The organism is Acinetobacter sp. CIP 101966, from assembly GCF_000369725.1.
In the GTDB taxonomy this organism is placed as follows: domain Bacteria; phylum Pseudomonadota; class Gammaproteobacteria; order Pseudomonadales; family Moraxellaceae; genus Acinetobacter; species Acinetobacter lwoffii_Q.
Map to the genome: position 1 here is coordinate 307,678 of NZ_KB850158.1, position 106,988 is coordinate 414,665.

Below are 106,988 nucleotides of genomic sequence, written 5' to 3' on the forward strand. Positions count from 1 at the left end.
TGGTGGGTCGTCCGCGATTCGAACGCGGGACCAACGGATTAAAAGTCCGCTGCTCTACCAGCTGAGCTAACGACCCTGAACCATCATTCAAACCTGGTTTGAATGTGCAGTGCAAGTCAAGCTAAATAGCTTAAAGCACCACTTTGTTTGATGGAGCGTATTGTAGCAAGATCTCATTTCAGCGCAAGCAAAAAATAACAAAGTTGCCCATGTTTGATTATAAATACAACAATTATGCTTTATCTAAACAAAAAATAGGCAACTTCAGTACTTAGAAGCGATATTGATAGGCCTGGATATTGGCAAAAATCTCTGCGGTGAGCTCCGAATATGCCGTTGCACCTGGCAATAACACCAGCAGGCGTTCATCGGTTTTACTCGGATCAAATGCTTGCTCTTTCAATTTATTTTTCTGGTATTTAAAGGTGCCTGTAGTTTCAATCTGCTGTTGTATACGTAAAAATACCGGTACCGCATAAGCCGGCAAGCATTTTTTAAAGCAAGCGGCCATGGCTGCTAAATCTGCATCATCCAATTTTACATCGGGTTGCAGGGTAATCGCGGCCATACCGGCACGACCATTGGTATTGGGAATTTCTACGCCATACACCACCGCTTCAACGATTTTGTCATACTCGGTCAGCATGTTTTCCACTTCAGTTGTAGAAACATTTTCCCCTTTCCAGCGGAAAGTCTCGCCTAAACGATCAACAAACTGCGCATGACGGAAGCCGATATTGCGCACCAGATCTCCGGTATTGAAGTAAGCATCACCTTTGGTAAATACATCCTGCATGATGACTGACTTGTTTTTTTCCGGATCGGTATAGCCATCAAAGGGTGAACGGCGGGTAATTTTACCAATTAATAAACCAGTTTCGCCTTTTTTCACCCGTTTGCAATGGCCTTTAGCGTCCCGTACCGGCTCATTTTTATCTTTATCAAAGGCAATAATCGCATACGGTGTGGGTGAGAAACCGACGGTATTGTCAAAATTGAAAATATTGCTAAAACCGACATTGCCTTCACTAGAGGCATACAGTTCCAGCACTTCCTGAATGCCAAAACGGGATTTAAATTTATCCCAGATATTTGGGCGCATGCCATTCCCAATCATCTTAGTCACGCGGTGACCTTTTTCCAGTTCAGATGGGGGAGCATCCATCAGATAGCGGCACAACTCACCGACATAACCAATCGCAGAGGCATCAAATTTTTGCACATCCTTCCAGAAAGAAGAGGTCGAAAATTTACGGCGAATAGCCAGGGTGCTGCTCCCTGCAATGACACCGCACCAGCACACCACCATGCCTGTGGCATGATAAAGCGGCAGGGTACAGTACATCACATCATCTTTATTGAGATTCAGCACATGCCCATAGGTGCCATAAGCCAGCGTCCAGCGGCCATTGGTAAAGATCACCGCTTTAGGTAGGCCCGTGGTACCCGAGGTGTAAATATAGAACAGCCCGTCTTTGCCCTGCACTGAATGGGTGGTCGATGGATTGAACTTAGGGGAGAGATCGGTTTTTTCAGCCAGGTTGATAAAGCCTTCAGGTGCCTGACCCGGATCGGCTTGAGTATTTTGATCTGCAAACCAGTGCAAGCGGTCACTGCTAATATTCAGGTCATTACGAATTTCGTTGACTGCATGACGACATTCTTCACCGACAATCAGGGCAATCGGTTTGACCAGATTGATACTGTGCGTCAGCACTTTGCCGACTTGAGAGGTATTGACCAGAGCGGTGGTCACACCCAGTTTAGCCAGACCAATCACGCTGGCAATCAGCTCAGGGCGGTTCTCGACCATGACAGCAACAACATCACCTTTCTTGGCGCCCAAGGATAGATAGAAATGGGCAATCTGGTTGGCCCAGGCATTGAGAGCAGCATAGCTATAGCTTTGCTCTTCAAAACGCAAGGCAATGCCTTCCGGGTTACGCTTGGTGGCTTTTTCAAAAGCCAGACCCAGGCCGGCCGGTGTGTTCGGAGTACGTAAATATGCCTGTCTTAGACCAGTGAGCAAATTGGGCACTTTGGTCAAGAAAGCCGGGATTTTGGCAGCGACATCTGCAATCCCAATCAGATCGTGTGGTTTCATTTGGGTCATGAGAATCCTATTTATTTTTCGTATCCGATACGTTCAATTTATATACAGTAGACGAGCTATCCATCTTTTAGCGTTAAAACACTAGTGCAATCAACCTATTCTGACTAAATCTAGCAAAAAAAACCTAGTCACCGAAATGACTAGGTTTTTTTAGATGACTGCAATTGAGCAAATTATGATTCAGTTGCAGTATTGGCTTTTTTCGGTGGACGACCACGTGGACGACGTGGACGAGCAGCCTGTTTCTCCGCTTTTTCAGCTTCGCTGGCTTCAGTGTCTTCTGTTGTTACTTCGGCCTGATCCTGGGCTTCTGTAACAGGAGCTTCTGATTCAGCATTTGCTTCAACTGGTGCAGCATCTCTAGGTTGAGCTTCAGTCACTGGAGCCGCTTCTGTAGGAGCTGTATCTACTGGTGCCGTAGTTTCAGTTGCTTGTTCAGCTGGCTGAGCATTTACGGTTTCTTCAATAGCTACTTCAGTGGTTACTGGAGTTTCAGTTGCCGCTGCTTCAGCAGACTCTGCTTGCGCTTCTGCTACAGGTGCTTCTGGCGCAGTTTCAACTGCCGGAGCTGTTTCTACTTTGGCCTGTTGCTTGGCTTGTTGCAGGGCCTGTTCTGCAGCCTGTTTAGCCAGACGGCGACGCTCACGTGGATCGTTTGCGACACGTTTGTCCGACACCGGTTTTGGTGGAGTCAGGTCCAGAACTGGAGCCGGCTCTGCTTCAACCTTGGCTACGGTCACTTGAACATCACGGGTGACCGGTTTTTTCTCTGTGGCAGGCGTTGCTGCAGCCACCAGACTCGCGTTGTACTCTTTTGTGAACTTCTCTAGAGCACGGTTGAAGGTTGGCAATAAACCAAACTGTTCAATCAGTACGGAGCAGTCTTCACCATAAACATGGCGAATCAGGCTACCAATGGTGAACTGACCCAACGTTGGTACTTGTGAAGGAGTCAACTTCTGAACTGTAGCCTGTTGAGGCTGTCCTTCACGCTGCTGACGACGACGCTGACGCGGATCGTTGCTGGCACGTGGTTTTTCAGCGCTTGATTCTTCCGCTGTCACAACTTCTTCAGCAGGGGCTGTCAGTGCAGCTTCCACTACATTTTCAGCCGCGGCTTCTTCAACTGGCGCATCTGCCGGTGCAGTCACTTCAACCGCTGGCGTTGCAATTGCAGCATTGTCATTCAATGCCACGATTTCGCTTTTCGCCTGGTCAATATTCACCACCATAGCAGTCGGCATCACGTCTTGACGTGGCGCATCGACCAATTCAACACGAAGCTGCTTGTCATTGACTGCTGGAACTTCAACGACTGCAGGTGCTGCTTGTTGAGCCTGCTCATTCAGCACGCTTGGATCGCGGTGGCGATTTGGACGTTCCTGACGTGGCTGGTTGCGGCGGTCACGACGTGGCATTACCTGTTGAGGCTGTTGTTCATTGTTTTGAACATCATTTTGCTGAGATGGCTCATTGTGATGCTGACGGCGAGAATTACGCTTGTTTTCACGTGCTTCATGACGTTGCTCTTGACGAGATACCTGAACCACTTCTTCATGCACCTGATGTTGCTGAGGAGCGGAAGCTTCAGACTGAACCTGCTCACGCGGTTCTTTGTGCTTCGGATTACGTGGTTTTTTGTTGTTATGACGTGGTGCTCTTTCATCACGCTCTGCCGGCTTTTCAGCATCACGTTCCTGTTTTTGCGCTACAGTCGATGGTGCCAGGTAAGCATTGCTGCTTGCCGGAGCAGCAGGTTGAGACACTTGCTGTGGCGCAGGTTGTGCCACCGGTGCAGACAATTGACCGAACTGACCACGGCTCACCGCACCGCCATTGATCATTTGCTCAATTGCTGCAGCTGCATTGTTGGCAGTACGCGATTGATCAACAGTCGCTGCCTGTTTTTGAACAAACAGGTTTTCTAACCAGGCACATGGGCTAGATGCAGGAGCAGCAACTTGTGCTTGGGCAGGAGCTTGTTGCGCAACAGGTGCTTGCTGTGCATTTTGGTTTTGCTGGTTACGGCGTTTATTGTTTCTACCGTTGTTTTGCTGTTGAGCAGGCGCTGGTGCAGCAGCATGCGTATGTTGTTCTTCTTCTAAATGCCATTCAGATGACTCATAGCCCAACTCTTTTTCACTTGAACGTGTTGCTTCAGTACGTTCATAGCTGGTTGGTGCAAAGCCTTCGGCATTATAAGTGATTTCATAATGCGGTGTTTCTAGATGCGGGTGCGGCAACACAGTCACACGTACATTTGAAGTCTGTTCCAAATACACCAAGGTGTGACGTTTTTCATTCAATAAGAAGGCCGCAATTTCCACTGGAACTTCGACTTGAACTTCACCATGACGTTCGCGTAATGCAATCTCTTCCACTTTACGCATAATCGAAAGTGATAAAGAACGAAGATCACGAACCATGCCGGTACCATGGCAGCGTGGGCAAACGTAGCCAGTCGCTTCTTCAAGAGAAGGACGTAGACGTTGACGGCTCATTTCCATCAAACCAAAACGTGACAATTGACCGAACTGAATACGGGCACGGTCACTTTGCGTTGCTTCACGTAGCTTCGCTTCCACCATACGCTGGTTGCGGTCTTTGGTCATGTCGATGAAGTCGATCACCACCAGGCCACCGATATCGCGTAAACGTAATTGACGCGCGATTTCTTCTGCCGCTTCAATGTTGGTGTTTAACGCGGTGTCTTCAACGTCGCTACCGCGAGTCGATTTTGCTGAGTTAATGTCAATTGACACTAAAGCTTCAGTTTGGTCGATCACGATCGAACCGCCCGAAGGAAGTTTTACTTCACGTTCATAAGCGGTTTGAATTTGGCTTTCAATCGCGAAATGCGCGAATAAAGGTTCATTTAAGGTATAGGTTTTCAGCTTTTCTAACTGACGTGGCATTACCGCTTTTACGAAGTTGTAGGCTTCGTTATAGGCTTGTTCTGAGTCAATCAGGATTTCAGCAACATCATCACGCAGGTAGTCACGAATGGCACGTGTCACCACGCCCGCTTCCTGATGTACCAACATTGGCGATGGACCTGAACTTGCAGTGCTCTGGATTTGTGCCCAAAGGTCTAACAAGTGCTGTAAGTCGAGTTGCAATTCTTCTTGTGAACGGCCAATCCCGGCAGTACGCACAATCACACTCATACCACGTGGCACGTTCAGTGTTGCCAGCATTTCTTTCAGTTCTTCACGCACTGAACCGGAAATCTGACGGCTGATACCACCACCTTTCGGGTTGTTTGGCATTAATACCAAATAACGGCCAGCAAGTGAGATAAAAGTAGACAGAGCAGCGCCTTTATTGCCACGCTCTTCTTTTTCCACCTGAACCAGAAGTTCGGTACCTTCAGTGATCAGTTCACGGATATTTGAAGTTTGGCGAGGGTCGGCTTTGTAATATGAATTTGCGATTTCACGCATTGACAGGAAGCCTTGGCGACCTGCACCATATTCAACGAATACAGCTTCTAAAGAAGGTTCAACGCGAGTCACGTGACCTTTGTAGATATTGGATTTTTTTTGTTCACGGGTACGATTTTCTAAATCAAAATCGTAAAGACGCTGACCAGTGACAAGTGCAACGCGAATTTCTTCGGCATGTGTTGCATTAATCAACATACGTTTCATGGGTGTAACACCTTATAGTGATACACAGCAAAAAATCGCTATACACGTAGCGAACATCACACATCACGGATCAATGGCTCAAATCTGCAATGAATTTCATTGTGGTTTGAGTCTTTTATGACCGAGCTCTATTTAATATAGATGGGCTTCGGTTTTTGATTCACGTATTGATGATGGCAATACGGCTTCAATCTTTAAACGGATTAAAGTCACCTGAACGCTTCACTGGCGGACGAGCGGTGCATTGGATGTGTGTAACTTTCACTGTCACATTGCTCGAAGATCATCCCTTCTTTATAGAAAGTGTCTTGATACGGAATTGTCGTCGTATCTTTACAAACTGTGCAGATCCAATGCATCAACGCTGTAGCCTGAAGTCGTCTTCAGGTTGCGACTAATCTGATGTGTATCAGTTTACGTTTAAAAACCAACAAAGTTGGCGACATATTTTTTAAGACAAACTGATTTATGTACCTGAGGTACAATTAAACGCAACAGTTTGCTTTGTTTGCCGATATAATAAGCCTTCGGCGTGGCATAATTCTTTGGGGACCTTCCCGTATCATGTGAGTCTTTAATTGAACAATCAAGTTCAGAAAAATCTGAAATGATTCAACTTTTACTCACAAACGATGGTTTCCGTGCGCTGACTATATCAAACCTTGCATCATCTGCCTATGGGCTAAGCTTATGTTTCTTGTGTAAAGCATAACCTAAGTGATCAGTTTTTAATCAATTTTAGTATTTTTTGGGTCATAGTAACTGTATGAATTCTACGCAACAATGGCAAAACGTCACTTGGTTTGAAGTGGATGAACATCAAGATGGACAACGCATCGATAATTTCCTGTTTAGTCGTCTGAAAGGTGTGCCAAAAAGCCGTATCTATCGTCTGATTCGTGAAGGCCAGGTTCGCGTTAATAAAAAACGCATTAAAGCAGAAACCAAACTCGCAATCGGTGACCAGATTCGCGTTGCGCCGATTCGCTATGAACAAAAAGATGAATCTGCTGCACCTGTTTCTGACAAAGTGGCACAAGGCTTATTGGCCCGTGTGATTTATGAAGATGAAGGTTTGATGGTCGTGAATAAACCTTCCGGGATTGCTGTGCATGGTGGTAGCGGTGTGGCCTATGGCCTGATTGAGGGCTTGCGTGCCGCAACCGGTAAAAAGTATCTGGAACTGATTCACCGGATTGACCGTGATACTTCCGGTCTGGTGATGATTTCCAAAAAGCGTAGCGTGTTGAAAACATTACAAGATATGTTGCGTGAACATAAAATCAAAAAAACCTATGCGGCGATTGTGAAAGGCAATGTTGTGATCGATCGTCAACTGATTGATGCACCTTTACACCGTTATGAGCTGGCCAATGGTGAGCGTCGTGTATGCGTGTCACCGAAAGAAGGTAAAGAGTCTAAGACGCAGTGGAATGTGGCTGAGCGCTTTATGCATGCAACGCTTGTCTATGCATCGCCGCTTTCAGGCCGTACCCATCAGATTCGTGTACATGGTTTAAGTATTGGTCATCCTTTAATTGGCGATGAAAAATATGGTCATGAAACTGCATACAAAGGTCCGAAAGCCCGTCGTTTATGTTTGCATGCACTGCGTCTGGAAATTCCGGGTTATGAAACCATTGAAGCACCATTGCCTGAAGACATGCAAAGTCTGGTGGCACAGCTCCGTGCACAGAAGAAAGATAAAGAACCGGCTTTAACGGATCGGGACGAAGACTAAATGCTCTTCTCTTAAGTAGCGGGATTATTTGATGAATAGTCCCGTTATTCAAGAATGTAGATGAATAACTTTGACCTCTCCCTTGCGCTGCTCATCTCCTAAGGAGAGGGAATGTCACGATAGCAAATGAGAGGAATGAATTAAATTTTGTTAAACTTATCTCACCATATTTAGTTCGTTCCTTGAGCTTGAAAAATAATAGAAACTCCCTCGTCTTAGGAGATGAGAATCCTCAGAATATATTCTGAGTTCGCAAGGGAGAGGTCAATTTCAAGTGATTATTCACTCTGAATCAAATATTGGATTAATTCATGAACAAAACTTTAGAACTTGTTATTTTTGATTGGGATGGGACTTTATTTGATTCAGTTGGGCAGATTGTTCAAAGCCTACAATTTGCTGCCAAAGAATATCAACAACCCTTAACGGATGACGCTGCAAAAAGCATTATCGGTTTGGGGTTGCCTGAAGTTGCACAAGTCTTGTTTCCAGATGTACCTGAATTGCATGCTGATATTTTGCAATGCTATGCAACCCACTATGTTGAAAATTCGAAAGGTGATGCATGGTTTGAAGGGGTAGCTGAGATGCTGCAAACATTAAAAGCTGAAGGCATCAAACTTGCGGTGGCAACCGGAAAAAGCCGTAAAGGTTTGGACCGGGTATTAAGTCAAACCCAGAGTCATGAGCTTTTTGTTGTGACCCGTGCGGCAAGTGAAACCAAATCTAAACCTGATCCACTGATGCTCGCAGAAATTTTGTACATTACCGGTGTCAGTGCTGAAAATGCGATTATGGTCGGTGATACGTCCTATGACCTGGAAATGGCGCAGAATATTGCCATGCCACGTATTGGGGTAAGTTATGGGGTGCATACACCTGAAACGCTGGCTCAATACAAGCCAATTGCTATTGCTGAGGATGTTGCAAGTCTGCACCAGTTATTATTAAATCAGGTGAATTTGAAACAGGCAGTTTAATAGATCTCGGATGTTAAAAGGGTGATTTAAAATCGCCCTTTTTTTATACGTATTAAGTTCTAAATTGACTTACTGGATTCTAAATTTTTGCAGATCAGGTTTGTGGTTACCCCAACCGGTCCAGTAATTGACCACAGTGACGGTTTTATTTTCAATGCTCATGATTTTATAAAGATTATTACGCGGCGGTGAAATTTCATTGGGACGAATGACTTCAGTCATCATAAAAATCTCTGGTGTAATCCAGGTAATGCGCCATGCATCGGTATTGGAGTCGCCACGGCTACAGTCCATTTCATTTTGCCAGGCAGCAGCGGTCGCTTGAGGATTAAATTTAAGTCCGGCACAACTTGCGCCATTTAAAATGAGATACTTGTTTTTAAGTTGATTTTGATAACTTTGTGCAAAGCTTGTACTACATAAGGTGCTCAGTAAAGCCATCAATACCAGTGTTTTAATTTTCATTGCTAATATCTTAAGTCATTGTTTTTAATTATTTAAAAATATCATGTTGATTGAGCAATGCATATATCGTTTTTGCTCAAAATGTAAGGATCGTCTCATCTTTTAGTCGTAGGCATGATTGATTGTTAAAATGAATCACCTGCATTGCAGAGTTGATTACTCGGATATCATGAAATATCTATGCTAAGTGCTTTGTTTCACTTAAAAAATAGAATGCCATTTATAGCTAATAGCTATTGTAAAAAATAAAATAAGTATTGGCATAAAAACCGCATTTTTTAGATTCTAAATCAGTTTATACATATACACGTTTCTCAAGATGGACAGCACCCATTTGCTGATGGGTTTGATCATTTGCATAGATTTTTTCTGATTGTTCATTCCATTTCCATCGATCACGGTATAAGTCCAATTTTTTTTGCAGTTTAAGGAAACATTGATGTCGAATTCTGCTGTTGTTGAATCAGTCGCATTGGCACTTAGAGAAGCTGAGTTGTCACAAACTGCGATTGCACCGGTTCGCCCACAGTTGGGTGGTGAAAGTGCTGATGTAGATATTGCTTACGCAGTTCAAGAATTAAATACCCAACGTGCCTTAAGCGAAGGACGTCGTTTAGTTGGCCGCAAAATCGGTTTGACTTCAAAAGTTGTACAAGCTCAACTTGGTGTAGATCAGCCTGACTTCGGTATGCTGTTTGCAGACATGTCGTATGGTGATGGCGAAGCTATCCCGGCAGGTCTATTGATTCAGCCTAAAGTTGAAGCAGAAATCGCATTAATCATCAACAAAGATCTGACCAAAGAACATCATACCTATGCAGACATTATCAGTGCGACTGAATATGCCTTGCCAGCGGTAGAAGTGGTGGATAGCCGTATCGAAAACTGGAAAATTTCCTTGATTGATACCGTTGCCGATAACGCATCTTCTGCAGCTTTCGTTTTGGGTTCAAAACCTGTGAAACTTGAAAACTTGGATTTGGTGAACTGCAAAATGACCATGACCCGTGGTGATGAAGTGGTATCGACTGGTGTAGGTAAAGCCTGCCTTGCAAACCCGCTCAATGCTGCAGTTTGGTTGGCGGATGAGATGGTTCGTCGTGGTCGTCCGCTTCTTGCCGGTGACATCGTATTGACCGGTGCATTAGGTCCAATGGTGGTTGCACACCCGGGTGATGAATTCAAAGTTGAAATTGAAGGCTTTGGTTCAGTGACAGCAGCGTTTGCAGCTGAATAAGCATTGAGCTAAACACGGAATTTTTGAGAGTACAGATTCATGAAAAAGATTAAATGTGCATTGATCGGTCCTGGGAACATTGGGACTGACTTGCTTTACAAACTTCAACGTAGCGAATGGTTAGAGCCAGTTTGGATGGTTGGGATTGACCCAACCTCTGAAGGTTTGGCGCGTGCAGCGAAAATGGGTTTAAAAACCACTGCTGAGGGCGTAGACGGTTTATTGCCTCATGTTTTAGCAGACAATATTCAAATTGCTTTTGATGCAACGTCTGCATATGTACATGCTGAAAACAGCCGCAAGTTGAATGAACTTGGCGTACAGATGATTGACTTGACGCCTGCAGCGATTGGTCCATTCTGCGTACCACCGGTAAATCTTGAAGCTTTGCTTGAACAAGGTGACTTGCCGAACGTAAACATGGTGACATGTGGCGGTCAGGCAACCATTCCTATGGTGGCAGCGATTTCACGTGTTCAAGCTGTGAACTACGGTGAAATCATCGCAACGGTATCGACTAAATCGGTTGGTCCTGGTACACGTAAAAATATTGATGAATTTACACGTACCACTGCCGGTGCAATTGAGCAGGTGGGCGGCGCGAAACAAGGTAAAGCGATCATCATTATCAACCCTGCTGAGCCACCACTGATGATGCGTGACACTGTGCACTGCTTAGTTGAAGGTACGCCGGATCAGGCTGCCATCACAGCATCTGTGCATGCCATGATCAAGGAAGTTCAAAAATATGTACCAGGTTACAAACTTGTAAATGGTCCAGTATTTGACGGCAACCGTGTTTCAATGTTCTTGGAAGTGGAAGGTTTGGGTGATTACTTGCCTAAATATGCCGGTAACCTGGACATTATGACTGCAGCTGCTGCACGTACTGCAGAAATGTTTGCAGAACGTCTCATTGCTAACCAAGCAGCGCAAGCTGAAGCAGAAGCTTAAGGAGCAGACCATGTCAAAAATTATTATTAATGATATGACGTTACGTGATGGTATGCACCCAATGCGCCATCAAACTACACCAGAGCAAATGGTTGCGATTGCCACTGCACTTGATGATGCCGGTGTACCTTTAATAGAAGTAACACATGGTGACGGCCTAGGCGGTAACTCTGTGAACTACGGTTTTGCAGCTGCAACAGACGAAGAATATTTAACCGCGGTGATTCCAAAGCTTAAACAAGCCAAAGTATCTGCACTTTTAATTCCGGGTATTGGTACGGTTGACCATTTAAAAATGGCACATGATCTAGGTGTAGCAACGATTCGTGTTGCAACACACTCTACAGAAGCTGACGTTTCTGAACAGCATATTACTGCTGCGCGCAAACTGGGTATGGACACTGTGGGCTTCTTGATGATGGCACACATGGCAGCTCCAGAAAAACTTCTTGAAGAAGCACAAAAAATGGTGTCATACGGTGCAAACTGTATCTATGTGACTGACTCTGCGGGTTATATGTTGCCGAATGACGTGACTGACCGCGTGGGTATTTTACGTGCCAACTTGGGTTCAGACATCGAAATTGGTTTCCACGGTCACCATAACTTGGGTATGGGCGTTGCCAACTCTGTTTCAGCGGTTCAAGCCGGTGCAGTACGTGTTGACTTGGCATCTGCAGGTTTGGGTGCTGGCGCAGGTAATACGCCACTTGAACTGTTTATCGCTGTGGCAAACCGTATGGGTATGGACACTGGCGTTGACTTGTTCAAAGTACAAGATGTTGCTGAAGATCTAGTGATTCCAATGATGCACAACCCAATTCGTGCAGACCGTGATGCGGCTACTTTAGGTTATGCGGGTGTTTACTCTTCATTCCTGTTGTTTGCTAAACGCGCTGAAGCGAAATATGGCGTATCTGCACGTGAAATCCTGATGGAACTTGGTCGCCGTGGTACGGTAGGTGGTCAGGAAGACATGATTGAAGACCTGGCATTAACCATGTCTAAAGCGCGCGAGTTACAAGCTTAATTTTTAATGCATTCGTATTAAAATAAGGCTAATAAAAAAGCATCCGATTTGGATGCTTTTTTATTATTAAGTAGATTTAATAATATATTAAAACTCTGATCTCAGATATTTTAGTTATAGTGCTATGTGAAGATTATTTCAGTTTAATTTTTTCCTTAAACATAAAAACGATAAATAAAAAATATTATCTTAAAGTTTTTAAAAAAATTGCGCTTATTAATAAAGGAAACAGAAATTTGAATTAAATATCTGGTCAAATTTTTATTTTCATTAATCGGTTTAAAATCTAAGAGATTGAGTGCTTAAATCTGGGCCCGGAATATGCAGAGCTAAAAGAGCAAAAGTTTAATACTGTGGTCGGATTTTTTATTTAAACCGACTTGCGCATGATGGCTGCATGGATTTTATCAGCTGAATGGGGAACTCATCATGCGTCGTCACAATTTATGGATTGCAATGCTTGCTGCGACAGCAACTTTAGGGACAACTGCAACGAATGCAGACTTTATTGACGACAGCAATGTTCAACTCAAATTTAAAAACTTTTATCTAGACCGTCAGTATCAAGATGACTATTCATCACGTAACTGGGGTTCTTGGTCACAAGGGGTGACTCTGGATGCCAAGTCCGGTTATCACGATATCGGTGGTGGTGTGCAGGTTGGTGCTGATGTACTGGTGCAACATGCAGTCAAACTCAACGGCCATGATAAAAATCCGGACTGGGTTTTACCGCACGATGGCAAAGAATCAAAAGATCATTTCGGTAAAGTCGGCGCGACCTTAAAAGCCAAAGTTTCACAAACTGAGCTGAAAGTCGGCCAGTTATTGCCGGTATCTCCAGTCTTGGTATTCGATCCATCCCGTCAGTTATTAACGACTTATAGTGGCGCTTGGTTAGAGTCTAAAGACCTTAAGGATACCAAGTTAACTCTGGCGTATATTGATGGTATTAACAACCGTTATGACAACCAGTTCCGTGACTTAACTAAATTTGCTCCACCAAGTTTCTATGATACGGGTGCTGAAGCTGATGGCATGTGGATTGCGGGTGTAGACCACCAGCTTACTAAAGAAGTAGGGGCGAGCTACTGGTATGCCGATGTTCAAGACATTTACCAACAGCATTATCTGGGTGTGAATTACAAAACTGCGCTCGGTGAAAAAACCAAATTAGATAGCCACATTCGTTACTTCGATAACTCGGAGTCAGGTGACAAGCTGTATGGTGAGATCGATAACCAGGCATTATCTGTCGCTGCAAAAGTGAATCATGGTGCACATAGCGTAGGTGTGGGTTACCAGCAAATGTTTGGTGATAGTGCATTCCCGACATTGGGTGGCTGGGTGCCACAGCCTTATCTGGCGAACTGGGGGGTAGCGACCTTTACCGCACCAGAAGAAAAGTCATGGAGTGTTTCTTATGGCTATGACTTCTCTGAAATGGGTGCAAAAGGCCTAAACGCAACAGCAGTATATTTCAAAGGTTATGATCAGAAAGGTACTGGGGCGTATCAAGGTCAGAACTTCAATACGGATGAAGTGAATGCCATCGTGAACTACACTGTGCCAGAAGGTAAATTAAAAGGTTTGGGTGTACAGGCGATGTATATTGATGTGAATTTTGCCAATCCAGCAAAACCAGACCTGCAAGAATACCGTGTCGCCACCACTTATACCCATAAATTCTAATACCCCTATATTTTAAAAGCAGTCAGTCTTCTGGCTGCTTTTTGGTTTAAGAATGCAGTTAAAACCTTAGTTTATGTAGGGTTTAATTTATAAAAAAATATATAAAGCAAACACTTAAATTATATCTATTTTGTAGGGTGCAATCGTAATTTTGTATCAGTTTGCTGCGGTTGAGCGGTTAATATAAGGGTGTACACAAGTCATTTTAATGAGTCAACTTGACGTCGAATTCTTGAAAATAGAGGGACACGCAAGCGAAAGACTGTAAGAGGAAGCAATATGAGCACTGTTCAAATCCCTGACTATCAAACAGATCCATTCTTTGGCTTAGAAGACAAATGGATTGAAACCGCTGAAGGCGAGTTGACCCATTACCACGAAATTGGTGAAGGTACGCCTATTCTATTTTTACACGGTTCAGGTACAGGTGTATCGGCCGCGGCAAACTGGTGGTTAAACCTGCCACAAATTGGTGAGCAAGCGCGTTGTATCGCGATTGATACCATTGGTTATGGCCAAACTGTGGTTGCACCGGGTACTGAATATGGTATCCGTGCCTGGGTAGATCATGCGATCCGTACGCTAGATGCTTTGGGTATCGAAAAAACCTGGTTGGTCGGTAACTCTCTGGGTGGCTGGTTAGCATTCCAGATGGCATTGGATTATCCAGATCGTATTTTGGGTATCGTGTCTATGGGTACGGGCGGTGCGAAACAGACAGCTGTACTTAAAGCTCACGCAAACCCAGTTCTTACAGAAGAAGGAATCAAGAAAACCCTTTCTATGTTTGTCGTAAACAAAGACCTGATTACTGATGAACTGGTAAAAGTACGTTTTGCTTCTGCTGCAAATGACTATGCATCAAATCGTTTAATGGATGTGGTTGGCGCACGTGACCGTGACCGTTTCGAATTCCCAGTAGACTTCGAAAAAATGAAAGACATTACTGTGCCTGTATTGTTGATTCATGGTACGCAAGACGTGGTGATTCCGGTTTCTCGTACTTGGGACATTCTGAACATCGTGCCAAATGCTGATGCACATATCTTCAGCCAATGCGGTCACTGGTCTCAAGTGGAAAAAGCAGATGAGTTCAACACTGTGATCAAAAACTATCTGGCTGTACACGGCGTAAAATAAGCTCGATATAGTTTTAAAAAAGGATGGCTTCGGTCATCCTTTTTTATATCGGAAATATTTAAGGTAGCGCACCTAAGTGAGTTTGATTCTCATTTATTTGAATAAATATAAAAATCTAATAATTTTTATAGGTTTGAGCTATTTAAACTGAGAAAAATCCGAATGAAACTTTATTAGACTTAAGTGGTAAATGCAGTACATTTAGAGCTAAAAATACACAATTTGGGTCAAGGGCAAGTGACAAATTTAAGCGCCAGAAATAGATTCTTTATTATAAAATAGAATTAAAAATGGATTCTTAAGCATAAAATAATAAAACAAAAAAAGCACATGCCTATCATAAGTTGAATGGCATATGCCTAATGCAGGGAAGAAATAGGATTAATTTTGTTCGCTACGGTTAATATCCAGATAGAACACACGGGTCAAAAGCTCAAGAAATTTGCTCACGACATAGGATTTGTTGTTTTTATGGTAGCTGACATACAGGTCTAAATAGGGCAACTCCACGTCCAGCGGACGAATCACGGTATTATCCATGGTTAGTGGTGCAATATAGCCAGGCAAAATGGTACAGCCTAGGCCCATTCCGATCGAGTTGATATTAAATAAAATATTATCGGCCTTTTGCACGATATTGAGTTCAATGCCGTTGGCTTTGGCAAAGTCCAGAATAGCCTGGTTCAGGGTCAAGGACTGCTCTGCTGATGGAATAATAAAATCAATACCATTCAATGCTTTAACAGGAATTCTTTCGTATTTTGCTAAGGGGTGATCTTTAGGCAGGAGAAAAATCAGCGGTTCACGAATCACGAACTGGCTTTCAATTTCATCATTATTGAAATTATAACGGGTAAATGTCAGATCTAGATCACCTTTTTTTAACAAACGCATCTGCTCATTGTTGTTCAGGCTGAGCAGTTCAATTTTTAAATCTGGGTTCTGTACACGTAGATTTGGCAAGATATAGGGGAAGATTTTCATCTCGGCTACCGGTACAAAACCGATACGGAGCATTTGCTGTTTGGCCTGTGACACCTGACGTGCCATGGCAACGGCTTTGTCCGCCTGTGCAAGGGTGAGACGGGCCTGTTCCAGGAATACGGCGCCTTCTTCGGTCAGCTCTACTTTACGTTTGGTCCGGTTGAGTAGCTTTACCCCGACATCTTCTTCCAGGTCTTTGATTTGCTGGCTAAGTGAGGGTTGAGCCGTATAAAGTTTAAGTGCTGCCTTACTAAAATTGAGCTCTTCAGCAACGGTGATAAAGTAGCGAAGGTGTCGTAATTCCATGTCATCAACCCAAAGAGTAATCCAAAAAATGTCTTACTATAATTTCCTCAAAGTATAATCTATAAACAACTATGTCGTGAAGATTATTTTCCCATTCATAAACTAAATGCTCTGGCGGGATTAATAGATGTTTTAATATAAAAATTCACGTGCTTAATAATTGTTTTAAGCTCTTAATTGAAACAAAAAAAATATTTCCCGAAAAACGCTGTCAAATCCATCATCGTTGAAAAGTTGAGTCTATTACTTTGTGCCAAAGATAGGTCACAGGAGAGCTTTTCATGAGTGGAAAAATTGATGTGCGCGAAATCGATGCTTTAGTCGATGCACAAAATGGACGTATTACGCCATCTATTTATACAGATCCTGACATTTACGAATTAGAACTCGAACGTGTTTTCGGTCGTACTTGGTTATTCCTTTGCCATGAAAGCCAAATTCCTAAGGCTGGTGATTTCTTCAATACCTACATGGGTGAAGATCCAATCATTGTGGCACGTCAAAAAGACGGCTCAATCAAAGCATTTTTAAACCAGTGCCGTCACCGTTCTATGCGTGTGAGCTTCGCTGACTGTGGTAATACCCGTGCATTTACTTGCCCATACCACGGCTGGTCATATGGCATTGACGGTTCTTTAAAAGATATCCCGCTTGAAGATCGTGCTTACCCGCATGGTGCATGTAAAGAGCAATGGGGTCTGGTTGAAGTGAATCGTGTGAAGTCTTACAAAGGCTTGGTATTCGCTTGTTGGGATGAAACCACACCTGATCTAGAAGAATACATGGGCGATATCGCTTGGTATTTAGATGGCGTTGTTGACCGTCGTCCAGGTGGTACTGAAATCATCGGTGGTGTACACAAGTGGGAAATCGAGTGTAACTGGAAATTTGCGGCTGAACAGTTCGCCTCTGACCAATACCACGCATTGTTCTCTCACGCTTCTGCGATCCAAGTATTGGGCGCAAAACCAGACGATCAATCATCTAAAAAATTAGGTGCTGCGCAAACTGCTCGTCCAGTTTGGGAAACGGCTAAAGACGCGATCCAGTACGGTTCACGTGGTCACGGTTCAGGCTTCTTCTTTACTGAAAAACCAGATGCAAACGTATGGGTTGACGGTGAAGTTGCCAATTACTTCCGTGAAACTTACGACGAAGTTAAAGAGCGCCTAGGCGAGACTCGTGCACTGCGTCTTGCAGGTCACAACACCATGTTCCCAACTTTGTCTTGGTTGAACGGTACTGCAACACTTCGCGTATGGCATCCACGTGGTCCAAACAAAACTGAAGTGTGGGCATTCTGTATCGCGGATGCTGAAGCATCTCAATAAGTGAAAGAAGCATTCGAACGTTCTGCAACGCGTGCCTTTGGTCCAGCCGGTTTCCTGGAGCAAGATGACTCTGAGAACTGGATCGAGATTCAAAAAGTTTTACGTGGTTACAAAGCGCGTCAAAACAAACTCATTATGGAAATGGGTAAAGGCAACGAAAAAGTACGTGAAGATGGTATCCCGGGTATCACCAACTACATTTTCTCTGAAACTGCAGCACGTGGTATGTACCGCCGCTGGGCAGATTTATTGATCTATGAAAAATGGGAAGACGTAGAAAAAGCAGCTGACGAATATGAGAAGGAGCTTATGAAATGAGTCAAATCAGCTTAGAACTTCATCACCAAATTAGTCAGTTCCTGTATCGCGAAGCAAAATTGCTAGACGATTGGAAATTCCGCGAATGGTTAGATACCTTAGCTGAAGATATTTCTTACACGCTACGTACCACACCAAACGCACAAACCCGTGACCGTCGTCGTTCAGTTGAACCACCTACCACTTGGGTGTTCAACGATACGAAAGATCTTCTGGAACGTCGTGTTGCACGTCTAGAAACTGGTATGGCTTGGGCTGAAGAGCCTCCATCACGTACCACTCACATGGTGAGCAACGTGATTGTTGAGCCAACTGAAGTTGAAGGCGAATACGATGTGTACGTGACATACCTACTGTACCGTACCCAGAAAGAGAAAGACGTTACGATTTACTGTGGTAAACGTCATGACAAGATCCGCAAAGTTGAAGGCGGCCTGGGCTTCCAGATCTTCAACCGTAAGATCACGCTTGACCAAGTTACCTATAACTCACATAACCTGAGTGTGTTCTTCTAATGAATAAGATTTTTGTTTGCCAAGTTGACGAATTAGACGAAGGCGAAGCGTTAAAAGTGGATTGCGGCGTAAACGGTATCGAAGCGCTTGCAGTATTCAACAACGGTGGCGAATTCTTCGCAATGAACGACCGCTGTTCACACGGTAATGCTTCTATGTCTGAAGGCTACCTTGAAGACGACGGTACAGTGGAATGTCCACTTCACGCAGCTCGCTTCTGTTTGAAAACAGGTCAGGCACTTTGCTTACCAGCAACTGACCCAATTCAAACATTCCCAGTTGTACTTGAAGATGGTCAATTGTTTGTAGAGATGGCAGGAGAGTAAGCATGGGTTGGCTACAAGGCGAAGTTGCACTTATTACTGGTGGTGGTTCAGGCTTAGGCTGGGCTTTGGTCGAGCGTTTTATTGAGGAAGGTGCACAAGTTGCGGTTCTTCAACGTTCAAAAGCTAAAGTAGATGCATTAAATGAACACTTCGGTGGAAAAGTTCTTGCGATCGAAGGTGATGTAGCCAGCTATGCAGATAACGTTCGTGCAGTTCAAGCCACTGTGGAACGTTTCGGTAAACTCGATTGTTTCGTTGGTAATGCCGGTATTTGGGATCACTATGCCGATATCGTCAATACCTCTGGTGAGCAACTAGAAAAAGCCTTTGACGAGATTATGGGCATCAATACCAAATCTCTGATCCTCGGTGCGAAGGCTGCACTGGATGCATTGATCGCTTCTGAAGGTTCTATCATATTTACTTTGTCTAATTCGGCACTGTACTCCGCTGGCGGAGGCCCTGTATATACTGCATCTAAGCATGCGGGTGTCGGGATTATGAAAGAACTGGCTTACGAGCTTGCGCCTAAAGTACGAGTGAACGCTGTTGCACCGTCAGGTATGAATGTGAATATCAAAGGTGCTGCATCTTTAGGTCAGGAAAATCTTGGCCTGCTCGATGCACGTGATCCTGAGAAAATCGCCCGTGGCATGCCACTGAATTTCTTACCTGAGCCGGAAGATATGACTGGTTCATATGTGCTCTTGGCATCTCGTCAAAATAACCGTCCTTTGACTGGTGTTCTGATCAATGCAGAATGCGGTCTGGGTATTCGCGGCTTACGTCAGCCACGTGCCGGTTTCTTTGACGAATAAAAATCTAGTCTGAAATGGACTTTTCGGCAGCCTGTTTTTGGCTGCCTTCCTTTTAAAGAGTCTCTCATGGCCGTTAAACTTATTTGTGCATCGCACAGTCCTTTAATGGAATTTGCTTCACCGCAGGAAAAACGTAAAGAACAGGCTGTTCGTGAAGCGTTTGAAAAACTGTCTGCTGAAGTAAAAGCTTACGACCCAACCCTGATCATTACCTTTGGTCCTGACCATTTTAATGGTTTCTTCTATGACCTGATGCCAAGTTTCTGCGTGGGTATTCGTGCCAAAGCCGCAGGTGACTGGGATTATGGCAAGGACAATGACCATATTGATGTACCTGAAGACAAGGCATTAGATCTGGTTCGACGTGTACTGGATGAAGGCGTGGATGTTGCCTACTCATACCGTATGCAGGCCGACCATGGCGTGACTCAGCCCTTACATTTCCTGTGTGAAGGCAAACTTGATCGTTATCCAACGATTCCAATTTTTATTAATGGCGCTGCAGCACCGATGCCAACCACCAAACGTACTATTGCTTTGGGCCGTGCTGTGGGTCAATACATCAAGTCTTTAAACCTTGAAAACGAGCGTGTGCTTGTTTTAGGTACCGGTGGTCTGTCACATGATCCACCTACACCACAAATGGGTGCAGTACTACCAGAAGTGGAAGAGTTCCTGATTGCAGGTCGTTATCCAACGCCTGAAGCACGTCATGCACGTCAATCCAAGATTATTGCAGTGGGTCAAAAGCTGGCAGCAGGAGATACGTCAGTTGCCGTGCCTTTGAATGCTGAATGGGATATTGCCCTGCTAGAAACCTTCAAGCATGCTGATTTTGCAACATTAGAAGCGATGACTGAAGCTGAAATCCGCCATGATGGTGGTCGTGGTGGTCAGGAAGTCCGTTCTTGGATGGCTGCCTTCGCTGCCTTAAGCGAAATGGGTGAGTATGAAATGACCACGCATTGCTATGAAGACATCAGCGAATGGATTGCCGGCTTCGGTATCGTATCTGCAGAGTTAAAAGGTTAAGAAAATGAGCAACGTAAACAACATCGTGATCGTGGGTGCTGGCCAGGCAGGTGCGAGCGCAATTTTAGAACTTCGTGGCAATAAGTATGAAGGCAAAATTACCCTAATTGGTGATGAAAGCCATCTTCCTTATGAGCGTCCACCGTTGTCTAAAGATGTGATTCTAAAACCTGAAGAAACCAAGATCGAAATCCTGTCGGAACAGAAACTGGCAGATTTAGGCGTAGAAACGATTCGCGGCAATGGCGTAGCGAAAATTAATGCCGAAGCGAAAACGGTTGAACTCCTGAACGGTGATGTTGTTGCTTACGACAAGCTCTTGCTTGCAACAGGTGGTGCCGCGCGCCGTTTGCCTAATTTCGATGCTTTGGGCAAACACGTCTATACCCTGCGTAACTTGGAAGATTCACAGGCACTGGTGCCTGTACTTCAAGCCGGTCGCCGTATCATCCTGATCGGTGGTGGCGTGATTGGTCTTGAGTTGGCATCATCTGCACGTTACAAAGACTGTCAGGTGACTGTGATCGAAATGGGTCCGATGGTTATGGGTCGTTGTTCACCACAAATCCTGAGCGAATTCCTGCTGGAACAGCATCGTCAAAACCAGGTTGATGTGCGTCTTGAAACCAAGATTGCAGATTGCCGTTTAGACGGAGAAGAAGTCGTGGTAACGCTGGAAGGCGGTAAAGAGCTTCGTGCTGATGCTGTAGTTTACGGAATCGGGATCGTGCCAAATGCACAGCTTGCAGTAGATGCAGGTCTGGACGTTGATGTTGCGATTAAAGTCAATGAACATTGCCAAACCTCGAATGCTGACATTTATGCAGCAGGCGATGTTGCGACTCAGTTGCGTGACTGTGGCAATCACCGCCGCGTGGAAACCTGGGAAAATGCCAACCTTCAGGCAGGTATCTTTGCGCGTCACGTGATGGGGGTGGAACATCCGAAAGCCAATCCGGCCTGGTTCTGGACGGATCAGCTGAATATCAATTTCCAGTTTGTCGGCGATATGGCCGCAGCTGAATGGCATATCCGTGGTGAAATGGATGCAGCCAAAGGTGCAGACAATTCATTCGTGATGTATGGTGTGACTGATGGTCAGATCGTTGGCGGGATTACCGTGAATGCAGCCAAAGAAATGCGTCATTTGAAAAAAATGATCAGCAAAAGTACGGCGTTTGATGTTGAAAAACATTTGGATATCGCGCAAGACTTACGCAAAATTGCTTAAGTTGTATTGAGATATTTTTGGACAGACCTATGTTTTGCATAGGTCTGTTTTTTATGCACGAAACTTGATGAATTTATCAAAAATTAAAACTTCATCTCAGCATGAATTCGCTATACGCTATTTTTGAAGTTGCTGATCCAGAACTTCTTGGCCTCGTTTAGGAGACTTATGAGTTCTTCATCTTCATTGCCGGTCACGGCAAGTATTTACGCTTTATTGGTGCTGATCTGGGCGGCAACGCCACTGGCGATTGTCTGGAGCGTGGCCGAGATTCACCCGATGTGGGTGCTGATCATTCGCTATTTTGGTGCCTCGGTTATTGCACTGTTCCTGCTGAAGATCATGCGCGATCCGCTGCCTTTTGACCGCACTTCAATGAAAAGTTATCTGGCAGGCAGTTTGAATTTAATTGGCGCGCAGCTGTTTATTTATCTGGCGGCCAATTATCTGACCTCAGGATTGATGGCACTGATTTTTGGTTTTTCACCGCTGATCGCCGGTTTAATCGGGCATATGATTTTAAAAACCCATAAACTGATCTGGCTGCAATGGCTCGGCATGGCAGTGGCCGTCGCCGGTTTTTGTTTTGTTTTTGCCGACTCGGCAGACAGCAAGATCAATCCTTGGGGTGTAGTGCTGATGCTGATCAGTATGGTGTCTTATATCAGCTCGATCTTCTGGGTTAAACAGATCAGTGCCCCCTTGAGTCCGATGTCGCAAGCGACGGGGTCATTGCTGATCTCCGCAGCTGGTTCACTCATTTTAGTACCCTTTATCTGGCAACATATGCCGACTCAGTTGCCTAGCACACAGGCAATGATCGGTTTCGTATTTACCATGATCATGTCCTCGATTGTGGCAATGCTGTGTTATTTCTGGCTGATTCGCCGTCTAAATGCTTCGACCGTTTCATTGAGTAATGTGATGACGCCGGTGATCGCTCTGGTATTGGGAGCAACCTTAAATCATGAAATTATCAGCAGTCATGCTTTTGCGGGAATTGCTGTGGTGATGTTCGGGATCATCATGTATTTCTGGAAAGAGTGGCGCGAGCAGTATTTTTCCAAGCATTAAAACTGTAAAAACCAAAAGGGCGAAAGCCCTTTTATTATTTTAGTGGAGAGTAAAGTGATTCAACAACGTGAGAGATCACGACTAAGCAACAATTTGTAAAACAACTTTCAAAAATAAATGATTAAGATTTTGATACATAAATCATTCAAGCTTGCACAAGCTTATTTAGGACAGTGTCAGGATGTCTGAATCCAATAAAATCGTAGTCTATGCAGCCCTGTTTGGTAATCTGGCGATTGCGCTGGTGAAATTTGTTGCGTCCTATATAACCAATAGTTCTGCCATGTTCAGTGAGGCAATTCATTCCGTAGTAGATACCTTGAATGAAATTTTACTGTTATATGGCATGAAAAAATCAGAAAAACCGGCAAATGCCAAACATCCTTTTGGTTATGGGCGTGAACTGTATTTTTGGGCTTTTATTGTGGCACTGATGGTTTTTGCCCTGGGTGCGATTGTGTCCATCTATCAAGGGATACAGCATATTCTTCAGCCTGAAGTCATGCAGGATCCATTGATCAATTATATTGTGCTGGGTCTGGCGATTCTTTTTGAAGGATTTTCATGGTCAGTGGCTTTAAAAACCTTTCGTAAACAAAAGGGAAATCTGGGATATTTTGAAGCCTTTCGACACAGTAAAGATCCAACGACCTTTACCGTGTTATTTGAAGATACTGCCGCCCTGGTCGGCTTGGTGATTGCTCTGGTCGGTATCTTTCTGGCGCATCAACTGAATATTCCTGAATTGGACGGTGCCGCATCGATTTTAATTGGTATTGTTCTGGCGGTTTCTGCCTGGTTTCTGGCACGTGAAACCAAAGGTTTGTTACTGGGTGAAACGGCAGATCCAAAACTGCGTGAAGATGTATTGAACATTGCTCAACAGGATGCGGCAGTTTTTAGTGCTAATGGGGTATTGACTGAGCAGATGGGTGCTCAGCAAGTCATTGCATCATTGAGTCTGGAATTTAAAGATGATTTAACTTCTGATGAAATTGAAGCCTGTGTCAACCGGATCGAAGCGCAGATTAAACAGCTGCACCCGGAAATTATTGCTTTATTTGTGAAACCCCAAACCAAGGCCGTATGGCTGGAACGAACTCAAGGTCGTGTATAAAGATCTAAAAAACGCTTGAGGTTGGTATTTTGATCTCAACTTGCCTTTCTCGCACAATTGATGTGATGATACTGAGGTATGGCGAATTTCATCATAAAATCATCAATGGGCAGACATGCTTTTGTCAGCATGGGCTTATAAATATTGAGTATCATTTTGTATTTTTAGACAGAAGGGCGCGAGCGATATTTTTCTAGATAATCCAAGGCTTCAGCCAGCCATAAGGTCGATGAAATGCCATTTTTTTGCTAAAAATAACAAAAACATACATGATTTTCTGTGACGGATTTCATACTATGTTGTAGTGTGCCTGTTTTTAGTTTGTATGCTCATTAAAAGATGCACCGCTTGACCATTTCAAGAGGTTGTTGTCTTGCATATAGCGAATAATAAATAGTGGATGTTTATGCAAGATCTTCTCAAAACTAAAAAATTCCAGTTAATCACGGAATCCAGTTGGAAACATCTCTGGTCTAAGCCAGTGTTTGAGTATCTGCATTCAGATCATTTCGACGGAAAACAGTTTCGTAATCTTGAGCATGCTTCTCTATCGCGCGGTCGCTTTGATTTATATAAATGGCTCATTACCCGAAAATCCAAGACCTGGAATGTTAATCTTGACGAGGAACGTGCCGAGTTTTTTTCTCGTCCGCGCGCATTGCCACAGCAACGTCCAGATGCAGCTCTGGATGACTGGCAAGTCTGGTTTATTGGTCACGCCACCACATTAATTCAGATCGGCCCCTATAATTTCCTGACCGACCCGGTCTGGGCTGAATATGCCAGTCCATCGGCTTCCACAGGGCCGCAGCGGGTCATTCCGGCTGGCATTGCTCTGGATGAGTTACCCCAGATTGATGCGGTACTGCTCAGCCATAACCATTATGATCATATGGATCTGGCCAGTCTGGAATGGCTGCACAACACTTTTGAGATGCCGATTTATACTGGTCTGGGTAATGCCTGGTATTTGCCAGAACATTATACCGTGCATGAAATGGACTGGTGGGAAAATGCCTTTTTTGAAGAGATCCGGATTGTCTATACGCCGGCCCAACATGCCTCAGGGCGCGGCATGCGCGATCAGAACTGCGCACTTTGGGGAGGCTTTTCTTTATTACATGGCAAGGAGCATTGTTTCTTTGCCGGAGATAGTGGTTACGCTTCGCACTTTAAAGAAATCCGTAAACGTCTGGGTGCACCGCGGATTGCCTTACTCCCGATTGGAGCGTATGAGCCGCGTGAACTGATGCGCGCGATCCATATGAATCCGGAAGATGCCTTTCATGCCCATCATGACTTACAGGCCAAATGTTCACTGGCGATTCATTACCGTACTTTTCAGCTCACGGATGAAGACCGGGATGCACCGGAACATGAGTTACATGAGATCATCAAGCATTCTTCCAAGTTGATTAATCCATTTTACTGCATACGGGAAGGCAAGCGGATCATTGTTTAAGCACTTCCTGCTGTTCCTGTGGGATGCGTTGAATGGCCAACACGGACAGCTTCTTCCAGAAAATGGTGTTTATTTTCGCTAGATGGAATCAGGCAATAATCAGTTTTACCAAATAGTTGGTAGCGCTTTAAAGCAACGCCACGATACAGAAAGTCGCGGATAAAACGCGGCACTAAATAGCCTGTACTCATTAAATTCAACGGAAAACCGAGATGCTGCATGACTTTTAACAGGGCAGTGGATTCGGTATAAAGTGTGCCAGCTTGGATGACGAGCATCGTGCTGTAATGTGCAGTGGACATCTGGTAATGTTCGAGCAGTGCTGTACCTAAAGGCGATTGGGCAGAGACCAGTTTAAACTGAATCTTTTTATCGTATTTAATCAGAAACCGTGTCCAGCCATTGCAGATTACGCAAACAGCATCAAATAAAACAATGTCGTGTTGTTGAATGATGTCTTCAATATTTGGATGCATTGTTGTATTTCTTTTTGTGCCAGCTTGTTTCTATAGTGCTTGATGCTGCAATAAAAAACCACCCGAAGGTGGTTTCTATACATGTCTAAACTGGCTTAGAGAAAGCTAGGCAAACCTTTGGCTGGATCGCTTTCACGTGCTGCTTGGGCATCTGCTACAGTCATACCTAAGGCCTTAGCAACGCCTTGCCCATAAGCTGGATCGCAAGCGTAACAGTTGCGGATGTGACGGTATTTAATGAAATCTAGCGCATCACCCATCGCTCCGGCCGTGTTATTAAACAGAGCCTGTTTCTGCTGGTCATTCATCAGGTTAAACAGGGCGCGTGGCTGGCTGAAGTAATCATTGTCATCTTCACGGAAATCCCAGAAATCGGCATCACCGGTGATTTTCAGTGGCGGTTCTCTGAATTCCGGTTGTTCCTGCCACTGGCTAAAACTGTTCGGCTCGTAATGTGGCAATGAACCATAGTTGCCATCCATGCGGCCTTGACCATCACGGCGGTTCGAATGTACAGGACAACGTGCAGCATTGACTGGAACCTGTGAATGATTCACGCCAACACGGTAACGCGCTGCGTCGGCATAGTTCACTAAACGTGCCTGTAACATACGGTCCGGTGAGTAGCTGATACCCGGTACAAGATTGCTTGGTGCAAAGGCTGCTTGTTCTACATCCTGGAAATAGTTTTCCGGATTGCGGTTCAGTTCGAATTCACCGACTTCAATCAGTGGATAATCGCCCTTTGGCCAGACTTTGGTCAGGTCAAATGGATGATAAGGCACTGTTTCGGCTTCCAGTTCCGGCATGATCTGAACGTACATTTTCCATTTTGGATAGTCACCACGTTCGATGGCATCAAACAGGTCGGTCTGGCTGCTTTCACGGTCTTTGGCGATCAAGTCTGCAGCTTCAGCATCGGTCAGGTTCTGGATGCCTTGCTGGGTACGCATATGGAATTTTACCCAGAAGCGTTCATTTTTGGCATTGATAAAACTGAAGGTGTGACTGCCAAAACCATGCATATGACGGTAACCGGTCGGAATCCCGCGGTCGGACATGACAATGGTCACTTGATGCAAAGCTTCAGGCAACAGTGTCCAGAAATCCCAGTTATTGGTGGCGCTGCGCTTGTTGGTTTTCGGGTCGCGTTTGACTGCTTTATTCAGGTCAGGGAACTTGCGCGCATCCCGCAGGAAAAACACCGGGGTGTTATTGCCGACCAGATCCCAGTTGCCTTCTTCAGTATAGAATTTTAAGGCAAAACCGCGAATATCGCGTTCCGCATCGGCCGCACCACGTTCACCCGCCACTGTTGAGAAACGGGCAAACATTTCGGTTTTTTTGCCGACTTCAGAGAAAATTTTAGCGCGGCTATATTGGGTAATATCATTGGTCACGGTAAAGATACCAAAAGCACCTGAACCTTTGGCATGCATACGACGCTCTGGAATCACTTCGCGGACAAAGTTGGCCAGTTTTTCATTCAGCCATAAATCCTGGGCAAGTAAAGGTCCACGCGCACCTGCCGTCATACTGTTCTGGTTGTCGACCACAGGGGCACCAGCTTCAGTGGTCAGGTGGGTGACAGGGCATTTTTTAAAATCTTGGCTCATCTTTCCTCTCCAAGTTTTGAATATCTTATGTCGTTTACCTAGTATTCATAAAATATTGAGATATATGCTAATCAGATCAGGTTTCGCTATATTTACAATATCTTTAAATAAAGGGTGTTACAGCACAAAACGGAATTCAGGGTATAATTGAGTGAGCTCACTCAAAAAATATTTTTAAATTTAATAAAGTTTAAAATGTTGAAAATTAAATGGTTACTCTTAAAAAGTAACGGGTTCTCCACTCTGTGACAATATCAAATTCTATATATTTTGAATAACTCGAATAATGAATGGGATTAAACGAAAATAACAATATCTAAGTCCATAATATGTTTTTATCAAAGGATAAAAATAATAAGTGAAAAGTATCATTTAAAATACAATTTTATAACTGATTTATTTTAAATGGTTTTTTAATTAAGTTTTGTTGGTCTGAAGAAACCCATAAAAATAATGAATGGAATAAGGGTGTTTTCTGGCTATAGCTCGCATTTTTGCATACAGAAAATCCTATCCAGATGGTCTTTATTTTTAAAAAAGCATTGGCAAATATGCTTGAAAATTAATCAGTCGGCCCTATAATTATCTCACTCCTTCCTCAAAATCACATAGAGAGTAAAATGGCCAAGAAAAAAACAGCCGAGCAGGTGGTGATCCACAATTTTGTGGCAAAACACATGCATGAAGTCAACAAAAGCCAGGTCTTTGTAGACCGAAAGAAAAATGCAAAACGTGGCTACAACAAGCACAGACAAGGGCGATATTCCATGGAAGATCGCCCTTTTTTAATGGCCGCTTAAGGTCTGTAAGGTGGCTGGGGACGACGTGGGGGCTGCTTAGGATTAGTTTTAACTGGAGAGAGCGGGGCGACAGGTCGGTTGTTACGAGTTTGCGAATATTGATTTGGATACCGGGATGATGTTGTCGATTCATCCGCGATTAAGTCATTAAAGAATTTATTGAGTTTGCTTTGCACTGGTGCTTTGTGGTGAGGGGAATGAGGCTGTGGTCTGGCCTGCTGAAAACTGGCAAATTGATCTTTTTGTTGGTGATAGAGTCTGGCAGCAATGACGGAGGGGTCATCTCTGCCTAAACGCCGCCGTTGCGATGCCGAAATTTCAATGCCCAATAATGGAGTCATTTTAGGCCGATCGGCATAGCTCATTGCTCGATTGCTGGCGGGGCGTATATAAGATGAACCGGAATTATGAGCTTCTTTGCGGGCAGCCAAGGCCGGTGCAAGAATGACCACATAGAACACCGCAACAATCATGAACAGGATGACCAGAAATTCCATAACCACCTCTACCACTGTCGAGGGACTGGAAAAAGTCCCGTATTAGGCACTCACCATACGTGATGCAGATTTCACCATATCCCCTAAACCATGGGTTCTGAAATAATATTCTAACCAGCTTTTTACCATGAGCGGATTGTCCATTTTTAACACATGTTGCAGCAATTCTTGTGCATCACTCATCGGAACATGACAAATGGTTTTACGTACCCGCAAAATATTACTGGAACTCATCGACAGGGTATTAAAGCCCATGGCCATGAGCAAAACTGCAGACAGCGGATCGCCCGCCATTTCACCGCAGATACTGACCGGTTTTTCATTACGATGACAGTCCTGCACCAGACGGGTCAGGGCACGCAGTACTGCAGGGTGTAAATGTGAATAGACATTGGCTACCCGTGGATTATTGCGATCCACAGCCAACAGATATTGGGTCAGATCGTTGGAGCCGACCGAGAAGAAATCCACCAGTTCGGAAAATTCATCAATCTGATGAAGCACACTCGGCACTTCCACCATGATGCCGAGTTTTGGTTTATTTACCTTGACCTGTTCTTCTTCTTGAATCGCCGCATGGTCACGTTCCAGCAGATAGAGCGCTTCCTCGACCTCGCTGACACTGGTCACCATCGGCAGCAGAATATGCAGGTTATTCAGTCCGATACTGGCTTTGAGCATGGCGCGAATCTGTGAAGAAAAAATTTCCGGATGATCCAGGGTAAAACGAATGCCACGCCAGCCGAGTGCCGAGTTTTCTTCTTCAATCGAGAAATACGGCAGGTCTTTGTCTGCACCAATGTCCAACGTTCGCATCACCACCGGTTTATTGGCAAAGTGACTGAGCTGCTGACGATAAATCGCACGTTGTTCTTCCTCGCCCGGGAAGCGGTCACGCAACATAAACGGAATTTCAGAACGGTATAAACCGACACCTTTGGCACCACGCTGCACGCCACGCACCACATCAATCATCAGGCCGGTGTTGACGTAGAGTTTGACCGCCACGCCATCCGGGGTAATCGCATCTTTGGTTTCGTACTGGCGCAGATCTTTAGCAAGCTGTTCTTCTTCTTTTTGAATTTCTTTATAGCGACTGCGCAGGCGACGTGGGGGATTAATAAAGACCCGGCCCTGATGTGCATCGACAATCATCTCTACATCATCGAGGGTGTTGATCGGCAGTTCGGTCACGCCGACCACGGTCGGAATACCAAGAGCACGCGCCACAATCACCATATGTGAGTTCATGGCGCCTTCGGTAGTGACAATCGCGGCAATTTTATCTACAGGTAGTTCAACCAGTGCAGCCGTCGAAATTTCCTCACCAATCAGAATACTTTCATCGGTCAATTCACGGTGACTGGCATCGGCTTCCTGTAAGCGCGCCAGAATACGGCGGCCCAGATCTTTTAAGTCCGCTACCCGCTCACGTAAATAATCATCTTCCATTTGGGAAAATTGTGCCACATGATTGTCAATAACAATTCGCACGGCGCCTTGTGCCCAGTGACCTTCACGAATAAAAGCCTTGATTTCTGCAGGCAGGGCATTTTCATCCAGCATACGCAAGAACACGCTAAACAGTGCGCGTTCCTCGGCCATTAACGCATCCTGCATTTTGTCATCCAGTGACTGGATTTCTTCACGGACTGAATTTAGCGCGTTATCTAAGAGCTGCAGTTCTTCGCTGATGTCATCTGCTTCACGGTCAGGGACTGCGGCAAGATCTGCTGGCGGATAGAGAATCACTGCACGACCTAAGGCAATGCCACCGGAGCCAGAAACTCCCTGAAAGGTTTTATAGGCGGGCAGGTTGCTCGGCTTACGGAATACATCGATATTGCCAACGGCATGGGCATGGGCGATGACGCCAGAAAGCTGCGCGCAGAGTGTGACCAGAAAGGATTCAGCAGCTTCAGAAAAGTCCTGTGATTCTTTATTCTGAACCACCAGTACACCCATGACCTTACGGCGGTACATCACCGGCACACCGAGGAAGGAGTTATAAATTTCCTCACCGGTTTCAGGTAAAAACAGGAAGCGCTCATGTTTAGGGGCATTGTCCAGATTGACAATTTCTTCACGTTGTCCAACCAGGCCCACCAGACCCTCACCGGTCTGCAAAGACACATGGCCGACAGATTCTGCATTCAGGCCTTTAGACGCCATGAGCAGATAACGCTGATTGCGTTCATCGAGGAGATAGATCGAGCAGACATCAACCTGCATGGCCTCGGCCACATGCTTGACCATAATGTCGAGTGATTCATGCAAACTGGTGGACGCATTGATCTCCTGAACAATACGTCTCAAGGTGTCCAGTTGCATATTCGACATAAGGTCTGCTCCGTCTATTCAGAATTTCAGTGATTAAGTTTATTTATAACAATAGCCGCGTAAAAAATCTGCATTATTTATGCGATTTTTTAAGGTTTTTGCTGGGGTAGTTGCTGACACAACTCCACCAGGGCTTTGCGGTAAACATCACGTTTGAAATTCACGACTTGACCGAGTGGGTACCAGTAACTGACCCATTGCCATTGATCAAATTCGGGCGGATCAGACAGATTCAACTGAATATGCTGAACGGGGGCCGTGAGTTTGAGTAAAAACCACTTTTGTTTTTGACCGATACAGACCGGATCAGAGTCCGTACGAATGTATCGATGCGGCAAACGATAGCGCAACCAGCCTTTGGTTTGCGCGACTATCTGGACGTGTTCGGGCAATAAGCCAACTTCTTCTCTCAGCTCACGATAGAGTGCCTGCTCAGGGGTTTCTCCATATTGGATTCCGCCTTGTGGAAATTGCCATGCATTATGACCAATGCGTTTTGCCCATAAAACCTGTCCAGCATCGTTTGCCAAAATGATCCCGACATTCGGTCGGAAACCTTCAGAGTCGATCATTTGGCTACCTAAAAATTGTTTAATTTATGCCTTTGCCATCGGGGAGCATTATTTCGTTATCCAACTCGAAAAAAGCAAAGTTTAAAAATGTTAAAATTGCTATGATCTTAACGAATTTCTATCGACTAGCGGAGATAGATTTACAATTTTTTTCTTAAATTTCAGTTTTAACGAGTATTTTCATGAAATTGGCGCTATTTGATCTCGATCACACCTTGTTAAACACGGATTCGGATCATTCTTGGGGAGAGTTTTTGGTCAGTGAGGGCCTGGTCGATCCAGTTCAGCATCGCGCCATGAATGACAAGTTCTATGACGATTATAAAAAAGGTCAGCTGGATCCTTATGCCTATAATGAATTTGTGTTCCAGTTTCTGACCAAACATGACAATCATTATTTGACTGAATTACATCAACTGTTCATGCAAAAAGTCATTCGTCCACAAATGCGTCCTGAAGGTTTTAAAGCCATTGAGCGCCACCGTGAAGCAGGGCATGCCTTAGTGGGGATTACCGCAACTTCAGACTTTATTACCGCACCCATTTTTCGTGAATTCGGAATTACTGAAATTATTGCCACCAATGCTGAAGTCATTGATGGGAAATATACTGGTAAAGTCATCAATACCGCATGCTATCAGCAAGGCAAGCTGGTGCGTCTGGAACAATGGCTGGAAGGCCGCGACGTAACCGAGTCTTGGGCTTATTCAGATTCTATTAATGACCGTTTCTTGCTGGAATATGCGGATCATGCGATTGCAGTCAATCCGGATGATCGCTTGGAAACTTTAGCCCAAGAACAGGGTTGGAAAATACAGGACTGGTCGATCTAATCACTCCGAACTCATTGATGTGATTATTAAGTACAACTTCGGTTGTGCTTTTTATTTGCCTCATTTGAATATTAATGTTTTTTCACAGTCCAGCTGAATCAGACATGCTATGCTCGAAAAACAGGACATGATAACAATAGTAGATTCTGAGGTATGAGATATGACTCACGTTCGACCACGTATGACACATCTGTTCCAACAGCTTGGCTTGGATGCCAGTGCAGAAGGTATTGAAACATTTATTCACGAGCATCAATTGCATAAAGATCTGACTTTACTGGATGCGCCGTATTGGTCAGAGGCACAACGTCAATTTTTAAGCGAGAAAATAGCCTCTGATGGCGAATGGGCGATTGTGGTAGATCAACTCAATGAATCCTTGCATGAAAATTCAACCAGTGAAGGATAAGATATAAAGCCAATCGTATGATTGGCTTTTTAGACTATGACCTTACCTTTAGCGAATCCGTTTCCAGATCGTGACTTGTGACAGGGTATGTTGATACTTTCTGGCCGTTTCTCGAATCACAAAAGGCACATCTTGGGGTTCGGCCACCAATTCAAAGTGCTGGGTTAAAATGTTGGAAATACCAGCCAAAGTCGTGATCTTTTCCCCATCCTGCTGAAAACCGCCCAGCCATTCGCTACGCGCCGTATGTTCTTCCAGCCAGGTATAGGGCGAACTCAGCATTAAAATTCCACCTATATTGATACGTTTATGAATCTGCAATAAAAAGTCTTTCGGATGATGCAGCCGGTCAATCAGGTTCGCTGCCAGAATAAAATCATAGTCGCTAAAATGTGCTTTCAGGTTGCAGGCATCGGCCTGAAAAAATTCCGTTTTTGACGCAAACTGTTCCAAAGCGACATCTTCAAGTGAACAGCTTTTTTCTTCGCTTAATTCACCTTCTAGCGGCAGCTGATAACGTACCCTATTGCCTTGAGCCAAATAGACTGCCTGCTGGATAAAACGTGCTGAGAAGTCCAGACCGGTCACCTGATCAAAATAGTGTGCCAGTTCAAAGCTGGCGCGGCCGGTAGCACAGCCAATATCTAAGGCACGATGACATGGCACTTGCTGAAAATAGGGTTGTGCCAGATCGACCAGTGTTTTGGCAAAATTAGCGATACCAAAATATTCGGGGCCGTACTGGAATTCCAGATATTGGGAGACCAGCTGGTCGCTTTCATAGTTCGAAGGGAAATGTTGCAGTGCCTGATCAGAGGCGACGTAGCGAAAACCAGCGTGCTGAAAGAAATGCCGTCTGAAGGCGTAGCGGGAACTATATAAAGCTTCATTGCCCGCCGAAATCCAGGAGCCACCTTTCATCAGGTTATGGCGACCGTCAAAGGTTGGTGTACTGAAATCATCATAAAGCGGATGCACCTGAAAACCCTGAAATGGATAGATCGGAGTTTCAGTCCACTGCCAGACATTGCCCTGAATATCATAAAAATCGCCCTGCTTGAAATGATCGACCGGACAGGAGCTGGTGCCGTATTTCAACTCGATATTGGCCTGTTCAGGGCTCGGTAAATCTGAATCCAGATCGGAAACTGCATACAGGCGATACCATTCATCTTCAGTCGGCAAGCGAATGGTTTTTCCCAGCAGTTGGGATTTCCACTGACAAAAGGCCTTGGCTTCATGATAATTCACTTCTACCGGCCAGTCCCAAGGCATCGGCACTTCTTCTAGCATCAATCGCAGTGACCAGCCTAATTCAGTTTTGCGCCAGAAACAGGGATGAGCAGCTTGTGAAAATTGCAGCCAGCCTAGACCTTCTTCACTCCAGTAGTGTTCGGTCTGATAGCCATCAGCTTCGACAAAGGCCAGAAATTCCTGATTCGATACCAGATATTTGGAGGCTGCAAAAGCTGCAACCTCGGCTTCATGCCGGCCGTATTCATTGTCCCAGCCATAAAATGGATGGTTAAAATCTTTCTGTAAATGCACTTTGCCTTCCGGCACATCCAGCAAAATATTATCCGGGGCCATGCCGGTAATAATATTGGCACGCCATTGCGGATGCTGGCGTACATGTTCCAAAGCATGCTGGCGGATCAGCACAGAAGAAGTTTCCAGATGGATCCGTTCATGTTCGATGTCCATGATGATGGTCCACCAAGGGTTTTGCCAGTTTAAGGGTAGAGTTAGCGGAGCATGTTCAAGGATGTTCAGGATCAGGGCGCGTACCTGATGCCGATAATCACGGACTTCCTGCACACTGGGCCAGTCATAGTGCACTTCATCCAGGTCATCCCAGCTCATCTCGTCTACACCGATCGCGAAGATACTTTCAAAATGCGGATTTACGCGTTCGCTAATTAGCTTGCTGAGCAGCAGTTTATTGACAAAAAAAGTGGCGGTATGGGCAAAATAAAAAATTAGCGGATGACGTAAAGTAATCGGCTTGATGAAAAATGCATCTTCATGTTTGAGGCATTCAAACAGTTGTTCATAGGTGTCAAAGGTGTTCAGGAAATATTCGCGCAGGCAGTGCCGGGCAGTCTGTTCATCGGCAAAATCAAGTGCCGGCGTGGGCAGCAGCATCGGTTTGGCCGAAAGCCACAGGCTGCTTGTATTGGTTTTATCTTGAGAGTGGGATTTTAAGGGAGAATCGAGCTGCATCCGTCAGGCTCCATCGAATAGTTTTAAGCATTCCTCTGCACTGCAAAAGAATGGAATTGTCTTAAAAATACTCGAAAGATATCGCCAGATGGGGTGTATTTAGGTAACAAAATGCTGCACCGTTTTGGATGCAGCATGTTCAGGAACGGCTTAAATAGACAGCGAGGCACCCTGCATGAGCTGAACCAGAGCCTGAGCTGCTTTGGACTGAGTACGACCGGGATGCCAGACCATGCCCAAACGACGGTTCATTTCCAGATTAATATCCAGCTGGTGCAGGTCATGATTGACCAAAGTTTTTGGCAGTACCGACCAGCCTAAGCCAATCGATACCAGCATCCGGATCGATTCCAGCGGATTGTTACTCATACTGACTTTCGGTTTGATGCCCTGTTTCTCAAATTCGGCCAAAGTAATTTGCGAGGTATAGGTCTGTGATGAGGGCAACAGGCTTGGATAGTCGAGCAAATCTTCCAGACACAGATTTTTTTGCTGCGCCAGCGGATGAAACGGTGCCACCACAAAGACTAGAGGATCATTCCAAATAGTCACATAATTCAGACGCGCATCACCCCGTGGCGGCAAGGTTAAAAATGCCAGTTCCAGATCGCCGGCAATCACTTGTTCATGCGCCTGCTCGGAATCGACAAAATGCACATCCAGAGTCACGTCAGGATATTCCTGAACATAACGGCGCAAATGACTCGGCAGATGATGCAGGCCAATATGATGACTGGTACCAATTTTTAGTTTGCCCTGTACCTGACCCTGTTCATGGCTCAAGGTATAATGAATATCACCGAGTTCATTCAGCCAGTTTTTCACTTTAGGCAACAGAGAGTGCGCCGCGTGGGTGGCCTGTACACCACGTCCGGCAGATTCAAACAGCTTGACCCCAAAGTATTCTTCCAGACTGTGAATACGTTTGGTGACAGCAGGCTGGGTAATGAAGAGCTGATCTGCGGCCAGAGAAATCGAACCGGTTTCCATGACTTTTACGAAGGCTTCAAAGGCTGCGAGATTCATCTTAACCACCTATAAAGAATTTTTATGTGTAAATATATTATTGTTATATTTTAAGAATAAATCAAAGCAAAATTAGCTCATCTATGTTGCAGTGCTGAATTACTATACATTTTCAAAGCCTTGGCATTTTTAAAACTAAAAAAGACCACCTATAAAGGTAGTCTTTTATCAGGAACCTCGACCGAAGAGTTTAGACGGTAATGTCCTCATTCTGCTGTTGGTTATTACGCTCCCAGATTTTTTCATGGAAGAAGAAAGCCACTGCCTGTACCGTTGGTTCTAATAAACTCAAGGCAATCGCCATCGTCAGACTGCCAGTCACCAAATAACCCACAATCATCGCTACGGTAATATGCATAATGTAGTAGCTGAAAGTCTTTTTAAACATGCGCTGGTTATTGTCTACAAAGCGTTGAATATGTGCCATGTCGAAGTTCCTCAAAATCATCATCTCTGTCGATGAAGAAATAATAATAATTCTCATTTAATTTGTAAAAACGAATATTTTTAATAAATTAATCGGAAAATTAGATTGATGAAAATAAAGTGAAAGTCTGATTTGATTCAGCTTTTAAAAGATTCCAAAAAGTTTTTTAACTGATAAAAATGATAAATTAGATTTATGTGATTGCAGCGATATAATCAAAATCAGAGAAAGAATTTACCCAGTCCAGTGGAGTACATCGACATGGCAGGCGCAACCCAAACAGCAAAAACATTATATGACAAATTGTGGGACGACCATTTAGTAACGCAACGTGATGATGGTTCTGCCTTACTGTACATCGACCGTCACTTATTACATGAAGTGACTTCTCCACAGGCCTTTGAAGGTTTGCAACTGGCCGGGCGCCAGCCATGGCGTTTAAGCGCGAATATTGCCACACCGGATCATAACGTACCGACCTCGAAAAAAGAGCGTGAGCAGGGTGTTGCCGGAATTGAAGATGAAACCTCGCGCATCCAGGTGCAAACTTTGGATGACAACTGCAAGACCTTTAATATTGTTGAATTTGATATTAATGATATCCGTCAGGGCATCGCGCATGTGGTCGGGCCGGAGCAAGGCTTGACCTTACCGGGCATGACGGTGGTGTGTGGTGACTCGCATACTGCAACACACGGTGCTTTTGGCTGTTTGGCGCATGGGATCGGGACATCAGAAGTTGAACATGTATTGGCGACCCAATGCCTGGTTCAAAAGAAGATGAAAAACATGTTGGTGCGCGTTGACGGAAAATTAGGTCAGGGCGTGACACCGAAAGATGTGGTCTTGGCGATTATCGGCAAGATTGGTACGGCAGGTGGTACAGGTCACGCGATTGAATTCGGTGGTCAGGTGTTCCGTGATATGTCGATCGAAGGCCGTATGACGGTATGTAATATGGCGATCGAAGGCGGTGCCCGTGTAGGGATGGTTGCTGTCGATGACAAGACTATTGAATACGTGAAAAACCGTCCATATGCACCGAAAGGCGAGCAGTGGGATCAAGCTATTGCTTACTGGAATACCTTGCATTCTGATGAAGGCGCGCACTTCGATACCGTTGTGGTCTTGCAAGGTGAAGAGATTGAGCCACAAGTATCTTGGGGTACTTCTCCTGAAATGGTGATTCCAGTCTCTCAAGCAGTTCCAACGTTGGAACAGGCGAAAGATGACGTACAGCGCAATGACTGGACACGTGCTTATCAATATATGGGCTTAACTGCCGGTCAGGCCTTGGCTGAGATTCAGCTGGATCGTGTCTTTATCGGTTCGTGCACCAACTCACGTATTGAAGATATCCGTGCAGCGGCTGAAGTGGCGAAAGGCAAGAAGGTGGCATCCACCATTAAACAGGCGATGGTCGTTCCAGGTTCTGGTTTGGTGAAAGCACAAGCTGAAGCGGAAGGTTTAGATAAAATCCTGATCGAAGCGGGCTTTGAATGGCGTGAACCAGGCTGCTCTATGTGTTTGGCAATGAATGCTGACAAATTGCAACCAGGCGAGCACTGTGCTTCAACATCGAACCGTAACTTTGAAGGTCGTCAGGGCAATGGCGGTCGTACCCACTTGGTGAGCCCCGCAATGGCAGCGGCAGCGGCAATTGCTGGTCACTTTGTTGATGTTCGTTCATTCTAGTTTAAGCCCTCATCCCGACCTTCTCCCAGAGGGAGAAGGAGTTCCCTCTCTTTGTAGGAGAGGGGTAGGGAGAGGTTACGAATTCGTTGGGAAATAAATATGAAAGCTTATACCGTTGAACAAGGTATCGTTGCACCTTTAGACCGTGCCAATGTCGATACCGATTTAATTATTCCAAAACAGTTTTTGAAATCGATCAAACGTACCGGTTTTGGTGAAAATTTATTTGATGAATTGCGTTACTTGGATGAAGGTTATCCAGGTCAGGACAATTCAGTTCGTCCGATCAATCCGGACTTTGTCTTGAACCAGCCACGTTATCAGGGCGCATCTATTTTAATTTCACGTGCCAACTTTGGTTGTGGTTCTAGCCGTGAACATGCGCCGTGGGCCTTGAGCGAATATGGTTTGCGTACCGTGATTGCGCCAAGCTTTGCTGATATTTTCTTTAATAACTGTTTTAAAAACGGTATGTTGCCTGTGATTTTGGCTGAAGATATTGTTGAGCAGTTATTTAAGGAATGTGCGGAAGATGAAGGTTATCAACTGACCATTGACTTGCAAGCACAAGAAGTTCGTACCCCTACGGGTGAAAGCTTTAAGTTTGAAGTCGATCCATTTCGCAAGCATTGCCTGTTAAATGGTCTGGATGATATTGGCTTAACTTTGCAGGTGGCGGATGATATTCGTGCCTATGAAGAAAAAACCAAACAATCGCGTCCTTGGGTATTTGCCGAAATTCATGGATAAATCAGTAAAAATTGTCATGGCATGACTGCGATGCCCTTGCTAATATCGGAAGATTATTGAGTTTTTTGATTAGGTAAGACAGACATTATGGCGAATTATTGGAAACAGTGGCTTGCTTTAAGTTCAGTATCGGTGCTGTTGACTGCATGTCAAAGCATCGACACGATGAAACTCAAACATGCCAAAGAAAATACTGAGAGCAAAAGCAATGCCCTGATCTACTGTACAGGGACGCCAGATTGCCAGTTCGAACGCTTCAATCAGACCATTATTGTCAACGCCGACAATGGCCGCATCAGTGATGAGGCGCTGAAGCAGAAACTGGTGCGCTTGCAGGCCAAAAATTTAAATCAGGCCAATCCGATTTATTTATCTGTGCCGGCAGGACAGCATGAACTGGTCGTGCGTTTTTATCCGATCAGTAAGGATAAAGCGGAAACTTTACATGTATTCCATCGTTTTCAGGCCAATAACCGCTATAGCTTAAAAATGTTTCGTGACCGTAGTGCGCGTAGCAGCAGTTTATTAAATTCTTCGGCGCCGGATCCGCTTTGCGTAGATCTGGTACAAGAGCAAAAAACCATTCGTCGTTTTTGCAAACCCTATAATGCAGTCACCGGGATTGCAGAGTTTGTAGAAAAGAAAATTTAACCTCTGTCAGGTCTGAATCTGACGTTTTAAACGGAAAATCTCATGTCTAAACAAATTTTGATTTTAGCTGGTGACGGCATCGGCCCTGAAATTGTAAAAGCCGCAGAGCAAGTACTCACACGCGTAAATGAAAAATTTAATCTCGATTTGACATGGGAACAGGGCTTACTCGGTGGTGCAGCCATTGATGCACATGGTTCACCGTATCCTGAAGTGACCTCTGAACAGGCTAAAAAAGCTGATGCGATTTTACTCGGTGCCGTGGGCGGTCCAAAATGGGATACGATTGAGCGCTCAATTCGTCCGGAACGTGGTTTATTGAAATTGCGTAGTGAACTGAACCTGTTTGCTAACTTGCGTCCAGCCATTCTTTATCCGCAATTGGCTGATGCTTCAAGTTTAAAGCCTGAAATCGTAGCAGGTCTGGATATTCTGATTGTGCGTGAATTGACCGGTGGTATTTACTTCGGTCAGCCACGCGGTATCCGTGAACTGGAAAATGGCGAGAAACAAGGCTATAACACTGACGTTTATTCAGAATCTGAAATCAAGCGTATCGCCAAAGTCGCTTTTGAAATGGCCAACTTGCGCGGTGGTAAAGTATGTTCAGTGGATAAAGCCAACGTGCTTGAAGTAACTGAACTGTGGAAACAGACAGTGACTGCGCTGAAAGATGCCGAATACCCTGAAATTAATTTATCGCATATGTATGTCGACAATGCCGCAATGCAACTGGTGCGTGCGCCAAAGCAGTTTGACGTGATTGTCACCTCGAATCTGTTCGGTGATATCCTGTCTGATGAAGCTGCGATGTTGACCGGTTCAATCGGCATGTTGCCATCGGCATCTCTGGATGAAAATGGCAAGGGCATGTATGAGCCTTGTCATGGTTCTGCACCAGATATCGCCGGTCAAAACCTGGCAAATCCATTAGCGACGATTCTTTCGGTGGCGATGATGTTGCGTTATACCTTCCGTGAAGAAGCGGCTGCTAAAGCGATTGAAGATGCAGTAGGTCAGGTCTTGGATCAAGGCTTGCGTACGGCAGATATCATGTCTGAAGGCATGCAAAAAGTCGGTACGGTTGAAATGGGTCAAGCAGTCGTTGCTGCATTGAACTAAGCCTGTTTTGATTCAAAAAAACGCAGCCTTGAGCTGCGTTTTTTTATAATAGAAATTCCAAAGCTTAAACCCCTTAACAGGTTCGGCCTGTGGTGCGTACCGCGGTCGCAATATTATCTTTGAGTAAGAAGGTGATTTTACATTGCAATTTGACGTCGTAGCCGCCGGCAGGACTTACTGAGACAGGAATCGGTACAGTGCCTGTCCCTGTGGCAGGAAACTGCGCTACAGGCAAAGGAATGGTAATGGGGCGTTGTACCACATAGCTTAATTGCTTGGCGCTGCGTTCAGGCCCACTGATCTGCTGGTAACCTAAACGTTTTAGATCCAAAGTTTGATCGATCAGTTGGCTGCTTTGCCCAATGAACTGTTGTAAATAGGCATCACGCTGTGCAGTCGTTGAGGAGGTGGTGGTGCATGCACTAAGCAAACCCAAGGCTGTGCAGCATGCTAAAATCAGTGTGAACTTCATGAGTTGTCCTCACACCAAATAAAATGAGTGTAAGCGCATTCCATGCAAAAATACTGTTGTGATTTGATACACGGTAGAAGTTTAGCGTGGTGAGGTTGATCCCTGATTTAATTAGATACAGGCTTTGAACTCGATGAGTACAGCTTAGCAAGCTCTACCGGTATAGCGGATGGCTTGAACAATTTCATTTTTTAGGTCAAACCAGATTTGGCATTTCATCTCAATGTTATAACCACCATTTGAGGGCATCGGCATTGGTGCACCGATCGAGATACTCTGACTAATATTCGGCGTGGCCATCGGAATATTCATATCCCGAAAAATAGTGTAGCTGAGAGATTCTGCGGTTTGAATCGGTTGCTGGGAGGTCTTGAATCCCGTTGCGCGAAGATCAAGCTGGCTACGAACCTGTGCTGCAGTTTGACCCACATAAGGTTGTAGAGACTGATGCAGATGCTGATTGCCGCCGGTAGCGCACGCAACGAGAAACAAGCTGGAAAGTAGGGGTAAGCATTTCATATTCATTGTTTTTATACGTGTTGTTTTAATTCAATGAATAGTTGTGAATTTATAGGCCTGTGTCAAATTATTTTATTGATTGATAAATAATTCAAGTAATAAAAAAGCCACTAAAAGTGGCTTTTGCTTGCGCTAAAACTTAGCGTGCACGATATGTGATACGACCTTTAGTCAAATCATAAGGTGTCATTTCAACCTTCACACTGTCGCCAGTCAAAATACGGATATAGTGTTTACGCATTTTACCAGAGATGTGGGCAATCACTTCGTGACCGTTCTCTAAACGTACACGGAACATAGTATTAGGAAGCGTCTCGGTGACAACGCCTTCGAACTCGATGAGTTCCTCTTTATTGGCCATAGCCTACCTGAATGAATAAATTGGAAAGGCGCAAATTATAGTCAATTTTTTTGCAAAATACAAGACGAAACGGGCGTTAGACTGATCATCTGCCAGTAAAATAGGCGAACTGTCACGATAATTTTTTTAACTAAAAAGACACCTGTTTCTGTTGTCAGTTTGGTCAATCACAGTTAATCTAAAATTAATCTTTTTAAGTATAAATGAAGTACATACAAGGAAGGCTTTTGAGTGAGTCAGCTAACGGATGCATCAGTCGTATTGCGTTTAGGCTATCAGGCGATTCGTCGTGCGGGGTTGCCAACAGAAGAACTTTTGACCAAAGCAGGAGTGGCTTTAAATCAGGTGGAAGCCAATGACCGTACCCCGCTGAGTGCCCAATATGCCTTTTGGGTGGCGGCAGAGGAAGTCAGCAAGGACCCGGACATTGGATTGCATCTGGGTGAGCACCTGCCACTTTATCGTGGTCAGGTCATTGAACACCTGTTTGTTTCATCTGAAAATTTTGGTGAGGGACTGAAACGTGCTTTGGCTTATCAGCGACTGATCAGCGATGCCTTTGCTGCCAAATTAGTGATTGAAGATGATCGCTGCTATTTAACCAATGGTGAACAGCCTTTTGCTGAGAGTCTGGTCAATCGTCATTTTACTGAATGTGCTATGTCAGGTGTACTGCGTTTCTTTAAATTTATTACCGAAGGGCGTTTTGAGCCGATTTATATCGATTTTAATTTTTATAAAGGGGCACCTGATGATGAATACTTCCGGGTTTATGAGTGTCCGGTCAGTCTAGGTCAGAAAGAAACTCGTTTGTATTTCGATCCGACTATCCTGGAATATCCGCTGTGGCAGGCTGAACCTGAGCTGTTGCAGCTGCATGAGCAACTGGCCATTGAAAAGCTACAGGAACTGGCAAGATATGATCTGGTCGGTGAAGTCCGTCGTGCGATCGGCTCTACTTTGGAGAGTGGTGAAACCACACTGGAAACTGTAGCAGCACAACTGAATATCACGCCACGCCGTTTGAGAACGCAACTGAGTGAGGCACATACCAGTTTTCAGCAGATTCTCTCGGATTATCGTTGTCGTCTGGCCAAGCGTTTGCTGGCGAGTACCAATGAGAGCGTCGAGCGGATTGTCTATCTGACCGGTTTTTCCGAGCCAAGTACCTTCTATCGTGCCTTTAAACGCTGGACCAATGAAACGCCAGTGGAATATCGGAAGCGGAAGCAGCGTTAAAAATCCCTCCTAACCTCTCTTTAAAAAAGGGAGGAATTCCCCCATTGCTGTCCCACAATTTTTCACAAGAGGAAGCTCATTTGAGCTTCCTCTTGTTTTATGGGTATTTTATCGGGTGAAAATAAAGCTTTTAAAGTTCTTCTTTCAAACAAATTCACTTGAATTATTCTGAGTAAACGTTGAACTGTCCAACCTGTTTTCCCTAAATGTTGAGCGAAACTCACCAATAAATAGGCGATCATCGCAATCCAGATTTGTGTCTGAATTGCGTTCCTGCTGCGGCCTAGAAACGCTTTTAATTTGAGATTCTGCTTAATCGCCTTAAAGAACAGCTCAACTTTCCAACGATCTTTATAAATCGCCGCAATGGTGGAGGCGGCTAAATGAAAGTTATTGCTGAGAAAGCTAAAGTGCTTGCCACTTTGCTGATCTCTATATTCAATTCTTCTTAACACTGGGGCTTTTCTTTTTAGGGCATGTGCGCTATTCAGCTGAATGGTTTCATCTTTTAGAATACCTTTGGATTCAAGCACTGGATGTTGCTGGATCACCTGATACACAGATTTAGGCCTAAAACGTGTGACAAATCCAATGTTTTGAGCAGTCAGATTTGCATACCATTGGTAATCGACATAGCCTTTATCAAAAACTACAATGCTGCCAGCAGGAAACTGGAATTTGCGGCCTTGTACCATGTCATTTTCTTTGCCATTTTCAACTGCAACAAACTCAGGAATATCATTGCTGTGATTCAATCCTATGCTGAGTTTCATGCTGGCTTTTGAGTCGTGAACTTTGGCCCATTCACATAAGGAAAGCGACAGGTCAATATGACTGGCATCCAAGGAATACAAGGGATTCTTAAAGCGAAATTTATGAGCTACTTTTGAGTGTTCATAGTATTTAAGCAACTTGTAAAATAGCTGTTGATACAAGGCAGCAGGCTGCTGCTCATTGATTCGTGCCAGCGTGCTTCGGGGAATAGACTTTGCTCCGAGATGACTTAGCTTTTCCTGTTGGCACTCCAAATTGGATTGAATATCTCTCAGACTTTGCCTACAAGAGAATTGAGACATCAATATGGCAATAAACTGATCCCACCGGGAAGCCGCTCTAAATTTCTGTCCAACATGGTGTACTTTAGCAAGTTGTTCAAAATCCTGTCGCACAACAGGTTTAATTAGCTCATGAAATACGGTATTCTGATGTAACAAAACCTGAATCCTGGTCGTTAAAGTGTTTGTTTGCACTCATATTTTAACTGTTAGGACTCAGGTTTTTTTATTTAAAGCAAACTATGGGACAGCAGTGGGAATTCCCCTCCTTTTAGGAGGGGTTAGGGGAGGTAAATATTCTAAAAAATTTAAAAACTATTCCGGCATATTCAGCCAATGTGGACCTAAGGGTAACTCCGGTAATTCAAACTGCGCCGGATAGTCAGCATGAATAAAATACAAACCATCTGCTGGTGCAGTCACGCCTGCGGCTTTACGATCTTCGGCAGCGAAAATAGTATCAATATGATCGGCAGCGTACATACCCTGACCAATTTCCAGTAAACAGCCCATGATATTGCGCACCATATGGTGCAGAAAGCCATCGGCTTGAATATCCAATACCAGATATTGACCATGCTGAATCAGGTGGCAATGGCTGACATGACGAACGGGCTGATTGGACTGACAGGCTGCGGCGCGGAAGCTTTCAAAGTTATGCGTGCCTTCAAACTTTTTCGCGGCGTATATCATCTGTTCAACATCAAGCGGTGCATAGACATGGGTGACCTGTTTATGCAGCAATGCCGGGCGTACAGGGTGGTTGTAGACCACATAGCGATAGCGGCGCGCCTGTGCCTTAAAACGGGCATGGAAGCTGTGATCCATTTCTTTGATCCACTGGATCGAGATGTCTTTAGGGAGTTGGCTATTGCAGCCCATCAGCCAGCCACGTTCAGAACGCACGGCATCAGTATCAAAATGTGCCACCATGTTGGTCGCATGTACCCCGGCATCCGTGCGGCCGGCACCCTGTAGGCTAATCGGTTGATCGGCAACTCGGCTCAGGACCCTTTCAATGGTTTCCTGTACGCTTGCAACTCCCGGCTGTTGAGTCTGCCATCCCCGATAATGCATCCCACAAAACTCAATTCCCACCGCAAAACGCTGCATAATGACCTCAAACCTTATTGATCGTACCAATGACGATGCCATTGCTCTACAGTGTCGTATTGTAAATACATTTTCAGGGCTTTTGCATACAGATCCGCATGTCCATAACTTTCATTCAGCAAAATTTTGCAGTGATTGACCCATTCGGCAATAGCATAGCGCTGATCCGTCGCACCAAAAGGCACTTGGGTGGTCAAGACGGAAATGCAGCCCTGCTCATAGAGTTGATCAATGAGCGCAATCATGGTGTCATTGACCGCCAGGTTGCCAGTGCCAAAACCTTGCAAAAATAGAAAATGCGGTGGTCGAGCCAAGAGGTTGTTCAAGTTATTCAGCTGCTGAGCCAGATCAATCGGCTGCATCATGATGCTCATGCAGTTGAATTCAGCCGCTTTCGCAATATCTTCTACCTTGACCTGATAACACGGTTGATGGGTCTGGATTGCGATATTGGCCTCAAGACCTGCAAAGGCATTTAACTCGGTAGTATGCTGTTTCAGTGCAGTTTGCGCATGTAGCAGCTGATGATGGAATGCCAGATAGACTCCGGCGCTACAGGTGCTGACCGAATCTAATGCAAATTTCAGGTTATCCAGGGCATCGCTAAATTCACGCTGTTCATTGTCTTGAGCATTCAGCAACGGATATTGGCTACCGGTCAACACCACATGCGCCGAGTTTCCAATAAAATGTGCCAGTACTGCACTGGCATAACTCAGTGTATCTGTACCGTGAATAATCACAAAATGCTGGATCTGCCGCGATTGCAATTGCTGAATAAACTGTACCAGTTGCAACCAGTCGGTTGCTGTACAGGCACTACTGTCCTTAATAGCGGGTGCATGATAGCATTCGACGAAATAATGCTCTGCGAGTATCTGTTCGAGCTTTGGAATAAATAAATCAGCAGGCATCGGTGCAAGAGGGTCTCCCACACAGCCGAATGTGCCGCCCATATAAATTAATGCAATATTTTTTATCATAAAAAAAGCAGCCAATTATTGACTGCTTTAGTGTAAATCGAAATGCATCAAGATGCGATTTGATTCAGTAATTGCTCGGCGCGTTGTTGTTGCTCAGGAGTATATTCAGCTTCTCGCTCCGCAATGACTTCACGAGCAGCGGTATAGGCACCGAGTTGAATATATTGCTGGGCAAGATCCAGGTTAAGACTTGCTTCATTAACATCCAGTAATTCCGGGAAAGATTGCACCAGCGGATCATGCTGGTCTATCGTTGCCTGAGCTGGTGTAGCAGGAAGATCGAAATTCATCGCTGTCGCAGCAGGTGCTTCTGGCGTGGTTTCCAAATGATCTAATTTAAAATCCATGCCTGATAGATTGGTTTGTGACGCTGGTTCTGCCACAGGTGCTGCAGCTGTCAAGCTAGACAGGTCAAACTCAGTCGCTGGCACAGCCGTTTTTTCAGCTGCTGGTACAGGTGTGTCAAGTGAGAATGAAAAATCGAGAGGCTTGATTTCCTCAGTCACAGTTGGTGCTGTTTCTACTGGAGCAGATTGTTCCAAATCCAGTTTAAAGTCTAAGACAGGTGCCGTTTCTGTTACTGCTGTAGTTTGAATATCTGTAGATGTACTCTGAAATTCAAAATCTACAGAAGGAGCAGCAGGTACAGGAGCCTCTTCAGCTTTTGGTGTTTCTACTGGGGTAGTCTTTGGTTCAAAATTAAATTCAAGTGGCTGAATATCTGTTACAGGTTCTGCAACAGGGGCCGGCTTGCTTGATTGAAAGTCCTGCTGCAATTGTTCAAATGCCAGTTCATTTGAAGGGGCCGGTGCAACCAGATCGGCAAAAGCATCTGAAGTTGAAGTAGCTTCCTGCGCAGAAGAAGTTTTAGGCTGGGCACTTGGGAAATCAATGGTATCTTGTACAGCAGATGAAGATTTTTCAAATTCACGCTGTTTCGCTTCAGCTTGCGCCAGAATCTCATCTAAATGCAAAGAGCGGATATGGTTGAGCAGCTGTGAAATCGCAAACTCATCTTTTTGTAAGATATGAATATCCAATAACAACAGATAGAGTTCATGCTGGGAATTATCCCGATTCAGTGCCTGATTAATCTGTGCTTCGGCCGCAAAAAAATTACGTTCCTGAATCAGGCCTTCAATTTTCTTGCATGTTTCTGCTGATAATGGCGTTGCTGATTTTTTTGTGACCCCGACTGGCTCCACTACTTTGGTTCTTTGTGGAGCAGCTTTTGAAGCAGAGCCAGGTTTTTTCGCTTTTACCGTTTTAGTTTTTGCTTTATCTGATTCTTGAGCATCTTGTCGTTTTTTAAAGACAATTAATACGATGATCAATATCACTAATGGAATCACATAAATCAGCATGTTTTACCCCTTGGGGATAGAGTAGTTTAAGTTCGCCTATCCCAATAAATCGTCATGTGTAACTTTTTAATTAATTGGCTTCTTATCTGCTTGTTGGGCTTTGAGCTGTTGTTGTAGCTGGGCCAGACGCGCATTTAATAACTGAATTCTGTGATCCTTCTGATTGAGTGCCAATTCTAATTCAGTTACGTTTCTCTGTAATTTAACGGTTTTTTCTCGGGCTGTCATAACTTTTAATGACAATTCCTTTGATGTTTGATTGCGTTCTGTGTTCTGGTTTGCAGAAACTTGCCCGGAATCGCGCTGGTTCTCAGCCACTAGGCTCATTTCTGCCTGATTCAGGCGGTATTTAGTCTTGCCAGTAGGCTTAGACGGTAGCTCGGTTTGCTTTGCCGCAGTGACTTTAATAGGCGCAGGTGTAGGATGAGTCGTATTTAAGTTCAATGCAGCACCTTTACGTAGACGATTGGCATTTCCTCCAATAAAAGCATGCTCATTGTCTTTTTTAATTTGTTGCATGACTTCATTGACCGGGCGCTGCTGCTGTTGAGCAATTCGTGAGGCAATTCCCCACAGTGACTCATTGGATTGAACTACATAAGTAGGTTGAGTCTGATTCGGAGTTGCTTTGACTGGTGAAGCTTTTGTAGTAACTGGAGCTGGAGTTTTCACCGGATTAGCTGATCCAGTTGATTTTCTGGCTTGTTCCTCAGCAAATTTTTTCACCAATGGATCACTGGAAGCAGTTTGATGATCAGAATGGGACTCTACAGCTTTCTGCATATTTGCTTTATTTGGTGCTGATGCACTTTGATTTGCTGGTATCGTACTGGTTGGTTTGTTTGTAGTCGAGGCTGCTGCAGGAGCCGGCGATGCAAGAGTTGCTTGTGAGGTCTTTACTGAATCTGAAAGCGCCGCTGCAGTTTTAACTGGGGCTTGAATATCGGGTGCAGTTACAGCCTCGCTTTTAAGCACAGGCGCAATCGCTTGCGCCTGAATCGCTGGACTTGATGTCATTACAGCTGGTGCAAATGCAGTTTTAGGAATGGAAATATTCGATAATACAGGTGGTGCTGTGCGTTGCAATGCCAATGGCTTTTCTAAAACCGGTGGCTTATTTGAGGCAGCGGAAGCTGCTGTACTGTAATGGCTACTTACGGGTAAGTTGAGTGCAATATCTTTTTCACTGACGACGACAACTGGTGCAAGCGGGCGTTCATTCTGTTTGAGACTAGCTTTTAATAAATCAGTTTTAGCTTGTAAGGGCGTACGGATATGTTGCAGACGTGCAGCATTGCCTTCCTTGATTTTGACAATAATATTCAGCTCGCGCTCTGTCATGGGGCGAGAAGAAGTAATAGTAATAACCCCGGTGCCATTATTGCTGCGCCGAGTAAAAAAGTTCAGATGACCAGGTGGCTGATGCGATGCACCTATCGAGAGTAAATCTTCAGGTGAAGCCAGACTGACTTCAATCGGCAAATTGATATCAGACTGCCGAAAAGTCATTTCTGCGTAGAGTAATTCCCCTGGGGCAGACTGAATCTGAACCGGATCTACATTAATCGCATAAATATTTTGTGAAGCGACAATGGCTAAAATGGCAAGCTTTAATTTGTTATATACAGTCATCTTAATCGTGAGCTCAGTCATTATCGCATAGCGAAAATTATAGATTAACGGGATGTTTGTTTTTTGTAAAATACTTACGCAATAGTTACATAAAAAAGCCGATCAATAAAGATCGGCTTTTGGCTTTATATCCAAAGGATATTAGGCATTTTTATAATCAATCAGAATACGCAGCATACGGCGTAACGGCTCAGCGGCACCCCAAAGCAACTGGTCACCTACAGTGAATGCACCCAGATATTCTTTACCCATGTTCAGCTTGCGCAGACGGCCTACTGGAACGCTTAAAGTACCTGTTACAGCAACAGGCGTCAGATCAGTCATCGATGCTTCACGAGTATTTGGAACCACTTTAGACCAGTCATTGGCACGTGCAATGATGTCTTCGATTTCATCCAAAGGTACATCTTTTTTCAATTTCAGGGTTAATGCCTGAGAGTGACAACGCATGGCACCAATACGCACACAGTGACCATCAATCGGTACGATCTGCTGATTGCCCAGAATCTTGTTGGTTTCAACCTGACCTTTCCATTCTTCTTTCGACTGGCCGCTTTCCAGCTGCTTGTCGATATAAGGAATGAGTGAGCCAGCCAAAGGAACGCCAAAGTTTGCAGACGGGAAGCCTTCACCACGTTGTAATTCAGCAATTCTAGAGTCGATATCCAGAATTGGAGAACGCGGATCATCTAGCAACTCTTTGGTATTGTTATATAAATAACCCATACCATTGATCAGTTCACGCATGTTCTGTGCGCCTGCACCTGAAGCGGCCTGATAGGTCATTGAAGTTGCCCATTCCACCAGATTGTTCTGGAACAGACCGCCCAAGCCCATCAGCATCAAGGAAACTGTGCAATTACCGCCGACAAAAGTCTTGGTGCCTTTGACCAGACCGTCTTTGATCACATGCATGTTCACCGGATCAAGTACGATGATGGCTTCATCATCCATACGTAAGGTCGATGCTGCATCAATCCAGTAACCGTTCCAGCCTTCAGCTTTCAGTTTCGGGAAAACTTCAGAGGTATATTCGCCACCTTGACAGGTAATAATGACATCCATTTGCTTCAGACTGTTAATGTCTGATGCATCCATAAGTGCTGGGGCGGTCTTACCGCCAAATGCCGGCGCTTCACCGCCTGCATTACTGGTAGAGAAATAGAATGGCTCAAAATGAGCAAAATCATTCTCTTCAACCATACGTTGCATAAGGACGGAACCAACCATCCCGCGCCAACCGACCAGACCTACTTTCATGTCACTTTGCCTCGGTGCGTTAAAAAATCAAAAGGGATTCGAGTGTACCAAAAAGGGACTCAACTGCAAGAGCTACACAATCAAAACATCAATATTCTTGAGAGAAATATCTGCTTTATGATACATACAAAATTGATAACGTCATTTTTCTTTTAGAAAAAATAATAACTTAATTAAGAGCGCAGTTTATGATATGGGTTATCCAAATTCTGGCAATCATTGTCATTTGGTTAAGTTTTTGGTCACTGATACCACGCGATGAATGGTGGATTCGGGGTGCGGATTTCCCACGCTTACAAATTCTGGTATTGGGCTTTATCGCCTTTATTCTTTTTCTCCTGGTTGATCATCCCTGGAACTGGTTGAATCAGCTGCTTTTTATCGGTCTGATGGCAGCTTTGGCCTATCAGTTGAAAATGGTATTGCCCTATACCTTTATCTGGAAAAAACAGGTCAAGCAGGTCAAGCATGATCAGCTGGATCCGCAACGTCAGATTTCCCTGGTCGTTTCCAATGTACTTACTACCAATACCAAATATCATTTACTGATCGAGCAGATCCAGATTCATCAGCCAGATCTGGTTTTGACTCTGGAAACCGATCAAAACTGGCAAAATGCACTCTCGGTGATTGAAGCTGATTATCCTTATCGCGTGCCTGTGCCTTTGGATAATCTGTATGGCATGCATCTATATAGCAAGCTCGAACTGAGTGAAACTGAGGTTAAATTTATTCTGAGTGATGAAATTCCCTCCATTCATACCACGGTGATTTTACGCTCAGGACAACCGGTACAGCTCTACTGTCTGCATCCCAAACCACCCAGTCCGACCGAGGCCAAGGATTCTACCTTGCGTGATGCTGAACTGCTGATTGTCGGTGATCAGATTAAAGATCTGGATGAAAGCTGTATCGTCATGGGCGATCTGAATGACGTGGCCTGGTCACGTACCACACGCCTGTTTCAACGCATTAGTGGGCTGCTGGATCCGCGGGTAGGACGTCATTATGTGAATACTTTTCACGCAGATTATCCTTTTTTCCGCTGGTCGCTGGATCACGTCTTTCATAGTACCGATTTTGCCTTGGTACACATGGAGCGTTTACCGCATGTAGGTTCTGACCATTTTCCGGTCTTTCTGGTATTACAAACCGGTCGGGTATTCGAGCATATTCAGGAAGAATTAGAACAAACTGATAAAGATGAGCAGGAAGCACAAAAAGCCATTGAAGAGGGCATTCAGAAAGCAGAGAAAGAGGAAAAAATAGTCACTGATGAAGTTGCCCTGGCTTATAAAGAAGGGGGCAAAATCTCATAGGTTTTTAGAAGAAAAGTGTACGATATTGCTTACAACAGTTTACGCTTCTTGCGAATGGGCAGGGGTTGGGAATCTGGGTATTCTAGGTTTATCAGCACAGGGAGTCGAGAAAGGATATTCTCATAAGGAAGACGAAGCTGAATGAAAACATCATGGATATGATGCTGAAAGGGAAATCACAAAAAAGCAGAACGAATTATAATATGTGAAAGCACAACCTCATTAACCCGAGTTTTACAGGATGTAGAGCTCGGGTTAAATTATTTCAATTACTTAAACATGATTTTAAGCTATAGCCCTTCAAATTCCGTGATCAAATCGATTTAGTAAATTGATTTATAACCTTCAGGGCGAGTCTTAAAACGGCGGTGGAACCACATATATTGGGTCGGTGCGATGCGCAACTGCTGCTCAATCACCCGGTTCACGCGAGTGGCATCTTCAACTTCATTCTCACTAGGGAAGTTTTCCAGTGCCGGTTCAATGAGCACATGGTAGCGCGGATTGTTAATATCGCCATGACGGTAGAAATATAAAGGAATTGCAGCCGCTTTGGTCATTTTCAGTAAACGGCGATGTGCGGTTACAGTCGCCGCAGGCACGCCAAAAAAAGGTGCCATCACGCCTTGTTTTAAACCATAATCCTGATCCGGACTGTACCAGATCGCATGGCCATTTTTCAGGTTACGTACCAGACCGCGCATATCATCATGGTCAATCTGATTGGCATAAATTGTGGCGCGACAACGGTAAATCAGCATGTCCAAAAGTGGATTATTCTGCGGACGATAGACTACATCCGGTTCAAAATATTGTGCGCAAAGATAACCACCCGCATCGAGCAAAGTTGAATGCGTGCCTAATAACAGCATGCCTTGGCCTGCGGCTTGTGCCTTCTGAATATGTTCCAAGCCTTCAATACTGACGCGGCCCTGAAACCATTTCGGACTGTACCAGGCATTCAGCGTCTCAAACACCCCCAGCATTTGATCGATAAATACCTGACGGGCATTGTCCTGTACCTGCTTTTCAGACCATTCGGGAAAGCAGACTTCCAGATTACGCAGCGTGGTTTCACGGCGTGATTTCAAGTATTTAAAAGAAAGGTGGCCCAGCAGGGACGCCAGACGATGCTGAATGGCCCAAGGTAAGATCGCCAGAATCATCAGGAAAATAATGCCTAGCCATTTGCCCCAATATTGAGGTAACAGGAATGACCATTGAAATTCACCGGGTTGATATGCAGGCTGAGTACTCATAAAACAATTTAGGGCCAAAAGATTAAATGCAGTCTAACAGAGAAGATTATTGAAATAAAAAAGCATCTGTACGAATACAGATGCTTTAGTAAAAGCTCGGGGAATATTTAGCCGTTACTTAGGTTGTCCAGTTCTTCCCAACGCTCTAATTTTTCCAGTAACAGCTCATCAATTTCGGATAAGCGTTTAGACAGTTTCAGTGCTTTATCGGAATCAGTCACAAATAAAGAGCCATCAGCCAGTTGTGCATTGATCTCGACCTGCTCTTTTTCTAGCGCTTCCATCTCAGCTGGAAGCTGTTCGAGTGCACGCTGGTCCTTGTAGCTAAGCTTAACTTTCTTGGCAGCGACCGGTGCCGCCTCAGCTTCTGCTTTGGCCATGGCTTTTTTCACGGCACTTTTTTGGTCAACCACGGTTTGATCCGGGCGCTGTTCAAGATAATCCTGATAACCGCCAACATATTCGTCAATATTGCCCTTACCATCAAAGACCCAAGTGGATGTTACCACGTTGTCCATAAAGGCACGGTCATGCGAGATCAACAGCAGGGTGCCTTTGTAGCCACCCAGCATCTCTTCCAGTAACTCTAAAGTCACCATATCCAGGTCGTTGGTTGGCTCATCCATCACAATCAGGTTCGATGGTTTCAGCAACAGTTTCGCTAGCAGGATACGGTTGCGCTCACCACCTGACAAAGCTTTGACTGGGGTACGGGCACGTTCTGGCGAAAACAGGAAATCTTGTAAATAACTATAGATATGACGACGGTTACCATTCACATCCACGTGGTCAGAACCTTCTGAGACGTTATCTTTAACAGATTTTTCCAGATCCAGCGCATTACGGAGCTGGTCGAAATAGGCCACTTCTAACTGCGTACCGGTCTTCACCGTACCGCCATGTTCTAGCTCGCCCAGAATGGCTTTAATGAGGGTAGTTTTACCGACACCGTTATCACCGACCAGACCGATACGGTCGCCACGGAGGACAAGTGCAGAGAAGTTGTTGATGATCGGTGCATTGTCACCGAATTTCACACTCAGGTTCTCAATTTCAAACACCAGTTTGCCGGAACGGTTGGCATCCTGAGTCGCCATCGTCACTTTACCTTGTTGCGAACGACGTGCTCTAGATTCTTCACGTAATGCTTTTAGGGCACGGACACGACCTTCGTTACGGGTACGACGGGCTTTAATCCCTTGACGGATCCAGACTTCTTCCTCAGCCAGCTTTTTATCGAACAGCGCATTTTGCTTTTCTTCAGCTTCCATTTGCTGGGCTTTCAGGTCTAGATAACGTGAATAGTTACCTTCATAACTACGCAGTTGACCACGATCCAGTTCAACAATACGGGTAGCAATGCTATCGACAAAGGCACGGTCATGCGAAATGAACAATAGGGTCAAATTATTTTGATCGAGCAGGAATTTTTCCAGCCATTCGATACTTTCAACGTCTAAATGGTTAGTCGGTTCGTCGAGTAACAGGACATCAGGTTGGGTAAGTAAAGCACGTGCTAGCAAGACACGACGTTTACGACCACCAGACAAATCGGCAAGATCTGCATCCGGGTCCAGGCCCATTTTGCTTAAAATCGAATTGACCTTGGTTTCCAGGGCCCAGCCATCCAGCTGATCCATTTTGTGTTGCAGGTTGCCCATACGATCACAGGCGTCCATGTCACCTAGTACACAAGCTTCACTGGCAGCATGATAAGCACGCAGAACTTCTGACGCTTCACCAGCGCCATCTGCCACGATATCAGCCACTTTACCTGAATCCATCGGTACATCTTGCGCCAGCATGGAAATGGTAATGCCGTTTTGTAATGAAACTTCGCCGTTGTCAGGCAGTAAACTTCCTTCAATCAGCTTAAGTAAGGTAGACTTACCCTCACCATTACGGCCAATCAAACACACTCGTTCGCCGCGTTCCAAGTTAAAATTCGCGCCGTCGAGCAGGGCGGGTCCACCAAACGCAAGTTGGACATCCCTAAGGGTAATATAGGCCATAATGTTTCCTGAAATCCCCAATGAGGACTTTAAATGACTAAACAACAAAATCTAAATGATCAGGCGTCATTTTCCGCACCCATTGAAGATTTGCAAGTGCGAATTGCATTTTTAGACGATTTAGTTGAACAGTTGAATGATCAGGTGGCCAAACAGACCCTGGAAATTGCTGACCTGAAAAAGCAAATGACGCTGTTATATCAACGTGTTGAGTCTTCAGATCTGTCTGAAGGCATAGCAGAATTTGATCCGGTTGCAGACCGACCACCGCATTATTAATTTGCAACCAATGATTTAATCAACAATAACCCTTAGCTGATCTAAGGGTTTTTTATTGAAAAATAAAAATGAGTCAATCTATAAGATGATAAAAAGAGAAGTATTTTTGTTTTGAATGGGCTTTTAAATTGCCTTAAACACGCATATAAAAGTAATAAAGTGCAACGCGATGATCAAGTGTAAAAGAATTTTCCTGTTGAAAACAAACATTCGCGCTTGCAAACAGATTTCTTGCCGGCATTTCATAAAATGCAGTTTGGCCCTCTGCCGAAACAGGGCTGCACCCATTCAGCCATAAAATTATTTGACCTTTCACTCACTTCCTACTCTAATACCGGCTCTCAGGTACATTCCGGAATTGCGTCCCATGCACCCAAAAGTTGTTCTACTCGACCTCGAAAATAATTTCCCTACAGCCAAGTTAATGCGTGAGATTGTGGCGCATTATTCGACTTTATATCTGTTTAGCTGTGCCGGAAAATTTGAATTCTCCTTAGAGGATTTAACCGAGCTTGCCGGCTGGATTAGCAGTGGTCAGGTGGTGGTACTGGACACGCCTGAATCGCCACAAAAAGAATATGAATATGCGGTCATTGTCGGTCAGCTTATGGCGCTACTGGAGCCGGAAACCGAGGTTGAATTGATCTCGGCGATGGACAGCTGCGAGATGTTGCAGCAGATGCTGCAAGCTTCTGATATTCCGTGTCACCTAATTCAGATTCAGCCTGATGAGACAAACATTCCAACCGATCAACCTAAAAATCATCTTCCGAGTCTGGATACCATCAAGAACAAACCTGCCTTGCAACTGGTGAAAAAATACTGTGATGCGTTAGGGAAAATGAGCGGCAAACCGAATACGGTGGAAACCCTAAAAAACTCAGTGGCGAATATTCTGCAAGTGATGCCGGTAAAAGCTCAGCATGTGGTCGGCATGTTGATTAACCTGAAAATCGTCAAACGCTATGATGAGCAAATCAGCTTCCGCAAAAAAGTTTTGAAACAATGGCTGCAACTCAATCTGGATGAACAAAGCCCGGTTGAAAATCCAAAACTGGATCAGGTCATTTCCCAACTGAAGGCAGAAGAAGCTCCAGTTGAATCTGAAATACTCAAGTCACCAATCCAGTCGGCACAGCAAGACCTGTTCAAGAACTTTGGCCGGATCGATCCGGTACAACTGGAAGTGGCGCGTAAACTGCGTGAATTGCAGGGCGATAAACCCAAAGACATTTATGAGCTGCGTGATTTACTGGAACAGTTATTTCCAAAATCGGACATCCGCTTGCTGCTGAAGGAGTTGATCGAGAAAGGTTATATTTACTGGAATGGTCACGAAATTTTATATAGTCATGAAATGTTCCTGAATTAATTTTATCGTGCAAACTTGCGTTTTATATTGTGCTTATGCAACTCTAATAATAGAACATAAAGGTTGAACTATGGAAAACACTGGAATCTGGGTGACGGTGGTCATCATCATTTTCGTCATAGGGTCGATTTTCGGGTTGCGCGTGAGCCCCCGAGAAAAAGCCTTGGGCCTGATGCGTGACAAAGCCCGTAAAATGGGTTTGCATCCACGTCTGGTGGTGGCACCGGACTGGACCAAAATCCCGAAGGCGACTGAAAGTCGTGCCAGTATGGTCGCGTACTACAGTGTGCTGATGCCAGATGCGCGTTTGCCCTTGATGCGCGCCCGTGTTGTCGATAATAAACTCGAAATCGTGCAGGGTGATGAGAAATTTAAAGATTTTCCCATTGCATTAAAAGGCATTTATGCTATTGATATGCAGGCCAACTGTGTCGGCATGTACTGGGATGAAGAAGCTGATTTAAGAGCGACCCAACTCGACGACATCAAAGCACTGTTACACGCTTTGGCTGAACTTTAATTTAGAAATAAACAGGATTAACGGTTAATTATGGCGAACGCTCCTCGGTCCACATCAAAAAGCAGCACAGCGAAGTCTCCCGACGCTGGAAGCAAGCGTGCCCTAGTGATTGTGGAGTCGCCTGCAAAAGCGAAAACAATCAATAAGTACCTTGGTCCGAACTACATCGTAAAATCATCGGTGGGTCATGTGCGTGACTTACCGACTGGCGGTTCTGCAAAATCGACAGAGAAAAAACCAGCGACACGTACCAAACTGACGGATGCAGAAAAAGCTGAAAAATCACAGAATGCGTTGATTAACCGCATGGGTGTCGATCCGGAACATGACTGGAAAGCCAAATACGAAGTCCTTCCTGGCAAAGAACATGTGGTTGCCGAACTGAAAAAACTGGCATCGCAAGTCGATGAAGTCTATCTGGCAACGGATATGGACAGGGAAGGAGAGGCGATTGCCTGGCATTTAAAAGAAGTCATCGGCGGTGATGATTCGCGTTATCAGCGTGTGGTCTTTAATGAAATTACCAAAAATGCGATTCAGGATGCCTTTAAGCATCCGTCACGTCTGGATACCAATAAAGTCAATGCGCAGCAGGCACGCCGTTTCCTGGATCGTGTCGTGGGCTTTATGATTTCGCCATTGCTTTGGGAAAAGATTGCGCGTGGTCTGTCAGCCGGTCGTGTACAGTCGGTTGCGGTGAAGCTAGTGGTCGAGCGTGAACGTGAAATTCGTGCCTTCATTCCTGAAGAATACTGGCAAGTGTTTGCCGATACCAAATCGAAAAAAGATGATATTCGTCTCGAAGCGGTCAAGCAAAATGGCAAGACGCTCAAGCTACGCAATAAAGCCGAAACTGATGCCTTATTAAACCTGATCAAAGATGCTGATTATACGGTTTCTGCACGTGAAGATAAGCCAACCAAGGTTAATCCAAGTGCGCCGTATATCACGTCAACGCTACAACAGGCAGCCAGTACCCGTCTCGGTTTTTCTGTGAAGAAAACCATGATGCTGGCGCAGCGCCTGTATGAAGCCGGTTTCATTACCTATATGCGTACCGACTCGACATTCTTGAGTGATGATGCGGTGAATATGGTGCGTGGCCATATCGAATCGGAGTTTGGCGAGAAATATTTGCCTGCCAAGCCGAACCGTTATGGCAATAAAGCCGGTGCGCAAGAAGCGCATGAAGCCATTCGTCCATCTATGGTTGGCTTAAAAGGCGACAGCCTAGTGGGTGTTGAGCGTGATGCACAGCGCCTCTATGACTTGATCTGGCGCCAGTTTGTTGCCTGTCAGATGACTCCGGCAGAATATTTGTCTTCTACCATTTTAGTGGATGCCAATGGCGTGGAACTGAAAGCTAAAGGCCGTACCTTGGTCTTTGATGGCTTTACTCGCGTGCGTGGTGCCAATAAAGCCGATGACGATATTTTATTGCCTGCGGTCAAAGTCGGTGAAGTGCTTAAACTTGAGAGACTTGATCCATCTCAACATTTCACCAAGCCACCGGCACGTTTTACTGAAGCCTCACTGGTGAAAGAACTCGAGAAAAAAGGCATTGGCCGTCCATCGACCTATGCTGCGATTATCTCGACCATTCAGGATCGTGGTTATGTGAAACTGGATAACCGTCGTCTCTATGCCGAGAAGATGGGTGAGATCGTTACCGATCGTCTGGATGAAAATTTTAGTAATCTGATGAACTATGCCTTTACCGCAGATCTTGAAGGTCAGCTGGATAAGGTAGCAGATGGTGAGCGTAACTGGAAAGAGCTATTAGACAGCTTCTATGGCGATTTTAAACAACGTTTGACTACAGCGCAGGGTGAAAACGGAATGCGCCGTAATCAGCCTGTAGAAGTGGATGCGGTACACTGTAAAGAATGTGACCGTCCAATGCAGATCCGTACCGGAACCACAGGTGTATTCTTGGGTTGTTCAGGCTATAACTTGCCGCCGAAAGAGCGTTGTAAGGGAACCTTGAACCTGACACCAGTTGAGTCTCTGGCTGCATTGTCTGATGATGAGGCTGCGGAAACTGCTGACCTGATGTCGAAGAAGCGTTGTCCGATCTGTGAAACTGCCATGGACAGCTATGTGATTGATGGCGGTCGTAAACTCCATATCTGTGGGAATAACCCGGACTGTAGTGGTTTTGAACTTGAAGAAGGCGAGTTCAAAATTAAAGGCTATGATGGCCCAAGCATTCCATGCGACAAGTGTGATGGCGAAATGCAGCTGAAGACAGGCCGTTTTGGTCCTTACTTTGCCTGTACCAGCTGTGACAATACCCGTAAAGTCTTAAAGAGCGGTCAGCCTGCACCTCCACGTGTGGATCCGATCAAGATGGAACATTTACGTTCTGCCAAGCATGACGATTTCTTTGTACTGCGTGACGGTGCAGCCGGTTTATTCCTGGCGGCGAGCAAGTTCCCGAAAGTGCGTGAAACCCGTGCACCGAAAGTGGCCGAGATTCGTTCTGTTGCTGATCAGCTTGATCCAAAGTATCAGTTTATCTTGCAGGCACCTGATGTGGACCCGGAAGGGAATCCAACTCTGGTAAAATTTAGCCGTAAGAACCAGTCACAATATATTGGTTCGGAAACTGCAGAAGGCAAGCAAACCAAATGGTCTCTGGTTTATCAGGACGGAAAATGGGTTGAAGCCTAAACTCTAAGATTCAAAAAAATGCTGACGAAAGTCGGCATTTTTTATGTCAGAATCATGTATATAAAAAATTAAAAATAATATCTTGGGGTGGATGTGGATATTCAGACAAAAAAGTTCGCTGTATTAATCGATGCGGATAATTCTTCTATCAACGCGATTTCATCGGTATTGGAGGAAGTTGCGAAATATGGAATTGCCAGTGTCAAACGTGTGTATGGGGACTGGAGCAGCGAAACTTTAAAGAAATGGCGAGATGTACTCCTTCCTCATGCCATCACTCCGGTACAACAATTCGCTTATACCAAGGGTAAAGATGCGACGGATATGATCCTGATCATTGATGCTATGGATTTACTTTATGCAGGCGCATTAGATGGATTTTGTATCGTATCCAGCGATAGCGATTTCACGCCCTTAGCTTCACGTATTCGTGAAAATGGTCTAACAGTGTATGGCTTTGGCAAAAAAGCTACGCCTGAAGCATTTAAGAAAGCCTGTGACAAGTTCATTTATATCGAAAACTTACTTGTAGATAGTGAAATTAAAAATAATGAGGATGGTGAAGAAACAGGATCAATAGATAAAAAAGTTTCGGAGATTATCAAGACTAATGGACAAAAAACTATATCTGCGCAAAAGGAAATTCAGTTACCTGAAGGGATGGATCGAGCTACGCTTAACTTAATTTATAAAGCTGTAAAAGATAATGCCGATGATAATGGATGGGCGAATTTAGGGATGGTCGGGCAGTATATCAGTGCAGTAAAGCCTGATTTTGACTCTCGTAACTATGGTAGAGCCAAATTGTCAGGATTAATAAAAACTTTAAATTTATTTGAAACAAAAATAGAAATGAGTCAGATGTATTTAAGAAAAATGAAAAAGCAGAGTGTGTAATCGATATGTGGAAAAAGATTCGGATTCTGATTTTATTAATCATCTTATTGATTGTCGCGGTCAATGCCTATCGTGATCAAAACCAGAACTGGTCAAAGCCGATTATTGTGTTGCTGCATCCGATTAATGCCGATGGATTACCGACCACACAGCAATATATCCAGCAACTGTCAGCTCAGGACCTGAATGGAGCACGGGAATATCTGGAAAAAGCAGCTCAGCGGTATCGTGGACAGCCGACTTATTTTTATTTTAATTTAGGCCGTGAGCTTCAAGTTCTACCACCCAAAGTCCCTGAGCAGGCTTCGCTCATCAATACAGTTTTATGGAGTTTAAAATTCCGTTTCTATGCCTGGAAACAGCGACAGAGTTCAGATCCTTCAGCCAATGTGACTTTATTTTTAAATTACTATGATCCAGCGCAGACCAAGCAATTAAAGCATTCAACCGCCTTGCAAAAAGGCCGGATTGGTTCGGTGAATCTATTTGCATCCAAGCAACAGACTGAACAGAATAAAATTGTCTTGGTTCATGAATTGCTGCATGCCTTTGGTGCTTCGGATAAATACGATTTAGCGACAGGGCAACCGATTTATCCGCTGGGTTATGCATTTCCAGATCAGCAACCCTTATTTCCGCAATCCAAGGCGGAGCTGATGGCAGGGCATATTCCCCTGTCTCAAACTACCAGTAAAATGCCAGAATCTTTAAATCAAACCTTGATTAATGAGATAACTGCAATTGAACTGGGCTGGAAATAAAGACTTGTGGATAGTACTGGATTTATCCACAATTTAGACTTCATTTGTGGATAAAAGATTACATCATGCCGCTCACCTTTGTACTTGCTCCTGACTCATTTAAAGAAAGCATGTCTGCTGCGCGGGCTTGTCAGGCCATGCAACGCGGTATTCAGAACGTCATTCCGGATGCCCATATCATTCATGTGCCAATGGCTGATGGCGGTGAAGGCACGGTCGATGCATTGATTTCAAGTTTAAAGGGGCAAAGTATTGCATGTGAAGTGACCGGACCACTGCCTGAGCAACGTATTCAGACCTATTGGGGTTTGGTTGATCCAGGTCAAACTGCCGTGATTGAAATGGCCGAGGCCAATGGCATTCATTTATTGAAGCCTTCACAGCGTAATCCGATGCTCACTTCAACTTATGGCACAGGAGAAATGATCAAACAGGCATTGGACTTGAGTGTGAAAAAAATCATCATTGGGCTGGGTGGGAGTGTTACCAATGATGGTGGTGCCGGCATGGCACAGGCACTGGGTGTGCGGTTTCTAAATCATGCGGGTGAATTAATTCAGGTCTGTGGTGGAAACTTAGATCTGGTCAAATCAATGGATTTATCCGAACTTGATCCACGTTTAGCAGATACTGAAATAATCATTGCATCGGATGTCAACAATCCACTGTGTGGACCAAATGGTGCATCGATAATCTTTGGACCACAAAAAGGTGCAACGCCTGAAATGGTCAAGCAGTTGGATCAAAACCTCTGTCATTTCGCCGATGTGGTTGCTCAGCAGATTGGCTGTGATTATCGTCATGTGGCAGGTGCGGGCGCTGCCGGTGGATTGGGTTTTGGTTTAATGGCATTCACTGCTGCTTCCATTCGATCAGGTGTAGAGCTGATGATTCAACAGGTTCAACTCAACGAGAAAATAGCGCAAGCAGATCATGTGTTTACCGGGGAAGGTAAAATTGATTTTCAAACCAAATTTGGCAAAACGCCATTTGGTGTGGCGCAGGTTGCAAAACACTTCAATAAACCGGTGATTGCTTTTGCTGGTCTAGTCGGTGAAGGGATTGAGGATTTGTTTGAGTCAGGATTTAGCCAGATTGTTGGGATTAATCCGCCAGATTGTCCTTTAGAGGAAGCCTTAAATAATGCAGAAATGAACTTGGAGAAAGCTGTCGCTGAGATAGTTAAAAATCTTTTGACAGAGTGAAAGTATTTCTCTCTCCTGTAATCCAGCACGCCCTGTCGTTAGCTAATATCAAATCAGGAAATAAAATTGGAGACAGTTTCAGGACAACTGAAAAGCCATAATTCTGGAAGCGATCTGTTAAACTACATACATCCACAAAATGATGAGTGAAAATGAGTTTAGCCACCCTGATTGATGAATTAAACCCCCAACAAAAGCAAGCAGCGACCACAGAAGCAAAACACAGTTTGGTGCTGGCCGGGGCAGGTTGTGGCAAAACCAAGACCATCGTGGCACGCGCAGCTTACTTGATTGAACAGGGCGTGCCTGCCAACCAGATTCAGATTCTGACCTTTACCCGCCGGGCTGCCAGTGAAATTGTGGCGCGTGTCGAACTGGCACTTGGTGAACAAGCCAAGGGACTGCGAGCCTCGACCTTTCATACCTTCTGTATGTATCTGCTGCGCCGTATTCCGAAAGCTTTTGGTCTGGAACAGTTTTCGATTATTGATCGTGATGATCAGCTGATGATGTTCCGCCTGATTCGCGGTCGTGATGACAAGAAGAACCCCAATCATTTGCCTAAGCCTCAGGAATTATGTGATTTGTATTCTTTTGCAAGGAATACCCGGCAAAAGCTCAGTCTGGCGCTGGAAAAACAGATGCCGGAATATCTGGCCTTAAAGGACCAGATTGCCGAAATTATGAAAGAATATGAAGCACGTAAGCAAGCGCGAAGTTTTCTGGATTATGACGATATTCTGGCGGTAGTAGCTACGGCGCTGGCACAGTCCGAAGGTCTGGTCGACTATGTCGCTTCAATCTGTCGGCATATGCTGGTCGATGAAATGCAGGATACCAATCCATTGCAATGGGCTTTGCTGGAGCCACTGAAAGACCGGATCAGCCTGTTCTGTGTCGGTGATGATGCGCAGTCGATTTATGGCTTTCGTGGTGCAGACTTTGAAAATATTCACCATTTCAAAGAACGTGTGCCAGATGCGCAGATTTTTAAATTAGAAAAAAACTACCGCTCGACCCAGGAAATTCTGGATCTGTCCAACTGGCTGCTCGATCAGTCTGAAATCAAATATGACAAACGTCTGGAAGCGTATCGCGGAGAAGGTGTAAAGCCGCGCATGCATATTTTCCCGAATGAGTTTGATGAAGCCAAATGGATCGCGATTGATATTAAAGAGCGTCATTATCTGCAAGGTAGTAAGTGGGGCGAGCATATGGTGCTGGTTCGTTCCAGTTTTGCCGCACGGCATATTGAGGCAGCCTGTATCGCGGCTAATGTGCCGTATCGCTTTATTGGTGGCATGAAGCTGCTGGAAACGGCGCATGTCAAAGATTTGCTCAGCATGCTGCGCGTGGTGGCTAATCCATTGGATGATATTGCCTGGATGCGTTTCTTGACCCTGTGGAATGGTGTGGGTGATGTCGGTGCCAGCAAGCTGTCACAGCAGTTATTGGCTGAACCGGAAATGGATCAGATTGCAAAGAAATTAGAACAGTTTGGCAAGATACCGCTAGAGACTATTCTGATCATGCAGCAGATGAGTGTGCTCAAAGGCGAAGTGCAAGCTTGTGTCGGTCTGGCGATTCAGGCGATTGAATCTCAATTGGCAGAAAACTATAAAAAGGATTGGCCACGTCGCCAAAGTGATTTTGAACTGGTCAAACAGCTGGCGTCCAAGCATTCACAGCTGAGTGAATTTTTAGAGGAATATGTACTGGATCCGGTGTCCATCTCGGAAATCGAGCGCCAGTCGGATCATGATGTGGTGACCTTAATCACCATTCACTCGGCCAAAGGCACCGAGCAAAATGTCTGTTATGTAGCCAATGTGACGCCGGGGAATTATCCGCATGCGCGTGCTCAAGGTGATTTTGATGATGTCGAAGAAGAACGTCGTGTGCTGTATGTGGCGTTGACCCGGGCAAAAAATGAATTAATTCTGACCAAACAGAACCTGAATCATTGGGCGCGGGAAACGGTCGATGAGCAGGGGCGTAAAGTCGAAAGTTATTTCCTGAATGATCTCACCCGGCATTTATGCACCACGGAAACCCATTACAAAACCCGGCAGCAAACTGTAAAAAGTGCCTTGATTGAACGCAAGTCGATTAATTTAGATTTTGGGATTGATCTCGATTAAACTATAGCAAAGTTGTTTCATGCAAAAAGTAGAGTAGGCGCGTGCTTTTTGATATTTTTTGCCTATCTTCTTAAGGTTGTAAGATGAAAATTTTAGTTCGTAATTTAGAACGTACGGTCACAGAAGCCGAATTACTGAAACTGTTCCAGGAATATGGCACAGTGGAGACCTGTACTTTGGTGCTTGATGCAGCAACAGGCAAATCAAAAGGTTTTGCTTTTGTAGAAATGCCACATGGCCGTGAAGCAGTCAAAGCCATTAAAGGCCTGAATACTTTACGCCTGCACGGACATGGGATCCGCGTGAAAGCCACAGAAGATAAGCCTCAGGCTTAAACTCAAAAAAGGAGCACTTGATAGGCTCCTTTTTTATGGCTGCAATTTAGTATCGCCGTACTTAATCAGTGAGCTCAATGCTCTAAATTTCAGTGCTGGATGGATTCAGTCTAAACATCTTTTGATTGCGAAATGTAGGCGAACCTTTTACTTTATAAAAGCCAAAATTTGTTTTAAACCTTAGGAAATCTCGATGACCCGTGTTGCTCGCTATCATGCGGACCGTACCAATCAAAAACTGTATTTTGCCCGCCTTTCCTGCCAGCAAGCAGAGCAAACTGAACATGTACAACAGGCTCAGGCACAACGTGAAGCAACTGTGTTTCATTTGCATGGTGCTTTGTTAGCATTTTTACAGGAACTGGTGCGTTACTATCGCCTGAATGATCCTCATCCGACGCTAAAATCGATCGAAGAACTCATGGCGGCCAAAGGCCAAATTTCGCCAGAAGTCGCGGTGCTGCAACATTTGTCCAAGAGCGGTTTCATTGCTGAACTGAAGCGCGCTTACCGTCTGTGCCAGTATGCGCCCGAACCAAGTACCCCAGAACCTGAAGACGAAACCTCCTCAAATCTCATCATTAAAGTCACACAGTCTCCACAAGCATGGTTACCTGATACTGCTATATTGAGAGAGTGGCATCGTGACCTGACCCAATTAATTGATGGTTTTCGTAATGAGATGATTGAATTTTAATCGGATCGGCTGTACTTGAAATTGCAATTTTTAACCCTATATCAATTACTCTAATGATGCAAAGTGCACCCGGCGCTTTGCCACCATGTTGAACATGGAGGATATATGTCTATAGAACAGTTGAAAGATTTATTTGGTAATCAAGACGCGATTTTAGAACTCGTTCAACTTGAAGGTGGCGCGTTGGCTCTACGCAATGCAGGCTCACATAAACAGCCTTTGGTCATGATTCAATTTAATGATGAGGTGAAAGCTCTACTTGGAGAGCAGACGCCCGTGATTGCGCAACAGATGATTCAGGCAGCACTCTATGGCTTGCTGGAACAGCAGGTCAATGAATGGCAGGCTGAAGTTGTGGATGAAGAACCAAAGTATATGAGTTAATCGTTGAAATTTATTTAGAAAGCACACTATCGGTGTGCTTTTTGAGTTTCATAGGTAGGTTATTGGGTTGGACAGATTTTAAGCATTAGAAAGAAGCTCATTTAAAAATGAAGATGAAAAATCAGTATTTTAAAATTTAAGTCGTGAGCAGTCTGAAGCCAGTGTGTTAATAAAATATTTGGCTCAGAGATATATTGATGTACATAAAAAAAGTTGCCAGATCCGGCAACTTTTTTATTCAGTGTTTATTTAAAGAAAAACTTTAATGAGAAGGCGTATGCTGATGCGCGATCTCAATCTGGTTCAAAATATGATTGCTCATATTTTTTGCCATTTCTTCTTTGGCATAATAAACCGCACCGACATTATCCCGACGAATGGCTTCAGCTTCTTCCTTGCTTTCTGCACAGACCAGTACCTGAATTTGTGGATTCAAGGTCTTGGCAATGTCGACAATTTTATGAATATCGATGATATCCATAGGCGAAATGACCAGTAAGCGCGCATGCTGAATATGTGCCTGAATCAGTACTCCGGCTTCAGTGGCTATACCAGAAACCGCAGCAATGCCTTTCTCACGTAGGTTTTCGACGATATCACGGTTTTCTTCGGCAATCACCACCTTGATGTTCTCTTCCATCAATGACCGGGTAATACGCCGCCCAACCTCACCATGGCCAATAATCACCACCTGATCGCGCAGGTAATCCTGTGAGACTTCATCGGGTAACATCGCCAGAGGGTCACCACTGCGTTCCAGTAAGCGGGCCAGAGTCGAGCGTTCCCGAATCCATTTCTGTACTGGCTCAATCGCGGAAAAGATAAAGGAGTTAAGTGTAATCGAAATTAAGGCACCTGCCAGAATCAGGTTTTGACCTTCCAGCGAAAGCAGGTTGAGCGAAACACCGAGCGCAGCCAAAATAAAGGAGAACTCACCAATCTGTGCCAGCGAAGCACCGACGGTCAAGGCGGTATTGATCGGATAGCGGAAGAACAGCACCAGTGCCATCGCGGCAATAGTCTTACCAATCATGATAATCCCGACCACGGCCAGCACATGTATGGGTTGTTCCAGCAAAATGCGCGGATCAAACAGCATGCCGACGGATACAAAGAATAAAATCGAGAAAATTTCACGCAGTGGCAAAGTTTCCTCTTCGGCGCGATGACTGAAATCAGATTCCTTAACGACCATTCCGGCAAAGAAAGCACCCAGTGCCATCGACACGCCAAAGATCTTATAGGCACCAAAGGCAATCGAGACGGCAGCAGCCACCACTGTTAAGGTAAACAGCTCACGTGAACCCAGACGTGCCACCACCTGTATGATCATCGGAATCAAGCGTTTACCAATAATCAGCATGAAGGCAATAAAGCCTGCGACTTTAAGTAAGGTAATCCCTAAGGTAAGCCAGATATTCTCATCGCTTGCACCTTCCAGCGCTTGCCCCCCTAAAAGCACCGCAGTGGCAGGTAACAGTACCAGCGCCAAGACCATGACCAGATCTTCGACCAGCAACCAGCCAACAGCAATCCGGCCATTGATTGAATCCAGTAAGCCACGATCACCGAGTGCTTTGAGTAGAACCACGGTACTGGCACAGGACAGGCTTAGGCCAAAGACCAGCGCTGAGCCAAAGCTCCAGCCCCACAGCATCGAAACTCCGACCCCGAGCAAGGTGGCAACTGCAATCTGTAAAATCGCACCAGGCAGGGCAATCCGGCGTACCTGCATCAGATCGTTCAGGGAAAAATGCATCCCGACACCAAACATCAGGAACATGACGCCAAGTTCTGCCAGCTGGTTGGCCAGATGAATATCACCGACCACACCGGGCGTGTGGGGACTAATCAGAATGCCGGCAATTAAGTAGCCGATCAAAGGGGGAAGACGTAGCCGTGCAGCGAGATAGCCAAAGACCAAAGCTAAGCCAAAACCAACAGCCAGTAATATAATGAGCTCTACGTCATGTGGCACTAAATACTCCTTTAGCTAGGTTTGCTGGGAAATAAGCACAAAAAGTGCCAAAACATGCAGAAAGTTTATCAAGCCGGATAAAAAAAGTGCAAAAAAAACGACCCGCAAAGGTCGTTTTTTTAAAGAAACTAAAATTATTTGATTTTAGCTTCTTTGAAGATTACGTGTTGACGGATTTTTGGATCAAATTTTTTGATTTCCATTTTTTCCGGCATAGTACGTTTGTTCTTAGTCGTGGTATAGAAATAACCTGTACCAGCTGAAGAAACTAAGCGAATTTTATCACGCATGGTTCAGACTCCTTAGATCTTTTGACCTTGAGCACGTAGGTCAGCAACAACCTTTTCAATGCCCAATTTGTCGATAATACGCATACCTTTAGTGGTTAAACGAAGACGTACAAAACGTTTTTCGCTTTCTAACCAGAAACGGTGGTGATGCAGGTTCGGCTCGAACCGGCGCTTAGTTTTGTTGTTGGCGTGTGAGACGTTGTTACCAACGACTGGACGCTTGCCGGTAACTTGGCAAACCTTAGACATGGTGTAACTCCATTGATTTAGCCAACAGCAAATCTGTATGGCCAGTCAAAAATAAACGGATTGAAATCATTCAAGGGGCGTTTTATATCAAAAATGCGCTTAAAAGACAAGCGATTTTCGTCAAAACGCGGCACGAACTATATCGATAGCTCATGCCTTGATCATTTAGCGGAGAAGTGTCTTCGAAATCAGCTTGTGAATCGGTTTATTGAACGGTGGCAGAATGTATTTCAAGCTATACAGCTTTGGATTCGACATTACTGAGCGTTCATGCGACAAACTGAAGAAGCCTTCTGGGCCATGGTATTTACCCATACCTGATGCACCGACACCCCCAAATGGTAGATCGTCCTGCGCAACATGGGTCAGTACCGTATTTTGCCCGAAATGCCCTGAATGGGTACGCTGTGCGACATAATCGGCACGCGCCTGATCAAAGTCGAAGTAGTATAAAGCAAGTGGGCGTGGACGGCTATTAATAAAGTCGATGACATCGTCAATTTGATCATATTCCATGATCGGTAACAGCGGACCAAAGATTTCATGCTGCATGATCTGCATCATCGGGGTGACATTGGTCACAATGGTCGGTGCAATCTTGCGCAGATCAGCCGAGTTTTCACTGCGTGGATTAATTTCAATAACTTGCGCACCCTGTTCGCGAGCATCATCCAGATAACCTTGCAGACGGTTATATTGTTTGTCATTGATAATCGAGGTGTAATCCTGATTATGGGTGATATCCGGATACATGCTTTCGACACAGGCTTTAAAATGGTCAATAAACTCAGCCGTCTTGCCACGAGGCAGGAACATATAATCTGGCGCTACACAGGTCTGACCGGCATTCCACAGTTTGCCCACCGCAATCCGCTGCGCAACATCACGTAGATCAATTGATGGATGCACCAGTACCGGCGATTTACCGCCTAGTTCCAGAATCACCGGAACCAGATTTTCGGCAGCGGCTGCCATGACGGTTTTACCGACCGCAGTTGAGCCAGTGAAAATCAGTTTATCGAAAGGCAAGCGACAGAAGGCATCTGAAATTACACCGCCACCATTCACTACAGCGACCAATTCTTTAGGGAAGGCTTCAGCCAGCGCTTTTTCCAGGACTTCACCAAAAGCAGCCGATGCACTGGAAATTTTGATCATAGCATGGTTGCCGGCAGCCAGTGCGCAAATCAGAGGACCAATCGACAACAACAGCGGATAGTTCCATGGTGCGATAATCCCAACCACGCCCAAAGGCTGATATTGTACCCAGGCTTTAGCCGGCTGATGAATAATGCCCACATGACGCTTGGAAGGTTTCATCCATCGAGTCAAGTTTTTGCTGTAATATTTGATATGTTCCAGACAGGTGAGCAGTTCACCAATCTTGGTTTCCCCAATGGAACGGTTACCATAGTCCTGATTAATTGCATCAGCAAATTGATCTTGATACTTAACTAAGATACGCTTAAGTCGAGCTAAACGATCGATACGTTCCTTTGCAGTCGGCAGAGGGTAGTGTAAGTAAGCGTGTTTTTGTTGCGCCAAGACTTCATTCAGATATTGGCTATCAAAAAAATGTGGTGTCATTGATGTTGTTTTTGTGTGACTGTTCATGCCGCACTACCATTATTCAAAAATCGATTAATTAATTTTTAGAGCAAATACTCTAATTAGTCAAGTGACTTTGTGTGTTAGGCTGCTAATGCATGAACTGAATGGTTATTTTAGGATGTCCCAAACCAAAACCTTAAAAACTAAAGAGCGTATCTTGCAGCTCAGTTTGCAGCTGTTTAACGAGCGTGGCGAACGATCGGTAACCACCAATCATATTGCGGCTGAACTCGGCATGAGCCCGGGTAACTTGTATTATCATTTCCGCAATAAAAATGAAATTATTAAAGAATTGATGGAACAGTACCAGCGTCAGACGCTAGAAATGCTGGCGCTGCCGGATGACCGTGCGCTGGATGCCAATGACAAGGTGCATTATTTTCAGGTACTGAGCAGTCAGCTATGGGCTTATCGTTTCCTGCATCGTGATGTGTATCATCTGGTAGAAAATAACGAAGATTTTCGCAAGATGTATCCACGCTTTGCCGGACAGGTGATGCAGCAGGGCCAGAAAATCTATAAGGGCTTTGTTAATGCAGGCCTGATGGACATGACCGATTCAGAAATTGAAGCCCTGATCATCAACCTGTGGATTGTCCTGACCAACTGGACCAACTTCCTGTATATGTCAGGACATCTGACTGATTCCAATACGCTGGAAGAAAAATGGGTCTGGCAGTCACTGCGCCAGATGGTATTCCTGGAAGGGGCGTATTTACGGGGTGAAAGTCGTCAAACCTATGAAGGTTTATTGAGCAGTTTGGGCTCTTCGGAACTTTTTGCCAGCCTGTCTTCTTCTAAAGACACTGAATCTGAACAAACTATTCAGAATATTCAAGAAACGCGTTAGAATACTCGGCTTATTTTTTAATTTAACTGATTAGTGACTTAAACCAACATGAATATGACGACTGCTAACACCGCACGTTTATTGATTACTTGTGAAGACAAGCCGGGCATCGTGCAGGCTGTTTCGAGCTTCTTGTATCATCAAGGTGCCAACATTACTGCGCTTGACCAATATGCGACAGCAGCGCAGGGCGGACGTTACTTCATGCGCGTTGAATTTGAATTAGATAATCTTCAAAGTCGAAAAGAAAGTATTACTCAGACTTTTGCAGCAAATGTGGCGGAACGCTATGGCATGCAATGGCGTCTGGCGCTGGTCAGTGACGTGAAAAAAGTCGGTATTTTGGTGTCTAAAGTCGATCATGCCTTGCTTGAGCTGTTATGGCGTCATGCACGTGGTGGTTTGCCTTGTGAAATTACCAAAGTGGTATCGAATCACGAGACTTTACGCGAAGCAGTTGAAAACTTTGGCATTCCATTTGAAGTCGTGCCGGTGAACAAAGACAACAAACCTGAAGCTTATGCAGAAATTGATCAGCTGATGCAAGGCAATGACTTGTTGGTGCTGGCACGTTATATGCAGATTTTAGATGAAGAATTTGTCAGCAAGTGGGAAATGAAAGTGATCAACATTCATCATTCTTTCCTGCCAGCTTTCGTGGGTGCCAATCCGTACAAACAGGCCTATGAAAAAGGCGTGAAGCTGATTGGTGCAACTGCGCACTATGTGACTGCTGATCTGGATCAAGGTCCGATCATCGAGCAGGATGTGGAGCGCGTGAACCATGACTTTACTGTTGAACAGTTACGTGAACTCGGTCAGGACGTGGAACGTAATGTATTGGCCCGCGCGGTGAAATGGCATCTGGAAGACCGTATTATTGTCGATGGCAACAAGACTGTCGTGTTCCAATAAGACTTGCATTGCATTTTAAAAAGGCATACTTTTAGTGTGCCTTTTTTTGTTTTGATGCAAAAAAAGTCAGTCAAAGGTAGGATTAGCGGTTGCAAATGAAAACACTTCTCATTTATTATTGGCATACTTTAATTGTGCTAACCGATGAGCTTGATAGTTTGTTCCACATCATCTCCTCAAGGTAATAGATTTAATGAGTCAAGTTGCTGCGCCCCAAATGCCTACACCGCCGAATCAGATGAAAAAGAAAGTCATCTCTATCGTGGCGGCTGTACTGGTTGGGCATGTGGGTGTGTTATATGCGATCAGCCAGATGAAAGCACCTGAGCTGACACCCATTGATAAGCAACCCTTAAAAGTGCGCTTTGTTAAACTCCAGGAAGCGCCAAAACCTTTACCGCCAAAGCCGAAGGCCGAGCCACAAAAAGAGCCGCCTAAGCCTAAAGAAGTCAAAATTGTCGATAAACCGCTGCCACCACCACCGAAAAAAGTAGAAAAAATCGAGCAGGTGAAAAAGGCTGAAGCGCCAAAAGTGGTTAAAGCACCACCAGTTGAAGCAAAACCAACCCCAAGTCCGGTTGTACCGACAGTGGTCACTGAAACTAAAATTAAACCGGCACCTGCTCCGGTCGCGCCACCTGCGCCTGTGACACCGCCAGCACCTGCTGCGCCGCCATCCCCGAAAAGTGTATCGATTGGTGGGGGCGTGTCTTGGCAGCGTTCACCAAAAGTCTCACTCTCTGCAGGTGAATTAAAATCAGCCTGTTCACTGGTAGTAGATGTTTCAGCGAATGAGCAGGGTAAAGTAGTTTCTGCGACTGCACGAGATTCAAGTTGTAGCCCGGCGGTAACGCGCAAAGTAGAAGCGGCGGTACGTCGTGCACAACTCACCAAATATGTTGAAAATGGTGTGGCTTATCCAACCCGTGTGGAACAGCCTTTCGATTTTCAGGTTAAATAACGGCTCACCCATTAGGAGTTCGAATATGAACTTTTCAGTTTATTGGCAACACGCTGATGCAGTCAGTAAAACACTGTATTTCGTGTTATTGGCAATGTCGATTGCGACATGGACCATTTTTGTGCTGCGTTTGATGGGCACTCGCCAGCTGAAACAGATTGCCTATGCTCAGTTATCTAAAGCATTGGAACAACTGAAAACCAAACTGGCTCCTTTGGGCTTTGAACAGCGTAAGGCAGTGGCAGAACAGGCGCTGTTACGCCAGATTTCAGCAGAAAAAGCCAATGCCGAAAAAGGTGTATCAGTTTTGGGTACCATCGCATCGATCTCTCCATTTGTCGGTTTGTTCGGTACGGTATGGGGCATCTTCCATGCGCTGGTTGCTGTTGGTAAAAGTGGTCAGGCTGGTCTGGCACAAGTAGCAACTCCAGTCGGTGAAGCCTTGATTATGACGGGCTTAGGTCTGGCAGTCGCAATTCCTGCGGTACTGGCTTATAACATCTGTGTACGTGCTAATCGTGGCTTGGCTCATGAATTACAGGATCAGGCACACGGTCTGTTGATTGATACCATGCTGCAACAGGAATCTGCTGCAAAAAAGTCTGATGAAAAAGTAACACAACAGAGTTTCGTGGGAGGTCAAGCTTAATGGCTTTTCAACTGGGTGAAGACAACGATGTAGGCATGAATGAGATGAACCTCATTCCCCTCATCGACATTATGTTGGTATTGATGATCATCTTTCTGGTGACAGCGACCGTTGCGAACCCATCAATTCCATTAACCTTGCCACAAACTACTGCGGAGATTATCGATCTGCCGCCTGAAAATGTCACGATCAGCATCAATGCCGAAGGTGACATTGCCTGGAATGGCGATGTACTGACGCTAGAGCAGCTTGAAACCCGTTTTAATGAAGCGGGCCAAGCTGAACGTCAGCCGACTATTGTGTTGAAAGCGGATAAAGAATCACGTTATGACTCGGTGGCGCAAGTCATGTCGCGTGCGAGTGGAGCCGGACTCAGCGATATTGCTTTTGCAACCGATAACTAAGATTTAGATAATAAAAAAAGCGACTGATTGCAGTCGCTTTTTTTATGCCCATTTTTCGTGAATCTTAATGGGTTTTTAATAGGGTCGTAAATTTGCTGCGTAATTTATTCAATTTTGGTGGAATGGCAAAATTGCAATAGCCCTGGGTCGGGTTCTTGGCAAAGAAGTTTTGATGATAGTCTTCCGCCGGATAGAAAGTTGGAGCAGGGCTCAGTTCAGTCACCACATTGATGCTATCGGTTTTCAGAGCATCGATCGCCTGCTGCGCCTGTTGCTGCTGTTCATCATTCAGATAATAAATTACAGAACGATACTGGGTGCCGACATCATTGCCCTGACGGTTTAATGTAGTCGGATCATGGGTCGCAAAAAATACATCAAGCAACTGGGTATAGTTAATCTGGTTTTCATCGAAATCGATCAGAATGACTTCGGCATGGCCGGTATTGCCACCACAGACATCATCATAGTTTGGCTGAGTTGTGTGCCCACCTGCATAGCCACTGATGACCTGCTGAACCCCCTGGATCTGTAAAAATACGGCTTCAGTACACCAAAAGCATCCCCCACCGAAAAGTGCCTGTTGCATGGTTGATTCCTCATTCAATTAAATAACTCAATCGGGCTGATGGTTAAATTCCAGCTCATCAGTATGAAAGATAAAAAAGCCTGTCCATACAGGCTTTTTGTAGGGAAGTATTAACGCGGCTGAACAGCACTTTCTAGCTGGATCAAGAGATTCCCATGGCGATCCAGTAATTTTAAGGTTTTACCAAATACTTGATAATGTGTCACTTTGGCTAAAGCTTCATTAAATTTCTGATCAAGCTGATCGTTATTCATACAGGCCATACGGGTAGTGGCCATTTGGTTCAGGGTCAGCGTGTCTTTCGCTGTTGTGTAACTGCCCATAATCCGGTTACAGCTATCTGAACCTGAAACGCGCTGGGTACTGGCATCAAATTGCAGACTCGGAACATTGCGTGCGGTTGGCGCAGTCTTGATTTCAGTATTACCAATCTGGGTCGCAATCCAAGTACGATTTTGCAAAAGTTGTAAATGATTCGCGGTTTGTGTCGTGGCTGTATTGGGCACAGTTTCGCAGCCCATGACCGTTAAAACCGAGCCTAAAATCGCGATTGCAGTTAATTTTTTTAGCATGAGAGATACTCTGATCATTGACTAGCTATTTGTATATAAACAAAAAAATGATCAAGGTTCCAGTTGATTTTGTATCTTTATTGAAGTGGATTTGCTACACAGTTATCGCATGTCGGGTTTTGGTAGGCCCTGCCGGATCAGTCGTGAATAGTCCTGACTGGACAGATTAGCGGTGTGTTCTACCCGTGGATTGATATGCGCGCGTTGATACCAGGTGCGCATATCCCAAGACTGCTCCAGTACTTTCAGGTCATAGAGATAATTTGGTAAATAGCCGGAGGCCAGCAGCCGGTAATCTGAGGGTAGCTGTTGTTGCGATACCGCCTGAACCATATCAAAGACCAGTGTGGTGCAATTACTGGTCAGGGTATTATACCATTTTGGCTTTTGGACCAGTTCATCGGCCTGACGCAGATATTCCTTGAATAGCGCTTTGGCCTGAGCTTGCGGCATCTTTACCGGGAAAAAGTAGACCTGTTCACCACGGACATTGCTACGGGTATAGACAATATCCTTTTCATCCGATGCGACCAGACTCAGTTCATATTTACGGAAAAAGCCACCAATCGCTGAAAACTCTTCATTCTTTTCCTTGCGGATTTCAATCGAGAAGGTGAGTGGCTTTTGATTGGCAAAATCGAAGCTGACTAGGGTGTGGGCAATTTTAGGTCCCATCCAGTAGGAAGTAATGATGTTCACGCCAGTAATCTGATTCAGATCAAAACTCCGGCTTTCCCAGCGTTCGATATAGCGACCATCGGCCTGCCAGTCAAAGTTGCGGATATTGTGTAAGGTGAGCTGATCACCTTGCTGCTCATAATGCAAAAGCTGGGAAACTTCAGGATTCCACTCCCGATCCTGACGCGCTTCCAGACTAAAATATCCCAGCAGACAGAATAAAAAGGCCAGAAGATAAAGAACGCTATCGACTTGGCGGGAGATCAGATGCCAGGTGAAATAAATCCCGAGAACGACCAGCGCAAAGGTCAGCCAGAGTCCAATCAGCATCAAGCTGCCGATTTTGCCGATGGGTTGATGCACCCAAAGCATCAGGCTGAGCCACAAACTCGATAGAATGACGAATAAAGTAAACAGACTGCCCAGCAGCCACAGACTCCAGTGCTTGGAAATATATTCGCGTCCCTGCATCATCACTTTATCATGAGAAATAAGTTTTATTTTCTGTAGGTTGCGAACTCAAAAGCAATGCCGGTTTTGTCGTCGATATGTTGCTCGGCAGCGACTTTTTTAAATTCTGCCGGAATCGCTGGATAATAGGCATCGCCCTGTACATCCAGTTCGACATGGGTCAGTTCCAGACGGTCTGTAATATTCATGGTCTGTTTAAAGATTTCACCGCCACCAATGATGAAAATGGTGTCAGGCTTTTCTGAAGCCTTCACATCTGCCACGGCCTGACTCAGCGCGTCTTCAATGCTATAAGCGACTTTGGTACCTGCAAATGCCCAGTCTGGATCACGGGTAATGACCCAATTTACCCGTTTAGGCAAGGTACGTCCCATCGATTCTAGTGTCTTGCGACCCATCACCACCACACCGCCTTGGGTGATTTCCTTGAAGTGTTTCAGGTCGGCAGAGATATGCCAAGGTAGGTCATTGCCCTTGCCGATACAACGCTGCTGATCCATGGCAACGACGTGTACAACTTCTAAATCTTGAAATGACATGTATTGAATCCTTCTTATCAAGCCCAAAGTCCTTCGTGTAATTTTTTACTGGTACGAAAGAAAGGTTAAAAATCTATATTGATTGCCTTCATGCTTTAGGGCTAGGAATATATTTTGAAAGGAGGTGGCGATTCACGCGTGGTAAAAAACCTCTTCCTAGCCCTCTCCTAGGAGGAGGGGGAACTTTATAATAAAGAAAATTAAACAGCGACAGGGGCTTTAATTCCTGGATGAGATTCATAACCGACAATTTCGATATCTTCAAATTTGAAATCGAACAGGTCTTTAATCTCGGGATTTAGTTTTAATTGACAGAGGTCGAGTGGCTCACGGCTAAGCTGCAACTGTGCTTGTTCAAAATGGTTGCTGTACAAGTGGGTATCGCCACCAGTCCAGATAAAGTCACCCACTTCCAGATCACAGACTTGCGCGATCATATGCGTCAACAAAGCATAGCTGGCAATATTAAATGGAACACCTAAGAATACATCGGCACTGCGCTGGTATAACTGACAAGACAATTTTCCATTGTGTACAAAGAACTGGAACAGGGTATGGCAAGGGGGTAATGCGACCTGACCCGCTTCATTCGGGTTCCAGCCCGATACAATCAGACGGCGCGAATTTGGATTGGTTTTAACTTCATTAATCAACCATTTGATCTGGTCAAAACCATCCTGATTATAACTATTGTCTGCATTTTTGCTGGCACCAAAATTGCGCCATTGGTGACCATATACTGGGCCTAATTCGCCTTCAGGACGGCCAAAACGCGCAGTTTGTTCTGCGGTCGCCCATTCATCCCAAATCGAGACTTTATTGTCTTTTAAATACTGAACATTGGTATCGCCTTTCAGGAACCACAACAGTTCGATCACGATAGAGCGGAAATGAACTTTTTTGGTGGTCAGTAAAGGAAAACCTTGGGAAAGATCAAAGCGCATCTGATGACCAAATACCGAACGTGTACCTGTACCGGTACGGTCGCCTTTATCGCCGCCGTTGTCGAGGATATGTTGTAATAGGTCAAGATATTGGCGCATAGGTCTCTCTTAAAAATTTGTTTAAATTACCTTTTTTTTCAGCAGAAAAAGTTTATCTCGGATAAATCCACTTTCTGTCGAGCTGGGTAAATTGAATTGAATGCATCATAACATTTTTTTCTAATATTTCTGATATTGCATCTTCTGCAAAAAAGATCGGCAAGCACCCAATCAAAAAAAAAATACCCAGTGCGGGTGCTTGTTGTAGAAAAGGTTTAAGCGGTTTTATGGCCAGTATGGACGGTATGAATCAGATCAGACAGATCATAACCTAAGGGTGCTGCATAACTTAAATATTCGCGTTGAGTCGCTTCGTCCAGACTGGTGTCGCGATGTAATCACCATAAATATTCTTTATTCGGCTCGCCCACGAGTGCCGTCTGATAATCCGGATCGATTTTTAAGACCCAATAATCGCCCTTGGTAAACGGGATCCCATGCAAGCCTTCAGGTAAAAAGCTGACTTCAAGCTTGGCCTGTTCTGCATCGACAATGATCGCTTCAGCAATGGCTTCATCCACCTTACCATTTTCATTCAAGCTCTATACCGCAGAAATATCGGTGCTGTCTTCAGGTTGGCGCTTCATCGGCAAGTGTGCAATGTCATACCAGGTACTTAAATATTGTTCTAAATTAAAATTTGAAACGGTACTTAAAGTCTGACTCATTTTTCTTCTCTGTTTAGTTCAATATTTAAAGTTTAGTTCAAGGTTTAAAAATGCCGCATCAGTGTAATACAGGCGGTAAAGCTCAAAATGATGTAATCATGTGGTGAAATGTTATCTGAAAATGGCCGAGCTACAGATTAAATCCACACGTTTGAGTAGAAAAAGATAAGGACTCATTTTGCGTATTTCAGGCTGAAAAAGCTTTGCAAGGCATTGGAATTGGCTTTGCTTTACATTTTTTTTGCAAAGATGATGGGTTTTGTAACTGTATGAGAAAGAACGGCTTAATTTGAATGCCGGAAAAATAGACAAATTTATTTACATTTTTAATGTGAAAGATAACATTTAAACGACTAGTATTCTCGGCTTGTTAACAATATGAAAGCCTAAATTACAGGCGAGGAGCGGTTGGTAAGGCATGATCTATGATCATCAAGTAAACATGAGCGAAGTATATGCTCCTGTCCAAGCGAATATCATGGTGCGTTCCCAATCGGAGCAAAGACCTAAAAAGTCATCCCAAAAAGCCACTGTCCGTAACGCTTCAGGCGTAAGCAATGGCCATCGTATCAATATCGAGAAATTTACCAGTTATCTGCAAGGCATTACCCGAAATACCAGTACACAGAAATGTGCGCGCAGTATTCGTGTCGGTCTGCAATCTTCTGGTGCGAAAATTGTGAATCATCCGGTCGCAGCAGCAGATTGGGGAAGTACCCTGATGCAGCTGGGTTATAAAAAAATTAATGCTTCTTTTGATCGGCCGAAAAAAGGCGATATCTATATTATTGACCGTACTCAGGGACATAAATATGGACATATCGCGGCTTATTCAGGTAGTGCCTGGGTATCGGATTTTAAACAGCGAGATCATGCGGTTTATCGCAATAAAAACGTGACTTATAGTTACTATCGTCTGGAAACTTACTTCTAAGAAAACACTGCGAAGTGATCAGTCCTCAAAACGCTTCGCACGGCTTTCATAGATTGAAACGATAAATAATCCAATCGCGGCAAAGCCAAGACATTGCAGACCCAAGGCAAATTTGCCCCATTGCTGGTGCTGTTCTGGTAAATAGCCAAACAGGGTAATTAAGGCAATGATGGGAATGACCCGGCTCAAGGCGCTAAAGCCATTTGCATAGGGATTGGATTTTGAGATTTTCAGGCGGAAATGGTGTAGTAAATGCACGACAATTCCAATCGCTAAACTCACCCCCACAAATACCGGATCTAACTGGGCCACAGTCGATGCTGTATAAATCAAAATACAGGTCGCGATGATGGCGATGAGTTTGATTTGACGGCTACAGCGTTCCGAATACCAGAACTCAAGCATGGGGTGAACCTGCATCTGATTTGTTCTGATTGAGCAGGGACAGTGGAGAAAACAGACAAATTGCCAGTGCCATAAAGGCAATGCCTTGTGCACCCGGAATCAGGATTTCGCCCTGTTGCATATTCATAAAAACTAAAGCAATCAATAAGGCAATTGGAATCCAGGTCAGTAATCTATACAGCAAACCGGTCGGATTTTTGCTGGCAAAGTGGATTTTGCAGTAACGACAGATCAGAAAAATGATGCCGGTCCCGACAAACATCAAAATAGAATCTAAGGGCAGTGGTTGCATCCAGTACAAGCCTGCAGCTGTCGCTGCAATCACAATAAAGATCAATAGTTTTTTGAGAACAGATACCTGCGGATTAAACCAGAACTCAAGCATAATGATGAAAGAATAGAAGAGATAATCGGCACTTTAGCATATTTTGAGTATAAAAAAGCGAGGCCTTTGCCTCGCTAAATTACGCGATTTTCTCAGCTATTTTTGTTTGGACCCCAGTCATAGATGTTCTTCTGGTAGGCATACCACATCATCCATAAGCCAATCAGGATCATTGGCAGGCTCAGGAATTGTCCTTTGCTCATCCAGCCAATAAACAGCTGGCCATTGTCCGGCTCACGGAAGAATTCAACTACAAAACGTGCCAGACCATAACCAATCAGGAACAGCGCGGAAACTGCCATACGTGGACGTGGCTTCGAGCTGAACCACCACAGTACAATAAACAGGATTAGGCCTTCACATAGTGCCTGATAGAGTTGAGATGGATGACGAACCAGTTGCAGCGGATCGGTCGGAAAGATCATGCCCCAGGCAAAGTTTGGGTCGGTGACCTGACGGCCATACAGTTCGCCACCAATAAAGTTACCAATTCGGCCAAACATCAAGCCTGTCGGTACGCAAGGTGCGATAAAATCCAGAGTCTGGAACCAGGTCATCTTATATTTCTTGCACCACCACAACATGGCCAGAATGACCCCGAGGAAACCGCCATGGAAACTCATACCGCCGGTCCAGATCTGGAACAGCCATAAAGGATCGGCCAGGAACTGAGAAAAACCGTAGAAGAAGACATAACCGACACGGCCACCGATGATCACACCGAGTGCACCGAAGAAAATCAGGTCAGACACCATATCCGGTGTCCAGCCACGTTGTTTGGCGCGAAACGTCGCCAATCCCCAGGCAAATAAAAATGCCAGTAAGTACATCAGTCCATACCAGTGGACTTGTAAGGGCCCGAGCGAAATCGCGACGGGATCAATATTGGGATAGGTGAGCATTCCTGTTCCTTGTGATTCTGTTTTGCACAGATTTTAGCTTAAAGCAAAGAAAAATGTTGTACATTCAATGTGTAAAGATCGAGAGCGTAAATTATGTGTATCGTGGCATTGGCTTGGCGGGTTCTGGATCAGAGCTCATTATGTCTGATTTCAAATCGGGATGAGTTCTATCAGCGTCCTACGCAGGAGCTGCATGAATGGGAGAATAGTCCGATAATTGCCGGGCAAGATTTACAGTCGGGCGGTACCTGGATGGGGATTACGGCTTCTGGTCGCTGGGCGGTGATTACCAATTTTCGTGATGGGCAGGACAAAGGGCATTATCCGACTTCACGTGGACATATCATCCAGAACTTTTTAGATTCTGACTTAACGCCGATTCGTTTTGCTCAAGATCTGGAACAACGCCAGTGTGACTATGCCGGCTTTAACCTGTTTATCGGCGATCAAGATCAGGCGGTGTATATGAGCAATCGCGGTGAAGCACCACAAGTACTGGCGCATGGCGTCTATGTGGTTTCGAATGGCCTGATGAGTGAAGACTGGTACAAGACCCGACATTTACGTAAACGCTTTACCCAGGAATTTTTACCGATGCTGCAACACCAGGAGATCGCAGAAGCAGATTTGTGTCATGCAGTCTGGGATATTCTGGAAGATGAACGTAAGGTGATTCCTGAACTTCTGCCAGATACCGGCATCTCCGTGGAAATGGAACAGCTGCTGTCTTCGACTTTTATTCAGAGTCCGGCCTATGGCACCCGATGCTCCAATTTTTTGAGAATGCAGCAGGGACGATGGCACTGGATCGAGAAGTCACAACAAGGTGCGACCGCAGGTCAAACTATTGAGAAAATAATTAGCCTGAAATAATCACCGGATATAAAAAATGCCGACTTGACGTCGGCATTTTTGAATAACAGCTTTTTTTATACGCTCGCTTGTTCCAAAGCCTCACCCGCAATGGCGCCACCATCTTTACGGGTAATGACCACAGTTGCAGAGCGAGGTACTTTGCCTAAACGGCTATAACGCTCGCTTTGGTTGGCTGGCCATGCACCCCCTGGATGCTGAACGTTGACAAAGATCGCTTTATAGTCCGGGGTAATAGTCACGCCGGTAATTTCACAACCCGATGGACCAGTCAAAAAGCGACGAACACGATCATTGCTGAGTTTGGCACCAACAAAGGTTTCCTGTCCTTCTGCTTTGGTGCTGGCTGCAAGCGCTTTAGCACCATCACCCACAGTACCCGGAAGTGCTGCCAGCATCATGCAGTTGGTTTCATCGGTGTACTGACCATCATCCGTCTGAATCCACAGAATACCGCGCGGATCGAACCACATGCCGTCCGGGCTGGAGAAGTCATTTAAATCATCCAGACCTGACAGGTTGATGTTAGAAGCAGCACGTGCTTCTGCACCGAACAGGAAAATATCCCAAGCAAAACTTGTCGCTGTAACTGTATTTTTAGCTTCACTGAAACGAATGATATGACCATTCATATTGCCTGAATTGCTGGCGCTTGAACCTTTAAAGTCGATGTAGCTACGTGGGTTGGCAGCATCAGTTTCATATGCACGACCACGGTTGCTGTTGTTGGTTAAGGTTACATACACTTCACCATTTTCGGGATTCACTGCAACCCATTCTGGACGGTCCATTTTGGTCGCACCTACATGGTCAGCAGCAAGACGGGCATTGATGACGATGTCATCTTGGCCTGCAAACGGATAGATTTCATTGGCAGCAGTTAAACCATTTTTGCCATGAGTCAGTTCTAGCCATTCACCTGTACCGTCATCATTGAATTTAGCGACATATAATGTCCCTTTATCCATGTATTTATCACCAGCGGTATAACCACCATTGACGTCTTTCGGATCCCAGACTGCTTCAGAAACAAATTTATAGATATATTCGCCGGTCGCATCATCACCCATATAGAACGCTAATGGCTGACCCGGAATAGGGTTACTACAGCGGCAATCTTCATGTGCAAAACGTCCCAGTGCAGTACGTTTAACTGGACGTGTAGTCGCGCTAAATGGGTCAATCTCTACAATGAATCCACAGGTATTCATGACATTACGATAATCTGCTAAAGCATTTGCGCCTTTAACTGAAATATCCCAACGATCATAAAGTCCTTTATCACCAGTTAATTCAGCAACAGGAGTATTCCAGCGGTATTGAGACGAACGAGCATCAGTACCACCACGACCATAACGAGATAATGAAATTTCTTCTTTTGCAATAGCGCGGGTGTCGTTGGCTTGACGAGCGAAATAACCACTCCAGTTTTCTTCAGCCGTTAAGTAAGTTCCCCATGGCGTATAACCATTACCACAGTTTGCAAAGGTACCGCGAGTCAATGTTCCATCTGGTGAGAAAATAGTTTTGACTAAGTCAGAACCACGTGCTGGTCCATTAATTTCCATCTCGGTTGCTGCAGTGATACGACGGTTAAAATTAGAATTTAAGTTGATTTTAACGTCTTGTGTATTTGCATCTTTGCTGATCTCAATAACAGAAACACCATGCGCATTCACTTCACGGAGTACCTGATCTTCTGGACGTACGCCATCGATGGTAATTGTACCTTCTGGTGTATGGAGCTGAGATTGTTGTAGGTATTCGTGGTTTAAAACAAGTAAACCTTGTGTTGATTCTTTGGCAGCATAATTTTTATTGGTTGGATGCATACCGAAGAAGCTCATACCATCATGGTTATCGCCTGAACGGAACTGGTAAGAAGCACCAGAAGCTAAGGTGGTATCGGTCTTTTCTGGATAAGCAGGGTTGATTGGATCGCCGACTGCATACAATACTTTAAGCTCATAACCTTCAGGAACACTGAAGAAGTTTTGGGTATTCTTGCGAACCGGCTCAAAGACTAATTTATTCGGACGTGCTTTTAGATCACTCCAGGCATGTTGATCTGGGCTAGTGGTATCTGGCGGTGTAGTTGGATTACTGTCAGGTGTACCAGAATCATTATCATCATCTGAACAACCACTTATTGTTGCTGCAAATGCTAATGCCATTGCCCCACTTGTAGTTTTCGCAATAAAGCTGCGGCGGCTAGTATATTGATCCAGAATCGTTTGGAAGTGCGTGTTGTTTGAGTTGTTACTGTCTTCAACCAGATCCTGGCAAGGTATCATGTCTTCATTTTTCATTTTAAAGTCCCAATTAAAAAATAAGTGCTTGGTGGTGTAGAAGTTTTCAATACCTTAAGCTTGGGATATGACAGTAATCTTAAAGAAATGTTGCATTAAAATTAAATAAATCAGTATTTTATTGAAAATTGGAAACAAAAAGACAGCCAGAGCTGCCTGAGTAAATCGATATTTTTTTTGTTTTGGATAGTTATTGTTATTTAGTCTTTAAACGACGTTTTTCAATCAGTTTCCCTGCCAGTAAACCCAGTTCAAACAGTAGCCACATTGGGACAGCCAGCATGATCATCGATAGGGCATCCGGAGGTGTAACAAACATTGCCACAAAAAAGCAACCCACAATAATAAAGCGCCGTTTCTCTACCAGAGTCTGTGTCGAAACTGCGCCAATCAAGATCAGAACCAGGGTAATAATGGGAATTTCAAAGGTAAAACCAAAGACCAGAAACAGCTTTAAACAGAAGCTGAGATAACTGTTGATGTCGGTCATCGGGGCCACAGTTTCCGGCGAAACACTGATAAAAAAATGCAGAATCGAGGGCAATGCCACAAAGTAGGCAAAACTGATACCGGTATAAAACAGCACGATACTGCCGATCAGAAGCGGCAAGGCCAGGCTCTTTTCTTTGGCATAGAGCGCAGGCTTAATAAAGGTCCAAAGCTGATACAGGATAAACGGCATCGCGATCATCAGCGCGACAAAGAAGTTCAGCTTAAAGGGTGCCATGAAGGTTGCAGTGACATCCGTGGCAATCATGGTTGAACTGGCAGGTAGCTGTGCACGCAACGGTTCGGACAACCATTGGTAAGTCTGATTGGCAAAGGGTAATAAGCAGAAAAACAGGCCAATCAGGACAGCAACCACTTTAAACAGATGCTTTCTTAAGATGATCAAATGCTGGGTAATCGGCATCTGTTCGAGGTTCAGCGCTGCAGCATCATTGGAGGCTGGTGTGGTCGGCAAGGATGTCATACGGCCACCTTCATTTTTGTATAGCGTTGTTCTGAAATCATGGTTTGAATTGCTGTAGGCTTGGGTAAATACACGGAGGATACAGGCTGTCGCACCGGCTGATAGCTGAGCAAGGGCTGAGCAGACTGAGGTTTTATTTTTAATTGATCAGCTGCAATCGGTTGCTGCAAATCAGCCACTTGTGCCTGCATCTTGGCCTCCAGTTCCTGAATCCGCTGCATTTCAGCCTGCATCTGTTCACGTAGCTCAGACAGGCGCAATTCACGATCAAGATCATTCTGAACATTGCTCACCATACGCTTGATCTTGCCGTACCATGTTCCGACAAAACGGACTGCTTCCGGAAGCTTATCTGGCCCAAGAACCAAAAGCGCAATAATCCCGAAAATCAGCAGCTCGGTCATTCCAATATTGAGCATAGCGAACTCTTAACTTTTAACCGAATGTTCAGGCGTTTTGACCTGGGCATCAATGGTGCGTGGCTCTGCAAGCTTGGCCTGTTCAGCCTCTTCATCCTTTACTGATTTTTTAAAGTCTTTAATCGCGCCGCCGACGTCTTTACCCAGATTTTTAAGTTTCGATGTACCGAACAATAAAATCACCACAATTGCGAAAATCAGCACATGCCAAATTGATAATCCTGCCATTATTTTATCCTCTATATTTCATGCACCTATCTCAGCAGGCTTGTATGACAGCGCGGTGACGCTTTGATGACAGTTTGCCGACACGGCAACAGGGGAATGAATCACTCATATAAAAAATTTCATAATTCAATGAAAAGTATGCTGTGCTAGCATACAGCTTGATATGGAAATCTCAGCAGCATTGTCATGGCCTTAATTCTTCCCCTCCTGTCTTTTCTGATCGGTTATTGGGGTGTGCAATATTTAAAACCGGTTCGCCCTCTCTTGGCAGCTTTATTGGCACGGGTCCTGATTCCGGTACTGATTATTTACAATATGGTGTTTTACCAAGAGGGCAGTTTGTGGCTGATTGCCTTCAGCTTTTTCTGTTCCTGCGTATTCTTTGCCTTGTTTTATTTCACCCTGAAAAATAAACTGCGTGCCTTATGCCTGAGCTATTTAAATGGGGCATGGCTGGGAATTCCTTTTGCACTGGCAGTTTTTGGCCCGCAAGCGACCAGTACCGTAGTTGCCCTGTACATCGGTGGTTCCTTGTTTGGCAATGTCTGTGCGGTGATGGCAGTCAGTGAAGCCAGACAAGATAGCGGCTATATTTTAAAGAATGTGCTGCTCTCACCACCTGTGGTGGCACTGTCTGTAGCAGCTTTATTATCATTTTGGGATTTGAGTCATTGGCAGCAAGTGCCTTGGATAGAGATACTGTATCAGGCCAATAAAGTACTGGTCACTTTTAGCGGCATGTGTGTGCTGGGAATGTGGCTGAGCAATGTGCGGATCAGCCGCTTCGATTTAATGCGTAGTCTGCAACTGATTTTTTATAGAGGGCTGTTTGCGGTTTTGCTGTGTGTTGCCGCCTATTATTATTTACCTATTCCGCAGCAGACGCTGACTTATGCGGTAATGCTGATGTTCTTTTTATTGCCGCCTGCAGCCAATATTGTGGCGCTGGAAACCCATTATCAGGGAACAGGCCATTCCGCCAAATATATTGCTTCGGGAACTTTGGCCAGCGCGATCTTGATTGCCTTATATGGGGCAGTGGTGCATGCATTGATGCCTCATCTATAAAAGTTCACCCTTTGCAAAAGGGGATTTAGAAATCTCCCTCTGCCCTATGGGCATAGGTATCTACACATCTATGAGATACCTAATGCCATTGTGGCTATCTCATTGAGTTCATCTATTGAATATTCCGAGAGCAGTTGAAGAGTGTTCAGTAAAATCGAAAGCCCTGCCAATAAGGCAGGTGCACTTTCCAACCTACCTCTTTTCTGCTGCCGACCTGAAAGACGGGTGAGAAATACACGAATTTTCTGATGGTGTTCATCTTCAGAACGCTGGATTCGCCAAGTTAAAACACAAGCCATACAGCTAATCAGTAACCGCCTTAAAATGGCTTCAGGTCTGGTCTGAAGCCATGCTTCAATATCATGACCTGCCTGCTTGAGCAGCTTGAAATAGCATTCAATTGTCCAGCGCCAGTAATACCAGGTCGTCATCTCTACCGTAGTAATCTCTGATGGAACATTGCTGATTAGTGACCATCTTGCGACGGTCTTATCCTGATCATCTTTCACTACGGCAACAATTAATCTGGCTTCAATCGCACTCCCTGGCTGGGGAGCAACCCGTTGGCCTGAATCGTCATTTCTCTTCGGTTTTGCTGCACGTGTTATCCGGATAGCAGTTTCTCCCACATGCAACATATGCCGGTTTCCTTTATAGGCAATCGGCTGGACCTGCTGCGTTTCTACTCGTTCTGCGGCTTCTGCAACTTTGCATGTTTTGCCCTGATGCTCAATTCGATGGCCTTCTTTCGCCCGAATCAGCCATTTAAAACCCTGGCTGCTCATTTCCCTTAGGTGGGCAATGGAGTCACCTTCACGATCAATGATATGAACACATGTTTTCTCAATGGGATATTGTTCAATCACTTTGATTTGTTCGGTAAGTGAATCTAGATGAGATTTGCGCCCAGCAGAGTGTTGACTGAATGTGGAATAGCAGCCTGAGGCATCTGATAGTGTCTGCGCCAGTGGCGCAATAGGTAGTCCCGAGGCTGCATCAACCAGCAGACTGCTTTGCAATTCATAGCCTGAATCATATTGATGGGTTCTTTGCAGGCGCTGAATTTTATGATGGTGTTTCACATACTGTAGCTGAGACCAGTCATGAACAATCAATGCATATTGATGCGGTGATGCCTTGATCTGTTCACATGCAAGATGTTCAATTGGCTGGTTTAACTGACTAAAAGAGATTTTGTCATTATTCAGGAATCGCCAGACCGCTTGTGTGGTTGCGAAACTCGACTTTTGGGCAGAAGCCAGGTCTTTGATTGCCGGAGCAAGTGAAGCAAGAGGGTTCATATTGAGCTTTACAAGGCTGTTATAGCGCTTGACAAGACGCTGATCCAGGCCAGAGATGTTAAATTGAAGAGCATGCTCTTCAATTTAACGCAAAGTTCAGGAATTGTGTAGATACCTATGCCTAGAAGGAGAGGGGAAAATATGGAAAACTTACTTCGCCAAACTTGCCTTAAACAACTGCATCGCCTGACCACGATGACTGATTTTGTTTTTCTGTTCCTTACTCATTTCAGCACTAGCAATACCCAGTTCAGGTAACCAGAACAACGGGTCATAGCCAAAACCATTTTCACCACGCGCAGCTTCCAGAATTTCCCCATGCCAGACACCCTGAAAGACTTGCGGTAAGGGGTCTTCGGCATGTTGGACCAGTGCCAGTACACAAACAAACATACCCTCAATTGCTTCACCCTCTTGGCGTAAGGGTTTGAGATCGGCCAGCAGTTTTTCATTATTGGCGGCATCGTTGCCATGCTCACCGGCATAACGAGCCGAGTAAATGCCGGGAGCACCTCCAAGAACAGGCACACAAATACCTGAATCATCTGCAATAGCAGGTTTTCCGGAAATTTTAGAAGCATGGCGAGCCTTAATAATGGCATTTTCGACAAAGCTTAGACCATCTTCGATCGCATCTTCGATATTCAACTTGCCCTGAGCCACGACTTCAACCGGAAGTTGTAACTCGGCAAACAGTTTTTCAAACTCGGCAATTTTACCTTTGTTATTACTCGCCAATACCAGTGTGCCTTGGGATAACCAGTCAGTTGCAGCCATGTCAAAAACTCATTATTAGATAAAGAATGGGCGCTATTTTAGCAATTGATGAAGAATTTGCGGCAATAAAAAAGCACCCGAAGGTGCTATTTATACCATTCAGCTTATTGTGCCTGAATCCATCTGTCGGCACGATCACGCGCCTGACGGATCTGCTCTTGGGTCAAATTCGCCGCCAAGGCAGTTTTTCTGCCTTCCGATAGCGTAATCACCTTATTATCGAGCATGCCATCACGGGTAGAAAGTTCATACCACTGGTAAGCGCCCATATAGTTTTTCTTTTTCTCTTCCATCATTGCCAGGTTAAAGCTGGCACGGTTATCGCCACGGCTAGCCGCTTTTTCAAAATACTGACGTGCCAGCGCTTCATCTTTTCTGGTGCCAATGCCATCGGCCAGCATACGGCCAACATTCAGCTGTGCAACTGCCAGACCTTGATCCGCAGCAGCTTTATACCAGGCAAAGGCCTGTCGTTCATCTTTTTGAATATCTTTACCATACTGGTATTTGGTGGCCAAATAAAACTGTGCACCGGCCTGACCAGCTTTCGCTGCTTTGGTCAGACTGTTGATATCCATGATGGAATACTGAGCCGCTTGACTGGCAACAGATGGACTAGGTGCAACATAATCTGCATGGGCTTGCATGCCAAAAAGTCCCGCCAGTAGCGTCGTACTTAATAATAATTTTTTCATAGCGCGCTCACTCGATAAATTGCGACTTCACCAAATAGATTAGGGAGATGCTTGCTTAGCAAACTATCTTCTTGATTCCCGTTCACAGCGAGTCGATTAATAATTTTGATGTTATTTTCCGCACAAAGTGCTTCAAAATCACGAAATGTACATAAGTGGATATTCGGGGTGTTATACCACATATACGGCAAGGCTTCAGAAACCGGCATTCTCCCTTTGATTGCCAAGAAAGACCGGGTCTTCCAATGTGCAAAGTTCGGAAAGGTAATAATGGCCTGTTTCCCCACACGCACCATATCACGTAATAATACGTCAGGCGCATCTACAGCTTGCAAAGCTTGTGCCATGACCACATTGTCAAAAGACTGGTTAGCAAAGCGGCTTAAGCCGAGGTTTAAGTCTTGCTGGATGATATTTAACCCGCGACTGACTGCAATTGCAATCTTTTCCTGATCAATTTCTAATCCGTATGCACGAATATCGTGCTTTTTGCTCATTTGTGCCAGCAGTTCACCGTCGCCACAACCAAGGTCGAGTACGCTAGAACCGGGCTTGATCCACTTTTCAGCGAGTTGTTGATCGATACGCATTATACGGCCTCCTTTGGTGTTGCTTTCAGGTGTTCTTCACCACCCAGGAATGCACGCAAAGATTTTACATAGAGCGGAATCGGGAACAGGAAAGAGTCATGACCCTGTTCGGCATCAATATCCAGATAGCTCACAGGTTTATGGTTGCTAATTAGCGCATCCACGATTTCCTGCGAGCGGGCAGGAGTAAAACGCCAGTCAGTCGTGAATGACACCACCAGGAATTTGCACTGGGTATTGGCCATGGCTTTTTTGAGCGACTGTTCATATTCACGCGACGGATCAAAGTAATCCAGTGCCTTGGTCATGATCAGATAGGTATTGGCATCGAAGTTACGGCTGAATTGCTCACCTTGATAACGCAAATAGCTTTCGACCTGAAATTCAACGTCAAAGCCATACATAAATTTGCCTGATTTCAAATCGCGGCCAAACTTCTGTTTCATGGCTTCTTCGGACAGGTAAGTAATATGACCGACCATACGCGCCAGAATCAGGCCACGTTTTGGATAGCTGTCATTTTCCAGATAACGGCCATTATGGAAATCTGGGTCTGACAAAATCGACTGACGTGCTACTTCGTTAAAGGCAATATTCTGTGCAGAAAGTTTCGGAGCGCTGGCAATAATTACGCATTTTCTTAAACGGTTTGGATAATCCACTGACCATTGCAATGCCTGCATACCACCCAGTGAACCACCAATAATGGCATCCCAGGTATCAATCCCTAAACGATCAGAGAGCAGGGCCTGAGTTTTGACCCAGTCACGGACCGTAACCAAGGGGAAATCGGGACCATAAGGACGGTTATCATTTTCAGGGTTTGGCGAGATCGGGCCGGTAGAGCCGCTACAGCCACCAATATTATTCAGTGAAACCACAAAGAATTTTGACGTATCAATAGCTTTGCCGGGACCAATACATGAATCCCACCAGCCAGCTTTTTTATCATCTTCATGATGATAGCCAGCAGCATGGTGATGACCGGAAAGGGCATGACAAATCAGAATGGCATTGGACTTATCGGCATTGATTTCGCCATAAGTTTCAACCATCAGTTCAAAACGTGGGAGGATGCGACCGCATTCAAGCTCTAACGGCTCTTCAAATTGGAACTTTTGTGGGACAACAATGCCCACTGAGTCAGCTGGAAAAGACACGGGGAGGATTCGCCTTAAATCTTTAGTATGAATAATAAAAGGATACCATTTGCCGGTATCCTTCTAAAGTCATTTTAGTGCTATGAATTATCGCAAATTCTAATACCGCCGTTTAGACCGCAGCAGCAATTACCTGATCAGTGCTTAAAACACCCTGATCAATCAGACGGTTGGTCGAGGCAATAATTGCTTCGATAGAAGAGGTCACGATGTTGTCATGTACTCCTGCACCAAAGGCAGATTTACCGGTACCTTTCACCTGAAGTTCGATCAAGGCCAAGGCTTTGGCATGGGCGCCAGAACTGATGCTGCGCTCTTCATAGTTCACCACGTCAATCGGCAACTGAAGTGCATCCAAAATCGCAGAAATTGGACCATTGCCTTCACCACGAACACGACGTGACTGGCCATCAATTTCAAGATCAAGCTCAATCACCTGATTGCCATTGTCATCCGACAATTTGTAGTTTTTCGCAGAATAGTGAACGTTTTTAGCATCCACATAGGTTTCTTTGAACAACTTCCAGATTTCAGTCGCACTGATTTCAGTGCCTTGCTCATCGGTACGTTTTTGTACGATCTGAGAGAATTCAATCTGTAAACGACGCGGCAAAATCACGTTGTAGTTGGATTCTAACAAGTAGGCAATACCACCTTTACCTGACTGTGAATTCACACGGATTACTGCGTCATAGTCACGGCCCAAATCTTTCGGGTCGATTGGCAAGTACGGCATATCCCAGATTTCTTCGTTTTTCTGGAACTCGAAACCTTTTTTGATGGCATCCTGATGCGAACCCGAGAATGCAGTAAACACCAAATCACCGGCATATGGATGACGCGGGTGCACAGGTAAACCGGTACATTCTTCCACAGTCGCAATGATTTCATTGATGTTGGAGAAATCTAAATTCGGTGCCACGCCTTGGGTATACATGTTCAAGGCAATCGCAGCCACGTCGACGTTACCGGTACGTTCGCCATTACCAAATACACAACCTTCGACCCGGTCAGCACCAGCCATAATTGCCAATTCAGAAGCAGCAATGCCACAGCCACGGTCATTATGACAGTGAACTGAAATGATTACGCCGTCACGACGCTGAATGTTACGGTGCATCCATTCGATTTGATCGGCATAGATGTGTGGTCCTGAAACTTCTACGGTTGCAGGCAAGTTCAAAATGACTTTATTGGTCGGTGATGCTTCCCAGATTTCAGTGACGGCATCGCAGACATCTTTTGCAACTTCTAATTCGGTTGCAGTAAAACATTCCGGGCTGTACTGAAATACAAATTCAGTTTCCGGCTGTTTTGCGGCATATTCTTTTACTTTCTGTGCAGCATTAATGGCAAGCTGTTTTGCACCTTCAACATCAACATTCAAGACTTTATTGCGGAATGTCGGCGAGTTGGAATTATAGATATGTACAATGGCACGTTTTGCGCCTTGTAAAGATTCAAAGGTACGCTGAATCAAATGATCACGTGCCTGAACCAAGACCTCGATATAAACGTCATCCGGAATATGACCTTCTTCAATCAATTTACGGGTGAAATCGAAGTCAATTTGCGATGCTGACGGGAAGCCGATTTCAATATGTTTGAAACCGATTTTCACCAACATCTGGAACATCTTGAATTTCTGCTCCATGTTCATTGGCTCAAAGATCGCTTGGTTACCGTCACGCAGGTCGGTACTCATCCAGATTGGCGCTTTATTGATTTCGTTGTTCGGCCATTGACGGTCTGGTAAGTCCACACGTTGATACATACGACGGTATTTTTTACTTGGATCAGCCAACATCATGAGAGAGCTCCTTATGCTAACTTGGGTACCGTAATCTTGGTTAAAGCGGTGCGTGGGTCAGCGGCATAGATTTTGTCTATTCATTGGGTTTTAGTGACAGTCTGGTTCAAACCTGAAATATGGTCTAAATATTGGTGGTTTAGCTTCACCAAATGCACTAAATGCCTTACTTATAATTTAAAGTTTAATCCACTTATCCCGAAAAGTTTTTGCTATTTTTATGGATTTTAGTCGTATGGTAATAAAGATTTTCTTATAAACTTTAAGAATTGAAAAATATTTTCACTTATTCTAAATATTGTATTTTATATTTTCTTGATTTGGACGTAATGCGTTATTTATTACGTTCAATAGTGCCATAACGCAGTATATTTTAATAAAAAATAAATCCAATGATTTTCAAAGATCATTGACGTCAGGGCATCTTTTAAAGTTCAGCCCATTTACGCATTAAATTATGATACAGATTGGTCAGTTTCATGACTTCTGTATGCTGATCACCCAGCTGCATTCTCAGGTTTTGAATACTCTGATCCAGATTAAACAGCATATGCCGTTCTGCATCATCCCGGATCATGCTTTGTACCCAAAAAAATGAAGCAATTCGACAACCGGAAGTGATTGGCGTGACTTCATGAAGGCTGGTCGACGGATACAAAATCATATCACCGGCAGGCAATTTTACTTCGTGATAACCGTAAGTGTCTTCGACCACCAGCTCACCACCGACATATTCTTCCGGCTCACTTAAAAAAACCGTACAGGATAAATCCGTTCTGAGGCGTTCATTGCTCCCGCGGATACGACGAATCGAATTGTCGACGTGAAAGCCGAAAGATTCATTATTTTCATAGCGGTTAAACAGGGGAGGAATAATGTCCAGAGGAATTGCAGCTGATAAAAATAGTGGATGCTGTCCCAGAGATTCTAGAATAATATTGCTGAGATGATGAGTAAGTGGATGATCTTCAGGCAATTGCTGATTCTGTTTCACGGTGGCAGAGAGTGTACCCGCGGTAACCTTGCCGTTGACCCACTCAATCTTATTCATCTCCTCACGGAAATATTGTACCTGTTCTTTGCTCAGTACATTTGGAATATGATGCAGCACTGGAAACCCCTGAATAATCGTATTTTAAAAATAACATAGCCCCCATCAGGAGGCTATGCGGTTGCATTGAATTAATATTTAAAGTTGACTGCCAGCACTGCGCTACGGCCTTCTGCTTCAGTAGCATAGTGAGATGAATAGGCTTTAGTGAAGTAACGTTCATCAGACAGGTTGTTAAGATTTAATTGCAAATCAACGTTTTCATTCACGTTATAACGTGCCATGGCATCATAGCGAACATAGCCCGGTACAAACTTGGTATTAGTAGCATTACCATAGACTTTGTCCATTGCGACGGCACCAGCACCTAGAGTTAAAGCAGGAGTTACTGCATAAGTAGTCCAAAGGGTTGCACTGTTTTTCGCGACGTTTTGAACCTGATTACCATTACTTCTATTGGAAATGTAGATTGGAGCTGCTGTAGTGCCAATATTTTCATAACCACCATCAACTAACTCACTGTCTAAATAAGTATAACCTGCAGAAACTGCCCATTTATCTGTGATGTTCCCATTTACACCAAGCTCAATACCATCGACACGAGTTTCACCAATATTACTTGTGGTGCCATCATCTCCGGTCGCACGAGTATTGGTTTTTTCGGTACGGAAAATAGCTGCAGTCAAGTTGAGCTTATCATTCAAGACATCCCATTTGGTTCCTAGTTCCATAGTGCGGACTTCTTCAGGTTTAAGATTATTGATTGCAGCTGTAATCCCTTCAGAACCATCGCCACCATCTACACCGACTGGATTAGACGAAGTCGCATAACTTGCATAGATGCTGCCATTTTCAACCGGTTTAAAAGTAAGACCAGCTTGATAGTTGATAAAATCTTTATCATTTTTAATCGTCACTTGATCGCCAGCACTTGCTGTAATCGGTGTATTGTTTGCACCAGTAACCGCATTATTTCGTGCACCATAAGTCATGGTTTGCTCAGTTGAGTAGTCATCCCAACGAACGCCCAAATCTAAAAGCCACTGAGGGGTGAATTCAATACTATCCAGAAAATAAACAGACTTTGATTTGCTCTCGATATTGTAACGGTCAGCACCATTGGTACTTAACATACCTGTCCATGGAGCACGGTTAGGGTTCTGTACAGAAGTACACCAACCTGATGCAATATTGGTGACATCACCGCAAGCAGCATACGCGCTACCTGTCGCATTTAGGCCATTAATAATATATTGCGTACGATCAGTTTCCTGATCTGAATATTCGGCACCTAGATTAAAACTATGTTTAAGCATACCGGTATTAAATTTACCGGTTAAAGCAAGTTGGTCGGTAAAAGCATCAGTATCTGCTACACGTGAGTTGGCACGTGCCCAAACATTTCCTGTTAATTCACTTGTAAAACCTGCTTTGTTGTAAAAGTTACCCTGAGAGTCATCTGGATTGGTCCAAAGGTAATCATTCTTAGAGTTGCCATACACAGCAGTATTGCTAATGGTTAGATTGTCAGTTAAGTCATGTTCTAATTTGATGGTTCCGATCTGATTTTCTTGTTTTTGGAAATCACGATCTTTCCAGCCGTAATATTGACCTTGTTTAACGTCAATTGGCTTGCCATTTCCATTTAATGGACGATAGTCAGTTGCTGTTGCAGTTCTTGGAGCAGCAAATGGGTTGTTATACGGGATACCTGAGTCAGGCGTATCGTCCGATTTTAAGTAGTAATAACTGAGAGTCGCGCGAGTAGGGGTGTCCAGACCAAAGCTAATACTCGGTGCAATACCGGCACGTTTATATTCTGCACCGTCTTTCTGGCCGGCTTTTTCATTTTGATGCCCCATGACTGCCACACGTGCCGCAATACCATTACCAAAGTCTTTGTTACCATCTAAAGTAATACGTTGATAATTATCTGTGCCGCCAGCGACCGAACCTTCTAGAAAATCGCCTGCTTTAGCGACTTTAGAAATCATGTTAATGCTACCGCCAGTGGTGCCTGCACCGCCCATGGCAGAAGCAGAACCTTTGGTCACTTCAACTTGTTCTACCGCAAACATTTCACGGTTTTGTGAGGTGGCATTACGAACGCCGTCTACATACATCGAACTTTCAGAGTTATAACCACGAATAAATGGACGGTCACCATTCGGATTACCACCTTCACCTGCACCCAAGGTAATCCCCGGAACTGTACGCAGTGCATCAGCTAAAGTCGTCACTTGTGTATCGGCAATCAGCTGTTTTGAAATCACTGAAACTGACTTGGGGGTGTCGAGTAAAGGCGCAACAAATTTGCTATTCGCAGATTGATCTACTTTTAAGCTGGGTGCTTTTTCAGCTTTGACTTCTTGATGAATAGTCTCTAACTGGATCACCTGTTCTTCTGCCATCGCAGATGCAGCTACCATTGATAAAGATGAAACAATTGCAGAGGAAACGATTTTTTTACGTGTTTTAATGAAGGTCATGTTAAACCTAATAAATGAATGCTAAAAATGTATGCGAATAATAATGATTCTTGTTTTTATTTTTATCTTTTTATCATGGGAATTCATGATCTTTAAGAAAATATTAAATGAGTTTTTAAATGTAATGATATAACAATATCTACTTAAGTTTTTGATTTTAATAAATATTGAAAAATTAATCTGATTATTAAATTTTTATTGAGAATAATGATGTCTATAAAGGGACATAAATTAGGGATTTTTCGTGGAGTACTAATCTAGCGATAATAAAAAACCCTGCCAGGGCAGGGTTTTAAATAACTTTCACTTAAATATTAGAAGTCATATGAAACAGATAGCCAGTAGTTACGGTCTGGAATATAAGTACCCGCTAAACCACTCGTCGTTTTAGTATATAGGAAAGCATTTTCAACTTCGTTATCACTATTAATAAATGACTTATAGTCGCCAAAGTCTTTGTTCAATAAGTTATTCACACGACCTGAAACAGTAACTTGATTGTTGACTTTATAAGATGCACCTAAATTAAATAGCTCATAGGCTTTTAACTTATTGCCGACAGCATCAATTTCACGACTTACATTGACATCGCTTAAATCAGGATCTATGAAACGTACACGGTCAGATTTATATTCAGCTTCTAACCAGGTAGTGAACTTATCATTCACATACCAAGTTCCTGTGAAGTTCAAAGCGTGACGAGGTGTATTTTCAATAGGATTACCTTTATTTTCACCTTCGGTAATTTCAGACTCTAACCAAGTATAGTTTGCTTTTACATCAAAGCTTGGAGAAATTTCATATTTAGCACTAAGTTCCACACCGTAGCTTTCAGCTTCGCCTGCATTGCCTTTAAAGCTAAAGTTTTGCTGATTATCAAAACTGCCTACAGTCATGCAGTTGTTTGCAGGTGCTTGTCCTGTTGGGCGACCTGCCCATAAACAGTTTTCAACGACGCGTGCATCACTGATGATAATATCTTTAAACTGAGTAAAGAACGCAGTGGTAGCTAAAGAGAAATTAGACAAGTTGTCGTAAACGAAACCAAGTTCATAGTTTGTGGTTTCTTCAGGCTTAAGATCTGGGTTGCCCAAAGTCACGTTTCGGCCTTGTGAGCTAAAACCATTGATTCCATTATGAAGGTCATTCGCTGTTGGAACTTTATAGCCAGTACTTATACCACCTTTTAAAATCAACTGATCATTGGTGTTCCAAACTAAATATGCGCGAGGTGTAAAGTGACCACCAAAAGCACTATGGTCTTCGTAGCGACCACCGAAAGTGAATGCAAGAGAATCCGTTAGATTCCATTCATCCTCAGCGAACACAGACCAAGAATCTTGTTTAAAAGCAACTCCATTACCTGCTGAGTTATCGATGGTTTCACCATCTTTATATTCAACACCAGCTGTAAGTTTATGGTTGCCAAGTGTTGAAATAATACGAGAATCAACGGTTAGGTCTTTATTTTCTAAAATACGATCTTGTGTACCATCTGAATAATAATTGTATTCAGGTACATTTCCTTTTGGAAGACGACGGCCTTCTTGTTTAGAAGAAACATAGTTTGCAAATGTTTTCCATTGACCTAAGCTAAGCTCAGCATCTACACCTGCAGAAATACGATCTCTTAAGAATTTGATCTCGTCTTTATATGAACCAATTCCTGATGGTAAACCTGTCGTACGGTTGAATTCGTAAAGTTCACCTAAACGGGCATCACTATTATCAAAACGTTGTTTAGCATGATCAAAGTCTACCCAAGTAGAGACATTATCATTTACATTTAGCGTAAGTTTTGTACCCACAGCATAATTATTTGCTTCTACTGTACGTGGGTCACGACCTTGGCTACCTTCATCAATAGTTTTTGCGGGGGTAACAAGTCGATCTGATTGATCGCGGTGGAAAAACTCGCCACGTACTTGTATACCAAGTTTATCTTGAATCACTGGACCATTAACAACTGCACTGGTTTTCCAGTTATTACCAATATCAGAATTTTCTTGAATATTCTGTTCAACAGAAACGTTACCATTCCATTCTGATGCAACTTTCTTGGTAATAATATTAATGATACCGCCCATGGCATCAGAACCATAAAGGGTAGACATAGGACCACGAATGACTTCAATACGTTCAATAGAAGCTAATGGTGGCATAAAGCTTGTACTAAATTCACCAAAACCATTTGGACCAATTGAACCAGAAGTATTCTGACGCTGACCATCGATCAAAATAAGAGTGTAAGATTGATTCAGACCACGCATTTGGATATTTAAACCACCAGTTTTGCCTTGGCCATTTCGTACGTCGACACCTGGTACTTCACTGAGCGCATCTGCAATACTGGTAATACCTTTTTTCTTTAATTCTTCTGCGGTTACTACACTAATTGAAGCAGGCGCATTTTTAATATCTTGTTCAAAACCCGCCGCTGAAACCACAATCGTAGACATTTGATGTGTTGTTGTAGGAGTCGCTGTCTCGTTCACAGTCTCTGCAAAAGTAGATGTTGCTGTAACCCCAAGAATTGCCAATGTAAGTGGACGAAGACTAAAACTATGCATGACCAGATTCCCGAACCGAAGAATAAATTAGTATTGTTGCTCAAATAAGAAACTGGATATTAATGATAGTATTTATCATTTGCAATAAAAATATACATTTTCTCTATTTAAATTGGGTTGACTAGGTATCTGGAAAGGTGGCAATTCAAGTGAAAAAAGGGCTTAAAAACTGGAACTCGCGCGTATTTTTTGTATATCCTTAAATGTTGTCATATAATGTGGCACATTTTTATAAACCTGTTATAACCTAATATATAGAGGAAGCCATGCAAGTAACTTCTGAAGCGGTTTCGGGCGTTGCCCGTCGTTTAAATGTTTCTGTACCGACGAGCCGTATTAATGAGCAATTTGAAGCTCGTTTAAAGCGCACTGCTAAAACTGCGAAGATCAACGGCTTCCGTCCAGGTAAAGTGCCTGTAAACGTAGTTCGTCGTGAATACGGCGCGGGTATCTACCAAGAAGTAGTAAACGATATTATTCGTGACACAGTTTTCGAAGCGATCCAGCAAGAAAAAATCAATGCTGTGGGCATGCCAAACATCGAAAAAACTGAAATGAAAGACGACGCGCTGGTATATACAGCGACTGTTGAAGTTTATCCAGAAATCGAAGTGAAATTCGACGGTTTGGAAGTTGAGCGTAAAGCAGCTGAAGTAAATGACAAAGACGTTGAGAAGATGATTGAAAATCTTCAAAAACAACATGCTGCTTGGGCTGAAACAAAAGGCATGGCTAAAAAAGACATGCAAGTAACTTTTGATTTTGAAGGTTCAATCGACGGCGAAAAATTTGAAGGCGGTTCTGCAGAAGACTTCAAACTAGTACTTGGTTCTGGTCGTATGATCCCTGGCTTCGAAGACGGTATCGTTGGTATGAAGAAAGGCGAAGAGAAAGTGATTGATGTAACTTTCCCTGAAGACTACCAAGCTGAAAACCTTGCTGGTAAACAAGCTCAATTCAAAATCACTGTGAAGCTTGTTGAAAAGCAAAAACTTCCAGAAATCGATGCTGAATTCCTGAAAATCTTCGGTGTATCTGAAGAAGAAGGCGTTGAGAAGTTAAAAGCTGACGTTCGTAAAAACATGGAACGTGAAGTGAAGAATGGCCTTCGCAACCAGGTTAAAGGCGCGACTTTCGATGCACTTGTAGCTGCAAACGAAGTTGAACTTCCAGCTGCTATGCTTGCTCAAGAAATTGACCGTCAACGTCAACAAATGATCCAGCAGTTCACACAGCAGTTTGGTGCTCAAGGTGCGAAAGCATTTGATTCAAGTATGCTTCCAGACGAATTGTTCAAAGAACAAGCTGAAAAATCTGTAAAACTTGGCGTACTTGTAAGCCGTGTTTTAGCTGATGCGAAAATTGAAGTAGATGCTGCACGCGTTGAAGCGTACATCGAAGACATGGCTTCTTCTTATGAAGATCCAAACGAAGTAATTGAATACTTCAAAAACGATGCGCAACAACGTGCCCAAATCGAAGCAGTTGTACTAGAAGACCAAGTTGTTGATTACATTTTGGCTTCTGCTAAAGTAACTGATGCGACTGTAAGCTATGAAGACTTATTGAAAGAGCAGCAAGCTCGTCAACAAGGCTAATTTAGCTTTCGATAAAAAAGGCGCTTAATGCGCCTTTTTTTCATATTGATGCCTGAAAAAAGCATTTCTGTTTTTCACAAAACTAATGCAAAAAATATAATGGATTTGTTGGCGAATTTTTTGCAATTTCAGTGATTATCCCTCATATTGTGATTATGGGTTAGGTCACAAAAAATTTAGGAATAAATAAACGTATGTATGTTCCAACGATTGAAAACGCTTTAGTGCCAATGGTGGTAGAACAATCCTCTCGTGGTGAGCGTTCTTTTGATATTTATTCACGCCTTTTGCGTGAACGTGTAATTTTTATGACGGGCGAAGTTGAAGACAACATGGCGAACCTGATCGTTGCGCAAATGTTGTTTTTAGAGGCGGAAAATCCAGATAAAGATATTCATCTATATATCAATTCACCAGGCGGTTCGGTAACTGCGGGTATGGCGATTTATGACACCATGCAGTTTATCAAACCTGATGTCGTAACGTACTGCATGGGTCAGGCAGCATCAATGGGTGCGTTCCTGCTGAATGCCGGTACCAAAGGTAAGCGTTATTGCCTTGAAAATGCCCGTGTCATGATTCACCAGCCTTTAGGTGGTTTCCGTGGTCAGGCTTCAGATATTGAAATTCATGCACGTGAAATCCTGTTTATTAAAGAACGTTTAAACCGTTTAATGGCTGAACACAGCGGTCAGGATTACGAGAAAGTTGCACGTGATACAGACCGTGACAACTTTATGACTGCTCAGCAAGCGAAAGAATACGGTCTTGTGGACGAAGTTTTAACTAAACGTCCATAAGTTTTAAAGATTGAGATAGTGGAGTAAATATGTCCGAACATCCTCAAGGACAAAAGCATTGTTCATTTTGCGGTAAAACGCAGTCTGAAGTCGGGAAGCTGATTGCAGGCGAGGACGCATACATTTGTAACGAATGTGTGGACGTATGCTTAGATTTGGTTCAAACCAGTCAGCAGGTGGAAACCAATGACTGGGCCAATCGTCCTTTGCCGAAACCGCATGAAATTCGTGCGGCCTTGGATCAATATGTGATTGGTCAAGACGTCGCGAAAAAAACCTTGTCAGTTGCGGTTTATAACCATTACAAGCGCTTGAAAGTGCAAAATAATGGCAAGAAAGCTGATGATTCAGTCGAGCTTTCAAAAAGTAATATTATGTTGGTTGGTCCGACAGGATCGGGCAAAACCTTGCTTGCACAAACGCTGGCACGTCTTCTTGATGTTCCATTTGCCATGGCAGATGCAACGACACTGACCGAAGCCGGTTATGTGGGTGAAGATGTAGAAAACATCGTACAGAAGCTACTGCAAAAAGCAGATTACGATGTCGAAAAAGCGCAAAAGGGCATTATCTATATCGACGAGATCGACAAGATTACCCGCAAGTCTGAAAACCCATCCATCACGCGTGATGTATCGGGTGAAGGTGTTCAGCAAGCATTATTGAAAATGATTGAAGGTACGGTTGCATCAATTCCGCCACAAGGTGGACGTAAGCATCCGCAGCAAGAATTCATTCAGATTGATACCTCGAACATCCTGTTTATCTGTGGTGGTGCATTCTCAGGACTTGAGAAAATTGTACAGCAACGTCAGGAAAAAGGTGGCATCGGCTTTACTGCAGAAGTGCGTAAAAAAGATGAAACCAAGAAGCTGTCTGACTTGTTCCGTCAAGTTGAAGCAACTGACCTGGTAAAATTTGGTTTGATTCCAGAATTTATTGGTCGTTTGCCAGTAATTGCCACTTTGGACGAGTTGGATGAAGAAGCATTGATGCAGATTCTGACTGAGCCGAAGAATGCGTTAACCCGTCAGTATCAACATCTGTTTGATATGGAAGATGTGGATCTGGTTTTTGAAGAATCGGCATTACGTGCAGTGGCTAAGAAAGCAGTTGAGCGTAATACAGGTGCACGCGGTCTACGTTCGATCCTAGAAAATTCATTGCTGGAAACCATGTATGACTTGCCAAGCCGTAGCGATGTCGGCACTGTCGTCATCAATGAAGCCGTGATTAAAGGTGAAGCAGAGCCGGAATACCGTGCCGAGCGTCAGCCACATGATCAGCAAGAGACTGCGACAAAAATAGATTTAAAGGTCGTGAATAGCAAATCCGCTTAATTGCTATTCGTCCGAAACGTGCGAAAACTCCGTGTTTTCGCACGTTTTTTATTTCCAAAAATAAAGCTCGGTGTTAATCTGATTCACTAGGCGTGGATGCCTAAAACTTATAAAAAACAAATCGCAAAGCACTTGCATACAAAAGAATAAAGACGCAGTGAGGGATAAGCATGCGTGGAGTCGCAATTGTACTCATCAGCAGTTTGGCATTGCTGGGGTGTCATGGTAAGAAAGCCGTCGTTGAGCCTACACAGCCACTCAGCACTTTAAAAAATATCGATCTTGAAAAAAAACCGGGCTTTGTCGAGCAGCATCGTATCGGCATGTTCACCATTGGCGGTTGGGTCAATCAAAAGCAGGGCAACCAGTTTCAGACGGTGAAACCGCAGCATGATGAAGCCGCCATCGTGTATGTATACCGGCCCGATTCTAAATGGAATCGTCAGGAAATTGTCGCTGCCAGCCTGTTTATCAATCAAGAACATATTCCAAGCTTATTGCACAACCATTATTACTGGATTGAAGTGCCTGCAGGGACCTATCGTTTGAGTACCAGTCGACCGCTAGGCGCGCTGCATTTCCAGAAACCTAAATATCTGGATTTTACTGTCGAAGCGGGACAGTCTTATTTTATTAAATATGATGAAGAGAATATCAGTACACGCCGGAGTGTTTCCGGGCCGCTCATGCTGATGCCGGAAAAAGTTGGCCTGAATGAAATTGCTTTTACTCAGCTAAAATCAGACAGCTTTAACTTCGTGGCACAAGATCAAGAAACTGGCCAGATTCGTAAAAAAGCCCAAAAAATTGAACCGACTGCTTATGATCCATCATTAGATGTACAGCTGAAAGCACCTTTTAAACTTTGGGATCCACGTACCTGGTAGTTTGGACATTTTTTTGAGCAAACATCATAAAAAAGCACCCATTCAGGGTGCTTTTTTATTGTAGTAAAAATTAGCCCGCAGCAGCGTCAACTACTGGAATCTTGCCAATTTTTGCTTGCCAGATTTTAGGTGCAGTCGCGTGAATAGAAGTACCATTCACATCAACTGCTACAGATACCGGCATATCTTTTACCACAAACTTGTAGATCGCTTCCATGCCTAGGTCAGCAAAGGCAACCACTTCAGCTTCACGGATGGCTTTAGATACTAAGTAAGCAGCACCACCGACAGCCATAAGGTAAGTCGCCTGGTTATCTTTAATTGCTTCAACGGCAGCAGGACCACGGTCTGCTTTACCGATCATGCCGAACATGCCAGTTGCTTCAAGAACTTGACGCGTAAATTTATCCATACGCGTAGCCGTTGTTGGACCTGCAGGACCAACTACTTCATCACCGACTGGATCGACTGGACCTACGTAGTAGATAAACTTGCCTTTCAAGTCAACAGGAAGTTCTTCACCGTTGTTCAGCATGTCGACCATACGTTTGTGCGCAGCGTCACGACCAGTATAAATTGTACCGTTTAGAAGAAGCGTATCGCCTGGTTTCCAAGCATTCATTTCTTCTTGGGTAATCGTGTCGAGGTCAACACGTTTAGAAGATGAAGAATCCCAAGTCACAGCAGGGTAGTCTTCAAGTTTAGGTGCTTGAATGTGTGCAACACCTGTACCATCTAACTGGAAGTGTGCATGACGAGTTGCAGCACAGTTCGGGATCATACCGACTGGCTTACCAGCGGCATGACAAGGGTAATCCTTAATTTTAATATCAAGTACAGTGGTTAAACCGCCAAGACCTTGTGCACCAATACCCAAAGCATTTACTTTTTCGAAGATTTCAATACGAAGCTCTTCCATTTTGCTTTGTGGACCACGACGAAGTAATTCGTCCATGTTGATCTCTTCCATCAATGCTTCTTTGGCAAGCATCATGGCTTTTTCAGCAGTACCACCAATACCTATCCCCAGCATACCTGGTGGACACCAGCCTGCACCCATGGTCGGAACAGTTTTCAGTACCCAATCCACGATTGAATCAGACGGGTTTAACATTGCCAGTTTAGATTTGTTTTCTGAACCGCCACCTTTGGCTGCCACAGTGATATCTACTTTATTACCAGGCACAAGCTTGTGGTAAATCACGGCAGGGGTATTGTCTTTGGTGTTCTTGCGACCAAATGCAGGATCAGCCAGAACTGATGCACGAAGCACGTTCGAGTTTTCTAAATAACCTTGACGTACGCCTTCATTGATTGCATCATCCAGGCTCATGGTTAAATCGAATTTAACGTCCATGCCCACTTCAACAAATACGTTGACGATACCGGTATCTTGACAGATTGGGCGGTGGCCTTCTGCACACATGCGTGAGTTAATTAAGATTTGTGCGATCGCATCTTTAGCAGCTTTGTTCTCTTCACGATCATACGCACGGCTCATCGCTTGGATGAAGTCTTGTGGGTGATAGTAAGAAATGAACTGAAGCGCATCTTTAACCGATGTGATCAAGTCATCTTGCTTGATAATAGTTGTCATACAAATATCTCTTGAGCGGGCTGATAGCTAGCGGGCTAAATTATAAGACAAAAGAATCGGGTTGTGGGCATTTTGGGCGAGCATTGGCCGAAAGTTTATAGTTTAAGCAATCTGAGCAAGGACTTTAGCTATTCCATGGGTCAAATATGACAGCAAGTTGTCATATTCAATGTCATATTTCAGATAAAAAATACGCATAATTTTGCTTATTCCGTATTAAGCGATTGAATTTTATTAATTATTTTAAATTTAATAAAAAACCAGATTGTCATATAACTGTCATAAAACTTTTACATAATGCAGCTATTGAAACGGGAGATCCTAACAATGGTTACAGGTATTTTGATGGCAGCTGGTTTTTGTGTATATATCGCTGCAACTTGGATGTACGGTCAGAAAGAAGATCAAGCCTAAGCTTTATCTTCTTTTTTATTTTAAGACATAAAAAATTAACCTATCTTCAAATCTTCAAATCTTCAAATCTTCAAATCTTCAAATCTTCAAATCTTCAAATCTTCAAATCTTCAAATCTTCAAATCTTCAAATCTTCAAATC

The 106,988-nt window shown here is 44.4% G+C and carries 98 protein-coding genes, 1 tRNA gene and 1 pseudogene; 48 read left to right on the top strand and 52 right to left on the bottom strand.

Going from position 1 to position 106,988, the window contains the following annotated elements:
- From F891_RS01510 to F891_RS01520, 3 genes are all read right to left on the bottom strand, one after another.
- Positions 1 to 76 (bottom strand) — tRNA-Lys (locus F891_RS01510).
- A gap of 195 nt (positions 77 to 271) precedes the next feature.
- Positions 272 to 2,113, bottom strand: coding sequence for a long-chain-acyl-CoA synthetase (locus tag F891_RS01515; RefSeq protein ID WP_005261684.1), 1,842 nt, complete (start codon positions 2,111 to 2,113; stop codon positions 272 to 274).
- A gap of 173 nt (positions 2,114 to 2,286) precedes the next feature.
- Positions 2,287 to 5,763 (bottom strand): Rne/Rng family ribonuclease, encoded by a 3,477-nt coding sequence (locus tag F891_RS01520; protein WP_005261691.1) that lies wholly within the window; start codon positions 5,761 to 5,763, stop codon positions 2,287 to 2,289.
- 766 nt (positions 5,764 to 6,529) lie between these two features.
- On the opposite strand from F891_RS01520, the gene F891_RS01525 reads away from it, so the two are divergent.
- Both F891_RS01525 and F891_RS01530 read left to right on the top strand, forming a co-directional pair.
- Positions 6,530 to 7,504 carry an RluA family pseudouridine synthase gene (locus F891_RS01525; RefSeq protein WP_005261693.1) on the top strand — a complete coding sequence of 325 codons (975 nt, stop codon included), beginning with the start codon at positions 6,530 to 6,532 and terminating at the stop codon, positions 7,502 to 7,504.
- A gap of 311 nt (positions 7,505 to 7,815) precedes the next feature.
- Positions 7,816 to 8,484 carry an HAD-IA family hydrolase gene (locus F891_RS01530; RefSeq protein WP_005261695.1) on the top strand — a complete coding sequence of 223 codons (669 nt, stop codon included), beginning with the start codon at positions 7,816 to 7,818 and terminating at the stop codon, positions 8,482 to 8,484.
- A gap of 69 nt (positions 8,485 to 8,553) precedes the next feature.
- Here the strand turns inward: F891_RS01530 and F891_RS17085 are convergent, their stop codons facing one another.
- A complete protein-coding gene (locus F891_RS17085) occupies positions 8,554 to 8,949 on the bottom strand; it encodes a hypothetical protein (protein WP_005261697.1) in 396 nt (131 codons plus the stop codon).
- Between the two features lie 439 nt (positions 8,950 to 9,388).
- On the opposite strand from F891_RS17085, the gene mhpD reads away from it, so the two are divergent.
- The 5 genes from mhpD to F891_RS01560 all read left to right on the top strand — a co-directional run bounded on the left by mhpD (position 9,389) and on the right by F891_RS01560 (position 15,002).
- A complete protein-coding gene (mhpD, locus tag F891_RS01540; protein WP_005261699.1) occupies positions 9,389 to 10,186 on the top strand; it encodes a 2-keto-4-pentenoate hydratase in 798 nt (265 codons plus the stop codon).
- A gap of 39 nt (positions 10,187 to 10,225) precedes the next feature.
- On the top strand, positions 10,226 to 11,140 hold the full coding sequence (locus F891_RS01545; RefSeq protein WP_005261700.1) for an acetaldehyde dehydrogenase (acetylating): 915 nt from the start codon (positions 10,226 to 10,228) through the stop codon (positions 11,138 to 11,140).
- Positions 11,141 to 11,150: 10 nt separating this feature from the next.
- Complete coding sequence (dmpG, locus tag F891_RS01550; RefSeq protein ID WP_005261701.1) at positions 11,151 to 12,170, top strand: 4-hydroxy-2-oxovalerate aldolase; 1,020 nt, start codon at positions 11,151 to 11,153, stop codon at positions 12,168 to 12,170.
- Positions 12,171 to 12,599: 429 nt separating this feature from the next.
- Positions 12,600 to 13,862, top strand: coding sequence for an OprD family outer membrane porin (locus tag F891_RS01555; RefSeq protein ID WP_005261702.1), 1,263 nt, complete (start codon positions 12,600 to 12,602; stop codon positions 13,860 to 13,862).
- Positions 13,863 to 14,141: 279 nt separating this feature from the next.
- The gene (locus tag F891_RS01560; protein WP_005261703.1) at positions 14,142 to 15,002 is read left to right on the top strand and encodes an alpha/beta fold hydrolase; all 861 of its coding nucleotides are present in this window, start codon (positions 14,142 to 14,144) and stop codon (positions 15,000 to 15,002) included.
- A gap of 381 nt (positions 15,003 to 15,383) precedes the next feature.
- Here F891_RS01560 and hcaR read toward each other — a convergent pair whose 3' ends face one another.
- Positions 15,384 to 16,292, bottom strand: a complete 909-nt coding sequence (gene hcaR / locus F891_RS01565; RefSeq protein ID WP_005261704.1) for a DNA-binding transcriptional regulator HcaR — start codon at positions 16,290 to 16,292, stop codon at positions 15,384 to 15,386.
- Positions 16,293 to 16,573: 281 nt separating this feature from the next.
- On the opposite strand from hcaR, the pseudogene hcaE reads away from it, so the two are divergent.
- From hcaE to F891_RS01610, 9 genes and pseudogenes are all read left to right on the top strand, one after another.
- Positions 16,574 to 17,941: pseudogene (hcaE, locus tag F891_RS01570) on the top strand (3-phenylpropionate/cinnamic acid dioxygenase subunit alpha).
- Positions 17,938 to 18,456, top strand: a complete 519-nt coding sequence (gene hcaF / locus F891_RS01575; protein ID WP_005261708.1) for a 3-phenylpropionate/cinnamic acid dioxygenase subunit beta — start codon at positions 17,938 to 17,940, stop codon at positions 18,454 to 18,456. Before hcaE ends, hcaF begins: the two are co-directional and overlap by 4 nt.
- Positions 18,456 to 18,782 (top strand): 3-phenylpropionate/cinnamic acid dioxygenase ferredoxin subunit, encoded by a 327-nt coding sequence (hcaC, locus tag F891_RS01580; RefSeq protein WP_005261710.1) that lies wholly within the window; start codon positions 18,456 to 18,458, stop codon positions 18,780 to 18,782. Before hcaF ends, hcaC begins: the two co-directional genes overlap by 1 nt.
- A 2-nt stretch (positions 18,783 to 18,784) precedes the next feature.
- Complete coding sequence (gene hcaB, locus F891_RS01585) at positions 18,785 to 19,600, top strand: 3-phenylpropionate-dihydrodiol/cinnamic acid-dihydrodiol dehydrogenase (RefSeq protein ID WP_005261711.1); 816 nt, start codon at positions 18,785 to 18,787, stop codon at positions 19,598 to 19,600.
- Between the two features lie 66 nt (positions 19,601 to 19,666).
- Complete coding sequence (locus tag F891_RS01590) at positions 19,667 to 20,632, top strand: 3-carboxyethylcatechol 2,3-dioxygenase (RefSeq protein WP_005261713.1); 966 nt, start codon at positions 19,667 to 19,669, stop codon at positions 20,630 to 20,632.
- A gap of 4 nt (positions 20,633 to 20,636) precedes the next feature.
- On the top strand, positions 20,637 to 21,863 hold the full coding sequence (gene hcaD, locus F891_RS01595) for a 3-phenylpropionate/cinnamic acid dioxygenase ferredoxin--NAD(+) reductase subunit (protein ID WP_005107987.1): 1,227 nt from the start codon (positions 20,637 to 20,639) through the stop codon (positions 21,861 to 21,863).
- Positions 21,864 to 22,031: 168 nt separating this feature from the next.
- Positions 22,032 to 22,937, top strand: a complete 906-nt coding sequence (locus F891_RS01600) for a DMT family transporter (protein ID WP_005107986.1) — start codon at positions 22,032 to 22,034, stop codon at positions 22,935 to 22,937.
- Positions 22,938 to 23,118: 181 nt separating this feature from the next.
- Complete coding sequence (locus tag F891_RS01605; RefSeq protein ID WP_005261714.1) at positions 23,119 to 24,054, top strand: cation diffusion facilitator family transporter; 936 nt, start codon at positions 23,119 to 23,121, stop codon at positions 24,052 to 24,054.
- A gap of 406 nt (positions 24,055 to 24,460) precedes the next feature.
- A complete protein-coding gene (locus F891_RS01610; RefSeq protein ID WP_005250593.1) occupies positions 24,461 to 25,516 on the top strand; it encodes an MBL fold metallo-hydrolase in 1,056 nt (351 codons plus the stop codon).
- Here the strand turns inward: F891_RS01610 and F891_RS01615 are convergent.
- Together F891_RS01615 and F891_RS01620 are read right to left on the bottom strand one after the other, a co-directional pair.
- Positions 25,513 to 25,992, bottom strand: a complete 480-nt coding sequence (locus F891_RS01615; RefSeq protein ID WP_005250596.1) for a thiol-disulfide oxidoreductase DCC family protein — start codon at positions 25,990 to 25,992, stop codon at positions 25,513 to 25,515. The genes F891_RS01610 and F891_RS01615 overlap by 4 nt on opposite strands.
- A 95-nt stretch (positions 25,993 to 26,087) precedes the next feature.
- On the bottom strand, positions 26,088 to 27,608 hold the full coding sequence (locus tag F891_RS01620; protein ID WP_005250598.1) for a catalase: 1,521 nt from the start codon (positions 27,606 to 27,608) through the stop codon (positions 26,088 to 26,090).
- Between the two features lie 620 nt (positions 27,609 to 28,228).
- On the opposite strand from F891_RS01620, the gene F891_RS01625 reads away from it, so the two are divergent.
- A complete protein-coding gene (locus tag F891_RS01625) occupies positions 28,229 to 28,408 on the top strand; it encodes a DUF7230 family protein (protein ID WP_004729442.1) in 180 nt (59 codons plus the stop codon).
- On the opposite strand, the gene F891_RS01630 is transcribed toward F891_RS01625, so the two are convergent.
- From F891_RS01630 to F891_RS01640, 3 genes are all read right to left on the bottom strand, one after another.
- Entirely contained in the window at positions 28,405 to 28,905 is a 501-nt protein-coding gene (locus tag F891_RS01630) for a hypothetical protein (RefSeq protein WP_005245903.1), read from the bottom strand. The genes F891_RS01625 and F891_RS01630 overlap by 4 nt on opposite strands.
- Before the next feature lie 42 nt (positions 28,906 to 28,947).
- Entirely contained in the window at positions 28,948 to 31,245 is a 2,298-nt protein-coding gene (gene ptsP / locus F891_RS01635; protein WP_005250601.1) for a phosphoenolpyruvate--protein phosphotransferase, read from the bottom strand.
- An 89-nt stretch (positions 31,246 to 31,334) separates the two neighbouring features.
- Positions 31,335 to 31,817, bottom strand: a complete 483-nt coding sequence (locus F891_RS01640) for an RNA pyrophosphohydrolase (protein WP_004278502.1) — start codon at positions 31,815 to 31,817, stop codon at positions 31,335 to 31,337.
- Between the two features lie 182 nt (positions 31,818 to 31,999).
- On the opposite strand from F891_RS01640, the gene F891_RS01645 reads away from it, so the two are divergent.
- Positions 32,000 to 32,650 carry an HAD family hydrolase gene (locus F891_RS01645; protein ID WP_005250603.1) on the top strand — a complete coding sequence of 217 codons (651 nt, stop codon included), beginning with the start codon at positions 32,000 to 32,002 and terminating at the stop codon, positions 32,648 to 32,650.
- A gap of 160 nt (positions 32,651 to 32,810) precedes the next feature.
- Positions 32,811 to 33,059, top strand: coding sequence for a DUF2789 family protein (locus tag F891_RS01650; protein ID WP_004278500.1), 249 nt, complete (start codon positions 32,811 to 32,813; stop codon positions 33,057 to 33,059).
- Between the two features lie 48 nt (positions 33,060 to 33,107).
- Here the strand turns inward: F891_RS01650 and ovoA are convergent, their stop codons facing one another.
- From ovoA to F891_RS01665, 3 genes are all read right to left on the bottom strand, one after another.
- Positions 33,108 to 35,282, bottom strand: a complete 2,175-nt coding sequence (ovoA, locus tag F891_RS01655; protein WP_005250606.1) for a 5-histidylcysteine sulfoxide synthase — start codon at positions 35,280 to 35,282, stop codon at positions 33,108 to 33,110.
- Positions 35,283 to 35,432: 150 nt separating this feature from the next.
- Positions 35,433 to 36,308, bottom strand: coding sequence for a LysR family transcriptional regulator (locus F891_RS01660; protein WP_004278498.1), 876 nt, complete (start codon positions 36,306 to 36,308; stop codon positions 35,433 to 35,435).
- A gap of 190 nt (positions 36,309 to 36,498) precedes the next feature.
- A complete protein-coding gene (locus F891_RS01665; RefSeq protein WP_005107971.1) occupies positions 36,499 to 36,735 on the bottom strand; it encodes a DUF2061 domain-containing protein in 237 nt (78 codons plus the stop codon).
- A 261-nt stretch (positions 36,736 to 36,996) separates the two neighbouring features.
- Here F891_RS01665 and leuC point away from each other — a divergent pair, with 261 nt between their 5' ends.
- From leuC to leuB, 4 genes are all read left to right on the top strand, one after another.
- Complete coding sequence (gene leuC / locus F891_RS01670; RefSeq protein WP_005250608.1) at positions 36,997 to 38,430, top strand: 3-isopropylmalate dehydratase large subunit; 1,434 nt, start codon at positions 36,997 to 36,999, stop codon at positions 38,428 to 38,430.
- Positions 38,431 to 38,529: 99 nt separating this feature from the next.
- Positions 38,530 to 39,180 carry a 3-isopropylmalate dehydratase small subunit gene (gene leuD, locus F891_RS01675; RefSeq protein ID WP_004729456.1) on the top strand — a complete coding sequence of 217 codons (651 nt, stop codon included), beginning with the start codon at positions 38,530 to 38,532 and terminating at the stop codon, positions 39,178 to 39,180.
- An 87-nt stretch (positions 39,181 to 39,267) separates the two neighbouring features.
- Positions 39,268 to 39,831: a hypothetical protein gene (locus F891_RS01680; protein WP_004729459.1), complete on the top strand. Its 564-nt coding sequence runs from the start codon at positions 39,268 to 39,270 to the stop codon at positions 39,829 to 39,831.
- A 42-nt stretch (positions 39,832 to 39,873) separates the two neighbouring features.
- Positions 39,874 to 40,953, top strand: coding sequence for a 3-isopropylmalate dehydrogenase (gene leuB / locus F891_RS01685; RefSeq protein WP_004278493.1), 1,080 nt, complete (start codon positions 39,874 to 39,876; stop codon positions 40,951 to 40,953).
- 73 nt (positions 40,954 to 41,026) lie between these two features.
- Here leuB and F891_RS01690 read toward each other — a convergent pair whose 3' ends face one another.
- The 3 genes from F891_RS01690 to infA form a co-directional block, all read right to left on the bottom strand.
- Positions 41,027 to 41,425 carry a hypothetical protein gene (locus F891_RS01690; protein WP_004729461.1) on the bottom strand — a complete coding sequence of 133 codons (399 nt, stop codon included), beginning with the start codon at positions 41,423 to 41,425 and terminating at the stop codon, positions 41,027 to 41,029.
- Between the two features lie 144 nt (positions 41,426 to 41,569).
- Entirely contained in the window at positions 41,570 to 41,950 is a 381-nt protein-coding gene (locus F891_RS01695; protein WP_005250613.1) for a hypothetical protein, read from the bottom strand.
- Positions 41,951 to 42,083: 133 nt separating this feature from the next.
- Positions 42,084 to 42,305 (bottom strand): translation initiation factor IF-1, encoded by a 222-nt coding sequence (infA, locus tag F891_RS01700; protein ID WP_001284370.1) that lies wholly within the window; start codon positions 42,303 to 42,305, stop codon positions 42,084 to 42,086.
- 231 nt (positions 42,306 to 42,536) lie between these two features.
- On the opposite strand from infA, the gene F891_RS01705 reads away from it, so the two are divergent.
- Positions 42,537 to 43,544, top strand: a complete 1,008-nt coding sequence (locus tag F891_RS01705; protein WP_005107962.1) for an AraC family transcriptional regulator — start codon at positions 42,537 to 42,539, stop codon at positions 43,542 to 43,544.
- Positions 43,545 to 43,606: 62 nt separating this feature from the next.
- Here the strand turns inward: F891_RS01705 and F891_RS01710 are convergent, their stop codons facing one another.
- From F891_RS01710 to asd, 6 genes are all read right to left on the bottom strand, one after another.
- Complete coding sequence (locus F891_RS01710; RefSeq protein WP_005261725.1) at positions 43,607 to 44,758, bottom strand: IS4-like element ISAbe18 family transposase; 1,152 nt, start codon at positions 44,756 to 44,758, stop codon at positions 43,607 to 43,609.
- Between the two features lie 156 nt (positions 44,759 to 44,914).
- Positions 44,915 to 45,712, bottom strand: a complete 798-nt coding sequence (gene truA / locus F891_RS01715) for a tRNA pseudouridine(38-40) synthase TruA (RefSeq protein WP_005261726.1) — start codon at positions 45,710 to 45,712, stop codon at positions 44,915 to 44,917.
- A gap of 14 nt (positions 45,713 to 45,726) precedes the next feature.
- Positions 45,727 to 46,695: an asparaginase domain-containing protein gene (locus F891_RS01720; RefSeq protein WP_005261727.1), complete on the bottom strand. Its 969-nt coding sequence runs from the start codon at positions 46,693 to 46,695 to the stop codon at positions 45,727 to 45,729.
- Between the two features lie 47 nt (positions 46,696 to 46,742).
- Positions 46,743 to 48,059, bottom strand: a complete 1,317-nt coding sequence (locus F891_RS01725) for a hypothetical protein (protein WP_005261728.1) — start codon at positions 48,057 to 48,059, stop codon at positions 46,743 to 46,745.
- Positions 48,060 to 48,125: 66 nt separating this feature from the next.
- On the bottom strand, positions 48,126 to 49,712 hold the full coding sequence (locus F891_RS01730; RefSeq protein WP_004729474.1) for a FimV/HubP-related protein: 1,587 nt from the start codon (positions 49,710 to 49,712) through the stop codon (positions 48,126 to 48,128).
- 120 nt (positions 49,713 to 49,832) lie between these two features.
- The gene (asd, locus tag F891_RS01735; RefSeq protein WP_005245919.1) at positions 49,833 to 50,951 is read right to left on the bottom strand and encodes an aspartate-semialdehyde dehydrogenase; all 1,119 of its coding nucleotides are present in this window, start codon (positions 50,949 to 50,951) and stop codon (positions 49,833 to 49,835) included.
- A gap of 188 nt (positions 50,952 to 51,139) precedes the next feature.
- Between asd and F891_RS01740 the strand changes: the two genes are divergently transcribed.
- Positions 51,140 to 52,270, top strand: a complete 1,131-nt coding sequence (locus tag F891_RS01740; RefSeq protein ID WP_005261736.1) for an endonuclease/exonuclease/phosphatase family protein — start codon at positions 51,140 to 51,142, stop codon at positions 52,268 to 52,270.
- A 323-nt stretch (positions 52,271 to 52,593) separates the two neighbouring features.
- On the opposite strand, the gene F891_RS01745 is transcribed toward F891_RS01740, so the two are convergent.
- On the bottom strand, positions 52,594 to 53,529 hold the full coding sequence (locus F891_RS01745) for an LpxL/LpxP family acyltransferase (protein ID WP_005261737.1): 936 nt from the start codon (positions 53,527 to 53,529) through the stop codon (positions 52,594 to 52,596).
- Positions 53,530 to 53,636: 107 nt separating this feature from the next.
- Positions 53,637 to 55,541 carry an ATP-binding cassette domain-containing protein gene (locus tag F891_RS01750; protein ID WP_005261739.1) on the bottom strand — a complete coding sequence of 635 codons (1,905 nt, stop codon included), beginning with the start codon at positions 55,539 to 55,541 and terminating at the stop codon, positions 53,637 to 53,639.
- A gap of 33 nt (positions 55,542 to 55,574) precedes the next feature.
- On the opposite strand from F891_RS01750, the gene F891_RS01755 reads away from it, so the two are divergent.
- From F891_RS01755 to F891_RS01805, 11 genes are all read left to right on the top strand, one after another.
- On the top strand, positions 55,575 to 55,820 hold the full coding sequence (locus F891_RS01755; RefSeq protein ID WP_004278477.1) for a SlyX family protein: 246 nt from the start codon (positions 55,575 to 55,577) through the stop codon (positions 55,818 to 55,820).
- Positions 55,821 to 56,187: 367 nt separating this feature from the next.
- On the top strand, positions 56,188 to 57,192 hold the full coding sequence (locus F891_RS01760) for a hypothetical protein (protein ID WP_005261740.1): 1,005 nt from the start codon (positions 56,188 to 56,190) through the stop codon (positions 57,190 to 57,192).
- Positions 57,193 to 57,262: 70 nt separating this feature from the next.
- Positions 57,263 to 57,712, top strand: a complete 450-nt coding sequence (locus tag F891_RS01765; protein ID WP_004647398.1) for a hypothetical protein — start codon at positions 57,263 to 57,265, stop codon at positions 57,710 to 57,712.
- Between the two features lie 30 nt (positions 57,713 to 57,742).
- The gene (gene topA, locus F891_RS01770; protein ID WP_005261741.1) at positions 57,743 to 60,385 is read left to right on the top strand and encodes a type I DNA topoisomerase; all 2,643 of its coding nucleotides are present in this window, start codon (positions 57,743 to 57,745) and stop codon (positions 60,383 to 60,385) included.
- Positions 60,386 to 60,478: 93 nt separating this feature from the next.
- Positions 60,479 to 61,282, top strand: coding sequence for an NYN domain-containing protein (locus F891_RS01775; RefSeq protein ID WP_034439084.1), 804 nt, complete (start codon positions 60,479 to 60,481; stop codon positions 61,280 to 61,282).
- Between the two features lie 5 nt (positions 61,283 to 61,287).
- Positions 61,288 to 62,043, top strand: coding sequence for a hypothetical protein (locus tag F891_RS01780; RefSeq protein ID WP_005261744.1), 756 nt, complete (start codon positions 61,288 to 61,290; stop codon positions 62,041 to 62,043).
- A 65-nt stretch (positions 62,044 to 62,108) separates the two neighbouring features.
- Positions 62,109 to 63,248, top strand: a complete 1,140-nt coding sequence (locus tag F891_RS01785) for a glycerate kinase (protein ID WP_005261745.1) — start codon at positions 62,109 to 62,111, stop codon at positions 63,246 to 63,248.
- A 152-nt stretch (positions 63,249 to 63,400) separates the two neighbouring features.
- On the top strand, positions 63,401 to 65,389 hold the full coding sequence (locus F891_RS01790; RefSeq protein WP_005261746.1) for an ATP-dependent helicase: 1,989 nt from the start codon (positions 63,401 to 63,403) through the stop codon (positions 65,387 to 65,389).
- Between the two features lie 83 nt (positions 65,390 to 65,472).
- Complete coding sequence (locus F891_RS01795; protein ID WP_005103025.1) at positions 65,473 to 65,724, top strand: RNA recognition motif domain-containing protein; 252 nt, start codon at positions 65,473 to 65,475, stop codon at positions 65,722 to 65,724.
- 193 nt (positions 65,725 to 65,917) lie between these two features.
- Positions 65,918 to 66,421: a DUF6586 family protein gene (locus F891_RS01800; RefSeq protein WP_004278463.1), complete on the top strand. Its 504-nt coding sequence runs from the start codon at positions 65,918 to 65,920 to the stop codon at positions 66,419 to 66,421.
- A 105-nt stretch (positions 66,422 to 66,526) separates the two neighbouring features.
- Complete coding sequence (locus tag F891_RS01805; RefSeq protein WP_004278462.1) at positions 66,527 to 66,805, top strand: hypothetical protein; 279 nt, start codon at positions 66,527 to 66,529, stop codon at positions 66,803 to 66,805.
- 262 nt (positions 66,806 to 67,067) lie between these two features.
- Here F891_RS01805 and F891_RS01810 read toward each other — a convergent pair whose 3' ends face one another.
- The 4 genes from F891_RS01810 to F891_RS01825 all read right to left on the bottom strand — a co-directional run bounded on the left by F891_RS01810 (position 67,068) and on the right by F891_RS01825 (position 70,936).
- Entirely contained in the window at positions 67,068 to 68,783 is a 1,716-nt protein-coding gene (locus tag F891_RS01810) for a cation:proton antiporter (protein ID WP_005261747.1), read from the bottom strand.
- A 134-nt stretch (positions 68,784 to 68,917) separates the two neighbouring features.
- On the bottom strand, positions 68,918 to 69,073 hold the full coding sequence (gene rpmG, locus F891_RS01815; protein WP_001205031.1) for a 50S ribosomal protein L33: 156 nt from the start codon (positions 69,071 to 69,073) through the stop codon (positions 68,918 to 68,920).
- A 12-nt stretch (positions 69,074 to 69,085) separates the two neighbouring features.
- Positions 69,086 to 69,322: a 50S ribosomal protein L28 gene (rpmB, locus tag F891_RS01820; RefSeq protein ID WP_000048256.1), complete on the bottom strand. Its 237-nt coding sequence runs from the start codon at positions 69,320 to 69,322 to the stop codon at positions 69,086 to 69,088.
- Between the two features lie 165 nt (positions 69,323 to 69,487).
- The gene (locus tag F891_RS01825; RefSeq protein WP_005261753.1) at positions 69,488 to 70,936 is read right to left on the bottom strand and encodes a coniferyl aldehyde dehydrogenase; all 1,449 of its coding nucleotides are present in this window, start codon (positions 70,934 to 70,936) and stop codon (positions 69,488 to 69,490) included.
- Between the two features lie 115 nt (positions 70,937 to 71,051).
- Between F891_RS01825 and F891_RS01830 the strand changes: the two genes are divergently transcribed.
- The 5 genes from F891_RS01830 to F891_RS01850 all read left to right on the top strand — a co-directional run bounded on the left by F891_RS01830 (position 71,052) and on the right by F891_RS01850 (position 74,712).
- Positions 71,052 to 71,783, top strand: coding sequence for a TetR/AcrR family transcriptional regulator (locus F891_RS01830; RefSeq protein ID WP_212749797.1), 732 nt, complete (start codon positions 71,052 to 71,054; stop codon positions 71,781 to 71,783).
- 48 nt (positions 71,784 to 71,831) lie between these two features.
- A complete protein-coding gene (gene purU / locus F891_RS01835) occupies positions 71,832 to 72,698 on the top strand; it encodes a formyltetrahydrofolate deformylase (RefSeq protein ID WP_005250645.1) in 867 nt (288 codons plus the stop codon).
- 193 nt (positions 72,699 to 72,891) lie between these two features.
- The gene (locus tag F891_RS01840) at positions 72,892 to 73,659 is read left to right on the top strand and encodes a hypothetical protein (RefSeq protein WP_005261757.1); all 768 of its coding nucleotides are present in this window, start codon (positions 72,892 to 72,894) and stop codon (positions 73,657 to 73,659) included.
- Positions 73,660 to 73,684: 25 nt separating this feature from the next.
- On the top strand, positions 73,685 to 74,308 hold the full coding sequence (locus tag F891_RS01845) for a MotA/TolQ/ExbB proton channel family protein (protein ID WP_005250649.1): 624 nt from the start codon (positions 73,685 to 73,687) through the stop codon (positions 74,306 to 74,308).
- A complete protein-coding gene (locus tag F891_RS01850; protein ID WP_004278434.1) occupies positions 74,308 to 74,712 on the top strand; it encodes an ExbD/TolR family protein in 405 nt (134 codons plus the stop codon). The genes F891_RS01845 and F891_RS01850 overlap by 1 nt, the downstream gene beginning before the upstream one ends.
- A gap of 64 nt (positions 74,713 to 74,776) precedes the next feature.
- Here the strand turns inward: F891_RS01850 and msrA are convergent, their stop codons facing one another.
- The 7 genes from msrA to F891_RS18530 form a co-directional block, all read right to left on the bottom strand.
- Positions 74,777 to 75,301, bottom strand: coding sequence for a peptide-methionine (S)-S-oxide reductase MsrA (gene msrA, locus F891_RS01855; protein WP_005103042.1), 525 nt, complete (start codon positions 75,299 to 75,301; stop codon positions 74,777 to 74,779).
- Positions 75,302 to 75,411: 110 nt separating this feature from the next.
- A complete protein-coding gene (locus F891_RS01860) occupies positions 75,412 to 75,873 on the bottom strand; it encodes an META domain-containing protein (protein WP_005261758.1) in 462 nt (153 codons plus the stop codon).
- Between the two features lie 102 nt (positions 75,874 to 75,975).
- The gene (locus tag F891_RS01865) at positions 75,976 to 77,025 is read right to left on the bottom strand and encodes an Lnb N-terminal periplasmic domain-containing protein (RefSeq protein ID WP_005261759.1); all 1,050 of its coding nucleotides are present in this window, start codon (positions 77,023 to 77,025) and stop codon (positions 75,976 to 75,978) included.
- Positions 77,026 to 77,048: 23 nt separating this feature from the next.
- Entirely contained in the window at positions 77,049 to 77,561 is a 513-nt protein-coding gene (locus F891_RS01870; RefSeq protein ID WP_005261760.1) for a dihydrofolate reductase, read from the bottom strand.
- 200 nt (positions 77,562 to 77,761) lie between these two features.
- A complete protein-coding gene (thyA, locus tag F891_RS01875; RefSeq protein ID WP_005261761.1) occupies positions 77,762 to 78,604 on the bottom strand; it encodes a thymidylate synthase in 843 nt (280 codons plus the stop codon).
- Between the two features lie 338 nt (positions 78,605 to 78,942).
- Positions 78,943 to 79,143: a lipocalin family protein gene (locus F891_RS18525; RefSeq protein ID WP_005245939.1), complete on the bottom strand. Its 201-nt coding sequence runs from the start codon at positions 79,141 to 79,143 to the stop codon at positions 78,943 to 78,945.
- Positions 79,144 to 79,146: 3 nt separating this feature from the next.
- Positions 79,147 to 79,272 (bottom strand): lipocalin/fatty acid-binding family protein, encoded by a 126-nt coding sequence (locus F891_RS18530; RefSeq protein WP_005245940.1) that lies wholly within the window; start codon positions 79,270 to 79,272, stop codon positions 79,147 to 79,149.
- 418 nt (positions 79,273 to 79,690) lie between these two features.
- On the opposite strand from F891_RS18530, the gene F891_RS01885 reads away from it, so the two are divergent.
- Entirely contained in the window at positions 79,691 to 80,206 is a 516-nt protein-coding gene (locus F891_RS01885; RefSeq protein ID WP_005107935.1) for a hypothetical protein, read from the top strand.
- Positions 80,207 to 80,224: 18 nt separating this feature from the next.
- Here F891_RS01885 and F891_RS01890 read toward each other — a convergent pair whose 3' ends face one another.
- The 3 genes from F891_RS01890 to lgt form a co-directional block, all read right to left on the bottom strand.
- A complete protein-coding gene (locus tag F891_RS01890) occupies positions 80,225 to 80,611 on the bottom strand; it encodes a hypothetical protein (RefSeq protein WP_005107934.1) in 387 nt (128 codons plus the stop codon).
- Positions 80,604 to 80,996 (bottom strand): hypothetical protein, encoded by a 393-nt coding sequence (locus F891_RS01895; RefSeq protein ID WP_005245942.1) that lies wholly within the window; start codon positions 80,994 to 80,996, stop codon positions 80,604 to 80,606. The genes F891_RS01890 and F891_RS01895 overlap by 8 nt, the downstream gene beginning before the upstream one ends.
- A gap of 92 nt (positions 80,997 to 81,088) precedes the next feature.
- Positions 81,089 to 81,898 carry a prolipoprotein diacylglyceryl transferase gene (gene lgt, locus F891_RS01900; protein WP_004729515.1) on the bottom strand — a complete coding sequence of 270 codons (810 nt, stop codon included), beginning with the start codon at positions 81,896 to 81,898 and terminating at the stop codon, positions 81,089 to 81,091.
- Positions 81,899 to 81,991: 93 nt separating this feature from the next.
- Here lgt and F891_RS01905 point away from each other — a divergent pair, with 93 nt between their 5' ends.
- Positions 81,992 to 82,771 (top strand): NRDE family protein, encoded by a 780-nt coding sequence (locus F891_RS01905; protein ID WP_005245943.1) that lies wholly within the window; start codon positions 81,992 to 81,994, stop codon positions 82,769 to 82,771.
- A gap of 56 nt (positions 82,772 to 82,827) precedes the next feature.
- On the opposite strand, the gene F891_RS01910 is transcribed toward F891_RS01905, so the two are convergent.
- The 4 genes from F891_RS01910 to tatA all read right to left on the bottom strand — a co-directional run bounded on the left by F891_RS01910 (position 82,828) and on the right by tatA (position 86,700).
- On the bottom strand, positions 82,828 to 85,080 hold the full coding sequence (locus F891_RS01910) for a PhoX family protein (RefSeq protein ID WP_005261762.1): 2,253 nt from the start codon (positions 85,078 to 85,080) through the stop codon (positions 82,828 to 82,830).
- 196 nt (positions 85,081 to 85,276) lie between these two features.
- Positions 85,277 to 86,053, bottom strand: coding sequence for a twin-arginine translocase subunit TatC (gene tatC, locus F891_RS01915; protein WP_005261763.1), 777 nt, complete (start codon positions 86,051 to 86,053; stop codon positions 85,277 to 85,279).
- Positions 86,050 to 86,472, bottom strand: a complete 423-nt coding sequence (tatB, locus tag F891_RS01920) for a Sec-independent protein translocase protein TatB (RefSeq protein ID WP_005261764.1) — start codon at positions 86,470 to 86,472, stop codon at positions 86,050 to 86,052. Before tatB ends, tatC begins: the two co-directional genes overlap by 4 nt.
- Positions 86,473 to 86,481: 9 nt before the next feature.
- Positions 86,482 to 86,700, bottom strand: coding sequence for a Sec-independent protein translocase subunit TatA (tatA, locus tag F891_RS01925; RefSeq protein WP_004729524.1), 219 nt, complete (start codon positions 86,698 to 86,700; stop codon positions 86,482 to 86,484).
- A gap of 186 nt (positions 86,701 to 86,886) precedes the next feature.
- Between tatA and F891_RS01930 the strand changes: the two genes are divergently transcribed.
- On the top strand, positions 86,887 to 87,768 hold the full coding sequence (locus F891_RS01930; RefSeq protein WP_005261765.1) for an AEC family transporter: 882 nt from the start codon (positions 86,887 to 86,889) through the stop codon (positions 87,766 to 87,768).
- 68 nt (positions 87,769 to 87,836) lie between these two features.
- On the opposite strand, the gene F891_RS01935 is transcribed toward F891_RS01930, so the two are convergent.
- The 9 genes from F891_RS01935 to F891_RS01975 all read right to left on the bottom strand — a co-directional run bounded on the left by F891_RS01935 (position 87,837) and on the right by F891_RS01975 (position 100,211).
- Positions 87,837 to 89,069 (bottom strand): transposase, encoded by a 1,233-nt coding sequence (locus tag F891_RS01935; RefSeq protein ID WP_004730312.1) that lies wholly within the window; start codon positions 89,067 to 89,069, stop codon positions 87,837 to 87,839.
- A gap of 150 nt (positions 89,070 to 89,219) precedes the next feature.
- Positions 89,220 to 89,846 carry an RdgB/HAM1 family non-canonical purine NTP pyrophosphatase gene (gene rdgB, locus F891_RS01940; protein ID WP_005261768.1) on the bottom strand — a complete coding sequence of 209 codons (627 nt, stop codon included), beginning with the start codon at positions 89,844 to 89,846 and terminating at the stop codon, positions 89,220 to 89,222.
- A gap of 104 nt (positions 89,847 to 89,950) precedes the next feature.
- The gene (locus F891_RS01945; protein ID WP_004647420.1) at positions 89,951 to 90,541 is read right to left on the bottom strand and encodes a tetratricopeptide repeat protein; all 591 of its coding nucleotides are present in this window, start codon (positions 90,539 to 90,541) and stop codon (positions 89,951 to 89,953) included.
- Positions 90,538 to 91,131 (bottom strand): methionine biosynthesis protein MetW, encoded by a 594-nt coding sequence (gene metW, locus F891_RS01950; RefSeq protein WP_005261770.1) that lies wholly within the window; start codon positions 91,129 to 91,131, stop codon positions 90,538 to 90,540. The genes F891_RS01945 and metW overlap by 4 nt, the downstream gene beginning before the upstream one ends.
- Positions 91,131 to 92,291 (bottom strand): homoserine O-succinyltransferase MetX, encoded by a 1,161-nt coding sequence (gene metX, locus F891_RS01955; RefSeq protein ID WP_005261772.1) that lies wholly within the window; start codon positions 92,289 to 92,291, stop codon positions 91,131 to 91,133. The genes metW and metX overlap by 1 nt, the downstream gene beginning before the upstream one ends.
- Positions 92,292 to 92,403: 112 nt before the next feature.
- Positions 92,404 to 94,101 carry a 2-isopropylmalate synthase gene (gene leuA, locus F891_RS01960; protein WP_005250679.1) on the bottom strand — a complete coding sequence of 566 codons (1,698 nt, stop codon included), beginning with the start codon at positions 94,099 to 94,101 and terminating at the stop codon, positions 92,404 to 92,406.
- Positions 94,102 to 94,528: 427 nt separating this feature from the next.
- Complete coding sequence (locus F891_RS01965) at positions 94,529 to 95,212, bottom strand: Fe2+-dependent dioxygenase (RefSeq protein ID WP_005261773.1); 684 nt, start codon at positions 95,210 to 95,212, stop codon at positions 94,529 to 94,531.
- Between the two features lie 71 nt (positions 95,213 to 95,283).
- Positions 95,284 to 97,641, bottom strand: coding sequence for a TonB-dependent receptor (locus F891_RS01970; protein WP_005261774.1), 2,358 nt, complete (start codon positions 97,639 to 97,641; stop codon positions 95,284 to 95,286).
- 314 nt (positions 97,642 to 97,955) lie between these two features.
- Positions 97,956 to 100,211, bottom strand: coding sequence for a TonB-dependent receptor domain-containing protein (locus F891_RS01975; protein WP_005261776.1), 2,256 nt, complete (start codon positions 100,209 to 100,211; stop codon positions 97,956 to 97,958).
- A gap of 266 nt (positions 100,212 to 100,477) precedes the next feature.
- On the opposite strand from F891_RS01975, the gene tig reads away from it, so the two are divergent.
- The 4 genes from tig (at position 100,478) to F891_RS01995 (ending at position 104,836) form a co-directional block, all read left to right on the top strand.
- On the top strand, positions 100,478 to 101,809 hold the full coding sequence (gene tig / locus F891_RS01980; protein ID WP_005261778.1) for a trigger factor: 1,332 nt from the start codon (positions 100,478 to 100,480) through the stop codon (positions 101,807 to 101,809).
- Between the two features lie 194 nt (positions 101,810 to 102,003).
- Positions 102,004 to 102,609 carry an ATP-dependent Clp endopeptidase proteolytic subunit ClpP gene (gene clpP, locus F891_RS01985; protein ID WP_004647427.1) on the top strand — a complete coding sequence of 202 codons (606 nt, stop codon included), beginning with the start codon at positions 102,004 to 102,006 and terminating at the stop codon, positions 102,607 to 102,609.
- A gap of 29 nt (positions 102,610 to 102,638) precedes the next feature.
- Entirely contained in the window at positions 102,639 to 103,949 is a 1,311-nt protein-coding gene (clpX, locus tag F891_RS01990) for an ATP-dependent protease ATP-binding subunit ClpX (RefSeq protein WP_004278407.1), read from the top strand.
- A gap of 170 nt (positions 103,950 to 104,119) precedes the next feature.
- Positions 104,120 to 104,836, top strand: coding sequence for a DUF2846 domain-containing protein (locus tag F891_RS01995; RefSeq protein ID WP_005261780.1), 717 nt, complete (start codon positions 104,120 to 104,122; stop codon positions 104,834 to 104,836).
- A 70-nt stretch (positions 104,837 to 104,906) separates the two neighbouring features.
- On the opposite strand, the gene F891_RS02000 is transcribed toward F891_RS01995, so the two are convergent.
- Positions 104,907 to 106,433, bottom strand: coding sequence for a fumarate hydratase (locus tag F891_RS02000; protein WP_005261782.1), 1,527 nt, complete (start codon positions 106,431 to 106,433; stop codon positions 104,907 to 104,909).
- Between the last annotated feature and the right edge of the window lie 555 nt (positions 106,434 to 106,988).

What these genes read in the sequence shown, in the direction of transcription:
- F891_RS01805 (WP_004278462.1), top strand. Translation starts at nt 66,527, where the DNA reads ATGTCTATAGAACAGTTGAAAGATTTATTTGGTAATCAAGACGCGATT.
- F891_RS01755 (WP_004278477.1), top strand. Translation starts at nt 55,575, where the DNA reads ATGACTAAACAACAAAATCTAAATGATCAGGCGTCATTTTCCGCACCC.
- F891_RS01970 (WP_005261774.1), bottom strand. Translation starts at nt 97,641, where the DNA reads ATGACCTTCATTAAAACACGTAAAAAAATCGTTTCCTCTGCAATTGTT.
- F891_RS01525 (WP_005261693.1), top strand. Translation starts at nt 6,530, where the DNA reads ATGAATTCTACGCAACAATGGCAAAACGTCACTTGGTTTGAAGTGGAT.
- leuB (WP_004278493.1), top strand. Translation starts at nt 39,874, where the DNA reads ATGTCTAAACAAATTTTGATTTTAGCTGGTGACGGCATCGGCCCTGAA.
- F891_RS01840 (WP_005261757.1), top strand. Translation starts at nt 72,892, where the DNA reads ATGAGTCAAGTTGCTGCGCCCCAAATGCCTACACCGCCGAATCAGATG.
- thyA (WP_005261761.1), bottom strand. Translation starts at nt 78,604, where the DNA reads ATGCGCCAATATCTTGACCTATTACAACATATCCTCGACAACGGCGGC.
- F891_RS01800 (WP_004278463.1), top strand. Translation starts at nt 65,918, where the DNA reads ATGACCCGTGTTGCTCGCTATCATGCGGACCGTACCAATCAAAAACTG.
- hcaF (WP_005261708.1), top strand. Translation starts at nt 17,938, where the DNA reads ATGAGTCAAATCAGCTTAGAACTTCATCACCAAATTAGTCAGTTCCTG.
- F891_RS02000 (WP_005261782.1), bottom strand. Translation starts at nt 106,433, where the DNA reads ATGACAACTATTATCAAGCAAGATGACTTGATCACATCGGTTAAAGAT.
- F891_RS01975 (WP_005261776.1), bottom strand. Translation starts at nt 100,211, where the DNA reads ATGCATAGTTTTAGTCTTCGTCCACTTACATTGGCAATTCTTGGGGTT.
- rpmB (WP_000048256.1), bottom strand. Translation starts at nt 69,322, where the DNA reads ATGTCTAAGGTTTGCCAAGTTACCGGCAAGCGTCCAGTCGTTGGTAAC.
- purU (WP_005250645.1), top strand. Translation starts at nt 71,832, where the DNA reads ATGAATATGACGACTGCTAACACCGCACGTTTATTGATTACTTGTGAA.
- truA (WP_005261726.1), bottom strand. Translation starts at nt 45,712, where the DNA reads ATGCAGCGTTTTGCGGTGGGAATTGAGTTTTGTGGGATGCATTATCGG.
- rdgB (WP_005261768.1), bottom strand. Translation starts at nt 89,846, where the DNA reads ATGGCTGCAACTGACTGGTTATCCCAAGGCACACTGGTATTGGCGAGT.
- tatC (WP_005261763.1), bottom strand. Translation starts at nt 86,053, where the DNA reads ATGACATCCTTGCCGACCACACCAGCCTCCAATGATGCTGCAGCGCTG.
- F891_RS01560 (WP_005261703.1), top strand. Translation starts at nt 14,142, where the DNA reads ATGAGCACTGTTCAAATCCCTGACTATCAAACAGATCCATTCTTTGGC.
- F891_RS01930 (WP_005261765.1), top strand. Translation starts at nt 86,887, where the DNA reads ATGGCCTTAATTCTTCCCCTCCTGTCTTTTCTGATCGGTTATTGGGGT.
- F891_RS01790 (WP_005261746.1), top strand. Translation starts at nt 63,401, where the DNA reads ATGAGTTTAGCCACCCTGATTGATGAATTAAACCCCCAACAAAAGCAA.
- topA (WP_005261741.1), top strand. Translation starts at nt 57,743, where the DNA reads ATGGCGAACGCTCCTCGGTCCACATCAAAAAGCAGCACAGCGAAGTCT.
- F891_RS01645 (WP_005250603.1), top strand. Translation starts at nt 32,000, where the DNA reads ATGAAATTGGCGCTATTTGATCTCGATCACACCTTGTTAAACACGGAT.
- hcaC (WP_005261710.1), top strand. Translation starts at nt 18,456, where the DNA reads ATGAATAAGATTTTTGTTTGCCAAGTTGACGAATTAGACGAAGGCGAA.
- F891_RS01895 (WP_005245942.1), bottom strand. Translation starts at nt 80,996, where the DNA reads ATGCTTGAGTTCTGGTTTAATCCGCAGGTATCTGTTCTCAAAAAACTA.
- clpP (WP_004647427.1), top strand. Translation starts at nt 102,004, where the DNA reads ATGTATGTTCCAACGATTGAAAACGCTTTAGTGCCAATGGTGGTAGAA.
- hcaR (WP_005261704.1), bottom strand. Translation starts at nt 16,292, where the DNA reads ATGGAATTACGACACCTTCGCTACTTTATCACCGTTGCTGAAGAGCTC.
- F891_RS01555 (WP_005261702.1), top strand. Translation starts at nt 12,600, where the DNA reads ATGCGTCGTCACAATTTATGGATTGCAATGCTTGCTGCGACAGCAACT.
- ptsP (WP_005250601.1), bottom strand. Translation starts at nt 31,245, where the DNA reads ATGTCGAATATGCAACTGGACACCTTGAGACGTATTGTTCAGGAGATC.
- F891_RS01650 (WP_004278500.1), top strand. Translation starts at nt 32,811, where the DNA reads ATGACTCACGTTCGACCACGTATGACACATCTGTTCCAACAGCTTGGC.
- F891_RS01935 (WP_004730312.1), bottom strand. Translation starts at nt 89,069, where the DNA reads ATGAACCCTCTTGCTTCACTTGCTCCGGCAATCAAAGACCTGGCTTCT.
- F891_RS01600 (WP_005107986.1), top strand. Translation starts at nt 22,032, where the DNA reads ATGAGTTCTTCATCTTCATTGCCGGTCACGGCAAGTATTTACGCTTTA.
- ovoA (WP_005250606.1), bottom strand. Translation starts at nt 35,282, where the DNA reads ATGCAGCTCGATTCTCCCTTAAAATCCCACTCTCAAGATAAAACCAAT.
- F891_RS01725 (WP_005261728.1), bottom strand. Translation starts at nt 48,059, where the DNA reads ATGCTGATTTATGTGATTCCATTAGTGATATTGATCATCGTATTAATT.
- F891_RS01750 (WP_005261739.1), bottom strand. Translation starts at nt 55,541, where the DNA reads ATGGCCTATATTACCCTTAGGGATGTCCAACTTGCGTTTGGTGGACCC.
- F891_RS01680 (WP_004729459.1), top strand. Translation starts at nt 39,268, where the DNA reads ATGGCGAATTATTGGAAACAGTGGCTTGCTTTAAGTTCAGTATCGGTG.
- F891_RS01780 (WP_005261744.1), top strand. Translation starts at nt 61,288, where the DNA reads ATGTGGAAAAAGATTCGGATTCTGATTTTATTAATCATCTTATTGATT.
- F891_RS01720 (WP_005261727.1), bottom strand. Translation starts at nt 46,695, where the DNA reads ATGATAAAAAATATTGCATTAATTTATATGGGCGGCACATTCGGCTGT.
- metW (WP_005261770.1), bottom strand. Translation starts at nt 91,131, where the DNA reads ATGCGTATCGATCAACAACTCGCTGAAAAGTGGATCAAGCCCGGTTCT.
- F891_RS01860 (WP_005261758.1), bottom strand. Translation starts at nt 75,873, where the DNA reads ATGCTAAAAAAATTAACTGCAATCGCGATTTTAGGCTCGGTTTTAACG.
- F891_RS01830 (WP_212749797.1), top strand. Translation starts at nt 71,052, where the DNA reads ATGTCCCAAACCAAAACCTTAAAAACTAAAGAGCGTATCTTGCAGCTC.
- tatB (WP_005261764.1), bottom strand. Translation starts at nt 86,472, where the DNA reads ATGCTCAATATTGGAATGACCGAGCTGCTGATTTTCGGGATTATTGCG.
- F891_RS01520 (WP_005261691.1), bottom strand. Translation starts at nt 5,763, where the DNA reads ATGAAACGTATGTTGATTAATGCAACACATGCCGAAGAAATTCGCGTT.
- leuD (WP_004729456.1), top strand. Translation starts at nt 38,530, where the DNA reads ATGAAAGCTTATACCGTTGAACAAGGTATCGTTGCACCTTTAGACCGT.
- F891_RS01630 (WP_005245903.1), bottom strand. Translation starts at nt 28,905, where the DNA reads ATGGAATTTCTGGTCATCCTGTTCATGATTGTTGCGGTGTTCTATGTG.
- F891_RS01995 (WP_005261780.1), top strand. Translation starts at nt 104,120, where the DNA reads ATGCGTGGAGTCGCAATTGTACTCATCAGCAGTTTGGCATTGCTGGGG.
- F891_RS01605 (WP_005261714.1), top strand. Translation starts at nt 23,119, where the DNA reads ATGTCTGAATCCAATAAAATCGTAGTCTATGCAGCCCTGTTTGGTAAT.
- F891_RS01515 (WP_005261684.1), bottom strand. Translation starts at nt 2,113, where the DNA reads ATGACCCAAATGAAACCACACGATCTGATTGGGATTGCAGATGTCGCT.
- leuC (WP_005250608.1), top strand. Translation starts at nt 36,997, where the DNA reads ATGGCAGGCGCAACCCAAACAGCAAAAACATTATATGACAAATTGTGG.
- F891_RS01610 (WP_005250593.1), top strand. Translation starts at nt 24,461, where the DNA reads ATGCAAGATCTTCTCAAAACTAAAAAATTCCAGTTAATCACGGAATCC.
- F891_RS01910 (WP_005261762.1), bottom strand. Translation starts at nt 85,080, where the DNA reads ATGAAAAATGAAGACATGATACCTTGCCAGGATCTGGTTGAAGACAGT.
- lgt (WP_004729515.1), bottom strand. Translation starts at nt 81,898, where the DNA reads ATGCTCACCTATCCCAATATTGATCCCGTCGCGATTTCGCTCGGGCCC.
- F891_RS01870 (WP_005261760.1), bottom strand. Translation starts at nt 77,561, where the DNA reads ATGTCATTTCAAGATTTAGAAGTTGTACACGTCGTTGCCATGGATCAG.
- msrA (WP_005103042.1), bottom strand. Translation starts at nt 75,301, where the DNA reads ATGCAACAGGCACTTTTCGGTGGGGGATGCTTTTGGTGTACTGAAGCC.
- rpmG (WP_001205031.1), bottom strand. Translation starts at nt 69,073, where the DNA reads ATGCGTGATAAAATTCGCTTAGTTTCTTCAGCTGGTACAGGTTATTTC.
- clpX (WP_004278407.1), top strand. Translation starts at nt 102,639, where the DNA reads ATGTCCGAACATCCTCAAGGACAAAAGCATTGTTCATTTTGCGGTAAA.
- F891_RS01845 (WP_005250649.1), top strand. Translation starts at nt 73,685, where the DNA reads ATGAACTTTTCAGTTTATTGGCAACACGCTGATGCAGTCAGTAAAACA.
- F891_RS17085 (WP_005261697.1), bottom strand. Translation starts at nt 8,949, where the DNA reads ATGAAAATTAAAACACTGGTATTGATGGCTTTACTGAGCACCTTATGT.
- F891_RS01850 (WP_004278434.1), top strand. Translation starts at nt 74,308, where the DNA reads ATGGCTTTTCAACTGGGTGAAGACAACGATGTAGGCATGAATGAGATG.
- F891_RS01795 (WP_005103025.1), top strand. Translation starts at nt 65,473, where the DNA reads ATGAAAATTTTAGTTCGTAATTTAGAACGTACGGTCACAGAAGCCGAA.
- F891_RS18530 (WP_005245940.1), bottom strand. Translation starts at nt 79,272, where the DNA reads ATGAGTCAGACTTTAAGTACCGTTTCAAATTTTAATTTAGAACAATAT.
- mhpD (WP_005261699.1), top strand. Translation starts at nt 9,389, where the DNA reads ATGTCGAATTCTGCTGTTGTTGAATCAGTCGCATTGGCACTTAGAGAA.
- dmpG (WP_005261701.1), top strand. Translation starts at nt 11,151, where the DNA reads ATGTCAAAAATTATTATTAATGATATGACGTTACGTGATGGTATGCAC.
- hcaD (WP_005107987.1), top strand. Translation starts at nt 20,637, where the DNA reads ATGAGCAACGTAAACAACATCGTGATCGTGGGTGCTGGCCAGGCAGGT.
- F891_RS01695 (WP_005250613.1), bottom strand. Translation starts at nt 41,950, where the DNA reads ATGAATATGAAATGCTTACCCCTACTTTCCAGCTTGTTTCTCGTTGCG.
- F891_RS01530 (WP_005261695.1), top strand. Translation starts at nt 7,816, where the DNA reads ATGAACAAAACTTTAGAACTTGTTATTTTTGATTGGGATGGGACTTTA.
- F891_RS01545 (WP_005261700.1), top strand. Translation starts at nt 10,226, where the DNA reads ATGAAAAAGATTAAATGTGCATTGATCGGTCCTGGGAACATTGGGACT.
- F891_RS01625 (WP_004729442.1), top strand. Translation starts at nt 28,229, where the DNA reads ATGGCCAAGAAAAAAACAGCCGAGCAGGTGGTGATCCACAATTTTGTG.
- F891_RS01615 (WP_005250596.1), bottom strand. Translation starts at nt 25,992, where the DNA reads ATGCATCCAAATATTGAAGACATCATTCAACAACACGACATTGTTTTA.
- F891_RS01765 (WP_004647398.1), top strand. Translation starts at nt 57,263, where the DNA reads ATGGAAAACACTGGAATCTGGGTGACGGTGGTCATCATCATTTTCGTC.
- F891_RS01660 (WP_004278498.1), bottom strand. Translation starts at nt 36,308, where the DNA reads ATGAATCTCGCAGCCTTTGAAGCCTTCGTAAAAGTCATGGAAACCGGT.
- F891_RS01890 (WP_005107934.1), bottom strand. Translation starts at nt 80,611, where the DNA reads ATGCTTGAGTTCTGGTATTCGGAACGCTGTAGCCGTCAAATCAAACTC.
- F891_RS01640 (WP_004278502.1), bottom strand. Translation starts at nt 31,817, where the DNA reads ATGATCGACTCTGAAGGTTTCCGACCGAATGTCGGGATCATTTTGGCA.
- tig (WP_005261778.1), top strand. Translation starts at nt 100,478, where the DNA reads ATGCAAGTAACTTCTGAAGCGGTTTCGGGCGTTGCCCGTCGTTTAAAT.
- F891_RS01690 (WP_004729461.1), bottom strand. Translation starts at nt 41,425, where the DNA reads ATGAAGTTCACACTGATTTTAGCATGCTGCACAGCCTTGGGTTTGCTT.
- infA (WP_001284370.1), bottom strand. Translation starts at nt 42,305, where the DNA reads ATGGCCAATAAAGAGGAACTCATCGAGTTCGAAGGCGTTGTCACCGAG.
- leuA (WP_005250679.1), bottom strand. Translation starts at nt 94,101, where the DNA reads ATGATGTTGGCTGATCCAAGTAAAAAATACCGTCGTATGTATCAACGT.
- F891_RS01730 (WP_004729474.1), bottom strand. Translation starts at nt 49,712, where the DNA reads ATGACTGAGCTCACGATTAAGATGACTGTATATAACAAATTAAAGCTT.
- hcaB (WP_005261711.1), top strand. Translation starts at nt 18,785, where the DNA reads ATGGGTTGGCTACAAGGCGAAGTTGCACTTATTACTGGTGGTGGTTCA.
- F891_RS01885 (WP_005107935.1), top strand. Translation starts at nt 79,691, where the DNA reads ATGATCTATGATCATCAAGTAAACATGAGCGAAGTATATGCTCCTGTC.
- F891_RS01620 (WP_005250598.1), bottom strand. Translation starts at nt 27,608, where the DNA reads ATGAGCCAAGATTTTAAAAAATGCCCTGTCACCCACCTGACCACTGAA.
- tatA (WP_004729524.1), bottom strand. Translation starts at nt 86,700, where the DNA reads ATGGCAGGATTATCAATTTGGCATGTGCTGATTTTCGCAATTGTGGTG.
- F891_RS01760 (WP_005261740.1), top strand. Translation starts at nt 56,188, where the DNA reads ATGCACCCAAAAGTTGTTCTACTCGACCTCGAAAATAATTTCCCTACA.
- F891_RS01785 (WP_005261745.1), top strand. Translation starts at nt 62,109, where the DNA reads ATGCCGCTCACCTTTGTACTTGCTCCTGACTCATTTAAAGAAAGCATG.
- F891_RS01665 (WP_005107971.1), bottom strand. Translation starts at nt 36,735, where the DNA reads ATGGCACATATTCAACGCTTTGTAGACAATAACCAGCGCATGTTTAAA.
- F891_RS01590 (WP_005261713.1), top strand. Translation starts at nt 19,667, where the DNA reads ATGGCCGTTAAACTTATTTGTGCATCGCACAGTCCTTTAATGGAATTT.
- F891_RS01905 (WP_005245943.1), top strand. Translation starts at nt 81,992, where the DNA reads ATGTGTATCGTGGCATTGGCTTGGCGGGTTCTGGATCAGAGCTCATTA.
- F891_RS01865 (WP_005261759.1), bottom strand. Translation starts at nt 77,025, where the DNA reads ATGATGCAGGGACGCGAATATATTTCCAAGCACTGGAGTCTGTGGCTG.
- asd (WP_005245919.1), bottom strand. Translation starts at nt 50,951, where the DNA reads ATGAAAGTAGGTCTGGTCGGTTGGCGCGGGATGGTTGGTTCCGTCCTT.
- F891_RS01740 (WP_005261736.1), top strand. Translation starts at nt 51,140, where the DNA reads ATGATATGGGTTATCCAAATTCTGGCAATCATTGTCATTTGGTTAAGT.
- F891_RS01745 (WP_005261737.1), bottom strand. Translation starts at nt 53,529, where the DNA reads ATGAGTACTCAGCCTGCATATCAACCCGGTGAATTTCAATGGTCATTC.
- F891_RS01945 (WP_004647420.1), bottom strand. Translation starts at nt 90,541, where the DNA reads ATGAAAAAATTATTATTAAGTACGACGCTACTGGCGGGACTTTTTGGC.
- F891_RS01825 (WP_005261753.1), bottom strand. Translation starts at nt 70,936, where the DNA reads ATGAACAGTCACACAAAAACAACATCAATGACACCACATTTTTTTGAT.